Below are 115,343 nucleotides of genomic sequence, written 5' to 3'. Positions count from 1 at the left end.
ATGTATAATCTTATGCAAGAAACGTCACATAGTGAGGAAGTCACTATAGGAAGGCGGGGCGACTTTTTTATTACGATTTATGAAATGTCTTAATATCCAGGCGTTTAGATGTAATAATTACTATGCTTTTGGCGCGTTAATCCCTATTAATCTAGTTGACAATCAATGCTTTCAACCTTAAATTCATCCCATACTTTGAAACAGTATCGCGGGATTTGAGGGCTTGCTTGCAACCGCGTTATCAAGTGCTAAAGCGCTATAGCTGGAGGGATTTTGTGAACCCTCTTATTTGAAAATGCAGTTTGTGAAACGCCTTTTCAAGCTCAGCTGTAGTCCCTCCAAATAACATTCTGGGTTTCATTCGCCCAAAGGGTTTCATTTGCCCATGTTGTTTGTGAGATGTGATGTACAGCATGGGCGTCATCTTTTCCTTTAGATAACCCCACATCCATTTAATGCGCCAAGTTGCGCTGCATGGTGATGTTATGTTTGTGCATCAAACATAATTTTAATTTTTTGTGGAAGCGTTATGAGTGTACTAAACAACTTAAAAAAATCATTCAACCCATCGAACCTACACGGCGTATGGTCGCATGGCGCAGCAAGCTCTGTATTCAAAGAGGCTCCCGGTACTTTGGTGATTGCCAAAGACGGTCATATTCCTTTTATTTTAAGCAAGTTGCTTTCACGCGAAATTCGATTTGAAGGCAATGTTCAAATTGCCGAAGATGTAACAATCCGCCGCAAATCTTTTGTAAGCGGTACCGCGCAACATCCCAGCATTTTGAAAAGCAAATCCATGGTTATGGATTATTGCGAAATTGAAGGTAGCGTTTTGGAAGAAGGCGCAGGCTTTGCACATGGCGGCATTTCCAAATATGCGACATGGGGCGCATGGTCGTTTGCTAATATTGAACCGATTTTAAATGGCACACCCGATGCGCGCATCACTGTTCAACCCGGCGCGTATATCGGCCCTGGCGTAAACGTGCCAAAGGGCGCGGAAATTCATGCCAATAATTATTACATCGGCAATCCGGTAAAGATTTTTCCTACTGTTCTGCTTGACCAAACAACATTAGAACCGCTTCAAGGCTGGGATGCGTATTACGCAGGAACTGCCGGAAAAAATGGCTCGAAAGATATCGTGTTCCGCCCGATTACATTAAGTGATGAACAGCTTGATGTAATTGACGCGCAGACTGCAAAACTTGCAACGCTTGATAAAGGCAGCGAGGAATACGAAGCCATCAAAGATACATTGGTCACAACATTGAAGCGTGTGTGGCGTCTTGGCTCCCGCCCGCGTCATTTACCGCCATTCAGCAATCAAGATGTCACCACCTTAATTGAAATTGGCGCCAAACAGTGGATCAAGGATCAAAACCGCAGCCTGTTCCACAGCCCCACCCTTTCCAACTGGCTATGGTTTTATCACCAGACCCAACACCTCAAACAAGTTTCATATCAGCAGGAAGCTGCAAAACAATTCGGCGATATTGTTTGGCATAATGCGCCGTTGCAGTCCGAAATTCTGCACCTTGACCGCGCACATCGCATTCTGGTTGCAACCGGTAATCACGATACGCAAGATTTACAAAATCTGATTAAAGCAAAGCTGTTTTTGCTTGGCGCCTATGAACCTAAAGCGAATGAAGATGCGGCATTGAATAACGCCTTTTTGAATGCCAACGCCATTATTGCAGATACACAAAGCGCGTTAAACACAATCACCCACGATGTAAATCTCATTGTGCATCGCAACGCCATTATCGATCAGGCATTAAAGCCAGTAAATATTGCTGACTCCGTTTCGTTTGTAGCGACTGCACAAGAACGTGCACTGTTAAGCGAACGCCTTGGTCAATTCGCAGCACTTTATCAGCATGTTCCAGAAGCTGCGAAAGTGATTAAGGTGAAGGAAGATCCAAACCGCATCCTTAGCGAGCGTGAAGTTCCATCATGGATCCAGGTACTTAACCCCAAACGTACAAACTTTGTAACCTTGGCTGATGGCCCGAAAGTACGCAGCTTTGCTGGGCACGTTCCCGTGGTTTATGACGGTGCAACATTGGTTGGCAATGTTGACCTCAGCGGGGCGGTGCATATCGGTTTTGATGTAACCGTTATTAACGGCAGCTTGGCTTCCGAACAATCGGCTGCGCCGTTTACTGCCTATGGTCATGTCATTTTGGATAACGTGATTGGTCATACCGCTACCAAAGAACGTCATCCCGCTTTAATTGATGGCCGCGTTGCGCCAATCATCATTAAAGATAGCCATCTTCACGGCGCAGAAGTTGAAGGATCCACCTTTGCCGAAAAGACATTGCTATCCGATGAAGGCGTTATCCGCGGCGTTGTCGCCAATGGCGCGATGAATATTGGACAAAGCTTTGTACGGGATTCCAATAGCATCGTATTCGAAGGCGGTAGCCCAAGTAATGATGCATTCAGCAAAGGTGATGCCGCAGCTTATAAGGCATGGTGGGATCAAAGCGAATTTAAAGGCCTGCCATTTGAGCAAGACGCAGTGAAGCGTAAAATCGTTGAAATCTATGGCGAACGTCGCGCGGATGCAAAAGCTGCGCTGGCTGAAAAAACGGATAAATACGGCCCATTATATAATGTCTCCGCACAATTACAGGCTGCTGTACTTAATCTGAAGAATGGTGTGCATATCCTTAGAGCATTAGGTGATGTCCGTAATGCCGAAGAGCTGTCTTTATATATGGAAGGCATTCAATATCAAATCGGCGATCGCGATACGCTTTCGGTTGGCGCATCTGAACGCCTTGAAGCGAAAGGTCAGTTGACCCGCGCATCAAATGCGTTATCTGCCATTGCTGAACGCGGCAAAGTATTTGAAGTTCCAAACTGGGAAGAAAGCCAATCACCATACGCCTATTCACATGAAGATGGATTAAAGCTCGCAAAAAGCACTCATCGCCCTGTAACGGCGAATGCGCAGCGCAATTTTGATCTTGCGGACCATCCATTGGTGACCGGTGAACACTATGCCGGCATCAAACATGCGATGACATCGGAAGATGCGCCGCGCCGTGGCCTACGCAAGACTGTTGAATTCCATCCTGAGCACATTAAGTTGATTGTGGAGCAGATCAACCATGTCCAAGGTATTATTTCGGCGTTGCGTGCGGAAGCGCTCAGCAAACCTCAATTAACAGCACAAAATCGCAGCGGTGTTGCAGCGCCGCGTTTAACAGTATAGTTATACCCATATAAGGAGAGCGCATATGAGCACAGTTTATGTTTTACACGAAAACGAACAATGGTTTGCACCCATCCGTAAAGTTCTGGATGAGCGCGGCATAAAGCATGCCAGCATTTTTCTTGATGGCGGCAGCATTGATTTAACGCAGCCCCCAGCGCCCGGTGTGTATTTCAACAAAACCAGCGCATCTTCCTATACCCGCAATCATCCTAATGCTCCGGATTATTCTGCGGCGATTTTAACGTGGCTTGAAGTAAATGGCGCCCGCATTATCAATCCATCCAGCGTATTACGTTTAGAAATCAGCAAGGCCGACCAATATGTACGCCTGCAAAAAGCCGGCATTAATGTGCCACGCGCCGTTGCATGTTTTGGCAAGGCCGATATCCTGGAAAAAGCCAAAACATTCAAAGCGCCATTCATCCTGAAACCAAACCGTGGCGGTAAGGGCATTGGCATCCAGCTCATTCAATCCCTCAAGGTTTTGGAAGATTATTTAAACCATCCTGAATATACCAGCTCCATGGATGACATCATGTTGCTGCAAGAATACATCAAAGCACCGCAGCCATTCATCCACCGCCTTGAATTCATTGGCAGCAAGTTTGTATACGCCGTAAAGGTGGATACCAGCCAAGGCTTTGAATTATGCCCCGCCGAAGCATGCCGCATCGACACCCCTGCCCCCGCTGGCGAAGTCTGCATGACGACATCTGCGGGCAATTTGTTTGAAATCCAGAAGGATTTTAATGACCCGATTGTTGCAAAGCTTGAAACATTCCTTGCTGAAAATTCTATCAGCGTTGCAGGCGTTGAATTCATTCGTGATGCCTCTGGCAAAACCTATGTCTATGATATCAACACTAACACGAACTATAACCCACAAGCTGAAAAAGAAGCGGGCATCTTTGCCATTGAAAAGTTGGCGGATTATCTGGAAGCAGAACTGCGCAAAAGCGCCGAGCAATTAAAAGCTGCTTAGTGCACATACAACGTAATAAAAAGCCGCCTTTATCAGGCGGCTTTTTTTATTGCTGGTTATATCGTCGAGTTATTCACCGTGGCGATCTTGGGGTTGTTCCTGCAAGTCATCGTGCAAAATGCGTGATGCATTACCCTCGGGATCATCGAACTGCCCCGACTTCAACGACCAGTAAAACGCTGCCAACCCGATAAGGCCCAGTAACAGTGCCACTGGGATAAGGTAAAGCAAAATATCCATGGGATTACCTATCAATCTCTTATCTTCAACTGGTGCAAGCGAAGCGCGTTCAATATTACCAAAATCGAGGAGGATGACATCGCCAGTGCAGCAATTAATGGGGTAACATAACCCATAACCGCCAACGGAACAGCAAGAATGTTATATGCTAGCGCAAGGATAAAGTTCTGTTTAACCAACGCATTCGATTTTTTAGCAACGCATAAAGCGGCAAGAACCGGCTGAAGCCTGCTCCCCTGAAATACCATGGATGCAGCGTTTTGGGTGATATCCATCGCGGTAGAGGGCGACATGGATACAGTCGCGGCCGACAAAGCCGCCGCATCATTCAGCCCATCGCCCACATACAGAACCTTGTGACCGGATTTGATTAGTTCCTGGAGTGCATCATGTTTTGCTTTCGGGTTCATGCCGCCGCGAGCATCATCTATGTGTAACACTGAACCAATATGCTTTGCGACGGCCTCGCGGTCACCGGAGAACATGGCAATATGATACCCCTGCTTTTTTAAAGCGGTAATCACGCTAATCGCATCGGGGCGAAGCTCATCTTCGAATACAAAGCGCTGCGGCGGGTTTGTATTTTCCTGAAACCATATCTCCATCGCATCATCGGCTATTTTTGGTGCATGACAGAAAGCGCCCTGCCCCAAGCGCCAAAGATTGCCGTTTAGCGTTGCTTCCAGTCCTTGGCCAACGATTTCCTGCGCATCCAGCTCAAATAATGGCTGCGTATTATATTCAACCAAGGCACGTGCAAGTGGATGCTTACTGTATCGCGCAAGGCTCGCGGCTTTTTGTAGGATGTGCCGGTCAACATAACTGCCATTGGTCAGTGCAGGATGCCCCAGCGTCAAGGTGCCAGTCTTATCAAATAGAATGGTATCCACACTAGCCATGCGTTCCAACGCATCTGCAGATTTTACGAGCACCCCTTTACGGAAAAGAAAATTGCTAGCCAACACCTGCACTACAGGCACAGCCAAACCCAGTGCACATGGACATGTGATGATGAGGACACTAATCGCAATCAGTAATGCATGCGTCCATCCCGCCTGCATGATGAATAGCCATCCCAGAAACGATGCCAACGCCATGAAATGCACAAACGGGGTATAGGCACGGGCAATTTTATCCGCAAGACGGACATATTTGGCCTGCCCTTGTTCGGCCTTCTCCATCAAATGGATAATCTCAGACAATAATGTTTCATTACGCGCACCTGAAACTTTTACCGTAATCGGCGCAGAAAGATTAATCATACCCGCAAAAACAGACGCGCCAGGCTGTAAGGATTGCGGCAAGGTTTCACCAGTCAGCAAGGCTGTGTCGGCTTCGGACACGCCGCTGACGACCGAACCATCCGCCATGATTTTCTCGCCCGCTGCAACGAGCAGCGTCATGCCTTCGCTTATATCCTTCACGGGAATACGTTCTTGCAAACCGTTGCGCAACACGGTCGCTTCCCCTGACATCATAAGCAATAAGTCATGCGCAGCCGATCGGGCTTTGCCACGCGCGCGGATATCGAGATAACGCCCGATAAGCAGGAAGAACAGCAACATAACGCCAGAATCAAAATAGGCATGTTCGGCATGATTTCCGGTTTGCACGATACTCATGGCGCTAGACAGCACAACCGCCAAAGAAATCGGCACGTCCATATTGGTGTGCCCCTTGGACAACACATTCCAAGCCGATTTAAAGAATGGTTGTCCCGCAAACAACACCGCAGGCAATGCAATCATCGCAGAAATCCAGTGCATCACATCGCGGGTGGCAAACCCCATGGTGGTTTCATCGCTGCTCCACAACCCAACGGATAGGAGCATGATGTTACCTGTCGCAAACCCAGCTACTGCAAGGCACAATAACAGAAAGCGTTCTTCCTTCTTTTGCTCGTCGCTGTTTTTGGCTTCATCGCCTACAGCAAGGGTATATCCGTGCTCTAGTACTGGTTTCAGCAATTCCTTGAAACGGCCAGAATTACCCTTCCATGACAGTGCGAGACGTTTTTCTGTCACATTCACCCGCGCTTCCACATTCGGTTCTTTTGCGAGCAGATGTTCAATCATAAAGGCGCATGACGCACAGCGCATTCCGCCTACCAGCAAGCCCAGACGGTGCCCGCCATCAGGCGTATGAGTGATAAAGGACGAAAAATCAGGTACGACAATTACGGTTTCAGCCATGGACTGATTTTAATCCAAAGTGACGCGTTGACCAGCCTGATATGTAAGCTCGCCATATTTCACGGCAATTCGTGCTTCCCACAACCCTTTCAGCGGTACCGGCGTCTCACCAACATAGCTTCCAGGGGCATCTTCCTTCAATGCCAAAGTGATATCGTGACCGGCTTGCGTTGGCCGGATAAGCATGAACTGTACTTGTGCACGGATCAGTGGCTTATTGTTTTTATCCACTAATTTAAAATGGATATGGGCGTTTTGCGCCGGTTGCTTTTCGATCTTAAAATCGCTGGTCCAGCCAAGAGCGTCTTGCGCGCGCTGTTTTTCAATCGTACGGTTGTAAGCAAGACCGTTTTGATAAGCGTGGGTACTGACAACGCCTCTCTCCGTGCTTGTTGCAAGCCATGCAAAACCAGCCATCAACCCCGATAGCACTACAAAAAACGACACAAAAAACCATGGTATATACTTATCGATGGGTTTGCGGACAATGTCGGTCATATTACTGGGCCTTTCCGATAAACATGGTTTTGGTACGTGCTTCGCTACCATCGCTGGTACTGCGGATAACGAATTCGATGTCACGCCGGACTTCTTTTGAAGGCAATTCAGCTGCCACTGTTACCCTGAATTCTCCAACACTATCGGCCAAAACGCCAAGCTTTTCCGGTTCGACCTCTGTGGCCGCAAGGATTTTAATGGATTTGACATCTACGCCGTTCACGGAAAGCGCAAAAGTTTGGTCATGCAGATTCCGGTTCAAAATGTGTATCTTGTAGCTATTGCGCACTGAACCATCCGATAGGGTCACGAATAATGGATTGCGTTCATGAAGTACATTAAGGGTGAACGGCGCACGTCCCAGCAAGCTGTACAACATAATGGCACAGACGAGCGTCATCACACATACATAGTAAATCGTGCGTGGACGAAGAAGATGATTTTTCTCTTTGAATACTTCGCCCTTGCTGTGGCATGCGGCGCGTGCCTCTTGATTATTCGCGGTATCATAGCGGATAAGATTCCCCGGTAATCCAACCTTGTCCATGATATCGTTGCAGGCATCTATGCACAGGCCGCAAGCGATGCATTGGTATTGGAGACCATTGCGGATATCAATACCCACAGGACAAACCTGAACACACGCGTTGCAATCAACGCATGCGCCCCGATTATCCCAGCTATCGCCTTTTTTGTGACTACCGCGCGGCTCTCCGCGTTCCTTATCGTACGAAATGATAAGCGTACCGCGGTCGAACATGCCCGACTGGAAACGGGCATATGGGCACATATATGCGCAGACTTGTTCACGCGCAAAACCGGCCATGATGTATGTGGACGCTGTCAACGCATAAATCCAAATCTGGGTTTGCCATGGCACAGATAAATGGATGATCTGATCAATCAATGTAGGTGCATCGGTAAAATAGAGCGTCCAAGCGCCCCCAGTCGCCGCACCGATAACGATCCACAATATGTGCGTTACGACTTTACGCCAGATCTTGTTGAAGTTCCATTGTCCTTTATCCAGCCGTTGCCGTGCGACATGGTCGCCTTGGATAAAATGCTCAACTTTTACAAAAAGATCCGTCCACACCGTTTGCGGACAAGCATAGCCGCACCATACACGACCAAAAAGCGATGTTGCAAAGAACAAGAACAGTGCCGCTAATATCAGTATACCCGCAAAATAATAGACTTCCTGTGACCATATCTCGAACATAAAGAAATAGGCGCGACGCCCTTCCATATCGATCAGTATAGCCTGACTGGGAACATGTGGCCCGCGATCGAACCGAATAAAGGGCGTGAAGTAGTAAATTGCTAGCAACACTGCCATCACAGCCCATTTCAGGCGACGAAAGGTGCCGGTTATATCCTTTGGATAAATTCGGCGTGCCTTTTCAAAGAATTTAATCTTCGGGGCATCGGCTTCAGAAAGCGACTTATCAGTCATAACCTATCCTAGCTTTACTTCTCTCCACCGCCAAGCGAGTGCACGTAAATCGCAAGTGCCTTGATGGTATCATCGTCAAGTCTGCCTTCCCATGTTGGCATCACGCCGGCATGCGCATTGGTTACACTGGCAATAATCGACTTCTTATCGCCACCATAGAGCCAGATGGCATCATTCAGACGCGGCGCACCCTGGTTGCGATCCCCTCCTCCTGTTGCGCCGTGACATGCCACGCAGTTATCGGCAAATATTTTTGCGCCACGTGCGGTAGCTTCGTTGGTTTCTGCCGCGCTGCCCTTGTGCAATTGCTCCACATAACTGGCTACATCTTTTATCTCATCAGGCTTCAATACACCGTCCTTGCCGAAGGATGGCATCTGCGAGAACCGTGTATCCTTATGCGTGCTACGAATACCAACTTTAATACTGTGATAGATATCGTCCAGCTTGCCGCCCCACAACCAGTCATCATCATTCAAATTGGGATAACCGTTGCCGCCAGCCGCACCCGAACCATGGCATGCCGCGCAATTGGTTTTGAATGATGCCAAACCTGCCTGCCGTGCATATTCGAAAAGCTGAGGGTCGTTAGCAATATCCTGTAACGGCGTGGCAGCTAACTGCTCTGCAAATTTCCCTCGGATTGCCTGTAAATCCCTCTGATTGTCTGACAATTCCTGTTTGGTGCTCCAACCCAGAATACCCTTGGTGTTGGCGGCGATGGTTGGCCATGCAGGAAATAATATCCAGTAACCGATTGACCAAATGATACAGATGATGAATACCAGCAGCCACCAACGCGGCGCTGGGTTATTCAATTCCTTGATTCCATCCCATTCGTGCCCCGTAGTCTCCACACCGGAAAACTTGTCTTTTTCTGGCTTATTCTGTTCCGACATAACTTACTCCTTAAACGGGATCTGGGCACGTTCCTGCAACTTCGACTTGTTAGCGGGCCAATAAGCCCACACTGCAATCACAATGAACGATATAAAAAAGCCAAGCAGCGCAAGATGCGGTGCATTATCCATGAGCCAGGTCATTATGGTTTTGCTCCCTTATCCTTGATTTCCAAATCGGGGTTGTAAGTCTTAAAATCAACCAGCGTGCCAAGCATCTGCATGTAAGCGATCAACGCATCCATTTCGGTAACGCGGTCTTTTTGACCATCGAAATCGCGGTTGATAACCTTATTGCCGTAACGATCTGCCAGCCCTTTGGCATCACCATCGGGGTCGGCTTGAGCCAGTGCATCGTCATAGGCATGCTTGATGTGTTCATCCGTATAAGGGACGCCGGTGATACGCAGCGTTTCCATATTTTCATGAATGAGCTTCAAGCGTTCCTTAATGTCCGTATTGCGTAGGAAGGAATAGCGCGGCATAAGCGATTCCGGCACAACACTGCGTGGATTGATAAAATGCGCGACATGCCACTCATCGGAATATTTTCCGCCCACCCGCGCCAGATCAGGCCCGATGCGACGTGAACCCCATTGGAACGGATGATCGTACATACTTTCCGCAGCAAGGCTGTAATGGCCATAGCGTTCCACTTCGTCACGTAATGGGCGGATTTGCTGGGAATGGCACACATAGCACCCTTCCCGTACATATACATCTTGCCCTGCTAATTCCAGCGGGGTGTATGGGCGCATGCCTTCGACTTTTTCAATCGTCGTTTCAATACGAAACAACGGAATAATTTCAACCAATCCGCCAATTGCTACCATAATCACGATACCGACCAGAAGAACAAAGGAATTTTTTTCGAAGAATTCGTGCTTTTTGAACATAGTCTTATCCTTGCTTCACAGCGATGGGCTGAACGTCTTTAATTGTGCGATAGAGGTTGTAACTCATGATCAGCGCACCAAAGAGGAACATCACCCCGCCAACCAACCGCAGTACATAATATGGGAATAGCGCTCCCACCGTTTCGGAGAACGAGTACCTTAAGAAACCAAGTTCATTATATTCGCGCCACATCAGGCCTTGCATAATGCCCGCAATCCAGAGCGCAACAATGTAAAGCACAATACCTGTTGTTGCGATCCACAAATGGAGACGAACAAGATTCATGGAATACAAGCCAACTTTTTTCCATAATACGGGAACCAAGTGATAGATTGCGCCAAAGCTGATGAATGCAACCCAGCCCAATGCGCCCGAATGCACGTGACCAATCGTCCAATCGGTGTAATGCGAAAGCGCATTCACAGATTTGATCGACATGACGGGACCTTCAAAAGTACTCATGCCATAGAATGAAATGGCGATGACCATGAATTGCAGCACGGGGTCATCACGCAATTTATGCCATGCGCCTGACAGCGTCATGATGCCGTTGATCATACCGCCCCAGCTTGGCATCCACAGCATGATGGAAAAAGTCATGCCCAGTGTTTGCGCCCAATCTGGCAACGCGGTGTAATGCAAATGATGTGGGCCCGCCCAGATATAAATGAAGATGAGCGACCAGAAGTGTAGAATAGACAAACGGTATGAATACACCGGACGGTCCGCACGTTTTGGCACAAAGTAATACATCATGCCCAAGAAGCCCGCGGTCAAAAAGAAACCTACCGCATTATGGCCATACCACCACTGCACCAACGCACCCTGCACGCCAGAAAGCACAGGATAGCTTTTGGTGATTTGCCCCAGCGATACAGGAATGTTAATGTTGTTGAACAGATGTAACACTGCAACCGTTACAATGAATGCAAGATAGAACCAGTTCGCCACATAAATATGCGGCTCCTTGCGGTTCTTTAAAGTCATCATGAAGTTGACAAGATAAGCAACCCATACAACGGTCAGCCATAGATCAACATACCATTCAGGCTCTGCGTATTCTTTGCCTTGGGTAATACCCAGAACATAACCACTGGCAGCAAGTACAATAACCAGTTGATAGCCCCAAAACGTGAAGTCCGATAGCCAATCACTCCATAACCGTGTCCGACAGGTGCGTTGAACCACAAAATAGCTGGTGGCAAACAATATACAGCCGCCAAATGCGAAAATAACAGCCGATGTATGAACTGGACGAAGGCGGCCAAAATTGAGCCATGGCTCGATGTTCATCGTTTCCGGAAAGCATAATTGCGCAGCAATAAGGCAGCCTACCAGAAAGCCAACAATCCCCCAGAACATAGCGGCAATGGCAAATTTCTTTACAATCTCATCATTATACGAAACGGGAACAGTATTCATGATAAGCGTACTCCGGCTAGAATAAAAAGGGCAATGGAATTGGCAAGCGTCAAACCTTTACGGATGCCATTCATCCATTCGGGTTTTTTCGATGTGATATGGTTCTTAAAAATCGCCACTGCATTTAAAGCAGGCATGGTCGCCAGCGCGAAGAGCGCCATCCCTGCGCCGGCCATCCACCAATGCGGGGCAGATGCCGCGATTAAAACTGCCGATAATAATAAGCCGCATGGCAGAAACCCAAGGATGATACCCATCACATAACCCCGCCAGCCTTTTGGGTTCTTGCTTAAATCTGTGATCGTCGCCTGCATGGCACGTGGCAGTGAAGGCAGTTGTACGGTAAGCCCGGAAAACCCAAGGAATTGTAAAAAGAACAACATCCCTCCGATCGCTAACAGTGCGGCAGGCAAAATGTTGCCAAGCAATGGAACCGCATGTGCAGTTCGGTTGGCGAATAATGCAGCGATCACCCCTAAAAAGGCATAGGTTGTCATACGCCCCAAATGGTAAGGCAGTAACAACATACCTTTCAGTCGCTCAAGTTTATTTTCGGAAATGCTTGGCGTGAATGACATGATGAAGGGTCCACACATACCTGTGCAATGCGTGACACTACCCGCCAAGCCCGCCATAAACAGGCTTAACATCAATCCGCCTTGCTGCGTGATTTCATGATGACAAATGGTTGCGTCGGTCACAGGCACTCGTTATGAAGATTCTTCACGCCGAATATGCCCTATCTAGCTATAAAAATTCCTGTGACATAATGTCATCGTCCATAAGGACAGGCTATTGAATAAAGACTGAAATAGTACTGATTGTAGGATTACCTGATCGAACGGCACTTCTTAGGCATTACTACCTGCTTGCATACTAAGCCCTTCATGTCTGCTTTGACATAAGATGGTTCACTTCCATCCGGCACTGCAATACCGTTTAACGACCCACCAACGATCAATGTATTGCGATCTTTATGTCCCGGCCAATCATAGATGGATATATCCATATCGGCTATCGCTGCATTTGTAGAAATGCGCTTTGCGCACTTATCTGCATCATTTTTTGTAATTACATTCATAATGAACACGCCCCCACTGCTTAAAACAGCTTTTGCGGCTGCAAAAAACTTTTTTGCTCTGAACCCGGTAGGAACATTATTCATTGAATCAAAAACATCAACCACCACTGCATCAAATCGTTGGCGGGTTGTGCGAATATATGTCAGGCCATTTTCAGCAACACACATCACTTCTGCGGGCATATAAAAATAATCGCGCGCTATGGTAAAAGCGACCGGGTTGATGTCGACCACCGTAACTTTGCATCCACGGCGCATCAACATCGTGGCCAGTGTGCCTCCGCCGCAACCAATGATCAACACTCGTTTGGGTGCTTTCAACTGAACGCGCGTTTGAAGGATGATTTGTTGCATAACATGCACGTAGGCGCATACGCTGATACCGCGTGGCGTAGATTGGCTGTGAAAACACCCACTCTGATAATAGGACAACGTCCCATCCTTGCTGCGTGAGATGCGGATAATGCCGAACGGGGTCTTGAATTGTTTTAGCAGTGCCATCGTTGTTACCGCTACACCTTATGCCTGTTTATCAGGTGTAGGGGATTTGAATAGTCGTTTGTATATATATCCCAAGCCGATTGCGACACAACACCCCAAGGCAATTTCACCTGCGCGTAACAAAGCAAAATACATCTGCTCGGAATAAGTTACGGCTTGTCGCGCAGCATCCATCAGGATGATAACAGTTACCGGTGCCAACCGCCAATTGGCAGGATAATGCGCATAGGAAGTGACAAGGAAAATGGTCACGCCAACAGTTGCCAACATTGCAAAAAGACTGTACCCAAAAACGAGCAAGCACAGCAGCCCCATAAAGCATCCGACAAGCGTGTTGATAACGCGCGTCTTTACCAGTGTGGTAGCAGCTTGACTATCAGGATCACTGACTAACGCTACGCTAATAATTGCCCATACGGGATTGTCCACGCCAATCCACCGCAAGGTGAACCATGAAATCGTCGCACCGACGATGATGATTGAAAAATAAGCGATGGAAAGAGGTGCGAATCTGAACGGCGAACCAAGCATAGGGCATATATAAATGCCGCCATGCTTCTACTCAAACCCTATTTGCGCGCCGGCTTGCACTTCAGCTCTTTATAGCGTTTTCAGGAAAGCATAATTCATGCCGCGCACGCCATTCGGGTTTGACGTAATTAACAATCAAGCTGCGCCGAATGTCAGGAATCGGGCGTTTTTCGAACCCATGCCATGTATTTTCGCCCGGAATGAATACGACCGCGCTATTAAACGCGCTCGGCGCGCGGCCAACATGGTTCATGCTTTCATCATAAATATCTGTTCCTAAGGTATCAGCCAAATGCCCTTGGGTCAGATAAACCACCATTGTGAATATCTTCACGCCTATATCGGTGTGGGGCTCCAGCCAGAAGCCTTCCTTATCTTGACAATATTCAATACGCAGTGATGAACCTTGCAAATTAACCGCACATGTATTCTCTATTGCATTTACAACGCGCGGTGATTGAAACGCTGTTGCCACGTCACGACAAACCGGAAAGCACAGCTGCGCATCCCGATTAAAAAAATGCCGTGATGCGTTATGGCTATCGCGCTTGCCATATGTATCACTGATATCCGCTACTTCGAACGGCAATTGTGTCAGCTGCTGGGCCGAAAAGCATGGCAGCACATCGTTTAAAAACCAGTGCCGATAGGGTTGCTCATTTGCCTTGGCTGCGATTAATGCATCGGTGAAATGCCGTGCAGTAATATCCTGCTTCCCCTCACCGGGTTGAGCGCAAGAACAGGACTCTTTTTTCAGGGCTACGGTTGCCATACGCCTTCTCCCCTAGTTAAACATGCTGGCAATGCTTTTTACCGTCGCACTTAAATCATGACGACCATAATGCCTGTCCACAAAATCCTCATCGGTCACCCAATTCAACTGGATAGAACGGCGCACGCCTACGAACGGTTTATGGCCATGCCATGATGTATCGCTGCGACGAAACGCCAACAATGTTCCAGCCAGCGGCGCAATCTCGTCCGCATAATTATCTAAATTATGATCATCACGCAGTATGCGCAGCCGCCCTCCTTCGTGATCCCATGTTTCATTCATGTAAATCAGAATGGTGATGATTTTACTTTCCGTATCGGTATGAATGCGGCCATCTTTTTTTTGCATAAACCCGCGCACCGTTGCCACCAAAGGACGCTTTGTAATATCCACACCAAATTTATCTGAAAACATTTCTGCAACAACTGGCTGCTTGAACTCCTTGATTAATTGGTCGAATGATGGTCCATACACTGTTTTTTCGAGCGAAAAGCTTCCAGGTTGCTGTAAATCTGGAAAATCCCGTATGACATTCGCAATCGCTTCTTTGTTTACAAAATTGGGAACCGCTATGTGGTCGTACGGAATATGTTGCAAGGGAGTGCGCGCGAAAGCGTCTAGATTCAGCAATGATGACATGGACGATTTTCTCCAGCTAAAGACAGCAAGGGGAAAACCATGACATTTCTATAAACAGCTAAACCATGCGCAGAATGCCGCTGCGACAATTTGGCAAATTCGATATGAGCCTTATCTTTTCTGTCGCACTATCTCTTGCTAATCGATTAATCGACTGATAAGGGGCACATATCGCGCGGTGTTAGCGATGTGCGGTTATATGTTTGAAAACCTGGCGGAGCACGGAGTCAACCATCGGCTCCGTATCTTTATTGTATACACGAATGAACCTGTCTTCTGTCTCAGAGACATAATCAAGAACGATGTGTATGGCTGTGATTGGGTCGATATCCTTCATGGTCTTAGTATAATATATATTTGTTTTACAGTTATCATTATGATTTTTGCACTACGTGCGCACATTGCCAATTATTATGAATAAAAACTTATTCTGGCTGATTGCCTAGCTGCTGCTGAATTGGAGTGTTTGGCTTTAAAAGCCTTTCATTTTCAAATCTAAGTCCTTGTTCAGCTTGACTGACAAGCTGACCTTTTTTGGATGGATTATTAGCATCTGAGATAAAGTAAATAAGTATTCGCGATGGCTTAACAAAGACATCGCAGATATATATTGGAACGAATGGAAGCCCAAGCAAGTCTCTGAGTTGCTCCGGAGTTTCTTCCTTAAATTGAGCGGTCCCGAATAGCCAGATCCCTTCTTTTTGAAAATAGTATTTATCATAAAGTCTTATAAAGCGAGTTTCATTTTCAATGAATAGCTCTCGGCAATACTCCAGCGGCCTGGTAAATGGAGTTTGTGGCGCTCCACTTGCGCTATAGTCGGGATTGTTCCAGTAAGTCATGTTATGCTCTACTTTGGTTTGAAGTCTGCGCTATCTCTATATACCATATATTGTACTTGGCCAGTTGTACTGCGTCCGACGATAGACCTTGTTACTACGGAAGGATTGTTTATCCAATCTGGCAAAAAGTAAAAAGCTCTTTGGTCTAATAAGAACTCGTAAATCAATATGAGGACTAAAAGCCCCAGATACTCTAAAACTAATTTAATAGAGCCATCACCAAGCAAAGCCCTAAGCATGCTTTCGCTGCAGGGATATTTTAAGCTTCTGAGAGTTTCGTTTTGATTTTGGTGCTGCCTTACTCTCCAGCCCACATGATCTCGCAAGCTTTGCAACATCCCGCCGCCGCGTAAGTGTACTGGATTAGTCATGGAAAAACTTTCACCAAGGAGGTCTTAATACTACTTAAGCGATCTTGCCACACTTTCAAAAATTATTTGATGGGAATTATGATGGGCTAAGTTCAGTGAGAGTCAAAAAACTGAATCAAATCAATGATAACTGGCGGAGGGGATGAGATTCGAACTCACGAAACAGTTTCCCGTTTACACACTTTCCAGGCGTGCGCCTTCAACCACTCGGCCACCCCTCCGTACCAAACATTTGCCGCGCAACCTCGTGCTTGAAGTATTCGTCAGCTTCGCTGACATGTTTTTCATGCCAGCTTCGCTGACGGGGCACTCGGCCACCCATCCAATTTATTCAACTAAAAACAACAAAGCCTATAAATTGTCCTCCCAAGCCTTGGCGAAGGAGGACGGCACCGTTTTCAGAAGGCATCTAGTTAGCAGAGAATATTATAAGAGTGAATATCATTTGGAGGAGAATTTATTAATCCTCCTAAAACGCTGCAAATAAGCATATTTATTCGATATTCGACGTTTGGCCGCACAGTTCAACGCCGCGTGCAAAGTTGTTTTTCTGCCACATCAGCCGCACAAGGCATGAAATGTACATTTTGTCACATCGACCTTTGCATGAGTTTGTACGAATGGTTGGGCATCGATTGCTCCCTAACCACACTCAGGAAAACATCATGTCTCTATTAAAAACCTCTCTCGCTTCAACCGCAGTGCTTGCCATTGCGCTTGCTGCCGCACCTGCATTCGCTGCAACCCACAAAGCCCCTGCAAAGCCGGCTGTTTCCCCTGTTGATGCAGTTGCCACCAACCCTATCATCGAACCAAATGATGGCCTGCCGGCCTTCCGTCCGAAACAAGCGGGTGATTTCGGCATACGCCTTCGCGGTCTAGGCGTATTCACTGATGAAAGTGGTGAAATCACCAGCGCAGCTGGCGCGCCGCTTGGCCTTAACGCCGAAGTGTCTTCAGAGTTCGTTCCTGAAATTGACTTAACCTACTTCTTTACCAAGAACTTTGCTGCGGAACTGGTATTGGCAACAACCCAACACGAAGTGAATGCCGTTGCTGGCGCGACCCATGTTCCCGTTGGAACGGTTTGGTTATTGCCACCGACCCTAACCGTTCAATATCACCCCATGCCGGAAAGCCGCTTCAGCCCATATTTTGGCGCGGGCGTGAACTACACTATTTTCTATGGCGCAGATGCTGCGGGCGGAACCATTACGGAATCCAAGTATGAGAACAGCTTCGGCTACGCATTCCAGGCGGGTATGGACGTTGCGTTGCAAGGCAACTGGTCGCTTAACTTCGACGTTAAGAAAGTGTTCCTTGATACCAATGTTAAAGGAAACGGAACCGTTGGCCCGTGGAAAAGTAATGTTGATTTAAACCCCGTTCTGGTTGGCTTTGGTTTTGGCTACCGGTTCTAACAACATTCCCGTTCTATTATAAAATTAAGGCCGTATTTCTAATAGGAATACGGCCTTTTTTATTGGGAAAAAGGCCGTGCTTGTCAAAGCGGTTTCGCATGCTAAAAAGAATGCATGCAAAACAATACAGCCCCAAAAAATATGTCTCAAAATACCGTGTCATCCCCTTCCCTTCATACACTTGCCAATTCCATTCGTGTTCTTGCGATGGATGCAGTGGAAGCTGCCAAATCGGGGCACCCCGGCATGCCCATGGGCATGGCCGATGTCGCTGCCGTATTGTGGGGCAAGTTTTTAAAGTTTAATCCCAAAGATCCCACTTGGCCTGACCGCGACCGTTTCATTTTATCGGGCGGCCATGGTTCCATGCTTTTGTATGCCGTGAACTATCTCACGGGCTATGAAAAAATGACGCTGGATGAATTGAAAAATTTCCGTCAGCTTCACGCGATTACTGCTGGGCACCCAGAAGTCATGCCAAGCGCAGGCATTGAAATGACCACCGGCCCATTGGGTCAAGGCATTGCGACTTCGGTTGGCTATGCGATTGCAGAGCGATTGATGAATGCCCGTTTTGGCGATGAACTGGTCAACCACACCACCTATGTCATGTGCGGCGATGGCGATTTGATGGAAGGCATCAGCCACGAAGCTGGTTCACTTGCTGGCCACATGAAGCTCGGCAAACTCATTGTATTATATGACGATAACCTCATTTCCATCGATGGCGCGACATCCCTTGCCTTTACCGAAGATACGGCAAAGCGTTTTGAATCCTATGGTTGGCAAACCCTACGCTGCGACGGTCATGATCATGGCGCGATTGAAGCCGCGATTAGCGCTGCGCAGCGCGACCCGCGCCCAAGCATCATTTCATGCCGCACTATCATTGGCTTTGGCGCGCCGAAAAAATCGGGCACACATAGTGTGCATGGCTCCCCCCTTGGCGCGGAAGAAATTGCTGGCACACGGGAAAAACTTGGCTGGTCATCACCCGCATTTGTAGTTCCGGATGACGTATTGGGAGCATGGCGCAATTTTGGCACGCGGTGCCAAGCTGAATACCAAGCCTGGACAAAGCGCCATCAGGCATCCGCAAACCGCGCCGCATTCGATAGCGCGATAAAGGGCGATATTAATCAGGCCGCAAAAGATGCATTAAAGGCATTCAAGACAAAAGCAAAAGAAACCAAACCGACGCTAGCGACCCGCGTATGCTCTGGCAATACGCTGGAAGCATTGTTAGCCCATGTACCAGAACTGGTTGGCGGTTCCGCCGACTTAACGGGTTCGGTGAACACCTTTGTCAAAGGTTTTGGCAATATTTTGCCGGATTTCAAAGGCCGTTATATCCATTACGGCGTACGTGAACACGGCATGGCCGCAGCGATGAATGGTTTGGCGCTGCATGGCGGCATCATTCCTTACAGTGGCACGTTCCTGCAATTTGCGGATTATTCGCGCCCCGCCATTCGCCTTGGCGCGCTGATGAAACAGCAAGTCATTCATATTATGACGCACGACAGTATTGGGTTGGGCGAAGACGGTCCAACGCATCAACCGGTTGAACATCTGTCATCGCTTCGCGCTATTCCAAACCTTCTGACCATGCGTCCATGCGATAGTATTGAAACAGCGGAATGCTGGGAACTAGCCCTTGCGCATAAAACCGGCCCATCATTGCTTGCGCTGTGCCGGCAAAACTTGCCAACACTTCGCAGCGAAGCGGGCGACGAAAATTTGTCGGCCAAGGGAGCTTATATTCTGTGCGGTGATAGCGCAAAACGCCAAATCACGCTTATCTCCACAGGTTCGGAACTTTCAATTGCCGTTGCTGCCTATGATAAACTTAAATCTGCTGGCATTTCTGCGGTTGTTGTTTCGATGCCATGCATGGAAATCTTCAATCAGCAATCGGAAAGCTACCGTAATTCCGTGCTTGGCAGCGTTCCGCGCATTGCCATTGAAGCAGGTATTCGCATGAGTTGGGACAGATTTTTGCGCGCGCAAGATGCCTTTATTGGCATGAACAGCTTCGGGGAGTCAGCGCCAGCACCCCAGTTGTACAAGCATTTCGGCATTACCGATGATGCTATTGTCAGCACAGCCCATACTTTGCTTAAATAGCCGCTCAATTTAAAACTCAAGCTTTAAGGAATAAATGGTATGACCGTTCGCGTAGCTATTAATGGTTTTGGCCGTATCGGCCGTCTGGTGTTTCGTGCGATTTTTGAATCCGGCCGTAAAGATATTGAAGTCGTTGCCATCAACGATTTGGCCGATGCACAAACCAATGCCCATCTTTTGAAATATGATTCTGTGCATGGCCGCTTCCCCGGGGAAGTCACCGTTGCGGGCGATGTGATGACCGTAAACGGCAAGCCCGTGAAGGTTTTGAACGTAAAGGACCCCGCTGCGTTGCCATGGAAAGATCATCAAATTGATATCGCCTTGGAATGCTCGGGCATTTTCACAAAGCGCGCAGATGCAGCTAAACACATTGCAGCAGGCGCAAAAAAGGTGCTGATTTCGGCTCCCGCAGAAGAAGAAGATATTACGGTTGTCTATGGCGTGAACCATCATTTGCTGAAGCCGGAACATACTGTGGTTTCGAATGCTTCATGCACAACGAACTGTCTTGCTCCAGTTGTCCATGTGCTGCATCAAGCCATCGGTATTGAAAAAGGGTTCATGACCACCATCCACTCCTATACGGGCGATCAACGCACGGTCGATACCATGCACAAAGATTATGCACGTGCACGCGCCGCAGCCTTGAACATGATCCCGACATCTACTGGTGCTGCAAAGGCTGTGGGCAAGGTTCTGCCGGAATTGAAAGGCAAGCTGGACGGTACATCCATCCGCGTACCGACCGCCAACGTATCGGTTGTGGATTTCAAGTTCATCACCAAGAAGCCAACCACGGTAGAGGAAGTAAATAATGCTATTTCCAAAGCTGCCGCAGGTAGCTTGAAAGGTATTCTGGGTACCTATGATGTTCCGTTGGTATCAACCGACTTCAACCATGATCCCCACTCTTCCACTTTTGCCTTGCATGAAACCAAGGTGATTGAAGGCAATATGGTACGTATTCTTACATGGTACGATAATGAATGGGGCTTCTCCAACCGCATGGCAGATACCGCTGTTGCGATGCATAAGGTTGGATAGCTCTTGCACCGATCAACAAAAAAAGCCGCCTATCACTAGGCGGCTTTTTTTATATCTTTAGCAGGCTATTTGCAAACCATCTTGGTTCCATCAAACGCATAGGAACGGCCCTGTGCTTCACAATTGGGAACATCAATGCAAACATTTTTGCCATCGATGTAGGCAGCCTGCTGACGCTTTGGATCACACAGCACCAGTTTCCTGCACATGAATTTCTGGGTAGCGGTATCATACGCTATTGCCTCCCCCTTTTCATTGCATGCTGGAACTTTCTTGCATACAGTAGATCCATTTTCTGTTACAGGAGCTTCATCGAGTGCGCATTTGGTTTCCGCTGGAGGAGTTGCCGGAGGAGGAGTTGTTTCTGCCCATGCACTTGCACTACAGGTGATACCAAACACCATGATTGCAGCAATAAAAAAACCCGATAAGCGCACCATGTCCAACACCTGCCAAAAGAGAAAACTTCAATAAAACCAGTATATTTTTAAACGGTTAACAAAGTTCGAATAGCCAATTTTGACACAATTAAAACGGGATAACACACCCTTACTAGCTTTTAACCTTGTTCTTCCAACCCTTTAGCAATTTCGGCCAAATTCGCTGCAGCTTCGGCAAGACGCCGTTGGCGCAAATCTGCGTCCACATTCAGTTTTTTGAGTTTGCGGTTTGCTTCTTCGGCATGCTTTTTCCAATATTGGGTTTCTGCTTGTTGCTCGCGTAAATCGCGTTGCATTTTGGCAATCTGGAACTGCAATTGCACGACCTCTTTTTGCAAGGATGCAACCACACCGCCCCGAACTTGCACAACCTCATGGCGGCGGTCAGCAATAGCCGTTTGCAATACGTTCGAAAGATTCAGACCATCACTGTGCAACATAGTGCGTGCTGCACGTAATGCAGCTAGTGCCTCACCATCATGCCCACTATCAGCCAGTGCCAATACTTTACTTAGTTTGTCTAATGCGTTCGAACTCATACATAGCCCACTTATCAAAAATCCCGCATTTAACCGCGATCATTTCATGGATTGGCATCTACGCCGATGCATGAAACGTGAATCGCTGGTCCTGCTTCTGAATTAAAGCTGGATTTTCAGATTCGTGTCTAGGAAATGAACAAATCAGCCAAAGCAGATTTATTTGCCAAGCGCGAACTTCAATTCGCGCGCCTTTAATACACCCTGTAACTTGCCGATTTTTTCAATCAATTCAGGACCAACAGGCTGATCAACGGCAATCAACGCCAAAGCCTGATCGCCTGTGCGACCAAGGTTGAAGTTTGCGATATTAATCTTGTTATCACCAAGGAATGTACCCAAACGACCGATAAGACCTGGCTTATCTTCGTTACGCACATACAGCATTACGGGCGATGGCTCGACTTCCACGTTGAAATCACCAAGCGCTACAATACGTGGACGCTCCGCACCAATCAATGAACCGGCAATTTTGTATTTGCCTTGCTCGGTGGTCAAGGTGATGCGCAGCAAAGTTGGATAATCGCGATTTACTTCGCGCTTTGTTTCCGAAATCTGGATATTACGTTCACGTGCGACCACCGGCGCATTAATCATGTTCACGCTGTCCAATTGTGGACGAAGGATGGACATGAGAATAAGCGCGGTCATCGGCTTGGTATTCAGGCTTGCTGCATGACCTTCATAGTCAATCGCGATTTCCTTGATGCCAGTATCAATCACTTGACCACAATAGCTGCCAAGGAATTCCGCAAGGCGCATATAAGGGCGCAGCTTAACAGCATCTTCGGCTGACAGCGATGGCATATTCAGCGCGTTTACAACAGCGCCGCTGACCAGATAATCGGACATTTGCTCTGCAATTTGCAGGGCAACATTTTCCTGCGCTTCGGTGGTGGATGCGCCAAGATGCGGGGTACAAATAACCTTTTCATTGCCAAAGAAGATGTTTTCCTTGGCCGGTTCTACCGGAAATACGTCCAAGGCGGCGCCGGCGCAATGCCCGCTATCAATCGCAGCCTTAAGATCGGCCTCGTTCACAAGGCCGCCACGTGCGCAATTGATAATGCGGACACCCTTCTTGCACTTCGCCAAAGATTTTGCATCGATGATGTTTTTGGTGGATTCAGTTAACGGGGTATGCAGCGTGATGAAATCAGCGCGTGCGAACAACGCATCCAGCTCAACCTTTTCAACCCCCAAATCACGTGCGCGTTCTTCTGAGAGATAAGGGTCGAATGCAACCACTTTCATCTTGAGACCAACGCCGCGGTCAGCAACAATTGAACCGATGTTGCCACACCCAATCACGCCAAGGGTCTTGCCGAATAATTCCACACCCATAAAGCGGTTTTTTTCCCACTTTCCCGCATGGGTTGATGCATTCGCTGCTGGCAATTCACGCGCCAATGCAAACATCATCGCAATGGCGTGCTCTGCCGTGGTGATGGAGTTGCCAAATGGCGTATTCATAACAACCACACCGCGACCGGTTGCTTCTGGAATATCCACGTTATCAACGCCGATACCCGCGCGGCCAACCACTTTCAAACGCTTGGCGGTTGTTAAAATCGCCTTCGTCACCTTGGTTGCGGAGCGAATGGCAAGACCATCATAGTCGTTGATGATGGCGTTCAATTCATCAGGCTTCAGGCCTGTCTTTACATCGACATCTACGCCGCGTTCCTTGAAGATTTCAACAGCGCGGGGGGAAAGTTCATCCGAAATCAGTACCTTTGGTTTATTGGCGTTAGCAGTCATGAGAGCACCTGTGGTTTAAGATTGTGATTAATGTAGATTTAGATTTTCAGTTGTTTTGAAAAACAAAGAAAACTGCCGATGATTATCTGGCAGGTTCTTTAAGCAGCAGCGCGAAGTTCGGACTTAGCTGTGGCAAATGCCCAGTCAATCCATGGCAACAACGCCTGAATGTCGGATGTTTCAACAGTGCTGCCAACCCAAATGCGCAAGCCCGGAGGAGCATCACGGTATGAGTTCGCATCCAAAGCTGCTCCTTCTTTTTCAAGGAGGCCGTTGACACGTTTTGCGAAAGCTGCACGGCCTTCATCGTTCAACTTCAGATAATCAGGATCGGTAAATACAAAGCATACCGATGTGGTAGAGCGTGTTGCCGCATCCTGGGCAAGGAAATCAACCCATGGGGTGCGCTCAATCCAGTCGGCAAGAACTTTGTAATTGGCCCGATTGCGTTCAACCATGCCCTTTGCGCCGCCAATTGATTTAACCCAGTTCAGCGCATCCAGAACGTCCTCAACGCACATCATGGACGGGGTGTTAATCACTTCACCAGTAAAGAAGGCTTCGTTGATCTTACCCTTCTTGGTAATGCGGAAGATTTTTGGAATTGGCCAGCTTGGGGTGTATGTTTCAAGGCGCTTGATTGCGCGTGGGCTCATCACAACCATGCCATGCGCAGCTTCACTGCCCAGAACTTTTTGCCATGAATAAGTCACGACATCGAGCTTTTCCCATGGAAGCGGCATGGCATAAACCGCAGACGTCGCATCGCAAATGGTCAGTCCTTCGCGGCTGTCGCTAATCCAGTCAGCATTCGGAACTTTGACGCCAGAAGCAGTACCGTTCCATGTGAACACAATATCATGTGCAGGGTTAGCCTGCTTCATGTCCGGCAATTGGCCATAAGCAGGCACAAATTTGCGGGCATTTGGAATTTTCAATTCATCAATAATATCGACAACCCAGTCTTTGCCGAATGCTTCCCATGCGAATACATCAACTGGGCGCGCACCCAAAAGGTTCCACATGGCAAGTTCAACCGCGCCTGTATCGGAGGCAGCAGTGATAGCGATTTTATAATCTGCCGGTATGCCAAGCGTTTCGCGTGACAGGTCGATGATTTGCTGGAGTTTGACTTTCGCTTCTTTAGCGCGGTGCGAGCGACCTAATAATGCGCCCTTGATTGCATCGAATGTCCAACCTGGGCGCTTGGCGGTAGGCCCACAGGAAAACCCGGGGTTCTTTGGCTTTTGCGTCGGTTTATTAACATTCGTCATAGTAGTTTTATTCGTGTTCGTATTCGCCGTGTCTAACATTGTAGCTATTCCTTCCAGAATAGAAGCATTCCGTTGGGGGAATGTGACCCAATTCCTAGACTAACAAGCATTCGGACTATGAGTCAAACAGGAAACACAAAAAAAATCAAAAAAAAGAGGCCACCCGATTTTGCGCGGGCAGCCCCTTTAAAACTTAAATTATCTGACCGTGCGGCTTAGTCTTTTGGCTCGGCCGGTGGGCGCGCGGTACGTTCCTGCAAGGTTTTAAGGAATGCATCAAAGTCGCCGCCGCTCTTCTGGATAACGGCTGAGAATTCGGAACGCTGGGTAACGGTCATGCTGACGCCTTCAACAATTACGTCAATTACCTGTTGTCTGCCACCTTTATTGCGCACGCGCCAGTCAACCTTTACAGCGGGCGCTGATTGGTTTGGCTTGATAATAAGGCCTGATACATAGGTATCACGGTCATCTTCTGCCTTGGCATCGGTTACTTTCCATGTTTCACCATGATAAAGGCTGAAGCGATCGGAATAGATTTGAACCACCAGCTTTTCGAATAGCTTCAAATATTCCTGACGCTGCGCTGCCGATGCCGATTTCCAGACCGATGGGCCAAGGGCAAATTTGCCAAGCAAATCCAAATCGAAATCATTCACCAGCATGTCGTGGAATGTTTTAGCGGCGGCTTCTGGGGTTATGCTTTTGTCAGCCAAAGTTGATATGGCTTTGTCACCAAGGTTTTGAATGAATTTGCGGGCAGCATCGGCTTGGTCAGCGCGGGCTTCACCGCCAAAACTTAGAATTGCAATCAAGCCTGCAACCAAGGTTAGAAAAAACGCGCGGCGGGAAAATGATTTTAACAGAACCATGATTTCAGAACTCCTCAGGGAGATTTCGTAGTGGGAAAAGAAGTGTGCTTTGAATAGCATGGCAAACTGGCTTTTACTAGAGAGCGCATGGAAATTATAAGAAAAATAATGGTAAAAAATTACGGCCCCGCCATGTCAGGCGTGTGGCAAGTAAAGGCTACCCACATATATATCTATACATTAAAGCGGAAATGGCAGATATCGCCATCATTCATAATGTAATCTTTACCTTCCATACGCAGTTTTCCTGCATCGCGGCATGCGGCTTCCCCGCCCAGCTTTACAAAGCTCTCATAGTCAATCACTTCGGCCTTGATAAAACCTTTTTCGAAATCGGTATGAATCACGCCTGCGGCCTGCGGCGCTTTGGAATTACGCTTCAATGTCCATGCGTGGGTTTCTTTTGGCCCCACCGTAAAGAACGTAATCAGATTAAGCAGCGCATAGCCCGCACGAATAATCCGGTTCAGACCGGGTTCAGTTAACCCCATACTGCCTAGATATTCTTTCTTTTCTTCATCGCTGCCCAATTGTGCAACTTCTGCTTCAATTGCTGCCGAAATAACAACCGCTTGCGTTTTTTCATTTTTTGCGCGTTCAAATACTTTGGCAGAATGCGCATTGCCGTTGGCCGCAGCACTTTCTTCCACATTGCAGACATATAATACGGGCTTTGCGGTAATCAGTTGCAGATTACGGAAATGCGGTTCTTGCGCTGCCGTTAATGTGCCAAGCATTTTACGTGCAGGTTCACCGGCTTGTAACAACTTCAATGCGGCTTCCATCACTTCCTGTGCAGTTTTGGCTTCCATATCGCCGCCTTTGGCTTTCTTGGCGATGGCCGTTAAACGCTTTTCCAGATTATCCATATCGGAAATCATCAATTCGGTATCAACCGTTTCAGCATCGCGGATTGGATCCACCGAACCTTCCACATGGGTGATATCGCCATCTTCAAAACAACGAAGCACATGGATGATCGCATCCACTTCACGGATATTACCAAGAAACTGATTGCCCAGCCCTTCGCCCTTGCTTGCGCCGCGTACTAATCCGGCGATGTCCACAAATTCCAACTGGGTTGGAACAACCTTCACCGAAGCTGCAATTTTTGCCAGCTGCTCCATGCGTTCATCGGGAACGGATACACGGCCCGTATTGGGTTCGATCGTGCAGAAAGGGTAATTCGCTGCTTGAGCTGCTTGCGTACTGGTCAGCGCGTTAAACAAGGTGGACTTTCCGACATTCGGCAATCCAACAATTCCACAATTAAAACCCATAACTACTCCAATACGTTATCGTGGGCGGCAGCATAATTAATCAACAGTTAAAAGCAATCTGCTAAATTGATTTTTTATTAAATAATTAAACATGGCAATAACTCCGCCCTTTAACATCCCAACAGCTGCTAGCGCCCCAACTGGCGTTGTACATCATGTTGCCACCGCTTCCAGAGTTTATGCTCCTACATTCGATTGCTGCGCAACCTGTATGCGGAAATTCGGGGTTGCTGATAATCTTATTAATAACCTGATATCGACCCGAACAAAGGCGACATTCTTTTTAACAGGCGAATGGATGATTGCGCATCCAGATGCGGCGCGGCGTCTTATCGCTGCCAATAATCTTGAAATCGGTTTTCACGGCTTTTCGCATTCAGACTTTCCTCTGCTTTCATCCAATCCACGCGCGATGGCACATGAAATCAACTCAACGCGCGAAGTCTATAAGGCGCTGTTGAGAGATATGAGAGACAAAGGACAATTATCACAGACCGATTTTGACAGACGCATGGGTGCAAACCTTTTCCGCTTTCCATCGGGCCATTTTAATGAAGCATCGCTGGCAGCTGTAAGAAATGCCGGCTTAATCCCTATTCAATGGAATGCCACTGCTGATGGCACTATGCGGCCACAACTGCATCACGGTGAACGAATGGAAGGCAGCATCCATCTTGCCCATGCGAATATGAGCATCAATGCAGTGCAACGAACCAATCAGACATTCCCTGAATTTCACCGATACATGACTAGCCAAGGCTATCAAGCCGTTACGGTCAGCGAACTCATGAAAATGGGCAGAGTTGTGTATAGCACCCAGCCAGAACGATTAACATCGCGTGATCATCAGAATATCGCGCGGAACCAATCAGATAATGAACGGCTTGGGTTTGGCGTAAGTACCTATAACCGCTTTATGGCGGGCATGCCGCGCCCAACACACATAGGACAAACACCTAGCGCAGCGCCACGCGCATCAGCTTAAGAGTTTATTGATGTAATCGCTATGTCTGCCGCCCAACAGCAATTCTACATGTTCAGCACATTTTACCAAAAGTGGTTCTACTAATGCGCAGTCGGCCTTGGAAAAATTCGATAACACGTAATTAGAAACAATTTCCGATTTATCGGGTGCTTGCGGGTCGGGATGGCCAATTCCCAAACGCACACGCCAATAATTCTGGCCCATATGCTCATCAATTGATTTAATGCCGTTATGCCCGCCTGCCCCGCCGCCTTGCTTGATTTTGACTTTTGCAGGCGCGATATCCAATTCGTCATGGAACACAAAAATATTGGATAGCGGAATTTTATAAAACTGCGCAGCCGCCTGAACGCTGCCACCAGACAAGTTCATATAGGTTTGGGGCTTAAGCAGAATAACTTTTTCTTCAACGCCCTTGATGCTGCCTTCCGCAATTTCAGCCTGAAATTTCTTCTTCCAAGGTCCAAAAGCAAAATGGCGGTGGATCTCATCCACCGCCATGAAGCCGATATTGTGACGATTGTGCTGGTATTTTGAACCAGGGTTACCCAGGCCAACCAATAGCCACATGATATGTTACTTCTTCGCCGGAGCTTTCGCAGCCGCAGGAGCCGCAGCAGGAGCTGCACCTGGCTTCGCGCCAGCTGCCGCAGCAGCAGGAGCCGCACCCGCAGCGCCAGCCGCAGGAGCCGCAGCAGCATCGGTTGTCGCCGCAGCAGTTGTTGTTTCTTCTTCCTTAACAACAGTCGGTGCAGCAACCGAAGCAATCGTTGTATCTTTCGCGCCAAGAATTGGGGTTACATCTGCTGGAAGCTTGATGTCTTCCAAGTGGATGGTATCGCCAATATTCTTGCCTTCCAAATCAACGGTGATTTTTTCAGGGATTTTTTCTGGTGAGCAGCTGAGCTGAATTTGATGCTGCACCACGTTCAATGCACCACCGCGCTTCAAACCAGGTGACTTATCCTGATTGATGAATACAACCGGCACGAATACACGCACCAATGTACCTGCGGTAACGCGCAAGAAATCAACGTGCACAACACGGTCTGTCACCGGGTCATACTGCACATCGCGCGGAATAACGCGAATAGCCTTGCCGTTTGCATCGATGTCCATCAGGTGGGTGAAGAAACCCGACTTCTGGCTTAGCTGAACGATAACTTTTTCTTCAAGGGAAATCATCACAGGCGCTTCCTTACCACCGTACACAACGGCTGGAACACGGCCTTCAGCACGCACCGCACGAGCATTCCCCTTACCGGCCCGTTCACGTACTTCTGCTTTTACTTTTTGAACTTGCGTTGACATGTTATTCTCCTATTAAACGCACTTCTTTTGCGACCGTACCTCCAGGGGTGCACGTATCGCACCAACATTGCAAAATTGCTCAGTTGATTTCTTATTCGAACAAGCTGGAAACGGAACGCTCCTCGCTGATGCGCAACACGGCTTCAGCAAGTAATGGAGCAACGCTCAGTTGTTCAATTTTTCCAGAGGCTTTCACCTCGGGAGTGGCGAGGATACTATCAGTAATTACCAGCTTTTCCAGCGGAGATTTATTAACGCGCGATACGGCCTCCCCGGACAGAACCCCATGAGTTATATAGGATTTTACCGATTTTGCCCCGGCATCCATTAGCGCGACGGCAGCGTTGCAAAGGGTTCCGGCGCTATCGGCAATGTCATCCACAAGGATACACGCCTTGCCTTTCACCTCACCGATAATGTTCATGACTTCCGAAACGCCTGCTTGTTCGCGGCGCTTATCAATAATCGCAAGGTCAGCATCAATCCGTTTTGCGAGCGAACGCGCACGAACCACGCCGCCAACATCCGGCGAAACCACAACAATATTCTGGTCTTTCATCGTTTGCTTGATGTGTTTGATGAACACAGGCGCAGCATGAAGATTATCAAGCGGAATATCAAAGAAGCCCTGAATTTGTCCAGCATGCAGATCCATGGTCAGCATGCGGTCAGCGCCGGCAACAGTTAGAAGGTTGGCAACCAGCTTTGCAGAAATGGGTGAACGCGGCCCCGTCTTGCGATCCTGCCGCGCATAACCATAATAAGGGACAACGGCGGTAATGCGGCGGGCAGAGCCACGCTTTAACGCATCCATCGTAATGAGCAATTCCATCAAGTTATCATTCGTTGGAAATGACGTAGGCTGGATAACAAACACATCTTCGCCGCGCACATTTTCAAGAATTTCAACGAATACTTCCATATCCGCAAAGCGGCGGACAACGGCCTTGGTCAGCGCCATACCCAGATGGCTGGCAATCGCTTCAGCTAGAACACGGTTACTATTACCTGCAATCAGCTTCATGGGCACTCATATATATAGGTGGGATAACTGCACATCTTGTAGCATTACAGCCAGCAATCGCCAAGCCCAACTTCATATTAATAGTTGCGCTAAGCCAAGGCGCATATAGCTGTTGACGACGGTGGCCACCCCCTTTATACAAAACGGTCTTGACCAGTTAAACTGAAAGAAAGACACCAATGGCTACCCATAAATCCGCAGAGAAACGCGCACGTCAATCCATCGTTCGCACTGCTCGCAACAAAGCGCGCAAATCCCGCGTACACACTGCAACGCGCAAAATCGACGAAGCAGTTGCAAAAAAAGATTACAAAGCAGCACAAGAAGCGCTTCGTTTAGCACAACCAGAACTCGCGCGCGCAGCAAGCAAAGGCATGATCCCGAAAAAACGTGCTGCACGCAAAATGTCACGCCTATCCGCCCGCGTAAAGAAATTGAAGCAAGCATAAGCTTGCACGTCCAAGTAGAATTCAATACGTTTAAAAACACCGCTGCTTCACAGCGGTGTTTTTTTATGCATAGATAAAAAAATATTTTGCTCCTGCAAAAAAGATTTGCAGAAAAACTGATCAAAAAGTCCAACAGAAATTTTTTCAACGTCACGGCTGTGCATTTCTCAGGCCGATGAAGATTTTTGGTTTTCTGTCAATCTGAAATTTTTCTAAAAATGCTGTTTTGAATAAAAATTTTTGTTCTCGTTTTTCTCCCCTTGCGGTTTGGCTTTCGAGTGGTCTAAGGTGTTTTTGTTAAGACGGTTTGTCAGAAAAAATAATACGCATTTTTGATGCTGATTATTTTTTCAAAAGGCAAAAAGACTGGAATGATTTCTGAAAATCACTTCCCTTTTTGTTCGAGCACATTCCCTCCTTCGACACCGCTTCGCTACCATTTGAAACCAACATTTAAAACGTATTACAATTTGTGCTTTTGGACCTTCACTTGAAGTGTTCCCCCTTGCCGGAAACTAAGGACAACGTTGGAAGCTCGCGTTTTAATTTTATGATGAGGTCACTATGATGCAACGTGTTCAGCATATTCTTTTGCCGCTCTCTTTAATCAAGACGGGGCATGCTGGACATAAAGATGCATCACCGTTTTCATCCTTTGTATCGTCGCGCGCTCCCTGCCATTAAATAAGACGTTAATATAATAACGCTCGCTTGCACCCAGTGTTGGGTCTAGTCTTTATGTTTGCTTTTGGTTGAAAGAAATAAAATATGTCGTCATCGTTTAAATCACCAAGCTCCGTTTCCGCTTCACCATCATGGGAGATGGTAAAGGGTAAAATCCGCGAGCAATTTGGTGAGACCATTTTCAAACGCTGGCTGGAACCCTTGTCCTGCAAGCATTGGGGCGCTGAAACCCATCTTACGCTGCCAACCCGCTTCATGAAGGATTGGGTCGATACCCATTATCTGGATAAGCTTAAGACCCTGTTTCAGGAAGTCGATGCTACGGTCAAAGAAATTCAAGTCACTGTAGAAAGCGCCCTCACCAATAACAGCACAACCTCCGCTGAAACTTCTCGCCCTGCCGCCAATGTCCTACCCCTGCGCAGCGAAGATAAAAATTCCCGCCCATCTTCTATTCAATCCTCAGGTCTTTCAAACACCGCTGGTGGATTTACTGGTGACCGCGACGATATTTCTTCCCCGCTTGACCCGCGCTTCACCTTCGAAAGCTTCGTTGTTGGCAAACCGAACGAACTCGCTTACGCCGCTGCGCGCCGCGTTGCTGAAGCCAATCAAGTCAGCTTCAACCCGCTTTTCCTGTATGGCGGCGTTGGTCTTGGTAAAACCCATTTGATGCACGCCATCGCTTGGCATATCCGCAAAAGCAATCCTGCCCGCCGCGTGATGTATTTATCGGCTGAAAAGTTCATGTATCAGTTCGTGCGCGCCCTGCGTTTCAAAGATACGATGGCGTTTAAAGAACAATTCCGCTCCATCGACGTGCTAATGATTGATGATATTCAATTCATCAGCGGCAAGGATTCAACACAGGAAGAATTCTTCCATACCTTTAATACATTGGTTGACCAAAACCGTCAGGTGATTGTGTCTGCCGATAAATCCCCGCATGATCTGGAAAAGATCGAAGAACGTCTTCGCTCACGCTTGGGTTGGGGTCTATGCGCTGATCTTCACCCCACCAGCTACGAATTGCGTTTGGGCATTTTGCATACCAAGGCCGAAGCCATGAAATGCCAGGTTCCAGAAAAAGTTCTGGAATTCTTGGGCCACCGCATCACCTCCAACGTCCGTGAACTCGAAGGTGCGCTTAACCGTATCATCGCCCATTCACAACTGATTGGCCGCCCTATCACCTTGGAAACCACCCAAGAACTGCTTCAGGATTTACTGCGTGCAACATCACGCCGCGTAACGATCGAAGAAATTCAAAAGAAGGTCGCAGAACACTACAATGTGAAGCTGGCAGATATGCACTCCCCCCGCCGTGCACGTGCTGTTGCCCGCCCACGCCAGGTTGCAATGTATTTGGCAAAGCAGCTGACTACCCGTTCATTGCCGGAAATTGGCCGTAAATTCGGCGGCCGTGACCACACAACGGTTATTCACGCAGTTCGCAAAATCGAAGAATTGCGCGGCGGCGATGCGACCTTGTCGGAAGACGTCGAATTGTTGAAACGCCTATTGCAACAATAAGCTGCAACAGCAAGCATTATCAGGGGCTTTAAATGGTCCAAATCAATATCGTCTATAAAAACCAGCTTCGCTGCGAAGCAACGCATGAACCATCGGGCACAACGCTCATCACCGATGCGCCTAAAGACAATCAGGGCATGGCGGCCAGCTTTTCGCCAACTGATTTGGTGGCAACTGCGCTCGGCACCTGCATCCTTACCACCATGGAAATTGTGGCACGGCGAATGGACATTGCGCTGGATGGTTCTACCGCCACGGTTGAAAAAGAAATGGCAACCCTGCCTTCCCGCAAAATCGGCAAGCTGACCGTGCACATCACCATTCCCGTCAAAGTCAGCGATGAGGCACGGCAGAAACTGGAGCATGCAGCCCATGCCTGCCCTGTGCATAAAAGCCTGCACCCTGATGTCCAAATGCCCATCACCTTTAACTGGGCATAAGCTCTTGCCAATCGGCTAAACTCTTGTTACGAAAGAGAAGTAATTCTCGCCTCTCCTCTTCTATTGGATCCCTCATGAAGGTTGTTCTGGAACGTAATGTTCTCCTTAAAACACTTGGTCACGTACAAAGTGTGGTAGAGCGGCGCAATACTATCCCCATTCTTGCCAATGTCCTTATCCGAGCAGACAAAGACGGTGTGTCGTTTGTTGCCACTGATATGGATTTGGAAATGACCGAAAAGGTCGCGGCGCAAGTTTCAAAACCCGGCTCCAAAACCGCACCCGCACACACCCTTTACGACATTGTGCGCAAACTTCCTGAAGGCGCGCAGGTGGAATTATCTGCAACCGATAGCGGCAATCAAATGTCGCTGTCATCGGGTCGCTCCAACTTCAAACTAGGCTGCTTGCCGGTTGATGATTTCCCGACCATGTCGGAAGGCGATTTACAACATCGCTTCACCCTATCATCTGCCGATTTCAAAACATTGATTGACCGTACACGCTTTGCGATGTCGGTCGAAGAAACGCGTTATTATTTAAACGGTATATACATCCATACCACCAAGACCAAAGGTGATTTGGCGGTGCTGCGCGCTGTTGCAACCGATGGTCATCGCTTGGCACGTCTGGAAATGCCTGCTCCGCGTGAAGCGGGCGCTATGTCTGGCGTTATTCTGCCGCGTAAAGCTGTTGCTGAAATCCGCAAACTACTGGATGAAACGACAGCGGACATTACCATCGCCCTTTCCGCCAGCAAGGCACGTGTCAGCTTTGATAATGTGGTGATGACCTCCAAGCTGATTGACGGAACCTTCCCTGATTACGAGCGCGTTATTCCAACAGGTAATGACAAGGTTCTGGAAGTTCCTGCCAAAGTATTAGCCAATGCGGTTGACCGCGTTGCGACCATTTCATCTGAAAAATCCCGCGCGATCAAAATCGCCCTCTCGAAAAACCTTCTCACCCTTTCTGCAAGCAGTCCCGAAGCTGGCAGCGCGGTTGAAGAACTGGAAGTTTCCTATAAGGGTGAAGCAATTGAAATCGGGTTCAATGCCCGCTATCTGCTCGACATCCTTTCACAAATTGAAGGCGAAGGGGCGCGGTTCAGCATGGCCGATGCAGCATCTCCTACCATCGTTCAAGATGTGTCGGATGCCAGCGCACTTTATGTGCTGATGCCGATGCGTGTTTAAGGCGAATGACGGCGCAGGCAATCCACCGCCTCCATCTCGAAGCTTTTCGTAATTACGATACTCTCAATCTTGAATTGAACGTGGCGCCCGTCATTCTGGTTGGCGAAAATGGCGCGGGCAAAACAAATATTCTGGAAGCAATTAGTTTATTAAGCCCAGGCCGGGGCCTGCGCCGTGCGGCCATTGCCGAACTTCACAACACCCATATGCCGGATGGCAAACCATGGTCCGCTTTTTTTGAACTAAACGGCAAACAAGGCAACGTAAATATCGGCATGGGGCGCGATCCGGAAAGCACCCCTGAAAAAGAACGAAGACTCTTACGGATTGATGGCAAAACAGCAAAAAGTCAGACCGCGCTTGCCGACCACGCGAATGTTGTTTGGCTGACACCGGAAATGGACAGACTACTCGCCGAAAGCGCGGGTGAACGTCGCCGTTTTGCCGACCGTCTTGTTTTTGCGTTAGACCCCGCACACTCGACACGTATCAATAAATACGAGGAAGCGATGCGTTCACGCGCAAGGCTGCTGCGCGATAACGTGACGGAGGATGCATGGCTAAATGCATTGGAAACCAGCATGGCACAAGATGGCATTGCAATTGCCGCCGCGCGAAATGATTGGGTACAACATATTTGTCATCATTTGAATGATGACCCCCATCCCTTCCCGCGCGTTTCTGTTACTGTTAACGGTTTTCTTGAAAAATATCTGGAAAGCCATGATGCTTTGGACGCCGAAGCACTTTTCAAAACCATGTTGAAGCAAAACCGTGAAATGGATGCTGCAAGCGGTATCACCACGACCGGAACGCACCGTTCCGACTTGGAAGTGCATCATGTGACCAAAAACATGCCCGCGCATTTGTGTTCAACGGGTGAACAAAAAGCATTATTGATTAGTCTGGTGCTAGCTCAGGCACGTTTACTTTCAGCTATTCATCAATCCATACCGCTAATCTTGCTTGATGATATTACCGCGCATCTTGATGAAATGCGCAGGGATGCCTTGGCCCGGCAGCTTCTCTCTCTTGGCAGTCAGGCATGGCTTACCGGCACGGATGATAGTTTTTTCAGTGCTTTCAAGCAAAACGCACAGTTTTTTAGTATTGAGTGCGGTCACATAAAGAATAAGTAAAAAGCCCATCAAAGCCGCTTGACGCCTGATGCAGTTAGCACCACTTTACTGGCAGAGTTCATCGATGGAGAAACCATGTTCATTCAAACCGAACAAACACCTAACCCCGCAACTTTGAAATTTTTGCCTAGCCAAACTGTACTGGCATCCGGCGTTGCTGACTTCACCAGCGCGGATAAAGCGGCAGCATCCCCGCTAGCCAAGGGATTATTTGCAGTAGAAGGTGTTGCAGGCGTTTTTTTAGGTTCCGACTTCATTACCATCACTAAAAAGGCGGATAAAGACTGGTCCATCATGAAACCCCATGTGCTTGCCGCCATTATGGATTTCTTTTTATCCGGCCTTCCTACGATGAACAGTGATGCGCCTCCGGCTGCCGTAACACCCACTGAAAATGACAGCGACGTTATCAAGCAGATCCGCGAATTAATCGAAACACGCGTGCGCCCTGCGGTCGCCCAAGATGGCGGCGATATTACCTTCAATCGCTTTGAAGAAGGTATTGTGTATCTGAATTTGCAGGGCTCCTGCGCAGGCTGCCCTTCATCTACCGCCACGCTGAAGTCAGGTATTGAGAATATGCTTAAACACTATATCCCTGAAGTAAAGGAAGTGAGACAAGTCGCATGAGCCATATTCTTATCGTCTGCGGATCACACCGCCCAAAATCCCAATCCCGTAAAGTTTCCGATTACATTGCTGGAGCAATTGCAAAATTGGATGCATCCGTTACCACCGATGTTCTAGACCTTTTTGAAAACCCTTTGCCCATGTGGGATGGCGATGGTGGATATGTGCCAGGTAAAGCCGCAGCATGGCAACCCTTCTCACCGCGCGTACAAAAAGCAGATGGTTTTGTGATCGTATCGCCTGAATGGGCTGGCATGGTGCCCCCCGGTTTAAAGAACTTCATGCTGCATGGTAGTCCCAAGGATATGGGCCACAAACCTGCAATGATTGTTGCTGTCTCGGCTGGGCGTGGCGGTTCGTATCCCAATAATGAACTCCGCACCAGCGGGTATAAGAATACGCGAATTGTGTACACACCCGATCATGTTCTGGTGCAAACAGTGAATGATGTACTAAATGGCCCAACAGAAGCTGATAAAAACGATGGCTATATTCGCCGCCGCATTGATTTCAGCCTAAAAACATTGCTGACTTATACCGACGCGTTTAAAACCATCCGCGCTGCGGGTCTTGATAATCCGGAATTTCCGAATGGCCAATAATTTCTCAAAACGCAATGAACATTCTGGCCATTGATACAGGCGGCGATTGCTGCGCAGTCACCTTGCGAATTGATGGCAAGCTTGCATCTGAAAACATAATTCAAACGCAACGTGACCAAGCCAAAATTCTTGCTCCGCTCACTCAAGAACTACTGAAAGAAAACAATCTTAACGTAAATGATATTGACCGGTTTGGCATCGCAATTGGCCCCGGCAGCTTTACGGGCCTACGCGTTGGGCTTGCCTTTATTCGCGGGCTTGCGCTGGGGAGTGGAAAACAGGCTTATGGCTTTGATCATTTCAAGGTTATTGCACGTGCCTTAAACCAACAACCAGCGCCCGTTCTGATTATCCGCGAGTCCAAGCGTGAAGATTTGTTCTGCGCATGGTTGAAAAACGGAAAGCTAAGCGATTATTTTTTAAGCACCGCGCAAAATTTGGTAAACAGCCTTCCGAGCGATGTATCATATGCGATAACTGGAAATGGCGCGGCGGCGCTTGTGCAATTAAAAGCCGAATTAAAAGCCAATATGGTTGATTTGTCGGATAGCGATTTCATGAAAAACCTTTGCGAGCTTGTTGAACAAGAGACTGGCAATGCTGATATGCCGCCGCAACCTCTTTATCTGCGTGATGCTGATGTCAACATCCCCAAGCATATCGTTTGAAGTTAGCGAACTCAGTGCAGCTGACAGCGCATGGATGGCACACGTCCATGCCCAAAGCTTTGATGCACCACAACGCTGGAGCGCCAGCGCCATTAAAGGGCTGCTGGATCAGCCGCTTACCAAAGCCTTTGGCATAAGTATTAATCAGGCGCCCGTTGGCTTTATCATCGCACGAAATGTAGCCGGCGAAGGCGAAATCCTAACCCTTGCCGTACTGCCTGATGCGCGCCGCAACGGCGTTGCATCACAGCTATTGAACACATTCATCACACAGCAAATGCCGCAGAATATTTTTTTGGAAGTGATGGTGACCAACCAAGCCGCAATTGATTTTTATCTATCGCATGGGTTTGAAATTGTTTCAAAACGAATTGGCTATTATCAGATGCCAATAGGCCATGCGCAAAAAGCAATTGATGGTTTTGTGATGAACAAAAAGTTGCCCACATCTCAACACATTCATAAATCACCTTAATTTTTTTGTGATTGCTTTTGAAAAAAATTGCGCTATTAATCTGCGCCTCACTTTTTTCAAATAGTCTCATGATTAATCAAAAGCCCGATTTAGCACGCCTTGTTGCCGATGTTGTTGCATCCTATGTTTCCAACAACAAAGTTGAGATGAGCGAATTGCCAAATTTGGTGCAGCAGGTTTATCACAGCTTCTTGCGGCTTGATGGCGTGACCAGCAGCACACTCAGTTCGGTTGACAGACCAGAACCGGCTGTTGCGATTAAGAAGTCGGTCACGCCTGAATACATTATTTGTCTGGAAGATGGCAAAAAGCTAAAGATGCTGAAACGGCATTTGCAAACATCCTATAACATGACACCGGAACAGTACCGTGAACGCTGGAACCTGCCTTCCGATTATCCCATGACCGCGCCTAGCTACGCCAAAGAACGCAGCAAACTTGCCAAAGATATTGGCCTTGGCACGAAAAGCAAAGGCACATCCTGACCCTATGCCCGAATAAAGCCGTGATTTGCTTCTAAAACGCATTTCACTTATGATGTGCGGCTGAAATAGGATTAAGCAATGAACTCTGATGAACAATCTGTACTTGGCCCGCATGGGCTTCGCCTTGGAAGGCTCGAGGTGCGCATCGCCCAAGACAGCAAGGAAGTACTAGCTGCGCAGCAACTGCGCTATAAGGTATTCTACGAGGAAATGGGCGCTAAAGCGACGCCAGAAATGGCAGCAGGCAAAGTGGATTTCGACAGCCTTGATAAATTCTGTGACCATTTGATCGTGATTGATCACGGCACGGGCGATTTGCCTCCTAACGTCATTGGAACCTACCGTTTGGTGCGCCGGGGCGCAGCGCAGCGCCATGGTGGTTTTTACTCCAGCAGCGAATATGATATCTCCCGTCTCATCGCCTATCCCGGTGAAATTCTGGAAGTCGGTCGCTCCTGCGTTGCCTTTGAGTTCCGTAACCGCCCCACCATGCAATTGCTGTGGCGTGGTATTGCCGATTACATCGCATCCTACGGCATTGATATTTTGTTTGGCTGTGCAAGCTTGCCAGGCACAGACCCGAAAGCACTCGCAGTTCCCCTCACCTATCTTTATTACTACCATCTTGCTGCGCCATATTTGCGCACCACCGCATTGCCACACCGTTATGTGGATATGCGCTTGATGGACCCCAGCGACGTTGATCCTGAAAAAGGTCTCGCGCAAATGGCGCCATTAAACCTGCTACCACCGCTGTTAAAGGGTTATCTGCGCCTTGGTGGCTTTGTTGGCGATGGCGCCGTGGTTGACGAACAATTTAATACGACCGATGTGTGCGTGATTGTGAAAACTGATTTGATTGCACAAAAATATTCACGCCATTACGAACTTAAAAACCGCGATCCTATTATTTAATGCAAGAAGTATTGCTCTCTTTTCTTGGTGTATTTCGCATCGTGGCCTTTTTAACGTGGGTTGCGATATGTGTGCCTATTCAGGTTACAGTGAAGTTTTTTAAACTACGCATTCAAAATATTTTACCTACCTATTTCCATAAAGTACTCACGAAATATATTTTGGGCATGAGGATTGAAACCCAAGGTACCATGTCAACAACAGTACCGACATTATTTTTGTGCAATCACATGTCGTACCTAGACACCATCAGCATCGCCAGCGTGATACCAACCTATTTTGTGGCAAAGGCCGAAGTGGCCGATTGGCCTTTATTTGGCTATCTAACACGGCTACAAGGCACTCTATTTATTGATCGCCGCAATAAAAAAGGCACGGCCGAGCAAGGCGCTGCGATGATTGATGTCATGCGCCAGCAACGCAATATTGTGTTATTCCCTGAAGGTACATCCACCAATGGCAGTGAAGTAAAATTTTTCAAAAGCGGTCTGATGCAATCTGTCCTCGATATGAATGATGTTGATGTGATGATCCAACCTGTATCGATTGCATGTTATGGCAAGAATGGAATTCAAAACCGTTATGCATGGTATGGTGATATGACGTTGATGCCGCATTTATGGACCGTGTTCAAAACCAGCGGACTACGCGTAGGCATTACTTTCCATGAACCATTCCTTGCCAGCCGTTTTAAGGACCGCAAGGAACTGGGCGAATATGCCCGCAAACAGGTTGAAAATGGGCCATACGGCATTTTTAACGATGAAGGCGTAAAAACCACCCTTCCGCTGTCAAAAGCAGTCGGCTAAACCATTGTCCATGACAGAAGCCGCTTTAACATCAATCAAAAAAGACAAGAAACTCCATATCATGACATGGGGCTGTCAAATGAATGTCTATGACAGTACCAAAATGGCTGACCTCCTCAGCCCGCTTGGATTTAGCCTAAGCGATGATGCGCAAGGCGCTGATTTAGTCATTCTAAATACCTGCCATATCCGTGAAAAAGCATCGGAAAAAATATTCTCCGAACTTGGGCGCTTACACAAACAGCAAAAAGAAGCGGCTGATACCAGCCCGAAGATGATTGCCGTGGCAGGATGCGTTGCGCAAGCTGAAGGCGAGCAAATTCTGGCGCGCGCACCTTATGTCGATATGGTGTTTGGACCGCAAACCTATCACCGTTTGCCGGAAATGGTGGCCAAAGCCATACGCGGTAAAGGGGGGCAAATCGGCGGCGGCGTGATTGATACCGATTTTCCGGCTGAATCAAAATTTGACCACCTTCCTATGGAAACAACCGGGCAAGGCCCATCGGCATTTTTATCGGTGCAGGAAGGCTGCGATAAATTCTGCACCTTCTGTGTTGTGCCCTACACCCGCGGCGCGGAATATTCACGTCCTGTATCCGCTATCCTTGCCGAAGCACAACGCCTGATTGACAGCGGCGCAAAAGAAATTTCGCTGCTTGGCCAAAATGTAAATGCATATCACGGCGCAGCAGAAAACGGTGACACTTGGGGCTTGGGGCGATTGATTGAAGCCGTTGCAAAGTTAAATATTCAGCGTATCCGTTATACGACATCCCATCCCAAGGATATGGATGAAGCCCTCATCGCGGCGCACCGTGACATTCCGCAATTGATGCCATTCATGCACCTGCCAGTGCAAAGCGGTAGCAATATCATGCTGGAAGCGATGAACCGCAAGCATACCCGCGACGATTACATGCGTATTATTGAAAAAACGCGCGCAGCAAATCCCGATATCGCTTTCTCATCCGATTTTATTGTGGGCTTCCCCAACGAAAGCGATAAAGATTTTGAAGCAACACTGCAACTCATCCGCGATGTAAATTTCGCGCAGGCTTATTCATTCAAGTATAGCGAGCGGCCCGGCACACCCGCCGCAAAGATGGCTGGCCAAATTCCGGAAGATATAAAAACTGCGCGATTGGCCGTATTACAGGAATTGCTGTTCGCACAGCAACGCAGCTTTAATGAACGATTTATCGGCAAAACCGTTCCCGTCCTGTTTGACCGGCATGGCAAGCTGGATGGGCAATTATTGGGCCGCACCCCGCACATGCAATCACTCTATGTGCAGAATGGAAAAGGCATGTTTGGTCAAACCGTGAATGTAAAGGTTGAAAAAGTGACTACCAATAGCCTTGAAAGGGTTATCGTTTAATGCTTGTGCTTACGTTGAATGCAAAGGCCGCCGACCAAAGATTATTGCCTCCTGCCCAGCTCAAAAAAATTACTGCGCAATTATCTAAACACCTGGGATTCGATAAAAAATCCTTCGAAGCGGCATTGGCGTTTGTGCCTGCGAAAACCATTCAATCTTTGAACCATGATTTCAGAGGCAAGAAAAAGCCAACCAATGTGCTTTCCTTCCCGCAATTCACACCCGCAGAGTTAAAAAAATTAAAACCATCTGCAAAACAAACGATTTATTTGGGCGATATCATTTTATGCAAAACAGTTATCGTTAGCGAAGCGTTAAAGCTAAAAAAGCCACTAAATCATCATCTTATTCATCTAGTTGTGCATGGCGTCCTGCATCTGTTAGGATATGACCACATGAACAATACCGAAAGCCTTCGCATGGAAACACTTGAAAAAGTTATTCTGGCTGGCCTTGGTATTGACGACCCTTACGTGATTGATGAGCCAAAAAGAGAGCGCAAGAAGAAATAAATATGATTGATGGTAATTCGCCTAATTCTTCCCCTTCTCCAACCCCTCAAACACCGCCCGACGCCGACGAAACACAGCCGTCTTGGCTAGGCAACGCATTTGAGAGCATTCGCTCCTTCATTTCCAAAAAGCGTGAAGAAGTAGCGATTATTGAAGCCGTCGAAGAAATTATGGAGGAACCGGAAGGCGCTCCGGGTTCCAATACCGGCGAAAAAGAACTGCTTACCAATTTGCTGAATGCACGCGATCGCCGGGTTTCTGATATTATGATACCGCGCGCCGATATTTTCGCGGCTGACGAAACAACCCCGCTAAAAAAACTGGCGGCGGTCATGGCCAAAAGCGGGCATAGCCGCGTGCCTGTTTTTCGTAAAACGCTGGATGATGTCATCGGATTTGTACACATCAAGGATGTAACTGCAGGTCTTGTTGATGAAAAACCGGTTTTGATTCCTGATATTTTGCGCAAACTGCTATTCGTTCCGCCTTCCATGCCGGTAACGCGCCTTTTGTTGCAAATGCGACAAAAACGCCAGCATATGGCATTAGTTGTTGATGAATTCGGCGGAATTGATGGCCTTGTCACGATTGAAGATGTGGTTGAAGAAATTGTTGGCGATATTGACGATGAACATGATGATCCCGCCAACGTCATTCAATTGCAACGCAGGGCAGATGGCAGCATCGTGGTTGATGCACGCATGCCCGTTGATGCATTTGAAGAACAAATTGGTAATATATTGAAAGAAGATGAACGTCAGGCGATTGATACGCTAGGCGGTCTGGTCTTCACGCTTGCTGGCCGCGTGCCATTGAAAGGTGAAACCCTTCGCCATGCATCAGGTATTTCGTTTGAAGTGCTCGATGCAGATACGCGGCGCATCAAACGTCTTCGTGTGCACAATCTGCCCAAAAACGAAAACGTGTTAGATAACGCTACTGCACCACTAAAGGCAAGCGTGTAGCGTGCCAACTTTTTTTAATATCGATACGTTCTATCAGTTTGTAACTAAGCTCACGCAGCTTCGCCCTCTTCATAAAAATAGTTTATGCGTTGCGCTTGGCACCCTAAGCGCCTTCGCGCTGCCGCCCCTTTCATGGCCGATCCTGTTTTTTGTTGGATTTGGCGGCTTTGTAACGCTGCTTATTTCTACCACTAGCCTGAAACAATGTTTTATCGCTGCCTGGTGCTGGGCGGTCGGATTTCATCTTGCGGGGCTTTACTGGATTTCAGCATCACTCTTCATCGACATTACACGCTATCTATGGGTTCTGCCATTTTCTCTGCTGGCGCTTCCCGCCTATCTTGGCTTGATTTTTGGTGCCGCATGTTGCGCGGTTTATCGGCTGCGCACCAAACCGGTTATTCACCTCATCGCACTGTGCGTTGTCCTCGCGCTATGCGAACATAATCGCGGCTGGCTTTGGGGCGGTTTTCCATGGAATTTATTCGGCTATATCTGGGCAGATACATTGCCGATTATTCAAAGCGCAAGTCTGTTTGGAATTAAAGGTCTTACCTTGCTCACGCTTTTGGCGGCGGCGTCATTCAGTTTCGTTTTCAAGCCACTTGATAAACCGGCCATCATCACGCTAACCGCTATCGGCATGGTATTTTCAGGCCTAGCTCTATGGGGCGTGCAACGTCTTGAAACCAACCAAACCATCTATCATGACAAGGTCATGTTGCGGCTTGTTCAGCCTGCGATTGAACAAAGCGAACGCAAAACCCATGATCAGCGCGTTGCTGCGCTTGCTAAAATCATCCGCATGTCGGCGCAGCCTGCCGAGAAGCCTATTACTCATATTATATGGCCAGAAACTGCATCGCCGTTTTTCTTGAATGAAGATGCAGCAGCGCGGCTTGAGCTTAAACCCGTGGTACCAAAGGGCGGTGCGATTTTAACAGGCAGCGCGTCACGTGTGATTGAAAACGGGCAGCGCAAATATTTCAATTCACTGGTTGTCATGAATGATAAAGGAAGCATTATCGGCAGCTATGATAAATCACACCTTGTTCCCTTCGGGGAGTTCGTTCCTTTACGCAACATTCTGCAAACCGTTCCAGTAGCTGTCGATGTAATTGGCAGCGGGGATTTCACGCCGGGTACAGGCGCCAAAACATTACGCGCGCCAGGTCTGCCACCCTTTAGTACAATGATTTGTTATGAAGCGATTTTCAGCGGACAATTGGTTGATGAGAATGACAGGCCTCAACTATTGCTACAAGTAACCAACGACGCATGGTTTGGCAATACTTCTGGCCCATACCAGCATCTTGCCATGGCACGGGTGCGTGCAATTGAAGAAGGCATTCCGCTTATCCGTGTTGCCAATTCCGGCGTTAGCGCCGTGGTTGACCCGCTGGGGCGCATCATCACATCACTCGATTTGAATAAAAGTGGTATTATCGATAGCGCATTACCCAAAGCTTTGGAAACCGCACCATATTTCACAAAACTTCAGCACTTCTTTTAAACATCTTTCGCGAAAATAATTTAAACCTTGCTAATTCGTTGCAATTACGGTTGCATACGAATATATGTTTTGTGTATCTCACAATTGCATACAATCGTAACCAAGTTTTTTTAAAACAGGTTTTAGTTTTATGGCTTCGCCGCTGCGCCAAGATCAGCATAATGATATTCACCCAACCGATTTGCATGTAGGCAATCGGTTGCGTATGCGCCGTCTAAGCCTGAATTTGACACAGGAAAAATTGGCCAGCCTTGTCGGCCTTACCTTCCAGCAGGTACAAAAATATGAACATGGCGCTAACCGTATCAGCGCGAGCCGGTTACATGAAATCGCGCAGGCACTAAAAGTTCCTGTGAATTATTTTTTTGAACAATTAGACATCGAACAGCCATCCGTTCCCGGCATGGGAGAATCTGGTCAAGATGCGATTGATGGGTTGGATGACGCCGCAAAAATCGACATGGCAAGCCGTGAAACGGCCGATTTGGTGCGCTCTTATTACCGTATCGAGGACCCCAAGAAACGCAAAAAAATCCTCGATTTGATCCGCGCCATGTCGGATGAAGCATAAGCTCCGCGCCATTACATTCTTTCCCTTGCGCTTTTAGCTGGGTTTTCTAATATCAGCGCCCTGCTACCTTTTTTCTACCTTCCCTTCCTTTTGAGCATTCAACGCAAATGAAAAACTATCTCTTTACCAGTGAATCTGTTTCCGAAGGCCACCCCGATAAGGTGTGCGACCGCATTTCCGATACCATCGTTGATTTGCTACTTAAGGCAGACCCTTATTCACGCATCGCCGTTGAAACATTGGCGACCACCAACCATGTAACCTTGGCGGGCGAAGTTCGCGGGCCAGAAAGTGTTACGCCACTTGATATGCAAACCGTCGCACGCGAAGCCATCCGCGACATTGGTTACGCACAACGTGGCTTCCACTGGCAATGGGTGAATATCGATGTGCTGGTTCATGCCCAATCCGAAGACATCGCCGTAGGCGTTGACGCAAAAGACAATAAAGATGAAGGCGCAGGCGACCAAGGCATCATGTTCGGTTATGCGTGCAATGAAACACCGGAGCTCATGCCTGCGCCGATTATGTATGCACATAATATTCTGCGCGGCCTTTCCGATGCCCGTCATTCCGGTAAATTACCGCAGCTTGGTCCTGATGCAAAAAGCCAAGTAACATTGGAATATGTTGATGGTAAACCGGTGCGTGCACACTCCATCGTGGTATCCCACCAGCACAGTGAAAAGGTAGATACCGATACGGTTCGCCAGCTCGTCCGCCCTTATGTTGAAAAAGTGCTGCCCGAAGGCTGGATGTGTGATGACAAGAATTTCTACGTCAATCCAACTGGTCGCTTCGTGATTGGCGGCCCGGATGGTGATACAGGTTTAACAGGCCGTAAAATTATCGTTGATACCTATGGCGGCGCAGCGCCCCATGGCGGCGGTGCATTCTCCGGTAAGGATCCCACCAAGGTGGATCGTTCCGCTGCTTATGTTGCACGTTATCTGGCAAAGAATGTGGTTGCTGCGGGATTAGCTGATAAATGCACCATTCAAATTGCTTACGCGATTGGCGTATCCCACCCGATTGCGGTTTACATCAATACGCATGGCACAGGTAAGGCGGATGAAGCACAAATTTCCAAAGTATTACAGGAAATCGTACCGCTCACCCCGCGCCGTATCCGCGAATACTTAAACCTCAACCGTCCGATTTATGCAAAGACTGCTGCCTATGGCCACTTTGGCCGCACCCCAGGCGAAGATGGTTCATTCAGCTGGGAAAAGACCGACATCGCAGCAGATTTGAAGCGTGCCTTCAAACTTTAAGAATGCCGCCCTTCTTCGAAAAGGCTAGTTATATATTACACGGGCGGCGCAAAGGCCGCCCGCTTCGCACGGGCAAGACAGCATTGATGCAAACGCTGTTGCCACGGATCGAGATTAATCTGGAACAACAACCAAATCCTGCTGACTATTTTGCTGGCAAAGACATCTGGCTCGAAGTTGGCTTTGGCGGCGGTGAACATCTGGCATGGCAAGCAAAAGAGAACCCGCATATCGGTATGATCGGCTGCGAACCTTATGTGAATGCGGTCGCCAGTCTTTTAAAACACATCGATGAAGGCAAAATTGAAAACATTCGTGTCTGGGATGATGACGCGCGCATCATCATCGACGCACTACCTGAACATTCCATTTCACGCGTTTTTGTTTTATTCCCTGATCCTTGGCCAAAAAACCGTCATGCCAATCGCCGTTTCATCGGCCCGGAAAACCTTCCCAAGCTTGCGCGCATCATGAAATCCGGCGCGCAATTGCGCGTGGCAAGTGATGATCCAACGCTGCAGGAATATATGCTGGAACATATGCGCGCTACGGCTGATTTTATGCCTGCACCTGATACCGAAAACGGCATGCGCAAAACACGGCTGAATGACTGGCCCGCCACGCGCTATGAAATTAAGGAACTCGCCAAAAAACGCCCCAACTGGAAGGGCCCGGAATACTACGTTTTTATTCGCAAATAGGCTGAAACTAAAAACCTGAATCCGCTCCTCAAAAAAACCTGATACGGTTTTGGCATGAGTGAACAAGCCATAAAAAGCAGTGATTATAACGACGGTCTTGCGGTGCATATCGCGGCGCTGAATTTATGCGAACGCAAAGACCAGATTATCATTGATGTGCCTGGCGGCGATTATTCAAAAGCAACAGGCCGTAATGAAGCATCCCAAAAATTTCTGGCATTTTTTGATAACCCCGCAACGCGCGGCCTTCTTATCCAGGCAACACTGGCCAATGCCACGAATGAACATGGCGCAAAGGGCATCAACCTGACCACCGATCCTGAAACGGGTGATTTAACGTGGACTGTCTATTCGAAATATAATACCAACCGCACGCCCTATTATCCGCTGCGCATGGCTGCCCGTACACAGCCAGAGGTTCCGCAGGTTGCATAAGAAAAATAAAAAATATTTCTGGTGATGGCCGCATTTTGCGGAATCAGCAAAAAAACAGCCAAAAATGATGAAATACCCAGTAGTTCAAGGGGTTAAACTGCACATCCCCTCTTGCAAATGGCATAAGTGCCTGATATTGTCGCTTCAACATATAAATACCCGTCATAGAAATGATGAGGTGGGCTTCAAAAGAGCCCGCCTTTTTTATTGCCTAAACGGTTTTTGAGAAACGACATGGCTGTAACGGATAAAATTGCAGAGCTTATTACACCCACCCTAGAATCCATGGGGTATGAGTTGGTGCGCGTGCATATCTCCGGCGGCAAGGCTAATCAAACGCTGCAAATCATGGCCGAACGTCAAGATGGCGCGACCATAACCGTGGATGATTGCGAAACCATCAGCCACACTGTTTCTGCGCAATTGGATGTGGCAGATCCTATTTCATCGGCTTACAGCCTTGAAGTTAGCTCCCCCGGGATTGACCGCCCATTAACCCGCCTCAAGGATTTCCAGCGTTTTGCTGGATTTGAAGCAAAGGTTCAGCTGGCCGCACCACGCGATGGCCGCCGTAATTTCCGTGGGATTGTACTTGGCGTTGAAGGCAAAGATGTCGCCATCGAAATCATGCCTGAGAAAAAAGGCGAAGCGCCAGCTAAGGTAACCCTGCCTTTTGATACCATCGATCAAGCCAAACTGGTGATGAATGATGCGTTGATGAAAGCAGCACTAAAGAACAGCGAACAACGAGAAACCGTTTAGAAACAAAATTTTAGATTAGTTAGTTGAAGTAACGAAAGAGGATAACGATGACCGAGATTTTGCAAGTAGCCGATGCCGTAGCACGTGAAAAAAGCATCGACCGCGATGAAGTATTGGCAGCAATGGAACAGGCCATTCAAAAGGCTGGCCGCTCCAAATACGGCGCCGAACATGATATCCGCGCCAGCATCGACCGCAAAACAGGTGAAATCCAGCTGATGCGCTATTTGCAGGTTGCCGAAGCGATCGAGAACGAATTTACCCAGATTTTGGTCGATGCAGCCCGCAAGATTAAGCAAGACGTCAAGGTTGGCGATTACCTCGTTGATACCCTTCCCCCGATTGATTTTGGACGTATCGCCGCGCAGACCGCAAAGCAGGTTATCGTGCAAAAGGTTCGTGACGCAGAACGCGCACGTCAATTCCGCGAATACCGTGACCGTATCGGTGAAGTGGTAAACGGTATCGTGAAGCGTGTTGAATTCGGCAATGTGACCGTTGACCTTGGCCGCGCGGAAGCGGTTGTTCGCCGCGATGAATTACTGCCACGCGAACATCTCAAGAATGGTGACCGTGTACGCGCATACATCTACGACGTGCGCGAAGAAACACGCGGCCCGCAAATTTTCTTGTCACGTACGCATCCATTGTTCATGGCAAAACTATTTACTGCTGAAGTTCCAGAAATCTATGACGGCGTGATTGAAATTAAGTCTGTAGCCCGTGACCCCGGCAGCCGTGCAAAGATTGCCGTGATTTCAAACGATAATTCCATTGACCCTGTGGGTGCATGCGTTGGTATGCGCGGCAGCCGTGTTCAAGCCGTTGTTGCTGAACTGGGCGGCGAAAAGATCGACATCATCCCCTGGTCACCTGAACCCGCTACCTTTGTGGTGAACTCATTGGCACCTGCCGAAGTTTCCAAAGTTGTGCTCGATGAAGAAAACCAACGCATCGAAGTTGTGGTACCCGATGAACAATTGTCACAAGCCATTGGCCGCCGTGGTCAAAACGTGCGTTTGGCATCCATGCTCACCGGTTGGGCAATTGATATCCTGACCGAAAAAGAAGAATCCGAACGCCGTCAGGAAGAATTGCGTGTTCGCTCCACCCTCTTCATCGAAGCACTCGATGTGGATGATGTGATTGCGCATTTGCTGGTTGCCGAAGGCTACACGAAAGTGGAACACATCGCCGAAGCACCCGATGGCGAACTCGCCAGCATCGAAGGCTTTGATGCCGATGTTGCCGCTGAATTGCAAAGCCGCGCCAAGAACTGGCTAACCGAAAAGGCGGAACAAATGAATGCACGCATCAAAGAACTGGGTATTGATGAAAGCCTGCTGTCTTTAAACGGCCTGACCCTTGAAATGAAGGTCAAGCTGGGCGAAGGCGGCGTTAAAACCCGCGATGACTTGGCAGATTTGGCTAGCGATGAACTTCGTGAACTGGTTGGCGAAACCAACCTGAACGAACGTCAAGCGAATGACATCATTATGGCTGCGCGCGCACACTGGTTTGATGAAAACGGTGAAGTGAAGAAGTAATCGCACAGCACAACCCGCAAACGATGTTTAACGCCATGTAACCTAACCGAAAGCAAAAAACAGAAAATGAGCAACGAAGCCAAAGACGAAAAACCTAAAGAAGGAAAGAAGCTCAGCCTTGGCGGCAAGCTTCAACTCAAGGGTACCGCTGCTCCTGTTGAACCGGCTGCGGTTGTAGGTACTGTTAAACAGAGTTTCACGCATGGTCGCAGCAAAACCGTTGCTGTAGAAATCAAGCGCAAGCGTGACCCGGCTCCTGGCGAAACGAAGCCAGCGCAAACATCTACTGCGCCAACCACCACATCCACCACGTCAAATGGCCAGACACTGGTGGGGCTAAGCGAACAAGGGCGTTCACGCAGCGCGGTTATCCGTACCCTCACCAATGAAGAACGCGCGGCCCGCGTTCAAGCCCTTCGCGGCGCAATTGATGATGAGAAACAGCGCGAAGAAGAAATGCGCAATGCGCCGCCAACTGCCCAAACCGGCCCGCGCCCAGGCGATATTGTTACCCGCGAAAAATCATCCGGTATGTCGGCTGATACGCTTCGTGCCCGCGAACTGGAAGAACTGCGTCAAATTCAGGAATTTGAAAAGCAGCAGGCCAAAGATATTGAAGCCAAGCGCATCGAAGAAGAAAGCAAGCGCAAGAAAGAAGAACCTCAACGCGCTCAAATCCTGCCAAAAGGCATGAAACGCACATCGGATGATGATGAAGATGATGCGCCACGCGCCAATAAACGCCGCACAGCTGGCAAGGTAGCTGCGCCCGCTGCCGCACCAACCAAACGTGACACGAATACAGGTAAAGGCCGCAACAGCGGTAAAGTTATGCTTTCGCAAATCCAGCTTTCGGGGGCAGATGGCGAAGTTGAAGTGATGCAGCGTACGCGCTCACTCGCATCCGCACGCCGTGCACGCGAAAAGCAAATGCGTCAGATGATGAGCAAGGAACAAGTCAAAATTGTTCGCGACATTGTTATCCCTGAATTTATCACCGTTCAGGAACTTGCCAACCGCATGGCCGAACGCGCGGGCGATGTAATCAAATCATTGATGAAGCTTGGGGTGATGGCAACCATTACCCAGACGATTGATGCTGATACCGCGGAACTCGTGGCATCGGAATTCGGTCACCGCTACACCCGTGTTGCCGAAGCTGACGTTGAAATCGGCCTTGATCAGCAAACAGCAGAAAAAGCTGAAGATTTGCTGCCGCGCGCCCCTGTCGTGACCATTATGGGCCACGTTGACCACGGTAAAACCTCGTTGCTCGATGCAATCCGTAAAACCAATGTGGTTGCACGTGAAAGCGGCGGTATTACCCAGCACATTGGTGCGTATCAGGTCGAAATTCCAAAGGGTAAAATCACCTTCATCGATACACCGGGCCACGCCGCCTTTACCGAAATGCGTGCACGCGGTGCAAACGTAACTGACATCGTTATTCTGGTTGTTGCTGCCAATGACGGCGTAATGCCGCAAACCGTGGAAGCGATTACGCATGCCAAGGCTGCGAATGTTCCTATCATCGTTGCCATCAACAAGGCAGATTTGCCAACCGCAGATGCCAACCGCGTTCGCCAGGGCCTTTTGCAATATGACGTACAGGTTGAAGAAATGGGCGGCGAAACGCTGTCTGTGGAAGTATCCGCTAAGACGGGCAAAAACCTTGATAAGCTTCTTGAAACCGTTCTCCTCCAAGCTGAAGTATTGGATTTGAAGGCAAACCCCAACCGCACCTGCAAAGGCGTGGTGATTGAAGCGCAGATGGATAAGGGCCGCGGCGCGGTTGCAACCATTCTTGTGCAACAGGGCACTTTGCGCACCGGTGATATTGTTGTATCAGGCATTGAACAAGGCCGCGTTCGCGCAATTGTGAATGACCATGGCAAGAACCTTGATGAAGCGATGCCAGCGCAGCCGGTTGAAGTATTGGGTCTTGGCGGTGTGCCATTAGCCGGCGATGACTTTGTGGTAGTTGCAAGCGAAGCGCGCGCACGTGAAATCACCGATTTCCGTAAACGCCGCAAACTGGCTTCCAAACAAGTGGCCAGCGCGACCAAGTCTTCCTTGGAAGAAATGTTCACCAACATCCGTGAAGGTGTGGCAAAGGAAGTTCCAGTGCTTATCAAAGGTGACGTGCAGGGCTCGGTTGAAGCTATTCGCGGCGCGCTGGATAAACTTGCCGGCGACAGCACCGAAGTGAAGGTGAAGGTTCTTGATGCGACAGTAGGTGCAATCTCAGAATCCGATGTGATTTTGGCGAAAGCATCTAATGCGCTTATCATTGGCTTTAACGTGCGCGCAAACCCGCAAGCCCGTGATTTGGCCAAACGTGATGCGGTTGATATCCGTTACTATTCCATCATCTATAACATCTTGGATGACGTGAAGGGCATGCTCTCCGGCCTCCTCGCCCCTGATCTGCGCGAGAAGTTCCTTGGCTATGCTTCCATCCTTCAAGTCTTCAACATCACCAAAGCCGGTAAGGTTGCAGGCTGTAAGGTTACCGAAGGTATCGTTAAGCGCGGCGCGAAGGTTCGCTTGCTGCGTGACAGCGTGGTTATCCATGAAGGTATGCTCAAGACCCTTAAGCGCATGAAGGACGAAGTCAAGGAAGTGCGCGAAGGCTATGAATGCGGTATGGCCTTTGAAAACTACGATAACATTCAAGAAGGTGATCAGATTGAATGCTTCGAAGTTGAAGAAGTGGCACGCCAACTCTAGTTCATACATATCATGTCAAAATTCAAAACCCCAACAGGGTCTTCAGGCCGTTCCCCCCGCCAGCTTCGCGTTGGTGAAGAATTGCGCCATGCGCTTGCCGCATCGTTTCAAGATGGTGACTACCCTTGGCCAGCCGATTTGCCGCGCAGCATTATCACAGTAACCGAAGTGCGGATTAGTCCTGATTTACGCAATGCCACGGCTTATATCGTGACCATGGGCGGGCAACACGCCAATGAAACGGTTAAAGCGCTGAACGCTCACAAATATTACTTTAAAAATGTGATTGCCCAGAATGTGGAATTGCGTTTTGTACCACAACTCCATTTCCAATTGGACACATCGTTTGAATATGCCGAAAAAATCGAGCGCATTCTGCACGACCCCAATGTGGCGCGCGATCTAGCCAAACACGACGATTAATGATCGCTGGATTTATGATGGCTTTTGCATGCCTGCCATGGATGGCAGCAGAAAAACCAGATATGCGCAAATTTGTGACGTTTGTTCCATAAGCTTGATAGCAACATCGCAAGTCTCCAAGTTATAGCTTTTTGTTATAACCCCAGATCTTTTGGGGTCCACTCTTCGCCGCAATGTCGGCCTTCTCTTTTTATCCATGACGACGGTATATCGAACGTCTTGGGCTTTGATGCACAGCGAAGCTTTAAATTATCTTTTGTACCTGATGTATAGAAATCGCCATTCAGGGTTGTGCCCGGCTTGTATTCGCCTTTGGTGCGCTGATACAGATTGCGCTGAACTTCATCGACATATTTGTCGGCTAATTTCCGTACCTGGGGGTCGCTGGGGTCGTGTTTGGCATATTCGCCATGAACTTTACGATTGGCCGCTACTTCGGCATGCTGACGGATCTGGGTAATTGCTCGCTTTTCATCAGCACTCAGCTTGTAATCTATGGCCATAAAAGACTCCATTACCGCTTGAATATTCACCCACTCTATGCTCTGTCACTTAAAATACATTTAAAATATAATTCAAATACCTGTTAACCATGATGTTGCCATTTCACATTTATGAACAACAAGAAACCGCGCAATAAAATAAACGGCTGGCTCACGCTGGATAAGCCCGCGGGGCTTTCCTCCACGCAGGCGCTTGGCCGCGTGAAGTGGCTTCTAAACGCAGATAAAGCAGGGCATGGCGGTACACTTGACCCTTTTGCAACTGGGGTTTTGCCGATTGCACTTGGCGAAGCGACTAAACTTATCTCATATGTATTGGACGGAAAAAAATCCTATGCCTTCACCGCCATCTGGGGCGAAAGCCGCAACACGGATGATTACACAGGGCAAATTACAGCAACATCTGTAAACCGTCCAACACCAGATATGATAGCAAAAGCACTGGAGCAATTCCGAGGCACGTTTCAACAAATGCCGCCGCAATTTTCTGCATTGCACGTGAATGGCGAACGCGCCTATGACCTTGCACGTGCTGGCGAGACCGTGGAATTACAAACCCGTGAAGTAACCATTACACGGTTTGACTATATGGGAAGCCCCGACGAGCATTCGGCCAACTTTATCGTAGATTGCTCCAAAGGCACGTATATACGCTCGCTGGCACGTGATTTAGGCCGCACAATGGGATGTTTGGGGTATGTTAAGACATTGAAACGGCTAGCCTGCGGCCCATTCACGTTAACGAACGCGATTTCGCTGGAAACCCTTGAAGAAATCGGGCAAAAAGAGGGCGGTCTGGAAAGGTTCCAGACCGTATTATCGCCTCTTGCAACCGTGCTGGACGACATCCCGGCTTTGGCTGTCAATGAGGTAGAGACGCGCCGCTTGCGGCAAGGCCAACATGTGATCGTGCACCCGTTGCGTATCACATCTTTGCAAAGCACCGAAATCATCATGGTCAAACATAATGATGAATGTGTGGCTCTGGCAAAGATTGATGGCCATGCCATTCATCCGGTGCGTGTCTTTCACCTTTCATAAAAAGGAGTACCCGATGTCGAAGCACCAAGAACAAAAGCAAGAAATTGTTTCAAAATACGCACGTTCAGCAAATGATACCGGTTCACCAGAAGTACAAATTGCTTTGATTACCGATCAAATGAACTGCTTGAGCGAACATTTGAAAAACCATCCAAAAGACAACCATTCGCGCCGCGGCCTCCTGAAAATGGTTGGCAATCGTCGCAGCCTTCTGGATTATTTAAAGTCCGTAAACCAGGAAAGCTACCAGAACATCATCGAAAAGCTTGGCATTCGTAAGTAAGCTCAAGCAATTCGTGACGAATAACCCGTCCTTGGTTCATCCAAGGACGGCTCTTCTAAAAGAAAAGAAACCCAACATGGAAGCAAAAGAAACAGGTGTCTTGAGTGGATCATTCCAAGCGATTGGAATCATGTACTCAGGTCACTTTTCTTTTGCGTCCAAAAACACGTAAACAGAAAAGGAAAAGACTATGTTTAATATACAACGTAAAGAAATCATGTGGGGTGGCCGCAAGCTGTCCCTTGAAACCGGCAAAATTGCACGCCAAGCCGATGCAGCCGTTATCGCAACCTACGGCGAAACCACCGTGCTCTGCACCGTTGTGGGCGCAAAGAAAGCAAAAGAAGGTCAGGACTTCTTCCCGCTCACCGTGAACTATCAGGAAAAAGCATATGCTGCCGGTAAAATTCCTGGTGGTTATCTGAAACGCGAAGGCCGTCCATCCGATTATGAAACACTCACCAGCCGTCTGATTGACCGTCCAATCCGTCCATTATTCCCGGAAGGCTTCTTGAACGAAGTACAGGTTGTGGCAACGGTTCTCTCGCACGATATGGTCAACGATGCGGATATCATTTCGCTGATTGGTTGCTCTGCCGCCCTCACCCTTTCAGGTATTCCATTCATGGGCCCTGTTGGCGGCGCAAAGGTTGGCTACAAAGATGGCGAATTCATCTTGAATCCAACAATTGAACAACAAGCAACCAGCGACTTGGATTTGGTGGTGGCCGGAACTACCGAAGGCGTTTTGATGGTTGAATCCGAAGCCAAGGAACTGCCAGAAGACGTGATGCTGAAAGGCGTGATGTTCGGTCACAAATCCTTCCAGCCTGTTATAGAGATGATCATCCAACTTGCCGAAGTTGCGGCAAAACCAGCTTGGGAATTGCCAAAACCAGCATTCGACAAAGCAGCATGTGAAAAGAGACTCGAAGCCCTTATCGGCGCAGATCTTAAAGCTGCCTATGCTGAAACCATTAAGCAAAATCGTCAGAACAAACTATCTGCTCTGCGCGATAAAGCTGCGGCAGGCATTCCAGAAACTGAATTCAGCCCTGAAGCTGTTGCCCAAACAGTCGAACTCATGGAATACAACCATGTTCGCAACATGATTTTGGACACCAAGAAACGCATTGATGGCCGCGATACCAAGACCGTTCGTAATATCGTGAGTGAAGCAGGCGTTCTGCCACGCACCCATGGTTCGGCATTGTTCACACGCGGCGAAACTCAGGCCTTGGTTGTGGCAACCCTTGGCACAGCACAAGACGAACAACGCATTGACGAACTGACCGGTGATCGCACCGAAGGTTTCATGTTGCATTACAACTTCCCGCCATACTCGGTCGGTGAATGTGGCCGCATGGGTACACCGGGCCGCCGCGAAATCGGCCATGGTAAGCTTGCATGGCGCGCACTGCACCCATGCTTGCCAGCCAAGGAAAGCTTTCCCTACACCATCCGCCTTGTTTCAGAAATTACTGAATCAAACGGTTCATCATCCATGGCAACCGTGTGCGGTTCGTCTCTTGCGTTGATGGATGCAGGCGTTCCACTTGCCCGCCCTGTTGCAGGCATTGCAATGGGCTTGATTAAAGAAGCAAAGGGTTATGCCGTTCTGTCCGATATTCTGGGTGATGAAGATCACCTCGGCGATATGGATTTCAAGGTAGCCGGTACCGATAAAGGTATCACTGCCCTGCAAATGGACATCAAAATCACATCCATTACCGAAGAAATCATGCAAGTTGCACTGGCGCAAGCCCAGCAAGGCCGTATGCACATTCTGGGTGAAATGGCCAAGGCCCTTACCGGCGCACGCGCGGAATTGAATGCAACCGCGCCGCGTATCACCACCATCCAAATCCCCGTGGACAAAATCCGCGAAGTGATTGGATCAGGCGGGAAGGTTATTCGTGAAATCACCGAAAAGACCGGCGTTAAGATCGACATCGAAGATGATGGCCGCGTAATGATTGCCTCCAACGATGAAGCAAAGGCCAAGGCCGCGCTGAACTGGATTAAGGGAATTGTTGCCGAACCTGAAGCTGGCGTCATCTATGAAGGTAAGGTTGTAAAAATCATGGATTTCGGCGCATTCGTAAACTTTCTTGGCAGCAAGGATGGTTTGGTGCACATCTCCGAACTTGCCAACCAGCGCGTTGCAAAGGTCAGCGATGTGGTAAAGGAAGGCGATATGGTCAAGGTTAAGTGCCTCGGCACCGATGACCGTGGCAAGGTTCGCCTTTCCATGAAAGCTGTTAATCAGCAAACCGGTGAAGATTTAACCAAGCAGCAAGCTGCGGGTTAATCTAACCCTCATATCCTAATAAAACGCCCGGATGTGAATCCGGGCGTTTTTATTTGTGCACCTATTTCCTATCTGTTACTCCAAACTATGACCGCGCTCCTTGTTGCCATCATTGTCGGGCTTTCCTATGCCGTACAATCCACCTTCGGATTTGGCGCTGGGTTGATTTCCCTTCCCTTCCTCACCTTGCTGATTGGCGCAAAAGCCAGCATCAGCATGAATTTGATTTTCCAGACCATGACTGGGTTCTTGCTATTCAGCGTTTGGAAGGATATTTCGTTTAAAAAATTACCCCTATTCTTATTCACCGTATTCATTGGGATTGTTTGTGGTGTTTTATTCCTGAACCATGTCAGCGATAGCACACTGGAAGTATTACTAGGATGCTACCTTGTGTTCTATGCAGGCAAGCAAATGGTGGGGCACCGTTTTCCCAAACATGAAATGTACACCAAACTCAAAGCCAGCCCGCTTTATGCGATTGCTTGCGGGTTTCCGGGCGGGCTCATTAGCGGTGCATTCGGTACAGGCGGCCCCATGCTGGTATCGTTTGTAAAAAGCATGAACCTCCCCAAAATCAACATGCGCGCCACTATTTTGCTGGTGATGTTTTATTGCAATGTGTTCCGCGTATGGATGGCATGGAAAACAGGCCAGTTTGATAAAACCGCCATTACCTATGCGCTTTATGCGCTGCCGCTATTTATAGGAGGTATTTTCTGCGGCAGCATCATCTCACGCATTTTGACGGAAAGTCAGTTCAAGAACTCGATCAACATGATCATTCTGTTGGCCGGCGGCTCGCTATTGATTAAGCACTTTATATTCTGATTATTGGAACGCGCTTTCGCAGAAACTACGCAGTTTACGGCTGTGCAGATTTTCAAGACCCTGCTCGCGCAGTAATTCCATCGCCAGCAAACCAATCTTTAAATGCTGGTCCACCTGATCTTTATAGAATTTATTGGCCATGCCGGGCAGCTTAATCTCGCCATGTAATGGTTTATCCGAAACGCATAGCAGTGTCCCATAGGGCACGCGGAAGCGGAACCCGTTGGCAGCAATCGTCGCGCTTTCCATATCCAGTGCAATGGCTCGGGATTTGCTGAAGCGTTCCATTAATTTGGAATAACCGGTGATTTCCCAATTGCGGTTATCAACAGTTACTACCGTGCCCGTACGCATCACCGACTTCACATCATACCCGCCTTCTTTGCCCGTGACCTTGGCGACGGCTTGCTCTAACGCTTTTTGCATTTCAGCCAGCGCAGGCACAGGCACCCATTGCGGCAAATCGCGGTTTAATACGTTGTCATCCCGCACATAAGCATGCGCCAGCACATAATCACCCAAACGCTGCGTTTCATGAAGCCCGGCACAATGCCCCAACATCATCCAAGCATGGGGGCGCAGCACCGCAATATGATCGCTGATATTCTTCGCATTGCTTGGGCCGATACCGATATTCACCACCGTGATGCCATTATGATCCTCACGCATCAAATGGTAGGCAGGCATTTGCGGCATACGGGTTAACCGCTCGATCGCTGCTTCCTTGTTTTCAATATTTGCATTAACGGTAATGCGGCCGCCGGGTTCCACAAGACCGATATATTGCTTACGATATTTGGCAACTTCGGAATCGGCAGTTTTAGTGAGGATATCCTGCGCAAGACGCATGAATTCATCGACATAGAATTGGTAATTGGTAAAAATTACAAAATTCTGGAAATGCGCAGGGTTGGTCGCCGTGTAATGGCGCAACCGGTGAAGCGAATAATCCACGCGCGGCGCGGTAAATAATGCCAAAGGTCTTGAACCATCGCTGAATGCCCCAAAGGTGCCATTCACAATCGTATCATCCATATCCGCAAGGTTTGGCATATCAAAATGGTTGCGGATTTGCGTTACACTATCGGGCGTCAAGCCTTCTTCCAGATGCATGCCTTCGGCAAAAGCAAAATGCACGGGGATACGCTCCTGCGCAACGCCCACTTCCAAAGGAACCTTGTGGTTATCAAGAAGCAACTGGAACTGTTTTTTATAATATTGCTCGAAAATATCAGGGCGAGTCAGCGAAATGCGGAACGTACCAGCGCCTTGCACAAATCCAAAAGACAAACGGCTATCCACCTTTTCTGCTTTGGCCGTAGTAATCGAGATATAAGGGTAATTGGCGGTCACACGGCCATCAGGCATTTTACCTTTGGTGAATGCATTGAATGTTTCACGTAGGAAACCCGTATTTGTGTCATAAATTTCTTTGACGTAGTGAAATGCCTTTTCCGCATTATCAAACAAGCGGCGGTTTTCAGGCGTAGGACGAAAAGGTTTGATAACAGTCATATATTCACTCAACTCCGCATAAGGCTTTGGCAAAGGCATCTGCCGCGAAAGGTCTTAAATCATCAATCCCTTCCCCGACGCCAATAGCATAGACAGGAAGCTTAAACACATCGGCGAGCGCAACCAATACCCCCCCTCTGGCAGAACCATCCAGCTTTGTTAGAACAAGGCCGGAAACTGCCGTCAAACTCTTGAAAACATCAACCTGCGTATGCGCATTTTGCCCTGTGGTGGCATCCAGAACCAACAGCGTTGCATGGGGAGCTGATTCGTCCATTTTCTGAATCACGCGGATGATTTTTTGCAATTCCGCCATCAGCCCAGCCTTGTTCTGCAAACGCCCTGCGGTATCAATCATCACCACATCCGTGCCATTCACTTTGGCTTGTTCCAATGCCTTGTAGGCAAGACTTGCGGGATCTGCATTTTCTGAACCCGTCAGTAATTCGCAATTTGCGCGCTGCGCCCACACTTCCAATTGCGAGACAGCAGCAGCGCGAAAAGTATCACCCGCAACCATCAAAACTTTTTTCCCGTTTTGTGTCAGCTGTTTTGCTAGCTTGCCCATCGTCGTGGTTTTACCAACACCATTCACACCAACCATTACCAACACAAAGGGTTTATGCGTAGAAAAATCCAGCGTCGCTGCAACAGGGTTTAATACCGCAGTGATTTCATCTGCCAATGCTTCACGGATTTCGCGGTCAGATATATCCTTGCCAAAGCGTGTCTTACGTAATTGCGCGGTCAGCTTTTGCGCAGTGGCAACGCCAATATCCGCTTTAATCAGTAATTCTTCCAGAGCGTCCAGCGTTTCATCATCCAGCTTTTTTTTAGTAAAAATGCCGGTAATTCCATCGCTAAGCTGCGTTGTGGATTTGGAAAGGCCGCTTTTGAGCTTTTCCCATAAGCTTCGCTTCACCTCATCGTGTTCAGTCTTTTCAGAAGATGGCGCTTCGGGCTTATCCGTTTCCTTTTTTTTGAAAAATCCAAACATCTTATTTGCCGTTCAATAACGCCTCGGACAATTCACCGGTAAAGCTGGTTGCAACCGGGCCTGTCATGAGCACATGACCATTTTCCAGCCATTCCATGCTAAGCACGCCGCCATCCAATTCGATATCGGCCTTACGTTCGGTTAACCCGCGGCGTACTGCCGCAACAATCACCGCGCAGGCACCCGACCCGCAGGCAAGCGTAATGCCCGCACCGCGTTCCCACACACGCATGCGCATATGCGTTCTGTCTTTTACTTCTACAAATTCTACATTAGTCCGTGCAGGAAATAGGGAATGGGTTTCAACCTGCCTGCCCCATGTTGTGATATCGGTTTTTGCAACATCTTTTACAAAGAATACCGCGTGAGGATTGCCCATATTCACGCCAACCGCTGGCGGCAGGCCCGCAATCCCCGTATCGATATTTAGGGTATCAAGCGGTTTGGATAAGGGAATGGCGTTCCATTCCATCAAGGCAGCACCCATGTCAACGGTAATCAGGTTACCGCTACGTGTTGTCTTCAATATATCATAGGGGCTTTCGATCGTTACCACGCTTACACCCTTGGCATTCATTTCCAGTTCGGCAACACAGCGCGTAGCGTTGCCACATGCAGATGCTTGTGACCCATCGGCATTATGAATACCCATATAAAGGTCAGCGCCTTTGGTTGAATTTCTAACGACAATTACTTGGTCACACCCAACTCCGCGATTGCGGTCGGCGATGCGTTTTATTTGGTCAGGCGTTGGTTGAAAGCCGCTTTCGCGCGCGTCCAGAATGACAAAGTCATTCCCCAACCCGTGCATTTTGATAAAGGTGATAGGCATTGCATTAATATAGTGGCTTTTAAATCAAAAAGCCAACGCTGCAATAGCGCTTATCTACGGCCACCCACGGCTGCTTGCGTATCGGGGCTGTCCACATCTTCGTCAACACCGTCATACAATGGGTCTGGCGCTTGGCCGCCTTGTTGCTGCTGGTTGTGTGGCTGATAATCAGTCTGACTCATCGACTGACCTTGTGGCTGGCCTTGGTCATATTGATTGCCACGATTATCGGGATTCCCATAACGCTGTTGGTTACGGTTGTTGAAGTTGTTATCGCGGTTACGGTCACGGCGGAAATTCTGCTGACCATTTCCATCTGGGTTGCCTGCAAAATTACCGTTTTGCTCTTGCGGTTGACCTTCTGGGTTTTGACCCTGCTCGGAACCTTGGGATTGGCCTTCCGCATATTGTTGCGGCTGTGGCTGGCTTTCCCATGAAGCCTGACGCGCACGTTGTTCAGCTGCAGTGGCTTCGTTAATTGCTTCGATAATGCGGTAATAATGTTCAGCATGCTGCAAATAGTTTTCAGCTAATACACGGTCGCCGGATGATAACGCATCCTTGGCAAGAGCCTGATACTTTTCATGCACCTGAAACGCGTTACCACGTACGCGCATATCCGGGCCATTGCTGTCAAAAATCTGGTTACGAAGGGATTGGGCAGAACGGTTTTGACCTTGCCCGCCTTGACCATTGTGACGTCCGCCGCCATTTCCACCACCATGACCGTGACGGTTCTCATTACGACGTCCACCGCGGCGTTGGTTTTGACCTGGTCTCATGCTTTCAATTCCTTAGTTAAAGTTAGCGTAAAAGTTTAACACCGTTATCAATGTTTTCTGACATTAAGTTTTTTGACATTCATTGGGAAAAACGCTTTTCGCAGTTTTTATCCCCGGTTTTTAAAACCAATGCTTGAAGAATATCAAGCACACCCCGCGCGCTTCATTTTGTTTTTAAAAGCCGCGTTTATTACCTGCCGCTAATCTGGCAGAATGATAAGGATGCGACAAGTGATTTTTATTTGCTCTAATAGCGCCGAAAAATAAGCGATTTTCTATGGTTTTAACCAAATGGGCGCGTAAAAATTAATTGCCATCCAGGCATTGATTTCAAAACAAACAGCATGACCACATATAAAACTGCGACCAAAACGCCGGCAATGATTCCTACACCGCCCGCGCTTTGCGATATGATTTTTTCGGAAGCGCCTAATTTTTGCTGCAACCGCTTGGCAGCGGCAAAACGCAGTAGCATGTGTTGCAGGAAATAACCACCTGTGCAAATTGCAACATCGAATAAAAATGCAGAAATCGGTTTAGCCAAGGTTGCGATGGTTGCGCGAATACCTGACGTGATGATGAAATAGTCTGCTGCAACGAACATCACGACTGAAATAACCGCTACAATTATCCGCGCCAGAATAGTTTGGCTGTGCACCAATTTACGCATCACATTCAGTACGCGCCCAGCCATTTCAAGTGATAAACCAGCCGGATAAAGCTGACGCAGCATTTTGGCTTCCACGTGCTTGAGTTGCAGCAACCCGAAGGCTTCGCGGCATACGCGGATTTCCAATGCCTTGGCAAGCGTATCGGGCTGTTTGGCAGCCTGTTCAAACTGGGCAATCTTGGGTTCAATCGCGGTATCAATAAATGCTGGCAGATCGAGAATGACGCATTTATGGCCAAGCAATGCGCATTTCATGGGCTTTCCGTTGATACGCAGCCGCGTTTCAGCATAGGGCATAACAGCGGTATAAGGAATAAATGGCGCAGCTGCGTTGGATGTATCCAGCTCTTTTGCTGAAATTGTTGCATGACCCTTTGCAAGCGTTTTGGTGCCAGCGCGTGCAATGGCTTTACGAAAACCGCCCGGTAAATTTGCACTATCGGTTATTAAAAATTCTGCTTTTGCAGTTGGAAGAATATTTATTTCCGTTGTGAATGAACCGTTACCGTTGCACATATTGCATTTTACGCGGCCTTGTCCACGGCATTGCACACACTGAACCTGACGTTGCCCGCGGCAGTCGCGGCAATACACTTGGCGCGAGCCGTTGCAATAACTGCAATACTGCTCTGGATCTGCGTTGTTAAGCCCCGTACCGTTACACGATGTGCAGTTTTCCAGTCCGGTTTCGTGGCAACGAAAGCATGACACAAGCCCTGTTTGGTGACATGTGCTGCACCCAATCAATGACGCACCGTTGCATGCAGTGCAAGGTGTATCGCAATAAAAAGCTTTCGCCATGCTATCAATAATCACATCGGCTTTTTCAAGGCCCCATGCTTGCCCCGGCTCTGCCAATAATTGGCGCGCTGCGTCCCTGCTCCACAACCCACCGGTTTCAACGGATGTTTTTAATTCCGTGATTTTTTGTTCAACATCTTTTTCCCCAGCGATTTTTTCAGCGCGGTCTTTGGGCAGACTTTTGGTATTTTTAAATCCACCCGGATAGGTTGCGTTTTCCCGAACCATTTCCAGCTTTAAATTCATCTGTGCATGAACGGTAAGTGTAACCTCTTCACTGCCCAGCAATTCAACCTTGGATGGGTCAATACCGTTTCCATCGGCAGCGCTTTTTATTTTTGCAATTCCTTCAAGGGTAAGTTTGTTATCTGTCATGCCCGCCCTCGGTAACAATGCGGGTCGGGTTTGGCTCGCCAAGCCCTGGAATAGGTATCAGATCCGCTTTTTTGAAGCGCGGCTTCTTTATAATCTGCTCGCGGTTCACTTGCTTCATGGCTGGGCGCGCATAAACCTGCTTACTCACCTCAATCAATAATACGCCCGCAAGCCCCGGTAAAATTACGTCGCAATTCTTTTCAATCCAACTTACATAGGGCGCGAGAAAGCGTGTGCCAAAAGGCGGCACATACAATGCACGCGCATGGCGTTCTACCTGAAATCCATGATGCGTTAAAATCCGGCGGATATGCGGCAATGAAAACGAGAAACCAAAGCCAAACGGCGTGCGTTGTTCCCGCGCCCACCACCCACTGCGATTGGGAACCATGATAATCATGCGCCCGTTGCTGGAAAGCACGCGCCCCATCTCCTGTAACACATCACCGATATGTTCCGTATTCTCTGCCATGTGCATCATCAAAATCCGGTCAACCGAATTATCTGCAAGCGGCAGCGCGGCTTCTTCCGTCAGACTGCTAAGGTTTGCAGCGCCACGCGGCCACCATGTAATACCTTGTTGCGCTGGCATGAAGGCAAGAACACGTGCGGCTTCATTTAAAAACGGGCGAAGATATGGCGTGGCATACCCAATTCCCAACACTGTTTCGTTAGCAATATTGGGCCATAATTTACGAACACCCTCGCGCACCAACTTCTGCGCCAACTGGCCCAGATCGCTTTCATAAAATTCACGAAGATCAACTACATCAGGATACATGCGGCTTCATTAAAGTGATTTCTTAGGTGCCGGAAATTCTAAAACAGATAAGTTAATGAGTAATGAGAAAAATAGAGTATATAAAACAGCGTTTTATTGACCTTTTTGCACAGCAGCCAACTCAACCACCCGCAACATCTCGCTCCACACATTCAAACTGCGGAGTTCGTCCAATGTGACCCAGCGTGTTTCGGTAATATCACTCGCGGGCTTTGCATCCCCACTCACCCACCGTGCATTCACTTCCACAATTGAATAATGGTATTGAACCCGCTCATCACTATCCCTTGTGATGCCATCAATCGCCGTGATGATGTTAAATGGCTGGATGATAATTCCCGCTTCTTCGCGTGCTTCGCGCACCGCACATTCAAAATGCGTTTCGCCTACTTCCAGTGCACCGCCAATAATTCCCCATTGGTCTTTGCCAGGCGGCTTCCCACGGCGGATAATCAGTGTCTTATCACCTTGCCACACAACAACGCCAATCGCAGGCCAAGGATGTGCTGGATAGCTGCGCTGCTCCATCATTACGCCATATACTGGCCGCCATTGATGGTCAGGGTTGAGCCGGTAATAAATGCGGCATCATCGCTCACCAAAAAACGCACTGCGCGAGCAATTTCCTGTGTATGGCCCAAACGGCCAACCGGAATGCGTGCGATGATTTTCGATAAAATGGACTGCTCAACCGACTGCACCATTTCCGTATCAATATAACCCGGCGCAATGGCATTGACAGTAATGCCTTTGCTTGCTGTTTCCAGCGCCAATGATTTAGTGAACCCCACCATGCCGGCCTTTGCCGCTGCGTAATTCACTTGGCCAAATTGTCCTGCTTGACCGTTGATAGACCCGATATTCACCATGCGACCAAAACCACGTTCACGCATAGAATTGATAACCGCGCGCGACATATTGAAAACGGAGGATAGATTCACGCGGATAACATCATCCCACGCATCATAGGTCATTTTATGCAACGCCGCATCACGCGTGATGCCAGCGTTATTGACCAGAATATCAATCGGGCCATGTTCCTTGGAAAGCGTAGCAACTTTTTCTTGGCATGCAGCAAAATCACCCACATCCCATTTGGAAACGGTGATGCCTGTTTTCGCGCTGAACGCTTTTGCACGTTCATCATGCGATGCGTAATTCGCAATAACCTTGTATCCCGCTTCATGGAGGCTTACTGAAATCGCTTCACCAATCCCGCGGATACCACCCGTCACAATCGCAACTCTAGCCATCTTGCCTTTTCCGTTCTGATTTGATTTGCCAAATTTTATTTACACGTGTTGTTGCTTGAAATTTTGACTTTTTAATAGCTTACTTTTCAATCGTAAGCGCAATGCCCATACCGCCGCCAATACATAAGGTCGCAAGACCTTTTTTGGAATTACGGCGTTCCATTTCATGAAGCAATGTGACAAGAACGCGCGCCCCGGATGCGCCAATCGGGTGGCCAAGGGCAATCGCACCGCCATTCACATTCACGCGCGCGTGATCCCAGCCCATTTCCTTATTCACCGCTGCGGCTTGCGCAGCAAAAGCTTCATTGGCTTCGATTAAATCCAGATCCTGTACATTCCATCCGGCTTTTTTCAAAGCCGCACGGCTCGCAGGAATGGGGCCCGTCCCCATCAATGCCGGGTCAACGCCAGCGGTTGCCCATGAAGCAATACGGCCCATGATTTTTAATTTGCGCTTATTGGCTTCTTCTTCACTCATCAACACCAGCGCGGCAGCGCCATCGTTTATGCTCGAGGCGTTACCTGCGGTTACGCTGCCGCCTTCCTTTACAAATGCTGGCTTGAGTTTTGCAAGTGCTTCCATCGTTGTGCCCGCGCGCGGGTTTTCATCCGTATCAACAACGCGGTCACCTTTCTTTTCTTTAATTGTAACAGGAACGATTTCTTGCTTGAACTTTCCTTCCTTCATCGCGGCTTCGGCTTTGTTTTGCGATGCCAGCGCAAACGCATCCTGCATTTCACGGGTAATCTGGTGATGCTGGGCGACGTTTTCAGCTGTTTGGCCCATATGGTAATTGTTATAAACATCCCACAACCCATCGCGTATCATCGTATCAATCAATTCGCCATTCCCCATGCGCACACCGCTGCGCAATTGCATGGCGTGGGGTGAAAGGCTCATGCTTTCCTGACCGCCTGCAACCACAATCTCTGAATCACCGGCAAGAATGCTTTGCATCCCCATCGCCACTGCGCGAAGGCCCGAACCACAAACCTGATTGATGGTCAGCGCTGTTTTTTCGTATGGGATGCCAGCGGCAACGGCCGCTTGACGCGCTGTGTTTTGTCCCTGCGCTGCGGTCAAAATTTGCCCCATCACTACATCGCTGACTTCTTCGGCTTTGACATTGGCACGGCTCAGCGCTTCTTTGATTACTGTACCACCCAGTGTCACTGCCGGAACGGAGGACAGCGACCCCGCAAATGTGCCAATCGCAGTACGAACGCCAGAAACAATAACAACAGATTTTGACATACAATATCCTTAGGTAATGGGGAGGCTTTGAATGGCACTAAAGTAGTGTCTGATTCAATGAGAAGCAAGCCAGCTAAAAAGCGCAGGCCAGACCTTATCGCGCGCTGCACCATTCACCATCATACTGATATGCCCGAATTCGGGTTGAATAACCGTGGCTTGGCGCATACCCCCTGCCAATCGTTTTGCGCTGGCGGGCGGAACGATTTTATCGTTTTGCGGAATAACATGCAGGCTGGGCAGGTTGATGTCCTGCGGGCGTATGGTTTTGCCTAATACTTTCCATCTGCCATTTGCTGGCGTGTTTTGAATATACCATCCTTGCAAACAGGTTTCGGCCACCTTTCCCACCAAGGGAACGCCTTCATTGACCCAATCTTCAATAAGCACAAAGGCACGTTCTTCTGCGCTGCGCGGCTTCATGCCTGCAAAGCGCAAGAATTTATCGAGTATGGCAAAGGGTTGCAGGCTGATGAAAAAGCATTGCAATACATCCACGGGCAATTCGTTTTGCGTTTTTAAAATCGGTTCAATATGCGGCAGCATTTTTTCAACGCGGGCAGATTGTTCACCGCCATCTGCGTGAAAATCCCATGGCGTTGCTAAAAACATCAGACTGCGAATGGCATCTTGCGCATGGGTTGCAAGCGCAGCCGCAAGCAATCCGCCCATGCAATAGCCAATTACATGCACAGGGCCTCCCTGAAGCTTGTTGGCAATATTGAGGGCAGGAAATAGTCGCTTGGATAAATAATCATCTAATGAAAAACCGGATTCTTCTTTTCCCGGCATATCCCAATCAAGAAGCAACGGACGAAACCCTTTTTCGGCCAAATCCCTGACAAAACTTTGCCGCACATCGATATCAAGCACATGATAACGGTTGATCAGCGATGGGATGACCAGCACGACAGGTTTAGCACTGTTTTTATTTGAAAAATCCAGCAGCCGGGTTGTGCCCGCGCGCCATATAGCGTTTGGCTCGTCATCACGCCGCGCAATATCAGAACTGCGATAGCGCGTTAGCGCATCAAGAAAAGTTTGGTATTGGGTGGTTGCCAGCTTATGCAGCGCGTCGTTGAACCTGTGTTCAGCGTTTTCGCTTTGGGATTTTTGTTGTGGCGTTTTTTGGTATTGCGCTTTTAATGTTTTCCAGCGTTGCCGCAGCAGTTTTCTTTTTTGCTGAAGGTTTTTTGGCAGTACGCTTTCCGTCACTTTCGAATTCGGCAAATCGCTTTTCAAGATCTGCGATGCGGCTGGCAAGCTGAGCCACAGCATATGTGCTAGCGCCAGATAAAGCGGAAGCGGCCGCGGACCTATTCTCGGACCGATACGCCGCGCCGCTTTGGATTGTTTGCGCAGTTCTGGTTTTGGATTGGTCATTGCCGCCTGCACTTCCTGCCCCGGTATTTCCTATAGGTGAGTTCATATTGGCTGCCTTGCCCAGCTGTTCCAGCATCATCAGCCATAAATCCATCCCTCCCGAAAAAAGCGGAGAAAACATTTGGGAAATCTGCGGAGATAGCAAGCTTGCGGTCGGCTCCACGCCTTTCTTGGCATCCTTCATGGTATCAGGATTATTCAGAAAATGGGCCAATTGCTCACGCCATAAATCAAGGGTCTGCATGGCAAGGCTATCATAGCTAAATGCACCACTTGCGCTTTTCGAACTAGGCTTCTTTTCGGAATCGTTTTTTTTGAAACTGGATGGTGGATTTTCCTGCTGGGCTTTTTGTTCAGGAGAAGATTTCCTTTTTGATGCCGTTCGTGCGCGTGACATTTGGCCTCCTTCTTGCTTCTCAGCGTTGGCGGCGTTCGCATCTGCTGTCATCTCTATGATAGACCTAGAGAATTTCTGGTGTTGCGAAAGCACAGCTAAAGGATTAAACTGTCTTACAGGTTTGTTCAATACCCATTCGTTCTGATGGAAGGCCTTTCTTATGATGGTGCAGCCAACAATGACAAATACTCCCCCGAATTCTACAAACTCGAATGCTCCGAAAGTTAACCCGATTGTTATAAAGAAGTACGCAAACCGTCGCCTTTATAATACGGATACCAGTTCATATGTAACACTGGATGATTTATGCAAAATGATTAAAGACGGTGAAGAAATCATCGTCTTTGACGCCAAAAACGGCGACGACATTACGCGTAGCGTTTTAACCCAAATTATCGTTGAACAGGAAGCCAAGGGTGGACAAAGCCTTCTTCCAACTGGATTCCTTCGCCAGATTATAAGCTATTATGGCGGTAATATGCAGGGTCTAGTTCCCGGCTATCTCGATTTCGCCATGCAGGCGCTGACAAAAAACCAAGGCCAGATGCAGGAAGTGTTCCGCAACAGCTTTGGCAGCCTGTTTCCATTTAACACTATGCAACAAATGACCAAGCAGAACGTCGCCTTGTTCGAACAGACCATGCGCATGTTCTCGCCCTTTGCTCAAGGCAACCAATCGCAACACCCGGTTGGAAGCGCTGAAGCGCAGGCAGAACAAACCGCGCAAGCCGCGCAAACTACGCAACCAGCATCGCCAAACGCAGCGCCACATTTGCGCAGTGTACAAACAGCTGTTCAAACCGGTGTGCAAAACACTCCTGCGCAAGAAAACGAAGAAGATGAAGCGTCTATTCGTTTGATGCAGCAACGCCTCGATGATTTGCAAAAGCAAATCGGCGCGCTTGCTAAAAAGGATGACGAGTAATACTCAACCTAATTGTAATCTGCTGTAGCTAAGGATTTACGGTGATTTCGAGAACCGGAGCGCAGCATGCATTCGTACGTGAGCACCGGAAGCACAGAAAGCGCCGTAAACCCAACGCACAGTTAGAGATTATCGTTTATGCAGAGCACATGCTGGATGCGATCTGGCTGCTTTGCAGGCTGAAGAATGCCGCCAGCGAACCTTGGGTGCGCCCACTGATAATCACTTCGCCGCGACGGTCAACTTGTAGTGCTGAACGTGCAAGCTGCATGGGCGCATCATTCCCCTTGGGTGTCGTCAATTCTTCAATGGCAATGGAAAAGCCGTTTTGATCACCGCTTACTTCGGAAACAACGGTGTTGTTATCTGCAACTTTTAATTTCTGCACGATGACAAATCCTGAATCGGTAATTTTCACGCTGGTGGAGATAGCTTCGCCTGACAATTTATCTTTCAAAACGAATAAGGCGTGTTGCGCTTTTTCAGCTGCCGCCTTTAATGAACGCGATTTACTGGCCATGCCCATCCCCGTAATCAGAGTAAAAAAATCTAAACCAATATCGCTTTAGAGTACGACCTCGGTTTTAACAAAATCTTAGAAATGTCTAAAATTTGAGGGACTTAATTTGATTGAGCCAGCGGGCGCATTAATTACCAATAAAATCGGGCATTACGCCGATACAGCCTTCTTGGGAAGACCGTGCTTTTCATTGTAGCGTTTGCGGATATTGGCCGGTAAATCCACTTCAGGTTTACCGAAGTAATACCCCTGCATATGGTCCACATTGGCTTTACGCAGCCATGCTGCCACTTCTTCGGTTTCAACGCCTTCCGCCACGGTTTCAAGGCCAAGGCCCTTTGCCAACGCAACCAGCGTATTGACCATCACCTGCTGGTCGGCATCATTCACAACATTGCTAAGCAACTCACGGTCAATCTTCAAGGTATTTACCGCTAGCGTGCGTAGATAGCGAATGGATGTAAATCCTGAACCAAAGTCATCAAGCGCAACTTCTCCGCCCAATGAATGCACCGTATCCACAAAGCGTTTGGTTTCTTCAATATCCAGAATCGCGGCTGTTTCAGTAATTTCGATAATCAGGCGTTTTGCCAGATGTTCCTTACCAGCAAATTTTTCGCGCAAGGTATCGGGCCAGCCTTTTTGCGAAGCCGTAAGTCCAGATACGTTCACTGCCAACACCAGTTCCGGGTCAGCAGCCAGCGCGTCAATCGCCATATCCAAAACTTTTTTATCAACCATATTGGCAAGGCCAAGCTGTTCAATTACGGGAATGAACAAACCGGCAGGGATGAAATCCCCCTTTTCATTGATCATGCGAATAAGCGCTTCGAACGATAAAATTCTACCTGACTTCGCGCAGATGATGGGTTGAAATGCCAAGCGCACACCATCGCCTTTTAATGCAGCCAGGGTCTGCTGGCCGATTTCCAACGAACGACGATGGGATTTCGTGCGTTCTTCCGATGGTTGGTATTCAACGAATGCGTTGCGGCCTTGGCGCTGCGCATCACGTAATGCCTGTTCCGCACGTATCATCGCTTCCCACGCAGTGGTCACTGATGTGGGCACGGTCACGCCGCCCATGGACACGGAGACCTGCACAGGACACACAGGACTATCCACCGGCTGTTCGCGGAATGAAGTCAAAAGCTTTTCGCACAGTTGAGATAGTCGATTGCTATCATAATCACGAAGGATGATACCAAATTGGTCACCCCCAACGCGGCCAATCTCAATGACATCTGGTATAAGATCTTGCACACGCTTTAAGGAGCCGAGAATAACGCGGTCTGCCGCATCCGGCCCAATCGCTTCATTCACGTAAGTCATGTTATCAATCGCCATCACCACATAGCCCAGCGATTTACCACTGCCCTTCATCGCGGCGATCATGCTTTCCAGCATTTCAAGCAAATGGGTGCGGTTTGGAAGACCCGTTAAATGGTCGCGGCGGATACGGGTTGTTAAATCCATTTCCAGCATCTTGCGCGCGGTAATTACGCGTAATGCACCACGCACGCGTTGCGGTGTGCCATCTTCAGCAAAAATGACCTGACCACGTTCATGTACCCATGCGGTTGTACCATCATGCAATTTGATACGATAATCGCGGTCAAGGCGCTGCGCTTGGGATTGCAGCATGAACGCATTGAAAACCTGAACATCGGATTCGTGAACACGGCGGCGGAAATCCGCCCCTTTGATATGGACAGCGTTATCTGTTGTACCAAAAAGTGATAAAAGCGATCCGGTCCAGCGCATCTGGTCATCGGCGATGTCCCAGACATATCCAGCATCCCCGGCGGCGAGCAATATACTTAAGGAATTATTCTGTTCAGCCATGCTAAGTTCTAACTAGATGCGCCATATTCAGGCCGTTAATTGAGTATTGCATCATCTTAGATAACTGGACTTAACAAAAGTTAAATGTTGCCAGAATCCGTCCGGAAGGCGAACAAACCCCAATATCTAACGGTATTAAAAATTTCCGATTAAATTGTGGCGCGTAGGTTTTACGGCTTCGTTGCAGGCGCTGCGGGTGTAGCTGGCGCGGGGGCCGGAGCCGATGCAGCAGGCGCGGTTGATTTCGCCGATGACGGCGGCGGTTCTTTTGCAATCTGACGCAGCAGATTTGCAACCTGATCACGCGCCTTGTTCGCCGCGTCCTTGTTTGTGCCATCTCCTTCGTGCATGAACATTGTGAAGAGATGATTATCGGTCAGATAGATAAACAGCGCGACATATGCGTTGTGCTCCTTCATCTCACAGCCCACATTCATGGTACGCATTTGAATACCGGAATAGTTTTCGATTTCACCCTTGGTCACATTAAATGTGCCACTACACTGCTTTTTATATCCGCCTTCCATCAACTCGGTCATCTTCTCCATCGTTGCTTCAGCTGGCACGGGGCGTTCGCGCATACCACCGAACAGACCTTGGGTTTTCCATCCAAAGTCAACAGGCGCTCTGCTGGGGTCTTTGATGGTCAGGATTTCCAAATCTTTTAATCCTGCTTTATCCAGCAACGCTTTTAGGCTAGGCGGGAATTTAATTTCTTTTGCTGCTGCCTTCTTTCCATCTTTTCCAGCTGGCGCTTCGGCTGGTTGCTGTGGCATTGGCTTTTTGCCTGTCCCCACATCAACGCAGGTTTTCAATCCATCCAGTGCTTGCGGCATATTTTTCAATGCAAACTTGGTGGAATCTTCCTTACCTGTCAGCGCAATCATTTTACCGCCACGCAGCGCATCCATCAATTTACTATCTTCATGCATCGGGATAAGTAGCAATTCGGGATTTGCCGCAACCGCCACGGCATCCTTGTTATACACACTACCGATGGATACATTCATCTGGTGCTTTTCGTCTTTGGTAAAACCGGCTTTTGGAACGCCGATACCCAGATTGATTTCCTGTTTTGGTGACAACGCGATTGCAAAAGACAAATCATTGTTAAATTCGGCGCGCATCAGACAGTAATTGAATTCACCTTTCTCGCCTTTTATCATGCCGACTTGCCATTTTTCTTTGGGCTGCGCGACATCGCTCTTGGCTTCAGATTTGCTTTCAGCTTTTTTGGAAGCTGCCTTGGCAGACTCCTTCGTTTTGGCGTGCACATCGCCAGCGCTTGTGCCAAGCATCAGCACGGCAATCAAAAAACATTTCAAAAAAGAAGATGCTGAAAAAGAAAAGGGCATGCGCATAAGAAACCTTGATTAAAATCGCTGAAAATGAAGGCAACAACACCTGATATTGCCAACTATTGATAGCCTTGCCTATTGGGAAAAGCCAGACTAATGTCTCCCATCGTTTGTGACAAGAGCTACCTAAAAACCCTTAAGGAAACGCCTTTCGTGTCAACGCCAAAATCCATAACCCTGCAATCGATTGCGCAAAGCCTTGGCGGAAGCGTGATTGGCAACGACGCATTGGCTGTTCATCGCCTGGTCCATCCAAAAGATGCGAAAAGTGATCAAGATTTATTGCTGGCCTTTGATAAAACGCTGCACTCGTTTTTGGAAACAACACCTGCCCGCGCCGTTGTATTGGCAAAAGAACAAGAAGAACTTGCCCGCACATTTATCGAAAAATATGGGCAGAAAAGTGGCGTTGTGTTAGTTGACCGCCCGCGTTTTGCCATGTCTAAACTCACGGAACTATTTGCCCGTCCTGATTTTACTACCCGCGGCATCCACAAAACTGCCAGCGTGGATGAAACCGCAAAAATCGGAAAAAATGTTGCGATTGGTCCGTTATGTTTTGTTGGCCCGCATGCCGAAATTGGCGACAACAGCACGCTTGTTTCCCAAGTAACACTTGGCGCCTATGCAAAAATTGGCAAAAATAGCCTTGTTCATGCAGGTGCGCGCATTGCGGACTATGTCGAAATTGGTGAGCGCGCTGTTTTACACTATAATGCGGTCATCGGTTCGGATGGTTTTAGTTTTGTCACGCCAGAACGCGGCAGCGTTGAAACAGCCAAAGCAGGTCATGCAAGCACCGTTGAAGCATTTAATCATACCATTCACCGCATTCATTCGCTTGGATCGGTTATCATTGGCAATGACGTTGAAATAGGCGCCTGCACGACCATTGACCGCGGCACAGTGACCCATACGCGCATCGGCAATGGCACCAAGATTGATAATCAGGTGCAAATTGGGCATAACGTGGAAATCGGCGAAAACTGCCTGATTTGCGGCACGGCTGGCATTGCGGGTTCTACCGTAATCGGCAACCGTGTGGTGCTGGCGGCACGCACTGGCATTGCTGATCATCTTAAAGTGGGCGATGATGCTGTGCTTATGGCGGCTTCGCAACTGGGTACTAATTTGCCAGAAAAAGCCATTTATATGGGATTTCCTGCCATGCCACGGGAACGCTTCATGGACCAAATCATGCACTTGGCACGCCTTAAATTTATGAGTAAACGTATCGGCGGTCTGGAGGAAAAGGTTAACAACCTTGAAACCTCAAAAAAGACTGGCTAATACTTCCCTTTCGTTTTTTCACACCCGAGGCACCATTATTATGAGCCAACTTACTGATGAAGTTCTGGATATCGTAGCCCAAAAGGCGATGATTGACCGTGCAAAGCTTTCTGCGGATGCCAAGCTGTCCGACCTGCAAATTGGCTCACTTGATGTGGTGGAAATCGTATTCGCTTTGGAAGACAAGTTTGAAATTCAAATCCCGTTCAACGCCAATTCCACCAATATGGAATTCGAAACCGTTGGCGAAGTAGTCACGATTGTTGAAAAACTCATCGTTGCAAAGAAGGAAGGCCGCATCATCACTGAAGCCGAGCTATTTCCTAAAAAAGACAAACCTGCCGCTTAAGCAAACCTCTTAAAACAAAAAGCATTTCATGAAACGCGTTGCTATTACTGGTCTCGGCGTCGTATCTGCAATTGGTGCATCCGTGCCCGATTTCTGGAACTCGCTTAAAAACGGCGAAACAGGTATCAAGGTTATTACCAATATCCTGACCGAAGGCCTCGTCAATAAAATGGGCGCAGAAGTCAAAGGCTTCGACCCGGCCGTCCATTTTGATCCCAAGAAACTACCGATGTATGACCGCTTTTCGCAATTGGCAATGGTGGCTGGCCGGCAGGCGATTGCTGACAGTGGCTTGAAATTCGAAGGTGAACTGGCTGAAGCCACCGCATGTATTATGGGCACAGGCGTTGGTGGTCAAAACACGCTCGAAGAATCCTATACCAAACTTATCAATTTAGGCGGCGCACTGGGTGCGCAATCAGGTGCAAATGTTCGCGTACATCCGTTCACCGTGCCACGCCTCATGGCAAATGCTGCGGGCTGCCAGATTAGCATGGAAAACAATATTCTTGGCCCCGGCTATACCATCGCCAGCGCATGCGCATCTGCAACACATGCAATTGGTACAGCCTTTCATATGATACGAAGCGGCATGATGACCGCTGTTGTCACCGGTGGTTCCGAAGCATGCTTGACATTCGGTACACTTAAAGGTTGGGAAGCATTGCGCGTTGTTGCACCAGATACCTGCCGTCCCTTCTCTTTGGGTCGTCAGGGTATGGTGCTGGGTGAAGGCGCGGGGTGCCTGGTTCTGGAAGAATGGGAACACGCAACCAAGCGCGGCGCGACCATTTACGGTGAACTAGCTGGCTTTGGCATGAGCAGCGATGCAAAAGACATCACAACACCAGATGCAGGCGGTATGGCACGCGCCATGAAATCAGCCCTGCGCGATGCATCACTGAATACTGGCGATGTACATTATATTAACGCGCATGGCACTGGTACACGCAGCAATGATGCAACCGAAACCAAAGCCATCAAAATGGCCTTTGGCGATACAGTTCCACCCCTATCATCCAGCAAATCGATGTTTGGTCATGCGCTGGGCGCAGCTGGCGCCCTTGAAATGGTTGCAACTATTCTGGCGATTAAAAACCAGATTGCGCCGCCGACCATCAGTTTTGTTGAAAAAGACCCCGAATGTGATTTGGATGTTATTCCAAACACCGCTCGTGAAATGAAGATCAATGCCGCTATCAGCAATTCCTTTGCTTTTGGTGGCTTAAACGCAGTGCTGGCAGTTAAACGCGCCTAACCTATTTTTTATGGCCGATAATGATTTACAAAAATGTACAAGCACTGCGCGCACTAGCAGCAAACGGCGTTCTGCTTTCCCACATATTGTCGGTTGAACAAAAATATGGGGCCGGTTTTACCGTACTAAGTGGCAACGTACATTTTGGCGCTATTGGCGTTGATTTATTCTTTGTTATCTCCGGATTTATCATGGCAGCGCTCGCCAATAATGCGACCTGGGATAAGTTTTTAATCAACCGCGCAACGCGTATCTACCCGCCCTATTGGTTTTATACCACTATTGTACTTATCGTTTCACTGATTGCGCCAAGCATGGTGAATAGCAGCTATGACCACGCGCCATCGCTGTGGAAATCATACTTATTGATACCGGATACTGTAATGCCACTGCTTGCGGTTGGCTGGACACTAATTCATGAAATGTATTTCTATCTCGTCTTTGCATTTATCTTGTTTGCATCACGAGCAGTCAAGCTTCCACTTATTGCTTGGATTGGTGTATGGGCTATTGAAATTATTACGTTCAATTTAAGTAGCACAGTTACATTCACGCAACCTATTCTATTGCTTATCACCCATCCATTCACGTTAGAGTTTATTCTGGGCGTTTGTGTTGGAATGATAATTAGGGAACGTGCATTTGTACAAATCTCATTTATTATTGGCTGCATTATTCTTTTCATTTCTGCGCTTTACATACCACCCGCTTTTACGTTTGACATTGATGTAAAAGATCTGAGGCATGTTTGTCTATTTGGTATTCCCTGTGCATTACTTGTACTCATGGCACTTAAGCTGGAAATGAAAACAATCTTTATTTCACCAAATTGGTTAGTGGAACTGGGCAATGCCTCCTACTCCACTTATCTCGCGCATGTATTGGTGATATCCGCCATAGGCCGGGTTTTCCTTGCGCTGCCATATCACAGCACTTTCTATGAAATCTTATTTGTCTTGGTATGCATGGTTGCGCCAAACATGGTTGGCCTATTTAGCTACCGCTTCATCGAACTTCCGATGCAAAGCAGATTACGCACAGCAATCACAAAATTGCGTCAATAAAATCTTTGCTAAACCAGACTCTTCAACTTATTCGTGTGTTTCACGTGAAACATTATTGATAAGTCTTTGTTTCAACATCACTTTTGAAAAATCAGCTTTGCGCAGCATCGCGTTGCTGTTTCACAATCAGGAAAACATTGGCGATAATCACAATCGCGCCGCCAACATAAATCCACATGCTTGGCACATCGCCAAACACCAGATAGCCTGCAATCGCGCCATAAATAAGTTGCAGGAATTGCGGCGGGCTGGAATACGCTGTTGGTGCAAGCCGATATGCAATCGTCAGGAATGTTTGCGCGAAGGAAAAAAAGATGCCGCCCAGCCCCATCAGCAACAAATCATGGGTTGTCATTTCCTGATAAACAAATAGCGCAGGGATAACCGAACCAATCATCAATGCGCCCGATGTAGTAATGGCAGCAATCTCCGAGCTTTCCGTTTGCATCATCTTGCGCAAAATCACTAACGAGCATGACAGCATAAACGTGCCCATGAACAGCGCCAGCGTCCACCAGTTCATGCTTTCATCAGGACGAACCGCAACCAGAACACCTATGAAATTCACTACCAGAACTAACCATACATATTTGGCAATCTTTTCCTTCAACGTCATTGCTGATACCAGCACGACAATAATGGGCGATGTAAAGATCATCACATAGAATTCCGCCAATGATACATGCGGCAATGCAAGATATGCCAAGGTCTGTCCTGCAATTTGCGTGACCCCGCGCGCAAGATGCAAACCGGGTTTATGAATGTGCAAAACGGTTTTCGTATTTGCCCGATGCTTTACGTAGGCATAGGCTGTCATGAGCAGTGTTGATGTTACAAACATCACCGCCATGACCTGAAACATGGAATAATTCTGTGATACGTATTTTGCTGTCGTGTCAAACGCCGTAAAAAATACAAAGGCGATAGCCGATACGATCATGCCAAGCAAAACGGGTGGGCATTTTATCATACAAGGGTTTCTTTCTTTTGCTGGCGATATTGCAAATAGATAATCATCGCATTGCTTAGGATAATGCATATCGCGCCCAGCACCACTTCGCGTTCCGGTAATTTATTGTTTATTACGGCGTGGGCAATTGTTCCCCAAAAAAACTGCAAAAACTGGCATGGGGCAATAAGATAAATCGGTGCCATTTTATACCCATGCGCATTACAGAAAAACGCCAGCGTTGTGAATACGCCCGTCAATAAAACTTGAAAAATATGTTCTGACGCAATCGGCTTGAATTCAATGGCAACCGGAATTGAAAAGAATACAACCAGCATGGTAATCGGATAAAAGATAAGACATAACGCTGTATCTTTGCGGCCCAAAAACCGTCCTAATAATGCGGTTGCACCAAACAGGCATGCCGCAATCAGCACATAAATGCTGTGGGTGTTAAACCCTTCCGTTCCCGGGCGCAGCGCAATGATGAGGCCAGTAAAGCCCGTAAGCAGCGCAGCCATTTTGGCAAAACCAATCGGTTCTTTTAAAAACAGCCCAGACAAACTTACTGCCAATAGTGGGCCAATAAAAATGATGGTATAAAAATTTGGCAGCGGCACATCGCGGATAGCGATAAACACCAGCACCGTTCCAACCGCCAGAAATCCGCCGCGAATGACATGAATTTTTAAATGATCAGTGTGCAGCACAACTTTTAATCCGCGCCAGCCTTTGCGGACTAATAATATCGTCACCAATGTGGCAAGCACCATGACACAGTTCAGCCACGTTAGTTGCAGCGACGGATACAGATGGGTATCTATCGACATCAATACGTCCTGACAGCTAAAAAAGAAGAAGCCAAAAAACGCAAAAACCATACCCTTAAAGGCGGCCGCATGATGGTTTGGTGGAGAGTTATGCTGTTCTGGCGGCGTAGACATGAGGGCTAAATCAGGGTTTTCTTTTATCATTTTCTTTTTATTGGGAGTTTGGCTAGTATCTGGGCAGAACCTGAACCTCACAACACAATTTTACTGAACATCCATTTTAGAATCATGAATCGGCGCGCGGCACTCTTACTTGGCATTCTGGTTGCCCTTCTTATTGCCTATATTTTTTACTGGTTCGATGTGAAAGCTAACGTCGTTGCACAGTACAACACATGGCAAAAAGAACAGACCGCTGCGGGCGCAACCATCTCTCCGGATATTTCAGTTGGCGGTTTTCCATTTGCGGTCACCCTGCGCAGCGACAATTTCAAATATGAACGCGCAGATGCCTTTCGTATTAATATCCCTGATTTAAAATTATCGGTTAACCCGCTTACTCCATTCCGCATAACGGCAACTTCAGAAAGCCCGGCAAAATTTTATTTCTTTAAAGCCAATTATACCTTCACCACCAAAAGCCTGATGGTAAGTGTCGCGCGCCCATTATTCAAAGCGCGCGGTAAAAATGATAATGGGTTATTTGTTCAAGTGCGCCTTACATCACTCGGGCTTGATGAAAGCCACAAGGTTGCGCTGGGCAATCTTGTGCAAGAACTAAGCTTTAAAGCCAAAGTCAAAGGCGTGTCGCCGATGTGGGATGACAAAAAATCTGTAGAAGCCTGGCGCGACAGTGAAGGTAGCATTGATTTAGACCGCGTATTTTTAAACTGGGGTTCATTGTTGGTAAACGCCAAAGGCAATCTGGTGCTTGATAAAGATAACCAGCCCAATGCAACCCTAAGCAGCACCATTAGCGGATATGAACAGGCGATTGATGTACTACGTGACCAAAACCAGGTACAACCGATTGTGGCGAGCGTGATCAAGGCTGCGCTGAAATTGCTGGAAGATCCAAAAACCCCGCCGGGCGAAGTAAAAACCATCCGCGTACCTGTGACAATTAAAGACAGCAAGCTGTCGATTGCAGGCGTAGATATTACAAGCTGGGATCCGTATCCTGTTCCTTAAGCTGCTGTCAACTTTTTCAAGCCATCTTCGATAGCCGAAATCGCTTCTGACATTTTATTTGGATCAGAACCTCCGCCTTGTGCCATATCAGGACGCCCACCGCCGCCTGTACCACCTAAAATCTGCACGGCTTGCTTCACAACATTTACTGCGTTTACTTGGCCTGTCATGTCTTCAGTAACGCCAACAACGACATTCACTTTGCCTTCAAATGAAGACAGCAGAACAATCACGGATTTTTCTTTCCGCTGCTGCTTTAGCGCATCAACGAGTGATTTAAGATCTTTAGGCGCAACATCATTCATAATTCTTGGCACATACGTGATATCACCAATTTTTTTATTGGCTTTTTCTCCAGCAGTCTCACCACCAATGAGTGCCTGACGCTTCACATTCGATAATTCTTTCTCAATCTTCTTATAATCTTCAACCAGTGATGCGATGCGCGTTGCAACATCGCCCGCATTGACGCGCAAGGCTTCCGCAGCTTGCTGCACCACGCGTTCCTGCTCATTGAAATATGCAAGCGCACCGATGCCTGTTACCGCTTCCACACGGCGGATACCGGCAGCTACGGCACTTTCGCTGATGATTTTAAAGAGGCCAATATCACCTGTACGTTTTACGTGCGTACCGCCACATAGCTCCATCGAGAATTGTTTTGTTTTTCCTTCTTCAAAGCCGCCCATGCTAAGCACACGCACTTCGTCATCATACTTTTCGCCAAACAAGGCCATCGCGCCTTCTTTCATCGCTTCATCGGGCGTGAGGATACGGGTTATCACTTCCTCATTTGCGCGGATGCGGTCATTGACCATATCTTCAACGGCTTTGCGCTGCTCCGCAGTCATGCTCACCGAATGGCTGAAGTCAAAGCGAAGTCTGTCAGGTGTAACTTGTGAACCTTTTTGGCTCACATGTTCACCCAGTACACGGCGCAAAGCTTCATGCATCAAATGGGTCGCGGAGTGGTTAGCGCGAATAGCGGAACGGCGTTCATGATTAACCAGCAGGTTTAAACCATCGCCAATTTTCACGTTACCTTTTTCAACAACACCGTGATGTACAAGCACATCGCCCGCTTCTTTTTTGGTGTCATCGACACGGATAACAGTATCACCAAGCGTCATAACGCCGGTATCACCCACCTGCCCGCCAGATTCGCCGTAGAACGGTGTTTGATTGATAACAATTGAAACTTTTTGGCCGGCATTTGCACTTTGTGCTTTTTTGCCATCAATAACAATCGCTTTGACCTGACCTTCCGCCTTTTCTGTTGAATAACCAAGGAACTCCGTTGCACCGATTTCTTCGCGCAATTCAAACCAGATACGCGATGTGGCCGCATCACCCGAACCCGCCCAGCTTTTACGTGCTTCGGCTTTTTGGCGTTCCATTGCTGCATTAAAGCCTTCAGTATCTACCGTAAGGTTTTTGCCGCGCAAAACATCCTGCGTTAGATCGAGCGGGAAGCCATAGGTATCATAAAGCTTGAATGCAACATCACCGGCCAACGGCTTGCCAGAAAGCTTCATCGCCTCTTCTTCAAGAAGCTTCAGGCCCCTATCCAATGTCTGTTTGAAGCGCGTTTCCTCAAGTTTCAATGTTTCGGAAATAAGTGGCTGCGCGCGGATGAGTTCAGGATATGCCGCGCCCATCAACTTCACCAATTCCGGCAGCAAGCGATACATGAGGGGTTCTTTTGCGCCAAGAATATGCGCATGACGCATGGCACGGCGCATGATACGGCGGAGCACATAGCCGCGGCCTTCATTGCCCGGCATAACACCATCCGCAATCAAGAAAGATGATGCGCGTAAATGGTCGGCAATCACGCGGTGCGATGCGAGTGATGCGCCTTCAGGTTTTACCTTGGTTAAGTCGGCAGAGAGATTAATTAGCGCCATAAACAAATCGGTTTCATAATTTGAATGAACGCCTTGCAATACGGCAGCCAAACGCTCCAACCCCATGCCGGTATCGATGGAAGGTTTAGGAAGCGGAATACGTTTACCCGGTTCCAATTGTTCATATTGCATGAACACCAAATTCCAGATTTCGATGAAACGATCGCCGTCTTGGTCTGCGCTTCCTGGCGGGCCGCCAGCAACCTTTGGCCCGTGATCATAAAAAATTTCAGAGCAAGGACCACATGGGCCAGTATCACCCATTTGCCAGAAGTTATCGGATGTAGGAATGCGAATGATTTTATCATCCGATAAGCCCGCAATTTTTTTCCAATAGCCCGCTGCCTGATCATCATCGGCAAACACCGTTACCAATAGTTTTTCTTTTGGCAGGCCGTATTCTTTGGTGATGAGATTCCACGCAAGTTCGATTGCAACATCTTTAAAATAATCGCCGAATGAAAAATTACCGAGCATTTCAAAGAAGGTATGATGGCGCGCTGTGTAACCGACATTCTCTAAGTCATTGTGTTTTCCACCTGCTCTCACACATTTTTGTGCGGTGGTTGCGCGGGTATAGGGCCGCGTTTCCGCGCCAGTAAAAATATTTTTGAATTGCACCATGCCCGAATTGGTGAACATCAAGGTCGGGTCGTTACGCGGCACAAGCGGGCTTGATTCCACCACGCTGTGGTTAGCGCTTTTGAACGTATCTAAAAAAGTGGTGCGGATATCCGTTAAGGTTTTCATGTAATAAAACGCCTGAGAGTTTGCGGTACTTAAAAGGTGGAGCGCTTATCTTATTGTCTAATTTCCATTGCGCTATAGGTATTTAGAGAGATTATGGCAACGACAGCCCCTTTTATGGGAGGGCTTGTTATCAACAACTACTTTGGTTTTTAGGTTACCTTTCGTTAACCATACCATTAATAATTAACCTTATAATGCAAGTATACAAGAATACTTTCAAAACTTGCGTGATACACTAAGTACATGAAAAGCTTCTTTAAGATTTTCTCGCTCAAACACCGCGCTGCTTCGCTCGCATTAGCTCGCGGGTCGGCTCACGGATTATCGGGCGCCTCCCTTAAACTGCTTCCGTTCTTCTTTTTGGCGATGCTCAGTTTCGCCCCTTTAAATGCGCAAGCGGCACCCCCTTATACGGGCACAGGACCAGGAACAGGCATGTTCGATTGCCTTGGCGAGCTTGATTGGGGCTGCCGCGTTATCGGCTTTTTATTTCAAGTCAATGACAACACCGTAACGTATTATAAAAATGGGGCACCCACTGCGCCAGAAGCACAGACGCCTGCGCTTAAAGCGCTGCGTGCAATGATGGAATTTTTCAGCAATGCGTTGCTGATCATCGCATCCATCAAACTGCTTTTTGAACTTGTACAGATGACAGCAGAAAGCGCGCAGACAGGACAGGTCGGCGGCAAGGATACGAATAAATTGTGGGCACCTATACGATTGGTATTTGCAATCGGCCTCCTTGTTCCAATTCCGAATGAAGGCGGATTAAATTCAGGACAGCTTATTGTTTTGCAAGTTGCAAAATGGGGCTCGGGCATGGCAAGCCAAGGCTGGAAAGTGTTTACCGCCAAGCTAGCAGAAAACGATACACTTACTGTTCCGCCACCGCCACGCGTCAAAGATCTTGCATATACCACATTCAAAATTTATGCGTGCAAAGGCTTTATCAATTTCTATGCCGCAAAACTGGGGATGCCGGATGATATTGTCAGGGGCGATTATGTTCCTGATGAAACTTCAGCGCGATATATCTTCAGAAATAAAATCAACAAAGATATCTGCGGCGTAATTCGATACAACGTGCCCCTGCAACAAGTAGGATTTAACGATGAGATCGATCGGATTTACATACAGTATGCTAACAGTAACCGGGATGATTTTATAAGCACCGAGGGTCAAATTGCAACCGAGGTAAGCAATATTATTCAGCCTTTCTTGCCAAGCGGCCGCACATTACCACGACCACGCAGCGAATATTTGGATAGCATCATCAACAGCTTTCAGCAGCAAGTCACCGACCGCGTAAATAATTCAAACACGCAAGTCAAACAGGCCATGACTGCCATTACCAACAAGATCCAAGAAGCCGCAGGAAAGCAGGGCTGGACATCTGCTGGAACATACTTTCTGGATATTACAAGAGCAGAAGGCCAACTCATCAACGGTGCATTAAGCATCCCAACAGCCATCGGGCCAAATCTGGATGTGTTTAAAAATTATCCTTCAGCCTTTGCAGGTTACCAGGAACTGATGACTTATCTTGATACAGCTGCGCGCCCGCAAGATGGCGGCGCAACACCAACCAGAGCGTCGATGACCGCCACCAGCGAAAACCAAAGCTTTTTAGATTTCTTGAAAACCTTTGTTCAGAACATCGTAACAGATCCTGCTGAAGAAATTTTCAAGTTCCTGGACAAGGCTGCGGTTTATGTTGGATTGTGGGACAAAGATAAGCTTAAAGCGTTTGGTGATTTGGGCGCAAGTACAAACCCGTTTGGTGAAATCGCAGCATTGGGCCACAAAAAAATCAAGCTGGCACTTAACTACGTAAGTTATGCCATTCTGGCATCCGGCGGCGGTGCGTTATTAGGGGGATTTGGCGGCGTAGGAAAAGTGCTTGGCGCAGGTATTGCGGCCCTGTCGGCACTGCTGATGATGATTGCAACCTTATTCTTTCTGGCAGGCGTATTGCTTGCCTACATTGTGCCGATGTTCCCATTTACGCGGTTCTTCTTCTCTATCCTGACATGGCTTGGCAGTTTGATCGAAGCGATGATTTTGGTTCCATTTATGGCGCTTGCGTTCTTAACACCAAAGGGTGAAGGGTTTACAGGGCCTAATACGCGCAATGCGATCTTTCTTATTTTCCAGCTATTCCTGCGCCCTATTCTTTGCCTGTTTGGTTTGATGTGCGCGATGGTATTGTTTTATGTCACCGCAAAGTTCCTCAACGCTGCCTTTTATGATGCCGCAGGTTCGGTTTATAAAAATGAAGTCGGTAGCGCGATGCAGTTCATGCAAAAACTTGTTTATAGTGTAATGTATGTTGGATTGATTTATTCGGCCGCGAATATTTCATTCAAGATGATCGAGCATATTCCAAAACATGCACTGAGATGGATGGGCGGCAGCGCAAGCGAAGAAAGCTATGATGATCATCAAGGATTTATGGGCATTGCAACCGCAGTGGGTGGTGGCCAATTGTTGAACAATTTGCAAAACCTGCCGCAAAACTTCTTGGCACCGATACAGAAATCTCTTGAAGCAAATGCTTCGCGTAAAGCAAGCAACAAAGCTAACACTCAGCACAACAATATGTTAGCTGCATTAAACGGCAACAGAGGTTCAAACGGCACCGGTAGCACCAGCGATAACATGCCACGAGGCCCCGGCCCAAGATCACCTCGGGGCGGCGCGGAGAACCAGTTGGTTAGCCATACCGACGATGCAGCTGCACCACATGGCGCAGCGCTAGATGGCGACAACACTCCAACAGCTCATACCCAGGTAGCGGGTGGCACAGGCCAGCAAGATGCTACAGCGGGAGCGGTAGCAGGTGATGGCAGCAGTGCAACACGGCCAGTTGTTGCGGCGCAGACATTTAACCAGCCAATAGCACCAGATGCAGGAAGAACAACGGCAACCATTGCAGCGCCTGCCTCAACAACGCAGCAAACCGTCGCATCATCAGGCGTAACGCAAGCACGAATTGCCACTGTACTTGCAAGCGTTAGAGCGATGGGTGACTTTGCAAGTTCTGCGCATGAATCAGCAGCGCGTAACGCCATAGAGGCACACTTGCGCAGCAATCCAAATGATGAAGACGGTGCAATTGTTGCTGGTCATCAGGCACGAAACAGCATTACATCAGCATAACGCATCACAATAAACTTGCTTATCTAAAATTATACCACAGCAGATACAGCAGCAGGTGCTTTGCTTGGCATTGCGTGAGCAACTACTTCCTGATTACGAGGCGCAGATGTTGGCGCTGAGGATGGCGTGGAAGACGGTGTCTGATCTGCTGGTTGTTCAATACTTGCCAAGCGGGTTGTATCCACGGCAACGTATGACGGAGCAGACGATGGGGCTGCTGCCAAACTAGCAGATGGACTAGCGGTAGCAGATACAGCAACGGACGTAGGGGCAGACGATGGCGTGAGCTCGCTGGTTCTATCATTTTTGCGCTGCGAACCATTTGGGTTCGCCTGATCGTTAAAAACCTCATTAAACCCATCTCTAACATTTTGAATGAATTCAGGTAAGTCTTCTCGGATCGCCACACCAACACCAATTGCCGTAGAGGCGGCCAGCACCATCTTTCCGGTAATAGCAACTCCAGCTATCACAGGCGCTGCACCTGTAGCTAGCATAACAGTACCCGCGACCAACAATATAGCGGACGCGCCTTTAGCAATGGCAAGCAGCCTATTGCCCTTTTGCCAATCACTAACCGCGCCAAAGCTTACGACATCTAATGCGTCAGTCCAAAATCCCATGCTGAGATTATGCTAATAAATGGCTTAAAATTATTATAATTAACTTTTTTTAAACGCGATAATACGACATAGTTCACGATATTTTATGATTTAGCGCCTATATTGATTAAGCATATTTAATGAAATTTTGGGAAAACCCATGGGCGTAGAAAAAGCTAAAGATCTTCCAGTTGTAAGGACTTGGTATCACCGCTTACTGATAGGAACCGGCAAGGTCATCGGTAAGACACTGGGTTACGGTGCTTTAGCCGTTTCGGCAATCTATGGCGCATGGCGTTATGGCGGTACATCACCTGAAGACAGGAAGCGCCAAACAGAAATTGACCAGGTAAATCAAAAAAAGGAACAAGATGACCTGATCCGGACTGATGAAGGTGTCAACACGCTGCGAGAGCAAGAAGCGAGACGTCTTCAAGCTATTACCCGATCAAGAGAAATTGAAAGAGAAATTCGCGATGCAAATCCAACTTTGAGTGATGATGACATTAAAAGAATGGTTCGCGAGCGCATTGCTGCGGAACAATCAACCCCCACTGGAACGCTTGGTACGCCATCATCTACGCCTTCCAGTACAGCAACACTCAGCAGAACGCAAATTTGGCCAAACGATGTGTGCGAAGCAAACGGACTTGCGCCCCTTAGCGCGCCAAGCGGTGCCCCGTTTAGCGGATTAGAAGTGAAGTGCGAAGGGGCAACTATTGCACCAAACGGAACAGCCACCGATCAGGCTACGGTTATCGTGAATACCTATCGTCGGCAAGGCGGCGTAATTGTAACCGCAAGCGGCAGACCTGTTATTGAGTCAAGCTTCCCTTTGACGGCACAAATCACAGCCAATGGTCAGGCAGTTACCCTGCCAAGCACCGCTTCCCTTGCCGCTGCGGATACGTTGATTGTTCAAATCAAGGATCCGGCAGATCCGAGCAAAACCGTTCCATCTGAAATACGTGTTGGTCAAAATAGAGACCAAATGCAGCGGTTCCGCACCCCTTAAACCGAACGCAATTGATTTAAAGACATAAACGGCTGCAAAAGGCTGTTTTTCTTTACACTTCGTTAACCTTGCCATTCAGAATTAAACCCTCATCAACTATTGTCCTTTAATCTTTTGGGATAAGGAACCCTTTGCCGACTTTTGCATGAGTCTGACCATGCCTAATGCGCTGAAGTTGTTCTGTAATATTAGAAAAAAAGATGATGCAACTGAGCAGTGGTTTTGAAACATCCGGACTTGCTGGTGAAAGCAAGATGTTAGGCGCGTTAAATGCGCACGGTGTTGCACGCTCTAAAATTTCATTCTCCAAATTTATCACCGCGATTGTTTTCTTACTCGCAGTTTTCTGTATCACCCCATCACCTGCTGAAGCGCAGATTTTTGACGCGGATAACGGTTCGGGTAGCGGCTGGGTACAAATGTTCCGCGGCAATGGCGCCGGCCCGATTGCTGACCCTGGTTCATCAATGCAATACGCAGCAGCGCTTCGTAACGCGCTGGGCATTTACAGCAACGCATTGCTGATTGTTGCAAGTGTTATTCTTTTATATCACCTGTTGGTGATGACCGGTGAAACGGCACACCAAGGCGTGATTGGTGGTAAGCGTACCAATCAGGTATGGGCACCCATTCGTTTAGTGATTGCGATTGGCTTGCTAGTTCCCCTCGCCTCCGGCTTGAATTCCGCGCAATACATAACGCTGCAAGTTATTGAATGGGGCTCGAATATGGCGAGCCGCGTGTGGTGGGCATTCCTTGATCAAGCTGGTTCTGGTGCAGGCACAAGCCCAACACCGCATATGCCCGATGTGGGCGCAATTGCGCGTGAAGCTGCAAAAATCGGCGCATGCATGCACCTTATCAATTTGAATGCGTCAAAGACCAGCGGCGGCGCAAAGAATATGATTACACGCCGTGGATACGGCCCTGCGATTTTATATGGAACGGAAAAATACGAAGCCTTATGCGGAAGCGTGATTATCTTTGCGATGGGCCCTGGTGCAGCGGCGGGTGTTGCCGGTATCGAACAAATTATTCAACAGATGCAATCCTATGCACCAAAATTCTTGCAAGGAACATCGGAATATAATCAAGACCCCGGCCCTGCGCCTGCAATGGGATTGGCGCTTGCGCTTGGAACCCTGGAATCGGTGAGTGGCGGTTGGAATTCCGGTGCAGGTTCTGCGGGTGCTGGCTGGGTTGAAGCTGGATCATACTTCCTTGAATTGGCAGCAGGCGGTAGTAACCGCGTTTCAGGCACAGACACATTGCCAATTATTACTGGCCCTAAATCCGAACTTATCCGTCCTGAACCTGTGCAACAGGCATTCTTTAAGATGGCGGAATGGATTGTCGGTAAATACACCTCGCACATTTCAGGTGGCGGCGCTGTTTCCAACATGATCGGTAACACAGTTGCCGGCCGTAAATTTGTGGACTTACTTTTATTATTCATGGATCAGCTGGGTGTTGTATCGGGCCTTTGGTCCCCTGGCAGCGTTGCGTTCTATATTGATTTAGGAAACAGCCCGCTTGCGGAGTTGGTAGATTTAGGCCACCGGATGATCCGAACGGCGCTGGACTGCGTGGGCGCCGCCGTGGATTTGGGCGTCAATGAACCGCAACACGCCATGTATTCATCGCAAGTCGCGAGCAAGGAAAGTAAGGCGTTTGGTCCAAAAGCCGGATTGTTCTGGGCGCAGATGGCTATTCCTGTACTATCGGCATTTGCCAGCGCGTTGATGAGCATGGGTATCTTAATCGGTATCTTCACACCAATGTTGCCATTTATGAAATTCGTTTTATCGGTCATGACATGGTTGGCGCTTGTTGTTGAATCGCTGGTTTGCGCACCGCTGATCGCACTTGCTTACCTGACGCCGTACGGTGAAGGGTTTGGCGGACAAAAAGTGGAGCCGAGCTACCATATTATTATTCATACCTTCTTAAGGCCGGTGATGACCATCTTCGGCCTCATCGCATCCATTCTGCTGTTCAATATCGCGGCACATTTGGTCACAACATTCTATCAGGCCATTACATCCAGCGCAGGCGCGTTCAAGGGCGGCATGTATGTGGTTGCGAAGGTTGCATTCGGCAATATGTATGTGTCGATGCTTTATACCTGCCTGAATATGTCACTTAAAGTGATGGACACGTTTGCTAAACACGCCACGCGCTGGATCGGCGGTAACACCCATGAAGAAAATATGGGCGATGCAGCACAAACCATTACTGTTGCTGAAAAGGGTTCCGCCATGATGTCGAGCTTTGCTGGGTCACTTGGCGGCGCGGCACTGAGCGCAGGTATGCAAATGTCAGGACACACACCTAGTGGCGGAGGTGGCGGACGAAGCGGGCAAGCAGGGAATAATGCCCGATCTATGACGGCCCCCCGAGGGCCGACCCCAAGCTCAACTGTAACGCCTACCTCAGCCACTCCTTCAGTGGCTCCCCCCCCCTCGGCGCCTACGATAGCGCCTACTCCACCTTCACTTACACGGCCAGCGCCAACTTCGGCTGACCATGATGCCGTTGTAAAAGGTGCACCGCGCAATCACAGTCCTGATATTATCGACCTTGCGACCAAGGCGAGAGCTGCATCACCCGACAAAGTGAAGTTTGATGAAGCATGGGCTTCTTTAGGAAACCAAATCACAAGTCCCGCTATGGCAGCCCACGTGACCAACGCAATCAACACCGCCATTTCAGCCAATGGCGATCATATGAATGCCGCACTCGCTGCCTTAAATGGCTACAGGCCACCATAACGCCTATGCAGGGTTATGAATTGCAAACGTCTTTGCTGTTGTATGTTTGATAAAAAAAGATTACCTTTAGAGCACTCATTCAATTGGATATGGCTATGTTCGGAACAAACTTTGATCCCTTCAACCAGCAGGGCCCATTTAAGGGACAGCGTCCGATTGCCGGTACACCCACCGAGCAACAAGGCAAGCAAAAATCGCAAACTGGCAAAATTCTTCGCTATATGTTCAATCCTGAATTTGGCGAAGACCTCAAAAATATGCGTGGCCAGCATGGCCACTTTTTAAAACTGATTTCCAATATTTTTCTGCAAACCGGTTTAATTGATGCGGCCTATCCCGGCCTTGCTGATCCAGATCAGATGGATTTAAAATCGTTGATGGAATATGCCTATCGCAATTTACGGTTTACAAGAGAAGGATTGCCGCAGGTTTTATTATTCTTTGCTTTTGCAGGCAGTTTGGTGGTGGTTGCCTTATCTGTACTGTTTTTCATCATCTCCATCGGGTCCAATCCGGGCCGCCCACCGCGCTAAAATCCCTATTAATATCTAAACGCAAACTCGGGCGACTCATGCCCGTATATGCTGCGCTAGTTGATGTTTGGCTATTCTTACAAGCCTATGCGGGAAGCCCCTTGCATGAGGGCTAAAATCACGCTATTTCAAGGCCTTCTTTTGCAGTGCAATAACCTTGCGCATGCCCCTTATATTTATAGGCCAGACCAATGAACATTCATGAATACCAAGCCAAAGAACTTCTTCGTCGTTACGGCGTCAACGTGCCACGTGGCGGCGCTGCGTTCACTGTTGAAGAAGCTGAAAAAGTTGCCAAGGATTTAGGTGGATCGTTATGGGTTGTTAAATCACAAATTCACGCTGGCGGCCGCGGTAAAGCAGGCGGCGTGAAAGTTGTAAAAAGCATCGACGCAGTAAAGCTGGAAGCGCAGCGCATGCTGGGCATGACCTTGGTCACCCACCAGACTGGACCATCAGGTCAAAAAGTTGGTCGTATTTATATTGAAGAAGGCTGCGACATCAAACGCGAGCTGTATTTAGGTCTTCTGGTTGACCGTGCAACAAGCCGCGTGACCGTGATGGCATCGACCGAAGGAGGTATGGACATCGAAGAAGTTGCCGCAAAGCATCCTGAAAAAATCCAGAAATTCTCGGTTGACCCTGCAACGGGCATGCAGCCTTATCATGCACGCAAAGTTGCATTTGGGTTGGGTTTGGAAGGCGCGCAAGTCAATAACTGCGTGAAATTCCTGCTAGGCATGTGGAAAGCATTCAATGAACTGGATTGCGCGATTGTTGAAATCAACCCGCTGGTGGTGACCGGTTCAGGCGATGTTATCGCTTTGGACGCCAAGGTGAACTTCGATGACAACTCGCTGTTCCGCCAAAAAGAAGTTTCTGGCATGCGCGATGAAACCGAAGAAGATCCGGCCGAAGTGGAAGCCACCAAGAATGATCTGAACTACGTTAAACTGGATGGCAATATCGGCTGCATGGTGAATGGCGCAGGTCTTGCGATGGCTACCATGGATATCGTCAAGTTGTATGGCGGTGAACCCGCCAACTTCCTTGACGTTGGTGGCGGCGCGACCAAAGAACGCGTGACTAAAGCATTCAAAATTATTCTCTCTGATAAAAACGTGAAGGGAATTTTTGTGAACATCTTTGGTGGCATTATGCGCTGCGACATCATCGCTGACGGCATTATCGAAGCGTCCAAGGAAGTTAAGCTAAGCGTACCGTTAGTTGTACGCCTTGAAGGCACCAATGTTGACCTTGGCAAGAAGATGCTGGCAGAAAGCGGGTTGCCAATTGTTTCCGGTGATAACCTTTCGGATGGCGCGCAGAAAATCGTCGCCGCTGTCACTAAAAAAGCTGCCTAGTTAAACAACACGTCGAAATCACACTTAAGGAATACTGAAATGGCTGTTCTCGTAAATAAAGATACCAAGGTTATCTGTCAGGGTTTTACCGGTTCGCAAGGCACCTTCCACTCCCAGCAAGCGGCGGCATACGGCACCAAGATGGTTGGCGGCGTGACGCCAGGCAAAGGCGGCGGCGTTCACCTTGATCTTCCCATTTTTGATACCGTGCACGAAGCCGTTGCAAAGACCGGCGCAAACGCATCGGTGATTTATGTTCCACCCCCATTTGCTGCGGATGCGATTTTGGAAGCAGTGGATGCAGAAATTCCACTCGTCGTGTGCATCACCGAAGGTATCCCTGTGCTGGATATGGTGCGTGTGAAACGCGGATTATCTGGCACCAAGACACGTTTGATCGGACCAAACTGCCCAGGCATTATTACACCTGGCGAATGCAAAATCGGCATTATGCCAGGTCATATTCACAAGCGCGGTAAAATTGGCATCGTGTCACGTTCCGGCACATTGACCTACGAAGCGGTTGCACAAACCACCGCTGCGGGCCTTGGCCAAACCACCTGCATCGGTATTGGCGGCGACCCAGTGAATGGCACCAACTTTGTTGATGCGTTGGAATTGTTCCTCAATGATCCTGAAACGCAAGGCATCATCATGATTGGTGAAATTGGCGGCAGCGCAGAAGAAGATGGTGCAGAATTCTATAAGCGCGCAAAGAATAAGAAGCCTATCGCTGGCTTCATTGCTGGCGTAACGGCACCTCCGGGCCGCCGAATGGGCCATGCTGGTGCTATTATCTCCGGCGGCAAGGGTTCGGCGCAGGATAAAATGGAAGCCATGCGCAGCGCGGGATTTGTTGTGACGGATAATCCAGCCAAGCTTGGCGAAACCATGCTGGCTGCGATCCAAGGAAAAAAGGCTGCTTAAAACAGAAAATTGAGAAAACAAAGAAGGCAGCTTTTGTGTCGCCTAGAGCGAGCTGCCTTCCTAATTTTCTCAATTACGCAAGCTTATGTCTTGTTAGCGTTCCCACCGGCACTGATTAGTGCAGAATGAAATAACCAATTACGCCTACAACAAGAACAACGATGAAAAGTACTTCCTTTTTCATAACGCTCTCCATTTGTGTGCCCAAATAAGCCTAATGGCCTATCTTGTAATAATTATCCCACAACACACTTAAACCGCTGTTAAGCAGGCGCTTCCTGCATCGTTTTGCTGCGATGCATGAAGTGCAATGCAGTATTTTCAGGCCAAAACACACTCAAAACATTCAATGGGTTATAAGCTGACAATTTTCAAAGTTGTTCATTTTGGCTTGTAATTGCAAAGGCGCCCGAGTTCTTGCTATGCTCCGCCCTTATTTATCAACACCCTTTAATATGGTCAGGCACACATCCCATGTCCCAATCCAATTTCTCGTTTCTTTTCGGTACAAATGCTGATTTCATCGGCGAACTTTATGAGCGCTTTCTAACCGACCCGAGCAGCGTTGATCCAAGCTGGCAGGGATTTTTTGATGGCATCAAAGATGATGCGCCGAATATCGCAAAGGAATTGCGCGGCGCAAGCTGGGATAAGCAAGCCAATAATAAAAAGGTAATCGGCGTAAAAGGCGATTTTACGACACCCGTAAAAGGTGGACAGGGTAAGGACGTAAAACCGGCAGCGCTTAGCGCTGCGAATACAAGCGAAGATGCGCAAACCATGGCGCGTCAATCCGTTCGTGCATTGATGATGATCCGCGCTTATCGCGCGGTGGGACATTTGATGGCTAATCTTGATCCGTTGGGCATCAAGGTTCCTTCAACCATCGCTGAACTCGATCCAGGGTTTTGGGGCTTTACTGCCGATGACATGAACAAGCCTATCTTCATAGATGGGGTGCTTGGTTTGCAATCGGCCACCTTGCAACAGATTATCGATGTATGCCGCAAAACGTATTGTCAGACGATTGGGTTCGAGTTTTTGCACGTGCAAAATCACGATAAGAAGTCCTGGCTGCAAGCGCGTATCGAAAACACGCATACCGCACTGGAGTGTGATGCAAAGCGCCATGTGCTGGAAGGGCTTATCATTGCCGAAGGATTTGAAAAATTCTGCGCAACCAAATTCCCAGGTACCAAGCGTTTTGGACTGGAAGGCGGCGAAGCCTTGATCCCGTCCATTCTTACCATGTTGAACCGTGGCGCAGAGATGGGCGTTGAAGAAGCCGTATTCGGTATGGCGCATCGCGGCCGTTTGAACGTGCTGTGCAATATCATGGGTAAATCATACACGGCGGTATTTTCGGAATTTCATGGTCAACCGGCCTACCCTGAATCGGTACAAGGATCGGGCGATGTGAAATACCATATGGGCATCAGCAACGACCGTGAATTCGGTGGCAAATCGATGCACGTCACGCTGTCGCCCAACCCGTCCCATCTGGAATTCGTCAACCCTGTCGTTGAAGGCCGCGCACGCGCCAAAGCCCAACAACGTGCAAAAAAATGTGGCGCAGCATTGACTGACGCAGATTACGCGCGCGTGGTGCCAATTTTAATTCATGGTGATGCTGCATTCGCAGGACAAGGCATTATCGCTGAAACCATGCAATTGGAAGAGCTGACCGGTTATCGCACTGGCGGCACCGTGCATATTGTTATCAATAACCAGATCGGTTTCACCACAAACCCCGAATTCTCGAAATCGGCGCATTACTGCTCGGACGTGGCGAAGATGATTCAAGCACCAATCTTCCACGTGAATGGCGATGACCCCGAAGCAGTTGCGCATGTTTCGCGTATTGCGATGGAATACCGTCAGGAGTTCAGCTGCGATGTTGTGATTGATATGGTGTGCTACCGCCGCCAAGGTCACAATGAAGGTGATGAACCCGCATTCACCCAGCCGCAAATGTATAAAAACATTCGCGCACGGCCCACCACATTGGAGCTATATATCCAACGTCTGGTAGCCGAGAAAAGTTTTGAACAAAGCGAAATTGACAAGCTGCGCGCTGATTTCGTTGCCAAACTTGAAGCCGATTTCGTGACCGCCACCAGCTATAAGCCCAACAAAGCAGATTGGTTGGAAGGCCAATGGTCAGGCCTTGAAGTCGCATCGGGCGAAGACCGCAGCGGTAACACTGCTGTTGATACCAATATCTTGAAAGAAATTGGCAACGTGCTGGGCAAAGCTCCGCAGGGTTTTGACGTAAATCCGAAAATTGTCAAACAGATGGAAGCCAAACTGGACATGGTGAAAACCGGACAAGGGTTTGACTGGGCCACCGCAGAAGCTTTGGCATTTGGTTCGCTTTTGCTGGAAGGCCATGACGTTCGTTTATCAGGGCAAGATGTAGCACGCGGCACCTTCTCGCAGCGCCATTCGGTGCTAACCGACCAAACGAATGAAAAGCGTTACGCACCACTGAATAACATTCGCCCTGGCAAGCAAGGTGTATATGAGGCATATGAAAGCCCGCTTTCCGAAGCAGCAGTATTAGGTTTTGAATATGGATATGCATTGACCGAACCCAGTGCATTGGTAATGTGGGAAGGCCAGTTTGGCGATTTTGCCAATGGCGCACAGGTCATCATTGACCAGTTCATTTCATCATCTGAAACGAAGTGGCTGCGTATGTCGGGGCTCACGCTGTTGCTGCCCCATGGATATGAAGGACAGGGCCCCGAGCATTCATCCGCTCGTCTTGAACGCTTCCTGCAATTATCGGCAGAAGATAACTGGCAGGTTGCAAATTGCACCACACCCGCAAACTACTTCCATATCCTGCGGCGTCAGGTTCGCCGTCCATTCCGCAAACCACTAATTTTGATGACACCAAAATCTTTGCTGCGTCATAAACTGTGCGTATCCCCATTGGCAGATATGGGCCCTGGCACGAAATTCCAGCGCATCATTCCTGAAACCAATACAGCGATTGATGAGAAGAAAGTACGTCGCGTTATCTTGTGCACCGGTAAAGTCTATTATGACTTGATTGCGGAACGTGAAACCCGCGGCATCAAGGATGTGGCGATTATTCGTGTGGAAGAATTATACCCCTTCCCCACCAAGCCACTAGCTGAACAATTCAAGCGTTATCCCAAAGCCGATGTTGTATGGTGTCAGGAAGAACCCGCCAATATGGGTGCTTGGCTGTACGCCGATCGCCGCATTGAGGCAGCGTTGAATGAGGCGGGCCGCAAAGACCGCCCAAGCTATGCGGGCCGCCCCGACGCCGCATCGCCTGCTACGGGCTATCTGAAACGCCATAACAAGGAACAAGCAGAACTGATCGACAAGGCGCTTGGCAAGTAAGCCCTTTAGCATAAGGGGTTAGTCAAATAAGCTTGCGAAAAGGCTCGTTTTTTAGGAATATGCGTCACTTGTTCATATCCCTTTAAGGTGAGTTTTTTCCTATGCCCGTCGAAATTCGTGTACCTGCTCTTGGTGAATCCGTTTCCGAAGCCACTGTTGCCAAATGGCTCAAAAAAGTTGGCGATGTTGTTAAGGTGGATGAACCCCTCGTCGAACTGGAAACCGACAAAGTTACGCTGGAAGTCAACGCATCGACCGCTGGCGTGATCACCGAAATCAATGTGCAACAAGGAGGCAATGTCGCCGTTGGCGCATTGCTTGGCACCATTGGTGAAGCTGATGCGGCTGCCTTGAAAGCTTCTGCTGCCAATGCAAATAAAACCGCAGCACCTGCTGCCGCACCAGTAGCAGCACCAGCGCCGCAAGCAGCGTCACAAAGTGCAAATCAGGCACTTTCACCATCCGTGCGCAAAATGACCGATGATAACAACATCAACCCCGCATCAATTGGTGCAGGCAGCGGCAAAGATGGCCGTTTGACCAAGGAAGATGTACAGAATTACATGGCGCAACCGAACAAGGCTGCGCCTGCTGCTGCAAAAGCACCATCAGGCCCACGCAGCCGTGCAGACCAAGAAGAACGCGTAAAGATGACACGCCTTCGTCAACGCATCGCGCAGCGTTTGAAGGAAGCACAGAATACTGCCGCAATGCTTACCACCTTTAATGAAGTGGATATGGGCAACCTGATGGCGCTGCGTAAGCAATACAACGAAAACTTCGAAAAGAAGCACGGCGTAAAGCTGGGCTTCATGTCGCTGTTTGTGAAGGCGTGCATTCAGGCATTAAAAGCTTTGCCAGCAGTAAACGCTGAAATCGATGGCGATGATCTGGTTTACAAGAATTATTACGATATCGGTGTTGCCGTTGGCACCGAACAGGGCCTTGTCGTTCCTGTTGTGCGCGATGCCGACCAATTGAGCTTTGCCGATATTGAAAAGACCATCAGCAAGCTGGCAGTGAAAGCCCGCGATGGCAAACTTTCGATGGATGAACTGACCGGCGGTACCTTTACCATCACCAATGGCGGTATCTATGGTTCATTGATGAGCACACCGATTTTGAACCCGCCCCAATCAGGTATTTTGGGCATGCATAAAATTCAGGAACGCCCGATGGTCGTAAATGGCCAGGTCGTAGTACGCCCGATGATGTATCTTGCACTTTCCTATGACCACCGGATTATCGATGGTCGTGAAGCAGTAACCTTCCTCGTGAAGGTGAAGGAATGCCTGGAAGATCCGGCACGTATGTTGCTCGACCTTTAATACTTAGAAACAATCCAAGGAAACAAAATGTCTGAACAATCGTTTGACCTCGTCGTTATTGGCGGCGGCCCTGGTGGTTATGTCGCTGCCATCCGTGCAGCGCAACTGGGAATGAAAACCGCATGCGTTGAAATGCGTGATACTTTGGGCGGCACTTGCCTGAATGTTGGGTGTATTCCATCCAAGGCACTACTCACCTCCTCTGAGAAATACCACGAAGCACAACACAGCCTTGCGACGCATGGCGTAAAGCTAGGCTCCGTTACACTCGATTTAAATGCGATGATGGCGCATAAGAACAAAGTTGTGAAAGATAACACTGCCGGCATCGACTTCCTGTTCAAGAAAAACAAAGTTACACGCCTTAAAGGCAAAGGTAGCATTCCGGCGGCTGGCAAAGTTTTAGTAACTGGCGCAGATGGTAAGCAGGAAACCGTCAGTGCAAAGAAAATTCTTATCGCAACGGGCTCCGATGTTATGCCGCTTCCCGGCGTAACAGTAGACGAAAAGCAAATCGTATCATCGACCGGCGCATTATCCCTTTCATCCGTTCCAAAGAAGCTGATCGTCATTGGTGGCGGCGTGATTGGTTTGGAACTCGGTTCTGTATGGCAGCGTCTTGGTTCGGAAGTGACCGTCGTTGAGTTCCTTGACCGCCTGATGCCCGGCATGGATGCCGATTTGGCAACGAATGCGAAGAAAATTCTGGAAAAGCAGGGCATGAAGTTCCGCCTGTCATCCAAGGTAACTGGCGCAAAGCAAGATGGCGGCAAAGTAACACTGACCGTTGAACCCGCTGCCGGCGGTAATGCTGAAAAGCTGGATGCCGATATTGTATTGGTATGCATTGGTCGCCGACCCTACACCGAAGGGCTGGGCCTTGAAGCGGTTGGCGTACAAATGGATGAGCGCAAGCGCATCAAGGTTGGACATAATTTTGAAACCAATGTTGCAGGTATTTATGCGATTGGCGACGTGATTGCAGGCCCGATGTTGGCCCACAAGGCCGAAGACGAAGGCGTTGTATGCGCGGAAATGATGGCGGGTCAATCCGGCCATATCAATTATGATGCTATTCCAAGTGTTGTGTACACCTGGCCCGAAATTGCCAGCGTTGGCAAAACCGAGGATGAGCTTAAAAAAGCAGGCATCAATTTCAAGGTTGGCAAATTCCCGTTCTCCGCCAATGGCCGTGCGCGTGCGATGAACGATATTGACGGTTTCGTGAAAATTCTGGCAGATGCAAAAACCGACAAGGTCTTGGGCTGTCATATTCTTGGCCCCGATGCTGGAACCATGATTGCCGAAGTTGCATTGGCAATGGAATTCAGCGCATCAAGCGAAGATATTGCGCGCACATGCCATGCGCACCCCACGCTGAATGAAGCTGTGAAGGAAGCTGCGCTTGCAGTGGAAGGCCGCCCCATTCATATTTAATAACCACATTTAAGGCCAATTATGATTATCGATATCGGTAGCGGCCCGAACCCACGCGTCTTTGCAGATATCCGTATGGATCTGCACAAATGGCCACATGTGAATTTGCAGCATGATTTGCTGAATGTGCCCTATCCCATCGAAAGCAATGTGGCAGACAAAATTTTCCTTGGCGATGTGATTGAACACATCAATAAATTCAAAATGCCGGAAGTGTTGAAAGAAATTTACCGCATCACCAAACCCGGCGGCGTGCTGGACGTCACCTGCCCTGATATCCGCTGGCTGGCGGAGCGCATTGTGAATGATGACTGGAATGAAAAAGCCAATGTGCCATGGTTGCATTTCTTTTCCGATGATCCGTTTGAAAACGCGATGCTGTGCATCTTTGGCGGCTGGGTTAACCCCAAAGAACATCATATTCCCGGCATGGGCCATGTGAACGGGTTTGATGAAAAAAAGCTGGGCCGCGTATTACGCGAAGCCGGTTTTAGCAAAGTAGAACGCGTGCCCGATGAACGAAACCCCGAACCGGCGCGCGGTGTTGTGCTGCGCATGCTGGCGGTTAAATAACGCTCACTTATTTTTTGGCCAGCTTCTTTTCCAGCTTTTTTACCGCATCAAAAAACGCGCGTTTAGCGTGTGCAGTATATAAATTGTCGCGTTCAATGGTGCGGAACAGCTCATCGCTATCATAGCGCACCATTTCCACCATTTGCTTGAGCAGTTCATAGGTTTTGGTGGTTTGCTTGAACGGCGCAAGATTCAGGCTGACAAAGACCTTACCAATAAGATGTGTAAGGCCCTGAACGTATGCCAGTTCCTTATCATGCTCCGTTGGCGTGGTTTCAATGACATTCAAGCCAAGTTTTTTCTTAAAGAAATTGATCAGCTTCGCATTACGTTTGCCACGCACATTACATACGGTGATATTGAGACCTTTAATTCCATTCTTGCCAGATTGCGGACCGAATAGCGGGTGAAGGCCAATAATATCAACACCTGCTGGCAGGTTTTTCTTGAGGATTTTAGCTGGAAGTTCCTTTACCGAGCCAACATCGACCACCAATTGGCCTTTGCGCAGATGCGGTTTAATTTCCTTGATAATCGGTTCGAAAGTGCTCACGGGCGTCGCGATTAAAATCACATCGCTGTCGCATAAATCCTTCAGTCTGGTTACGGATTTAGCATTATGCTTCTTGGCAATCTTTTCCAAATCCGTGGGCTTGCGCAACTTATCGTAAATTTTGGTTTTAAAATGCGCAGAAAGATGCGGCAAAATAAATTCGCCGAATGCGCCAATCCCGATGATGCCAAGCGTGTCAGTCCCCATACTTACTTCCAATACATCAGTTCCAGTTAAAGTTTTTGAATGCCGCGAACAACGCAAGCATTTCGTGTTCTTGGCCAACTGTAAAGCGTAAACAATCCGGAAGGCCATAACCCGCCATTGGCCGCACCAAAATACTATTGGTTTTTAGATGGTTGAACATCGCGGCCGCCTGTTCAGCAGATTTAAAGCGGTTCAAAACGAAATTACCCTTGCTGTCATAAGGCTTTGTTCCAAACTCTACCAATGCATTCAAGAGGTTTTCACGCCAGATTACATTATGCGTGCGGCTTTTTTTAACAAACTCATCATCACCAAGCGCGGCAATCGCCGCCGCTTCACCCACACGCGATACATTGAAAGGCTTGCGTACGATATTCATGCATTCGGCAATCGCGCGCGGAGCGTAGGAGTAACCAACGCGTAACCCGCCAAGCCCATAAATTTTTGAAAAGGTACGTAAAGTGACCACGCGGCCTTCTTCGCCCACGAATTCAAAGCCGTCGGAATAATCTTCATCATCGATATATTCAGCATAAGCTGCATCATACACAAATATAATATCATCCGGTAGTTCGCATAAAAACGCATGGATGTCGCTGCGCGAGATGCAATCACCGGTCGGGTTATTGGGATTAGCAATAAATACCATGCGCGTTTTTTTCGTAACGGCTTTCAACATCGCGCTTAAATCCATACGCAAATCGTTTTCATTTACGAATACGGGTTTGCCGCCTACTAATTTGGTTGCAACTTCATAAAGCGAAAAGCCGTATTTGCTGATGATAACTTCATCCCCTTCTTTGACGTAGCCATTTACCAATACGCTGATGAGTTCATCCGAACCCACACCGCACACGATGCGGCTGGCATCAAGGGTGTATTTATTGGCAATCGCCTTGCGCAAATCTGTATAGTTTATATCGGGATAGCGGTGGCTTTGGGCAAGCGCGGCTTTGGCGGCTTCCAGCGCTTTAGGGCTGGGACCATAAGCACCTTCGTTATAGCACAGGCGATATTTAAAGCCGTTATCATCCACTTTGTTTTGTGGAGTGATATAGCCTTCCATGCCTTGCAAGAATGAAAGCGGTTTTGGGGGCATAAAGCGCTCGTTACTTTAAGGGGACAGGATATGCGCCAATAATTTTATGACGCAATAAATGTCGTTTATGTTCCTGAACCCATGCCGCCACTTGCGCATCCGCGCGTTCAACAAACCCGTCCAGCTCCATCCAGCTACAAGCCGGATCTTTGCCAGCAGGCACGAATACATGGGTTACCTTAGTGAATGGTAAATTATCGCATATCGCATCCGCTGCTTTTTTATCGGCCATGTCTTGCCATTCCAAAACCAATACGCTGCGGTCTTGGCCGGTGCTTTCAGGGGGAATAGCGCCTATCACTACGCCATGATGATCGGTTTTTCGCGCATTGCCGCGTATGCCATCGAACGGGAACGCATAAAAGAGATTGGGAATGGTTTCTTGCTCAGCCAGCAACAAACGCCACCAAATATCATGATCGCCTTCACGCGGAAACGGAAGCGCCGCGAGCTGATGTGTGTTATTGATAACGGCACGCAGCGCGGAAGTGGGATTTGAAAAGGATTGCATCGGCGTAAAACTGCCGAAATGGTCGCGGGCGATATCCCAAAATCCTTGCTCGCCATCAATATCAGGCAAAGCAACCTTCATCATGCCTTCTTGCAATGTGAATGCCCCAATCATCTCGCGCCACAGGCGGTGGACTAGCCCGGGTGGTAAATGGCCCATCGGTTGTTTGACCAACACGCGCAGCATCGATGCTTCGCGGCCGGGACGAATATAAACCGCCTGTTTACCCTTCACAGCCCGCACTTCTTCAATCACGTTGGCACGTGCACGCAGCAAGTCGAGGAGCTGGTTATCAATCGCATCGATTTGGCTACGCAGATTGGCAAGCTTTCCGTTATCAGCCATGCGGCACCGCCAGCATGCGTTCGACTGCCAGCTTTGCACGGGTTGCAAGCTGCGGTTCAATTGTTACTTCCTTACCACCGCCCTGCAAGCATTCCAGTATTTTGGCGAGCGTAATGCGCTTCATATGCGGGCAGAGATTACATGGGCGAACAAATTCAACATCCGGATTTTCGATGGCGACATTATCGCTCATGGAGCATTCAGTAATCATAATAACCTTGGCGGGTTTATTATCACTGACATACTTGCTCATGCGGTAGGTAGAACCGACAAAATCCGCTTCATTCAATACATCAGGCGGGCATTCGGGATGCGCAAGAATAATTGCGCCCGGATAGCTTTTGCGGTAATCGCGCAATTCTTGGGCGGTAAAGCGTTCATGGACTTCGCAGTGCCCCTTCCAGCTGATGATTTCAACCTTAGTATTCTTTGCGATGTAGTTGGAGAGATATTCATCCGGCAAACAGATGACCTTGTTAACGCCGCGTTCCTTTGCAATCGCTTCAACAACGCGCACAGCATTACCCGACGTAATGCAGATATCGGATTCAGCTTTTACATCCACCGACGAATTGACATATGTAACCACCGGAATACCCGGGTATTTTTCGCGCAGTAAACGCACATCCGCGCCAGTAATGGATTCAGCAAGCGAGCAGCCTGCACGTTCATCAGGGATTAGAACTTTCTTTTCCGGGTTTAGCAGCTTTGCGGTTTCAGCCATGAAGTACACCCCCGCCATGATGATGGTGGATGCCTTCGTTTCGGCGGCTTCGCGCGCCAGCTGCAAACTGTCGCCTACAAAATCGGCCACACAGTGATAGATTTCCGGTGTCTGGTAATTATGCGCAAGAATCACTGCGCCCTGCTCACGTTTGAGGCGGTTGATTTCGGCGATATAAGGGGCGTGAAATGGCCATTCAATCTCTGGAATAACCTTTGCAACTTTCTTGTAAAGTGCTGCTGTGTTTGTTGCGATTTCAGGCGTATAAGCCAACATACAAATGTCCTATCAACTATTTATCATTTTGCTGCAATGCACTAGAAAACCAGCATGAATTACCGCAAAAATCACTGGATTTCGTCTTTAAGAAACGCTAAACGAATACCCTCTTTCTTATAATCTCAAACATTACCGCTCTCGTCTAGCTTAAAGGATGTTTTCCGTATGCCTTATGTTGTTACTGAACTCTGCATTCGCTGCAAGTACATGGATTGCATTGAAGTTTGCCCTGTGGATTGCTTCTATGAAGGGGAAAACATGCTGGTCATCAACCCGGATGAGTGCATCGATTGCGGCGTATGCGAGCCAGAATGCCCCGCAGAAGCCATTGTATCAGACACCAATTCGGTTGCTGAAAAATGGCTGGAGATGAACCGCGAATACGCAAACCAATGGCCAAACATCACCCGCAAGAAGCCAGCACCAGCTGATGCTGACGCATTCAAGGGTGTGAAGAACAAGTTCGAAACGCATTTCAGCAAGAACCCTGGTAAGTAAAGTAGTTCACAACATTCAAAGAAAAAGGGGCAGAAAAATCTGCCCCTTTTTTTTGTGATGCCTCTGCGGTTCCTGCAACCGGCCCTGCTAAGGCCTGCGACCGCTGGCCCGTCCGCTTATGCGGACGAAGCCCTACGGCGTCTGAGTAATTAAGCAGCCTTCTTCTGACCCTTTGAGATCGAGGACGCCCAGTCTGCAAGACGCTGCGCGCCTTCCATGGCGTGCTTAGCGTATTTTTCAACAACTGCATCAGCCGACGCACCGTTGCGCATATCAGCAAGCATCGCTTCAGCGTTTTCTTCGGTCTTGGTACCACCAAAGTCAACATAAGCAAGACGTGCTGAGTAATGATCAGCCGGCAAACCGAAGCCAGCGGAATGCAACAATGCAACGCCAGTATCTTGGATGAGCTTGGCGCACATTTGTTCGGATGTTTGGAGCCCTTGTGCGCGGATTTGTTCCTGCATCGGGGAGAAATCTACATATAAGTAGAAACCACCTTCGGGTGCATGAACCTGAATGCCGGCAGATGACAATGTTTGCTGGAAGCTGTTGCCAATCTTGGAAAGGATTTGGCGTTGCTGCTGCAAATACTGTGCGGTTTGCGCATCATTCTGGTAAGCCACAACTGCTGCGCGCTGAATTGGATCTGGCGCACACGAATAGGTTTCAGATGCGATACCTGCATAGGATTTCTTGAATTCAGGATCGATATCGGATGGCAGAATAGCAAGACCCAAACGCCAGCCACCTGCACCTGCCCATTTGGAAAGACCCGTCGTAATAATCGTGCCTTCCGGATAATAGTGAGCAAGCGAATTGTATTCCGCCTTGTGGTTAAGCAGTGCGTAGATTTCATCGGCAATAACCAGCACTTGATACTTGCGGCAAACTTCGGCAAGCGCTTTGAGTTCATTCGCGGTGTAGGTCAGGCCTTCCGGATTACCGGGATAGTTGATTACCAGAATAGCTGGAGCAGATGGTGTTGGACGTGTCTTGAGGCATTGTTCCAATGCGTCAGGCGTTACGCGCCAGCGGCCAGCAAATGTAGTTGGTACGCGCACAACCGGATGCTTCAATAAATGCGCTTGTGGTTCATAGGAAACCCACGCTGGCGCTGGAATAAGCACATCTGCCTTATCAAAGGATGCCATGATGGTGAACAGAATTGATTTGGAACCTGATGCAACGAGGATATCGTTTGCGGTAGATTTCAAACCGCAAAGTTCATTGTGGAACTTTGATGCCTGTTCGCGAAGCGCTTGCAGACCCACAACAGGGGTATAATCGGTAGCAGCTGCACTGCGTGCCAGTTCATCGCGCGCACGTTGCAATGGCAAGAATGGTGATTGGCCAAAGCCGAATTTGTAAACATTTTTACCTTCTGCTTCGCGGCGCTTGGATTGTTCATTGGTAAGCAATGTAGAAGAAGGCGCGACAGCACGGATGTTAGTGAATTTCATGGAAGCATGATCCTTTCAGGGTTTTTCCAAATACACTTCTATATTTCGGGCATGCGTTTATCAAGTTTTGCAAATCAGAACTCGTTCCGCTTACAAAGGCATCTGATGGCGCATAGCGCGGTATGTTATGGCACTGATTTTTATTTTCGCGAAAGTAATTTTATTCTGCGTTGCGTCTAAAACAGGTCTGCAACAGTTTCGTTTAGCTATTGAAAAACAATGATTATTCGCGCTTTTTCTAACAAAATCGTGCTCTTCGCAGTTGCGAACCTAAAAAGTGACAAATCATACCCAAATCAGTTAACAATTGCGCACTTTTTGGACAGGGCTTGTTTCTACCTGACTGAATTGCAACCAACTTATGAGGATTTGTATAAATGGCCACCGCACCGAAAATGAAGGTCGATGTCACCGTTCCAAAATCTAGCTTGAAGCATGTTGCTCCCCTTCGCGGCCGTTTCGAACATGCACGCGTCTCTAAATTGATGCTGGCGATCTATGGCGAAGAAAAGTTCCAGAAGATGAAAGATGCCGGCGTTGATAAACGCATGATGTTCGGGATTAACCCGCATTACCAAGCGCTTGCAATGGGCGAAGAATTAAAGACCACAGAAGGTGAAATTCTGGTTCCAGAAATGCCACCTTCCAAAGCGATTGGCGCATTGATTTTGCCTCGTCTTGAAGAAACCGCCGATATTGCCGGCGCAAAAGACCCATCGAACCAGATGCGTTATACGCCTGGCGACAACAGCGGGTACCATGGCAAGCTATTGCATAAATACGATGAAATTGTGCTTGGTTATGCTTCGCCAACCTGCTCCGCGCATTGCCGTTATTGCTACCGTTTAGATTTGTTCAACAAGGACACCGGCAAGACCAGCATCCGCCCAGAAGAGCTTCGTGACTACATCGTTCAGTACAACGACAATCTGGAAGAAAATGGCGGCGTTGATCCTGAAACCGGTGCCAAGCGTTACCCGATCCGCGAAGTATTGCTGTCTGGCGGCGACCCGCTCGTACTTCCTAACTTCTCCTTATATCGCTTCATGGAAGCAGCAGGCCAAGCAAAAGTATGGCTCATGCGTATGGGTTCGAAAGAATTGGCGTTCCGCCCGGAACGTGCTGATCAGGCATTTGTTGATACCTTCAAGATCATCAATCAGCGTTACCCGGACATGCATATCAATCTGGTTGCGCATTTTACGCACCCCGATGAATTCCTAGAGCGCGATGCAAATGGCGATTACATCCCGAATGAGAGCGGTATTGGCTACAAATGGATGAAGACCAGCTATGACGCGATCAAGCGTTTAACATCGCTGAACTTCCTGACAATCGAAAACCAAACTCCAATCATCAGCCATGTAAACGATAACGCCGAAGCCTTGCACCTTCTCCACGAAGAATTGCGTCGCATGGGTATCAAGTTCAAATATGTGTTCCAAGGCCGCGATATTGAAGGCCATAAGGCGTTCTCGCTTCCGGTTGAACAAGCATGGCGCATTCACAGTGACGCAATGCGCGGTTTATCCGACACATCGAAATCACGTTTCTCCATGTCCACCGAATGGGGCAAGATGGAAGTCGTAAGCGTGATTGATGGATTAAAGCTGCCCGATGCAGTAGCCGAAATGTTCACGCCTGATGTGCGCGCTACATTGGAAGGCATTTTGGGTGATGGCCTCGTTATCATGAAATCGCACCGCTCTCCATACGAAGCAGAAACCATTGCTGATTTGGTGATTGCCCGCAGAAATCCAGAAGCGCTTTGGATCTCAGGCTATGAAGACCGCATCCTTTATGATTTCCGCCGCCCTGCTGACCAAAAATATGCCGGTCTTATCCGCATGGTTGCTGGAATTATGGCTGCTGAAAGCAAGGATGATAACGTCGTGCGTCTTGCAAAGGCTGTGGCGTAAAACCAAGCTTTAGACGGTTTGAGACTCTCCGCCGTGCCCCCGCTGCCACTGAGCGGGTAAAAAAAGTACTAACGAAACTAAAAACCTGCATGAAAGGTTTTGAAATCAATACTTTCGCTGTTATATTGCGTTGGTGATTGAGGTTTGGCGCGTTTCTGGGTTAAGGGGCTTGTTAAGGTTTGGGATAAAAGTTTGGGGTTCAAGCAGCCTCAACGTCTTTTCCGAAAAATAAAAGCGTTTGATAACAGATAGATAGAAATCTGTACCGCTTGTTTTTACCTTTGCCGTAAGACGCACAAAATTTAAGCACAATGTTGGTGTTAATTCCGCTGGTGATATTTTTCACGAAATTAACTCAGGTAATTAATTGTGTCTGTTTCTTAAAGGGAGTCCACATGGCTACGAAGGCAACAGTTAAGACGGCGACAAAGACCGTTTCTAAATCAGTACAATCTAAATCAAAGTCCGCTATCGGCGCTAAGATTGGCGCGAAGATCCAGGCAAAGGCACCTGCTGCTAAGGCCCCTGTTAAAGCAGTTGAAGCCAAGGTCGTTCCAATGAAGGCCGCCCCTGCTACCAAGCTCTCTGAATTCAAAAAGGGCGATTTTGTTGTGTACCCTGTTCACGGCGTTGGCCTCGTTGTTGGCGTTGAAGAAGCAACCGTTCCTGCGCTGAACAAAACCATGAAGCCAGAAAGCGTGAAGCTTTACAAAATTTCATTCGAAAATGACCGTATGATTTTAAAGGTCCCCGTGATTAAGGCAGAAGTTTCTGGTCTGCGTCGTCTTTCATCAAAGGATCGTATGAAGGATGCGATGGCAACCTTGCAAGGCCGCGTGCGAATTCGCCGTGTCATGTGGAGCCGCCGCGCCCAGGAATACGAAACGAAAATCAATTCTGGTGACCCTGTTGCGATTGCAGAAGTTCTTCGTGATTTGCACCGTGGTAACGAACAGCCAGAACAATCCTACAGCGAACGCCAGATTTACCAATCGGCATTAGACCGTTTGGCTCGCGAACTCGCTGCGATTGAAAAGATTGACCAAGGCAAGGCCGCTGAAAAGCTGGAAACTGTTCTGGGTAAAGATAAGCCTTCCAAGGCAGATAAAGCTTCTGAAAAAGCCGCTGCTTAGCGTCTCAAACCGTTTAAGGTGGTAAAACTTCGGGCGTATCCCACAAGGATACGCCCTTATTTTATGTAAATAGCATTTTCTGCACTCAACCGGTTTCCACTTACGTGGAAAATGCTATGGGACCGGTCCCGAAGGGGGTCGGTTTTTTTTATTTGCCGCGCTTGTTTTTTGATTTACGGATATTTTATACCAACAAGCTGTGTGTAATTGGGCAGCCTGCGTTGGCCTGAGTTGATTCGCACATTAGTCTAAACGGCAAACGAATCAACTTTAGCTCACGTGATTGGCTCATGCCTCTCGATACCGGAATTCATGCAATCCCCCGCTTGAAGGGTGATGAACGACTTGCCCCACTGGGCAAACCACATCGCATGTGGGTGGTCGGCAGTATATTTGGCAAGTATGGCGCATTGTGCCAATTGCATGATGCGCTGGTTCATAAAATTCGTGCGCGCGACCGTATTGTGTATCTTGGTAATTATCTTGGCGAACATTCGAACTGGACAGGCGAAGCCACCGCCGTGATTGACGAGCTGATCACATTTCGCAATGGCGTGATCGCTATTCCCGGTTTTTTTGCTGATGATGTGACGTTCCTTCATGGACGTGGCGAAGACCTGCTGCATGAGGCACTGCGCCTGCCCTTCCAGAAAAACCCCGGCATTTGGCTGATGGAGGCAAAACGCTTTGGCCTTGAATGCTATACTAATGCATATGGTGCTATCGATATTGATACCATCGCGCAAGCAGGCCTGATTAATATGAATAAGTGGACGCATCATATTAAACATATGATTAGCTCCCATAAGGGCCATGAACAGTTTTTTGCCAATTTGAAGACAGCCGCCTATACCCAGTACAAGCCCCGACAAAATAATTTAAAGCAAAGGGATATTGCGTTTGTGCCTACAGGCCTTCATCCCGCCTATTCGCTTAATGTTCAACACGAATTACTGTGCTGGCCCGAAGAAGATATTCATGCGTTAACAGCTTACCAACCATTTGCCCGCATTGTGCGTGGCCAAGCATTAACTTGCACCCTGCCGGAAAAGAACCGTTATGTACTGACGCTGGATGATGGCAAGGGTGCCAGCGGGGATATGGGCGGCACGCTTTACGCAGCATGCCTTGATGCCCATGGCAATATCTTAGAGTGGTTAGAATTTTAATGAGCAGCAGACTTTTATCCCACCGCGTGATTCACGAACGCAGTAAATCAAACCGTCAATTGTTGCCGGATTCGTTACGCGAATTTCTGATACGTCGTATTTGCGAAATTGGCGGCGTACTGTTGTTTGCTGTAGCTGCAGCGCTTTGGATTAGTCTATTGACCTATAACAGCAATGACCCATCCCTAAATACCGCTGCAAATACCGGGGTTGAAAACATTCATAACTGGCTGGGACGGCCGGGTAGCTTTATTGGCGATTTACTGCAACAAAGCTTCGGGCTTGGCTCTTATCTACTCGTCATAATTATGGTGGCTTGGGCTTGGCGCGTTGCAACACTTCGGGGGCTAAGCCCGTTTTTGCTGCGCCTTGCAGCAGCAATTTTAACACTTAGTTTTTCTGCCGTTGCGTTGCAATCGCTGGTCATCGGGCTTGGCAGCAATTTCTCCCCGCTTAGCATTCCAATTGGCGGCTTTATTGGTCAGTTCACGCTAGCCATATCGCAGCATTATATGCTGCCAAAATTTATTATGCTGACGATTGCGGTTTTACAAATCGTCATGATGCTGGCGACACTTTATCTGTGCTGCGGTTTGTCGCTAGATGAATGGCATATAGTGCTGCGGTTTATTCAGCGCGTTGTCGTGCATATTGGCGCATTCATGTGGTGGGCCGTGGAAACTGCCTATGCCCGTATTGCGCATCAGGATGTCAGCGAAGCACCCAAGCTTGATTTACAAGCCGACGATGATGACGAGGATGAAAGCCTGTTGGATGTTGTTGAAGAAAAGCCCAGCAAGGCCAAAACCAAGATTAAAGCAGCGCCCAAAAAAGCCAAGAAGCCCATTCAGACCCGCATGGATTTCAGCCGCGATCGTGGAAGCGAAACCTTACCACCCCTGCAACTCCTGCAAATGCCGGACACAGATCGTAATGTGACTGAAGAACTAAGCGAAGCGGATTTGCAGAAAAACGCACGCATGCTGGAAGGCGTATTGGGCGATTTCGGAGTACAAGGCAAGATTTCTGAGGTTAGCCCTGGCCCCGTTGTCACGCTCTATGAATTGGAACCAGCGCCCGGTATTAAATCATCCCGGGTGATTGGCCTTGCCGATGACATCGCACGTTCCATGAGCGCATTGTCAGTGCGCGTCGCAGTTGTGCCTGGACGAAACGTGATTGGTATCGAACTCCCCAACCGCACACGTGAAACGGTTTACCTTCGTGAACTGCTGATGTCGCAGGCCTATTCCGAAAGTTCCTGTAAATTGCCGCTAGCAATGGGCAAGGATATCGGCGGCAGCCCCGTGGTTGCCGACCTTGCGCGCATGCCGCATTTGCTGGTTGCCGGTACAACAGGTTCGGGTAAATCGGTTGCGATCAACACCATGATCTTATCGCTGCTGTATCGGTACAGCCCGCGCGAATGCCGCTTCATTATGGTCGATCCCAAGATGCTCGAATTATCTGTCTATGAAGGTATTCCACATTTGCTGGCGCCGGTTGTAACCGAGCCCAAAAAGGCGGTCGTTGCGTTAAAATGGACTGTCCGCGAAATGGAAGAGCGTTATCGCGCCATGTCTAAACTGGGCGTACGCAACATTGACGGCTATAATATGCGTGTGAAGGAAGCGCGTGATCGCGGTGAAACTTTGATGCGCAAGGTGCAAACCGGGTTCGACCCCGATACAGGCAAGCCTATTTTCGAAGATCAACCACTTGATTTGAAAGATTTGCCGTTCATTGTGGTTATTGTGGATGAAATGGCCGATTTAATGATTGTTGCTGGTAAGGATATTGAAGCCACCATTCAGCGTCTTGCGCAAATGGCGCGTGCTGCGGGCATCCATATTATCATGGCAACCCAGCGTCCATCGGTTGACGTCATTACCGGTACGATTAAAGCGAACTTCCCATCACGCGTGAGCTTCCAAGTCACCAGCAAAATCGATAGCCGCACCATTTTAGGCGAGCAAGGTGCAGAGCAATTGCTGGGGCAAGGTGACATGTTATACATGGCTGGTGGTGGACGTATTACGCGCGTGCACGGCCCATTTGTAAGCGATAAGGAAGTCGAGGAAGTTGTTAACTTCCTGAAAGAGCAAGGCGGCGAACCTGAATATCTTGAAGAAATTACCCAGGAGACCGAAGGCGGCGATGGTGAAAGCACCATGATTGGCAGCAACACGTCATCCGGGGATGAGCTATATGACAAGGCTGTGGATATTGTATTGCGTGAACGCAAAGCAAGCACCAGCTTTATCCAGCGCCATTTGCAAATCGGGTATAACCGCGCGGCGCGATTGATGGAACAAATGGAAAAGGAAGGTGTTGTGGGCGCACCCAACCATGTGGGCAAGCGCGAGATACTTGGGCGCAGTATCAGCGATGATTAGCAATACCCCATTCATGCCGCGAACATGTTTCTATTCAACAATAATGCTTCAGCTATAAATCACTTGATTACGCAAGCTTCCATTCAATTCCAGAATGGCAAGCTTGACGAAGCCCAAAATACCTATGACCTGGTACTAAAACGCGATCCAGGCAATGTAATTGCATTGAACGAGCTGGGTCGCATTTTTCTAGTTCATAGAAAACTTGAAGATGCTGCAAGCCTTTTTCGCAAGGCGATAGGCGTTAATCCTGAGACTGCTATTCCGTATAAAAACCTTGGCACCACATTATGTGAAATGGGTTTTTGTGATGAAGGTTTTGCAGCGTTGCGCGAATATGCAAAACGTACATACCAACGCAGTGATGATGCGGCGCCGCACAAAATCCGGCATGATCAAGAGCAGATGGCCTATCTTCATGATAGCCTAAATAATTATACAATTACGGAAGCCCAGCGGACAGAGAGCCATGCACTGAACCCCAATCTTAAATGGCAATCTATCATGCAGCAGTGGATTGAAAACTCGCCGCGTATCGTGGTGATTGATAATTTTTTAACGCGTGATGCCCTGCACAGCTTACAAAAATTTGCGTGGGGCTCTACCATCTGGCAACGAGTCTATAAAAACGGCTACCTTGGTGCACTTCCCGAGCATGGGATAGGATCGCCCTTGTTGGCACAAATTATTGATGAATTGAAAACGTCACTGTCATTATTGCTAGGCGATATGTCGCTGCTTCAATTCTGGGCGTTTAAGTATGATAGCACAATGAAAGGCATTGGCTTACACGCGGATTTTGCAACCATCAACATCAATTTTTGGGTTACACCCGATGAAGCAAATAAGGACCCGCAACGCGGCGGTATGATCATTTGGGATAAACCAACACCAGCCGATTGGGATTTCAAGACCTATAACCAGAACGAAGATGCAGCGCGTGAATTCTTAACAAGAAATAATGCCACCCCCACTATCATTCCGTATCAGGCTAATCGCGCGGTATTATTTGACTCAAGACTTTTTCATGAAACAGACATAATCTTGTTCCAAGAAGGTTATATCAATCGTAGAATAGGTTTTACGTTACTTTTCGGTAAAAAAATTCTGTTATAATGGCTCCATGAAACACATCCTCCTCATTATCCTGTTTTGCGTCGCCCCGACTTTTGGTTTCGCTGAAATCGAAAAAGACGGTACGTATTCGCCTGGCAATTCGCTGATGCAGAAGCTGTCAAAAGCCGGTAACGTAAATAAGCCTGCTAAACCCACTGATGATGAAGTTGCGGAAATCAAGACCGGCGATAAGGATGAAATTGAACGCATTCAGACCTACCTGAATAGCATCAAGACCATGCGTGCAGATTTCACGCAAACGATGGCGGATGGTTCGGCTGCCAATGGCAAGGTTGCGATTTCGCGTCCCGGCAAAATGCGGCTTGAATATACGCCGCCGAATGAAAACCTGTTGGTTGCAGATGGTGCATTTGTGCATGTATGGGATGGCCAAGCCAAAACAGGATCGAGCATTCCACTTGGCTCATCGCTTGCCGATATCATCTTACGCGATGATTTAAAACTGAATAGCGGTGATGTGACCGTTACTGAACTTAAGAAATACCCTGCGGCTATTCAAATGACTCTTGCGCAAAAAGACAACCCTGCGGCAGGTTCAATCACACTGGAATTCGAGGACAGGCCGTTAAAACTCAAGAACTGGCGGGTTGTGGATGCACAAGGCATTGAAACCCGTGTAGCCATTTATAATCAGGTCATGGATGTATCCATTCCATCCTCCACCTTTTTCTACCGTGACCCGAACATGCACGGCGGACGCATCAATTAATGCGAATAGCAACGTGGAACATCAATTCTGTACGTCTTCGCCAGGATATGGTGAAGCGGTTTATGAGCGAACACCAGCCAGACGTTTTGTGTTTACAAGAAACCAAAACACCTGATGAACTATTCCCGCGCGATGCGTTTACAGGGCTTGGCTATAAGCACCAGCATATTCACGGCATGAAGGGGTATAATGGCGTTGCCATTTTATCGCGTGTGCCACTTGCCAATCTTTCTATTGAGCGTTGGGCGGGCAAGGATGATTGCCGGCATATTCACGCAACCCTTCCCGATAAAACGGAGCTTCATTGCCTTTATGTTCCTGCTGGCGGTGACATTCCAGATGTCACACTCAATGAAAAGTTTGCGCACAAACTAACCTTGCTTGATGAATTAAGTGGGTGGTGGAAGAAAAAATCGGCCCATGAGACACGCAAGATATTAG

At 48.4% G+C, this 115,343-nt stretch carries 106 protein-coding genes and 1 tRNA gene; 58 read left to right on the top strand and 49 right to left on the bottom strand.

Annotation, left to right across the window (positions count from 1 at the left end):
• Positions 1 to 529 precede the first annotated feature (529 nt).
• Positions 530 to 3,232 carry a hypothetical protein gene (locus SFW65_01335; GenBank protein MDX1921759.1) on the top strand — a complete coding sequence of 901 codons (2,703 nt, stop codon included), beginning with the start codon at positions 530 to 532 and terminating at the stop codon, positions 3,230 to 3,232.
• A 25-nt stretch (positions 3,233 to 3,257) separates the two neighbouring features.
• Positions 3,258 to 4,217: an alpha-L-glutamate ligase gene (locus SFW65_01330; protein ID MDX1921758.1), complete on the top strand. Its 960-nt coding sequence runs from the start codon at positions 3,258 to 3,260 to the stop codon at positions 4,215 to 4,217.
• 69 nt (positions 4,218 to 4,286) lie between these two features.
• Here the strand turns inward: SFW65_01330 and ccoS are convergent, their stop codons facing one another.
• The 16 genes from ccoS to SFW65_01250 all read right to left on the bottom strand — a co-directional run bounded on the left by ccoS (position 4,287) and on the right by SFW65_01250 (position 16,782).
• Complete coding sequence (gene ccoS / locus SFW65_01325) at positions 4,287 to 4,457, bottom strand: cbb3-type cytochrome oxidase assembly protein CcoS (protein MDX1921757.1); 171 nt, start codon at positions 4,455 to 4,457, stop codon at positions 4,287 to 4,289.
• Positions 4,458 to 4,468: 11 nt separating this feature from the next.
• Positions 4,469 to 6,649, bottom strand: coding sequence for a heavy metal translocating P-type ATPase (locus SFW65_01320; GenBank protein MDX1921756.1), 2,181 nt, complete (start codon positions 6,647 to 6,649; stop codon positions 4,469 to 4,471).
• A 9-nt stretch (positions 6,650 to 6,658) separates the two neighbouring features.
• The gene (locus SFW65_01315; GenBank protein MDX1921755.1) at positions 6,659 to 7,147 is read right to left on the bottom strand and encodes a FixH family protein; all 489 of its coding nucleotides are present in this window, start codon (positions 7,145 to 7,147) and stop codon (positions 6,659 to 6,661) included.
• Position 7,148: 1 nt separating this feature from the next.
• Positions 7,149 to 8,603 carry a cytochrome c oxidase accessory protein CcoG gene (ccoG, locus tag SFW65_01310; protein MDX1921754.1) on the bottom strand — a complete coding sequence of 485 codons (1,455 nt, stop codon included), beginning with the start codon at positions 8,601 to 8,603 and terminating at the stop codon, positions 7,149 to 7,151.
• Between the two features lie 14 nt (positions 8,604 to 8,617).
• Entirely contained in the window at positions 8,618 to 9,502 is an 885-nt protein-coding gene (ccoP, locus tag SFW65_01305) for a cytochrome-c oxidase, cbb3-type subunit III (protein MDX1921753.1), read from the bottom strand.
• A gap of 3 nt (positions 9,503 to 9,505) precedes the next feature.
• The gene (locus SFW65_01300; GenBank protein MDX1921752.1) at positions 9,506 to 9,646 is read right to left on the bottom strand and encodes a CcoQ/FixQ family Cbb3-type cytochrome c oxidase assembly chaperone; all 141 of its coding nucleotides are present in this window, start codon (positions 9,644 to 9,646) and stop codon (positions 9,506 to 9,508) included.
• The gene (ccoO, locus tag SFW65_01295) at positions 9,646 to 10,398 is read right to left on the bottom strand and encodes a cytochrome-c oxidase, cbb3-type subunit II (protein ID MDX1921751.1); all 753 of its coding nucleotides are present in this window, start codon (positions 10,396 to 10,398) and stop codon (positions 9,646 to 9,648) included. The genes SFW65_01300 and ccoO overlap by 1 nt, the downstream gene beginning before the upstream one ends.
• A 4-nt stretch (positions 10,399 to 10,402) precedes the next feature.
• Positions 10,403 to 11,821 carry a cytochrome-c oxidase, cbb3-type subunit I gene (ccoN, locus tag SFW65_01290; GenBank protein ID MDX1921750.1) on the bottom strand — a complete coding sequence of 473 codons (1,419 nt, stop codon included), beginning with the start codon at positions 11,819 to 11,821 and terminating at the stop codon, positions 10,403 to 10,405.
• Entirely contained in the window at positions 11,818 to 12,522 is a 705-nt protein-coding gene (locus SFW65_01285) for a sulfite exporter TauE/SafE family protein (GenBank protein MDX1921749.1), read from the bottom strand. The genes ccoN and SFW65_01285 overlap by 4 nt, the downstream gene beginning before the upstream one ends.
• Before the next feature lie 128 nt (positions 12,523 to 12,650).
• Positions 12,651 to 13,403 carry a fused MFS/spermidine synthase gene (locus SFW65_01280; protein ID MDX1921748.1) on the bottom strand — a complete coding sequence of 251 codons (753 nt, stop codon included), beginning with the start codon at positions 13,401 to 13,403 and terminating at the stop codon, positions 12,651 to 12,653.
• Positions 13,404 to 13,421: 18 nt separating this feature from the next.
• Entirely contained in the window at positions 13,422 to 13,934 is a 513-nt protein-coding gene (locus SFW65_01275; GenBank protein MDX1921747.1) for an FUSC family protein, read from the bottom strand.
• Between the two features lie 61 nt (positions 13,935 to 13,995).
• Positions 13,996 to 14,706: a 2OG-Fe(II) oxygenase gene (locus SFW65_01270; GenBank protein ID MDX1921746.1), complete on the bottom strand. Its 711-nt coding sequence runs from the start codon at positions 14,704 to 14,706 to the stop codon at positions 13,996 to 13,998.
• Positions 14,707 to 14,718: 12 nt separating this feature from the next.
• Positions 14,719 to 15,348, bottom strand: a complete 630-nt coding sequence (locus tag SFW65_01265; protein ID MDX1921745.1) for a 2OG-Fe(II) oxygenase — start codon at positions 15,346 to 15,348, stop codon at positions 14,719 to 14,721.
• 425 nt (positions 15,349 to 15,773) lie between these two features.
• Entirely contained in the window at positions 15,774 to 16,190 is a 417-nt protein-coding gene (locus SFW65_01260) for a hypothetical protein (GenBank protein ID MDX1921744.1), read from the bottom strand.
• An 8-nt stretch (positions 16,191 to 16,198) separates the two neighbouring features.
• Positions 16,199 to 16,561, bottom strand: a complete 363-nt coding sequence (locus SFW65_01255; GenBank protein ID MDX1921743.1) for a hypothetical protein — start codon at positions 16,559 to 16,561, stop codon at positions 16,199 to 16,201.
• 131 nt (positions 16,562 to 16,692) lie between these two features.
• Positions 16,693 to 16,782 (bottom strand) — tRNA-Ser (locus SFW65_01250).
• 444 nt (positions 16,783 to 17,226) lie between these two features.
• On the opposite strand from SFW65_01250, the gene SFW65_01245 reads away from it, so the two are divergent.
• From SFW65_01245 to gap, 3 genes are all read left to right on the top strand, one after another.
• Positions 17,227 to 17,982, top strand: a complete 756-nt coding sequence (locus SFW65_01245; GenBank protein ID MDX1921742.1) for an OmpW family outer membrane protein — start codon at positions 17,227 to 17,229, stop codon at positions 17,980 to 17,982.
• A 141-nt stretch (positions 17,983 to 18,123) separates the two neighbouring features.
• Positions 18,124 to 20,109: a transketolase gene (gene tkt, locus SFW65_01240; GenBank protein ID MDX1921741.1), complete on the top strand. Its 1,986-nt coding sequence runs from the start codon at positions 18,124 to 18,126 to the stop codon at positions 20,107 to 20,109.
• A gap of 39 nt (positions 20,110 to 20,148) precedes the next feature.
• A complete protein-coding gene (gap, locus tag SFW65_01235) occupies positions 20,149 to 21,156 on the top strand; it encodes a type I glyceraldehyde-3-phosphate dehydrogenase (protein ID MDX1921740.1) in 1,008 nt (335 codons plus the stop codon).
• A 65-nt stretch (positions 21,157 to 21,221) separates the two neighbouring features.
• Here the strand turns inward: gap and SFW65_01230 are convergent, their stop codons facing one another.
• The 6 genes from SFW65_01230 to ychF form a co-directional block, all read right to left on the bottom strand.
• Complete coding sequence (locus SFW65_01230; GenBank protein MDX1921739.1) at positions 21,222 to 21,596, bottom strand: hypothetical protein; 375 nt, start codon at positions 21,594 to 21,596, stop codon at positions 21,222 to 21,224.
• A 119-nt stretch (positions 21,597 to 21,715) separates the two neighbouring features.
• Positions 21,716 to 22,135 carry a hypothetical protein gene (locus SFW65_01225; protein ID MDX1921738.1) on the bottom strand — a complete coding sequence of 140 codons (420 nt, stop codon included), beginning with the start codon at positions 22,133 to 22,135 and terminating at the stop codon, positions 21,716 to 21,718.
• Positions 22,136 to 22,294: 159 nt separating this feature from the next.
• A complete protein-coding gene (serA, locus tag SFW65_01220) occupies positions 22,295 to 23,896 on the bottom strand; it encodes a phosphoglycerate dehydrogenase (protein MDX1921737.1) in 1,602 nt (533 codons plus the stop codon).
• Between the two features lie 98 nt (positions 23,897 to 23,994).
• Positions 23,995 to 25,170, bottom strand: coding sequence for a phosphoserine transaminase (locus SFW65_01215; GenBank protein ID MDX1921736.1), 1,176 nt, complete (start codon positions 25,168 to 25,170; stop codon positions 23,995 to 23,997).
• 215 nt (positions 25,171 to 25,385) lie between these two features.
• Positions 25,386 to 26,042, bottom strand: coding sequence for an ABC transporter substrate-binding protein (locus SFW65_01210; GenBank protein ID MDX1921735.1), 657 nt, complete (start codon positions 26,040 to 26,042; stop codon positions 25,386 to 25,388).
• Positions 26,043 to 26,215: 173 nt separating this feature from the next.
• The gene (gene ychF, locus SFW65_01205; GenBank protein ID MDX1921734.1) at positions 26,216 to 27,322 is read right to left on the bottom strand and encodes a redox-regulated ATPase YchF; all 1,107 of its coding nucleotides are present in this window, start codon (positions 27,320 to 27,322) and stop codon (positions 26,216 to 26,218) included.
• A gap of 91 nt (positions 27,323 to 27,413) precedes the next feature.
• On the opposite strand from ychF, the gene SFW65_01200 reads away from it, so the two are divergent.
• Positions 27,414 to 28,307, top strand: coding sequence for a polysaccharide deacetylase family protein (locus tag SFW65_01200; protein ID MDX1921733.1), 894 nt, complete (start codon positions 27,414 to 27,416; stop codon positions 28,305 to 28,307).
• Here the strand turns inward: SFW65_01200 and pth are convergent.
• The 3 genes from pth to SFW65_01185 form a co-directional block, all read right to left on the bottom strand.
• On the bottom strand, positions 28,299 to 28,877 hold the full coding sequence (gene pth / locus SFW65_01195; GenBank protein MDX1921732.1) for an aminoacyl-tRNA hydrolase: 579 nt from the start codon (positions 28,875 to 28,877) through the stop codon (positions 28,299 to 28,301). The two genes, SFW65_01200 and pth, sit on opposite strands and share 9 nt — an antisense overlap.
• A gap of 6 nt (positions 28,878 to 28,883) precedes the next feature.
• Positions 28,884 to 29,618, bottom strand: a complete 735-nt coding sequence (locus SFW65_01190; protein ID MDX1921731.1) for a 50S ribosomal protein L25/general stress protein Ctc — start codon at positions 29,616 to 29,618, stop codon at positions 28,884 to 28,886.
• Positions 29,619 to 29,709: 91 nt separating this feature from the next.
• Positions 29,710 to 30,642 carry a ribose-phosphate pyrophosphokinase gene (locus tag SFW65_01185; protein MDX1921730.1) on the bottom strand — a complete coding sequence of 311 codons (933 nt, stop codon included), beginning with the start codon at positions 30,640 to 30,642 and terminating at the stop codon, positions 29,710 to 29,712.
• A 179-nt stretch (positions 30,643 to 30,821) separates the two neighbouring features.
• Between SFW65_01185 and rpsT the strand changes: the two genes are divergently transcribed.
• The 24 genes from rpsT to rbfA all read left to right on the top strand — a co-directional run bounded on the left by rpsT (position 30,822) and on the right by rbfA (position 53,481).
• A complete protein-coding gene (gene rpsT, locus SFW65_01180; GenBank protein ID MDX1921729.1) occupies positions 30,822 to 31,091 on the top strand; it encodes a 30S ribosomal protein S20 in 270 nt (89 codons plus the stop codon).
• A gap of 768 nt (positions 31,092 to 31,859) precedes the next feature.
• Entirely contained in the window at positions 31,860 to 33,308 is a 1,449-nt protein-coding gene (gene dnaA / locus SFW65_01175; protein ID MDX1921728.1) for a chromosomal replication initiator protein DnaA, read from the top strand.
• Positions 33,309 to 33,340: 32 nt separating this feature from the next.
• Positions 33,341 to 33,748 (top strand): OsmC family protein, encoded by a 408-nt coding sequence (locus tag SFW65_01170; GenBank protein MDX1921727.1) that lies wholly within the window; start codon positions 33,341 to 33,343, stop codon positions 33,746 to 33,748.
• A 74-nt stretch (positions 33,749 to 33,822) separates the two neighbouring features.
• Positions 33,823 to 34,944, top strand: a complete 1,122-nt coding sequence (gene dnaN / locus SFW65_01165; protein MDX1921726.1) for a DNA polymerase III subunit beta — start codon at positions 33,823 to 33,825, stop codon at positions 34,942 to 34,944.
• A gap of 5 nt (positions 34,945 to 34,949) precedes the next feature.
• Positions 34,950 to 36,083 (top strand): DNA replication/repair protein RecF, encoded by a 1,134-nt coding sequence (gene recF / locus SFW65_01160; GenBank protein MDX1921725.1) that lies wholly within the window; start codon positions 34,950 to 34,952, stop codon positions 36,081 to 36,083.
• A 75-nt stretch (positions 36,084 to 36,158) separates the two neighbouring features.
• On the top strand, positions 36,159 to 36,713 hold the full coding sequence (locus tag SFW65_01155; protein MDX1921724.1) for a NifU family protein: 555 nt from the start codon (positions 36,159 to 36,161) through the stop codon (positions 36,711 to 36,713).
• Positions 36,710 to 37,315: an NAD(P)H-dependent oxidoreductase gene (locus SFW65_01150; GenBank protein MDX1921723.1), complete on the top strand. Its 606-nt coding sequence runs from the start codon at positions 36,710 to 36,712 to the stop codon at positions 37,313 to 37,315. The genes SFW65_01155 and SFW65_01150 overlap by 4 nt, the downstream gene beginning before the upstream one ends.
• Before the next feature lie 14 nt (positions 37,316 to 37,329).
• Positions 37,330 to 37,983, top strand: a complete 654-nt coding sequence (gene tsaB, locus SFW65_01145) for a tRNA (adenosine(37)-N6)-threonylcarbamoyltransferase complex dimerization subunit type 1 TsaB (GenBank protein MDX1921722.1) — start codon at positions 37,330 to 37,332, stop codon at positions 37,981 to 37,983.
• On the top strand, positions 37,955 to 38,458 hold the full coding sequence (locus SFW65_01140; protein MDX1921721.1) for an N-acetyltransferase: 504 nt from the start codon (positions 37,955 to 37,957) through the stop codon (positions 38,456 to 38,458). The genes tsaB and SFW65_01140 overlap by 29 nt, the downstream gene beginning before the upstream one ends.
• A gap of 68 nt (positions 38,459 to 38,526) precedes the next feature.
• On the top strand, positions 38,527 to 38,943 hold the full coding sequence (locus SFW65_01135) for a MucR family transcriptional regulator (GenBank protein ID MDX1921720.1): 417 nt from the start codon (positions 38,527 to 38,529) through the stop codon (positions 38,941 to 38,943).
• Between the two features lie 78 nt (positions 38,944 to 39,021).
• Positions 39,022 to 39,858 (top strand): GNAT family N-acyltransferase, encoded by an 837-nt coding sequence (locus SFW65_01130; GenBank protein MDX1921719.1) that lies wholly within the window; start codon positions 39,022 to 39,024, stop codon positions 39,856 to 39,858.
• Positions 39,858 to 40,667 (top strand): lysophospholipid acyltransferase family protein, encoded by an 810-nt coding sequence (locus SFW65_01125; GenBank protein MDX1921718.1) that lies wholly within the window; start codon positions 39,858 to 39,860, stop codon positions 40,665 to 40,667. Before SFW65_01130 ends, SFW65_01125 begins: the two co-directional genes overlap by 1 nt.
• Positions 40,668 to 40,677: 10 nt before the next feature.
• The gene (gene miaB / locus SFW65_01120) at positions 40,678 to 42,048 is read left to right on the top strand and encodes a tRNA (N6-isopentenyl adenosine(37)-C2)-methylthiotransferase MiaB (protein ID MDX1921717.1); all 1,371 of its coding nucleotides are present in this window, start codon (positions 40,678 to 40,680) and stop codon (positions 42,046 to 42,048) included.
• Positions 42,048 to 42,560: an rRNA maturation RNase YbeY gene (gene ybeY / locus SFW65_01115; protein MDX1921716.1), complete on the top strand. Its 513-nt coding sequence runs from the start codon at positions 42,048 to 42,050 to the stop codon at positions 42,558 to 42,560. Before miaB ends, ybeY begins: the two co-directional genes overlap by 1 nt.
• 2 nt (positions 42,561 to 42,562) lie before the next feature.
• Positions 42,563 to 43,525 (top strand): hemolysin family protein, encoded by a 963-nt coding sequence (locus tag SFW65_01110; protein ID MDX1921715.1) that lies wholly within the window; start codon positions 42,563 to 42,565, stop codon positions 43,523 to 43,525.
• 1 nt (position 43,526) lies between these two features.
• A complete protein-coding gene (gene lnt / locus SFW65_01105; protein ID MDX1921714.1) occupies positions 43,527 to 45,038 on the top strand; it encodes an apolipoprotein N-acyltransferase in 1,512 nt (503 codons plus the stop codon).
• Between the two features lie 130 nt (positions 45,039 to 45,168).
• Positions 45,169 to 45,609, top strand: coding sequence for a helix-turn-helix transcriptional regulator (locus tag SFW65_01100; protein MDX1921713.1), 441 nt, complete (start codon positions 45,169 to 45,171; stop codon positions 45,607 to 45,609).
• A gap of 107 nt (positions 45,610 to 45,716) precedes the next feature.
• Positions 45,717 to 46,883 (top strand): methionine adenosyltransferase, encoded by a 1,167-nt coding sequence (gene metK, locus SFW65_01095; GenBank protein ID MDX1921712.1) that lies wholly within the window; start codon positions 45,717 to 45,719, stop codon positions 46,881 to 46,883.
• Between the two features lie 2 nt (positions 46,884 to 46,885).
• The gene (trmB, locus tag SFW65_01090) at positions 46,886 to 47,584 is read left to right on the top strand and encodes a tRNA (guanosine(46)-N7)-methyltransferase TrmB (protein MDX1921711.1); all 699 of its coding nucleotides are present in this window, start codon (positions 46,886 to 46,888) and stop codon (positions 47,582 to 47,584) included.
• Between the two features lie 54 nt (positions 47,585 to 47,638).
• Positions 47,639 to 48,019, top strand: a complete 381-nt coding sequence (locus tag SFW65_01085) for a hypothetical protein (GenBank protein ID MDX1921710.1) — start codon at positions 47,639 to 47,641, stop codon at positions 48,017 to 48,019.
• A 234-nt stretch (positions 48,020 to 48,253) separates the two neighbouring features.
• Entirely contained in the window at positions 48,254 to 48,781 is a 528-nt protein-coding gene (gene rimP, locus SFW65_01080) for a ribosome maturation factor RimP (protein MDX1921709.1), read from the top strand.
• A 47-nt stretch (positions 48,782 to 48,828) separates the two neighbouring features.
• Entirely contained in the window at positions 48,829 to 50,328 is a 1,500-nt protein-coding gene (gene nusA, locus SFW65_01075) for a transcription termination factor NusA (GenBank protein ID MDX1921708.1), read from the top strand.
• A gap of 66 nt (positions 50,329 to 50,394) precedes the next feature.
• A complete protein-coding gene (gene infB / locus SFW65_01070; GenBank protein ID MDX1921707.1) occupies positions 50,395 to 53,058 on the top strand; it encodes a translation initiation factor IF-2 in 2,664 nt (887 codons plus the stop codon).
• A 12-nt stretch (positions 53,059 to 53,070) separates the two neighbouring features.
• A complete protein-coding gene (rbfA, locus tag SFW65_01065; GenBank protein MDX1921706.1) occupies positions 53,071 to 53,481 on the top strand; it encodes a 30S ribosome-binding factor RbfA in 411 nt (136 codons plus the stop codon).
• A gap of 134 nt (positions 53,482 to 53,615) precedes the next feature.
• Here the strand turns inward: rbfA and SFW65_01060 are convergent, their stop codons facing one another.
• Positions 53,616 to 53,984, bottom strand: coding sequence for a hypothetical protein (locus SFW65_01060; protein ID MDX1921705.1), 369 nt, complete (start codon positions 53,982 to 53,984; stop codon positions 53,616 to 53,618).
• Positions 53,985 to 54,095: 111 nt separating this feature from the next.
• Between SFW65_01060 and truB the strand changes: the two genes are divergently transcribed.
• From truB to SFW65_01040, 4 genes are all read left to right on the top strand, one after another.
• On the top strand, positions 54,096 to 55,025 hold the full coding sequence (gene truB, locus SFW65_01055; GenBank protein MDX1921704.1) for a tRNA pseudouridine(55) synthase TruB: 930 nt from the start codon (positions 54,096 to 54,098) through the stop codon (positions 55,023 to 55,025).
• 13 nt (positions 55,026 to 55,038) lie between these two features.
• Entirely contained in the window at positions 55,039 to 55,308 is a 270-nt protein-coding gene (rpsO, locus tag SFW65_01050; protein ID MDX1921703.1) for a 30S ribosomal protein S15, read from the top strand.
• Positions 55,309 to 55,498: 190 nt separating this feature from the next.
• On the top strand, positions 55,499 to 57,619 hold the full coding sequence (gene pnp, locus SFW65_01045; GenBank protein MDX1921702.1) for a polyribonucleotide nucleotidyltransferase: 2,121 nt from the start codon (positions 55,499 to 55,501) through the stop codon (positions 57,617 to 57,619).
• An 87-nt stretch (positions 57,620 to 57,706) separates the two neighbouring features.
• The gene (locus tag SFW65_01040) at positions 57,707 to 58,450 is read left to right on the top strand and encodes a sulfite exporter TauE/SafE family protein (GenBank protein MDX1921701.1); all 744 of its coding nucleotides are present in this window, start codon (positions 57,707 to 57,709) and stop codon (positions 58,448 to 58,450) included.
• Here the strand turns inward: SFW65_01040 and SFW65_01035 are convergent, their stop codons facing one another.
• From SFW65_01035 to SFW65_00985, 11 genes are all read right to left on the bottom strand, one after another.
• Complete coding sequence (locus SFW65_01035; GenBank protein ID MDX1921700.1) at positions 58,451 to 59,965, bottom strand: AMP nucleosidase; 1,515 nt, start codon at positions 59,963 to 59,965, stop codon at positions 58,451 to 58,453.
• A gap of 4 nt (positions 59,966 to 59,969) precedes the next feature.
• Complete coding sequence (gene ftsY, locus SFW65_01030; GenBank protein ID MDX1921699.1) at positions 59,970 to 60,962, bottom strand: signal recognition particle-docking protein FtsY; 993 nt, start codon at positions 60,960 to 60,962, stop codon at positions 59,970 to 59,972.
• A gap of 1 nt (position 60,963) precedes the next feature.
• Positions 60,964 to 61,794, bottom strand: coding sequence for a diaminopimelate epimerase (dapF, locus tag SFW65_01025; GenBank protein ID MDX1921698.1), 831 nt, complete (start codon positions 61,792 to 61,794; stop codon positions 60,964 to 60,966).
• 50 nt (positions 61,795 to 61,844) lie between these two features.
• The gene (locus SFW65_01020; GenBank protein ID MDX1921697.1) at positions 61,845 to 62,576 is read right to left on the bottom strand and encodes a DUF4167 domain-containing protein; all 732 of its coding nucleotides are present in this window, start codon (positions 62,574 to 62,576) and stop codon (positions 61,845 to 61,847) included.
• Positions 62,577 to 62,859: 283 nt separating this feature from the next.
• The gene (locus tag SFW65_01015) at positions 62,860 to 64,422 is read right to left on the bottom strand and encodes a hypothetical protein (protein MDX1921696.1); all 1,563 of its coding nucleotides are present in this window, start codon (positions 64,420 to 64,422) and stop codon (positions 62,860 to 62,862) included.
• Positions 64,412 to 65,203: a methyltransferase domain-containing protein gene (locus tag SFW65_01010; GenBank protein ID MDX1921695.1), complete on the bottom strand. Its 792-nt coding sequence runs from the start codon at positions 65,201 to 65,203 to the stop codon at positions 64,412 to 64,414. The genes SFW65_01015 and SFW65_01010 overlap by 11 nt, the downstream gene beginning before the upstream one ends.
• Positions 65,204 to 65,296: 93 nt before the next feature.
• Entirely contained in the window at positions 65,297 to 65,734 is a 438-nt protein-coding gene (locus SFW65_01005) for an NUDIX hydrolase (protein MDX1921694.1), read from the bottom strand.
• Positions 65,734 to 66,456, bottom strand: a complete 723-nt coding sequence (gene phbB / locus SFW65_01000; GenBank protein ID MDX1921693.1) for an acetoacetyl-CoA reductase — start codon at positions 66,454 to 66,456, stop codon at positions 65,734 to 65,736. The genes SFW65_01005 and phbB overlap by 1 nt, the downstream gene beginning before the upstream one ends.
• 79 nt (positions 66,457 to 66,535) lie before the next feature.
• Positions 66,536 to 67,714, bottom strand: a complete 1,179-nt coding sequence (locus SFW65_00995) for an acetyl-CoA C-acetyltransferase (GenBank protein MDX1921692.1) — start codon at positions 67,712 to 67,714, stop codon at positions 66,536 to 66,538.
• A gap of 54 nt (positions 67,715 to 67,768) precedes the next feature.
• Positions 67,769 to 68,623: an alpha/beta fold hydrolase gene (locus SFW65_00990; GenBank protein ID MDX1921691.1), complete on the bottom strand. Its 855-nt coding sequence runs from the start codon at positions 68,621 to 68,623 to the stop codon at positions 67,769 to 67,771.
• 181 nt (positions 68,624 to 68,804) lie between these two features.
• Positions 68,805 to 69,494 carry a hypothetical protein gene (locus SFW65_00985; GenBank protein MDX1921690.1) on the bottom strand — a complete coding sequence of 230 codons (690 nt, stop codon included), beginning with the start codon at positions 69,492 to 69,494 and terminating at the stop codon, positions 68,805 to 68,807.
• A 178-nt stretch (positions 69,495 to 69,672) separates the two neighbouring features.
• Between SFW65_00985 and phaR the strand changes: the two genes are divergently transcribed.
• A complete protein-coding gene (gene phaR, locus SFW65_00980; GenBank protein MDX1921689.1) occupies positions 69,673 to 70,419 on the top strand; it encodes a polyhydroxyalkanoate synthesis repressor PhaR in 747 nt (248 codons plus the stop codon).
• A gap of 136 nt (positions 70,420 to 70,555) precedes the next feature.
• Here the strand turns inward: phaR and SFW65_00975 are convergent, their stop codons facing one another.
• The 3 genes from SFW65_00975 to SFW65_00965 all read right to left on the bottom strand — a co-directional run bounded on the left by SFW65_00975 (position 70,556) and on the right by SFW65_00965 (position 74,139).
• Positions 70,556 to 70,939 carry a hypothetical protein gene (locus SFW65_00975; GenBank protein ID MDX1921688.1) on the bottom strand — a complete coding sequence of 128 codons (384 nt, stop codon included), beginning with the start codon at positions 70,937 to 70,939 and terminating at the stop codon, positions 70,556 to 70,558.
• A 150-nt stretch (positions 70,940 to 71,089) separates the two neighbouring features.
• Complete coding sequence (locus SFW65_00970; protein ID MDX1921687.1) at positions 71,090 to 72,784, bottom strand: GGDEF and EAL domain-containing protein; 1,695 nt, start codon at positions 72,782 to 72,784, stop codon at positions 71,090 to 71,092.
• Between the two features lie 170 nt (positions 72,785 to 72,954).
• Positions 72,955 to 74,139 (bottom strand): hypothetical protein, encoded by a 1,185-nt coding sequence (locus tag SFW65_00965; protein MDX1921686.1) that lies wholly within the window; start codon positions 74,137 to 74,139, stop codon positions 72,955 to 72,957.
• Between the two features lie 156 nt (positions 74,140 to 74,295).
• Between SFW65_00965 and lpxD the strand changes: the two genes are divergently transcribed.
• Genes lpxD through SFW65_00945 form a run of 4 tightly spaced genes read left to right on the top strand, consistent with a single transcriptional unit; the run spans position 74,296 to position 78,103 of the window.
• Positions 74,296 to 75,432 (top strand): UDP-3-O-(3-hydroxymyristoyl)glucosamine N-acyltransferase, encoded by a 1,137-nt coding sequence (gene lpxD, locus SFW65_00960; GenBank protein ID MDX1921685.1) that lies wholly within the window; start codon positions 74,296 to 74,298, stop codon positions 75,430 to 75,432.
• 40 nt (positions 75,433 to 75,472) lie between these two features.
• Complete coding sequence (locus SFW65_00955) at positions 75,473 to 75,781, top strand: phosphopantetheine-binding protein (protein MDX1921684.1); 309 nt, start codon at positions 75,473 to 75,475, stop codon at positions 75,779 to 75,781.
• A gap of 28 nt (positions 75,782 to 75,809) precedes the next feature.
• The gene (locus SFW65_00950) at positions 75,810 to 77,039 is read left to right on the top strand and encodes a beta-ketoacyl-[acyl-carrier-protein] synthase family protein (GenBank protein ID MDX1921683.1); all 1,230 of its coding nucleotides are present in this window, start codon (positions 75,810 to 75,812) and stop codon (positions 77,037 to 77,039) included.
• Positions 77,040 to 77,059: 20 nt separating this feature from the next.
• A complete protein-coding gene (locus tag SFW65_00945; protein MDX1921682.1) occupies positions 77,060 to 78,103 on the top strand; it encodes an acyltransferase in 1,044 nt (347 codons plus the stop codon).
• Between the two features lie 91 nt (positions 78,104 to 78,194).
• Here the strand turns inward: SFW65_00945 and SFW65_00940 are convergent, their stop codons facing one another.
• Positions 78,195 to 79,073, bottom strand: a complete 879-nt coding sequence (locus tag SFW65_00940; GenBank protein MDX1921681.1) for a DMT family transporter — start codon at positions 79,071 to 79,073, stop codon at positions 78,195 to 78,197.
• Positions 79,070 to 79,996 (bottom strand): DMT family transporter, encoded by a 927-nt coding sequence (locus SFW65_00935; protein MDX1921680.1) that lies wholly within the window; start codon positions 79,994 to 79,996, stop codon positions 79,070 to 79,072. Before SFW65_00935 ends, SFW65_00940 begins: the two co-directional genes overlap by 4 nt.
• Positions 79,997 to 80,110: 114 nt before the next feature.
• On the opposite strand from SFW65_00935, the gene SFW65_00930 reads away from it, so the two are divergent.
• Complete coding sequence (locus tag SFW65_00930; GenBank protein MDX1921679.1) at positions 80,111 to 81,013, top strand: DUF2125 domain-containing protein; 903 nt, start codon at positions 80,111 to 80,113, stop codon at positions 81,011 to 81,013.
• On the opposite strand, the gene alaS is transcribed toward SFW65_00930, so the two are convergent.
• On the bottom strand, positions 81,010 to 83,670 hold the full coding sequence (alaS, locus tag SFW65_00925) for an alanine--tRNA ligase (GenBank protein MDX1921678.1): 2,661 nt from the start codon (positions 83,668 to 83,670) through the stop codon (positions 81,010 to 81,012). The two genes, SFW65_00930 and alaS, sit on opposite strands and share 4 nt — an antisense overlap.
• Before the next feature lie 243 nt (positions 83,671 to 83,913).
• On the opposite strand from alaS, the gene SFW65_00920 reads away from it, so the two are divergent.
• The gene (locus SFW65_00920) at positions 83,914 to 86,832 is read left to right on the top strand and encodes a DotA/TraY family protein (protein ID MDX1921677.1); all 2,919 of its coding nucleotides are present in this window, start codon (positions 83,914 to 83,916) and stop codon (positions 86,830 to 86,832) included.
• A 29-nt stretch (positions 86,833 to 86,861) separates the two neighbouring features.
• On the opposite strand, the gene SFW65_00915 is transcribed toward SFW65_00920, so the two are convergent.
• Positions 86,862 to 87,455, bottom strand: a complete 594-nt coding sequence (locus SFW65_00915) for a hypothetical protein (GenBank protein ID MDX1921676.1) — start codon at positions 87,453 to 87,455, stop codon at positions 86,862 to 86,864.
• A gap of 139 nt (positions 87,456 to 87,594) precedes the next feature.
• Here SFW65_00915 and SFW65_00910 point away from each other — a divergent pair, with 139 nt between their 5' ends.
• The 9 genes from SFW65_00910 to SFW65_00870 all read left to right on the top strand — a co-directional run bounded on the left by SFW65_00910 (position 87,595) and on the right by SFW65_00870 (position 100,760).
• Positions 87,595 to 88,449, top strand: coding sequence for a hypothetical protein (locus tag SFW65_00910; protein MDX1921675.1), 855 nt, complete (start codon positions 87,595 to 87,597; stop codon positions 88,447 to 88,449).
• Positions 88,450 to 88,649: 200 nt separating this feature from the next.
• Complete coding sequence (locus SFW65_00905) at positions 88,650 to 91,220, top strand: DotA/TraY family protein (protein ID MDX1921674.1); 2,571 nt, start codon at positions 88,650 to 88,652, stop codon at positions 91,218 to 91,220.
• A gap of 95 nt (positions 91,221 to 91,315) precedes the next feature.
• Positions 91,316 to 91,753 (top strand): hypothetical protein, encoded by a 438-nt coding sequence (locus tag SFW65_00900; GenBank protein ID MDX1921673.1) that lies wholly within the window; start codon positions 91,316 to 91,318, stop codon positions 91,751 to 91,753.
• Positions 91,754 to 91,944: 191 nt separating this feature from the next.
• Entirely contained in the window at positions 91,945 to 93,117 is a 1,173-nt protein-coding gene (gene sucC / locus SFW65_00895) for an ADP-forming succinate--CoA ligase subunit beta (GenBank protein MDX1921672.1), read from the top strand.
• A gap of 39 nt (positions 93,118 to 93,156) precedes the next feature.
• A complete protein-coding gene (gene sucD, locus SFW65_00890; protein ID MDX1921671.1) occupies positions 93,157 to 94,044 on the top strand; it encodes a succinate--CoA ligase subunit alpha in 888 nt (295 codons plus the stop codon).
• A gap of 474 nt (positions 94,045 to 94,518) precedes the next feature.
• Positions 94,519 to 97,422, top strand: coding sequence for a 2-oxoglutarate dehydrogenase E1 component (locus tag SFW65_00885; GenBank protein MDX1921670.1), 2,904 nt, complete (start codon positions 94,519 to 94,521; stop codon positions 97,420 to 97,422).
• 101 nt (positions 97,423 to 97,523) lie between these two features.
• Positions 97,524 to 98,750, top strand: coding sequence for a 2-oxoglutarate dehydrogenase complex dihydrolipoyllysine-residue succinyltransferase (gene odhB / locus SFW65_00880; GenBank protein MDX1921669.1), 1,227 nt, complete (start codon positions 97,524 to 97,526; stop codon positions 98,748 to 98,750).
• A 27-nt stretch (positions 98,751 to 98,777) separates the two neighbouring features.
• Positions 98,778 to 100,187 (top strand): dihydrolipoyl dehydrogenase, encoded by a 1,410-nt coding sequence (gene lpdA / locus SFW65_00875; GenBank protein ID MDX1921668.1) that lies wholly within the window; start codon positions 98,778 to 98,780, stop codon positions 100,185 to 100,187.
• A 21-nt stretch (positions 100,188 to 100,208) separates the two neighbouring features.
• On the top strand, positions 100,209 to 100,760 hold the full coding sequence (locus SFW65_00870) for a methyltransferase domain-containing protein (GenBank protein ID MDX1921667.1): 552 nt from the start codon (positions 100,209 to 100,211) through the stop codon (positions 100,758 to 100,760).
• Positions 100,761 to 100,767: 7 nt separating this feature from the next.
• Here SFW65_00870 and SFW65_00865 read toward each other — a convergent pair whose 3' ends face one another.
• From SFW65_00865 to nadA, 4 genes are read right to left on the bottom strand one after another with little or no spacing between them, the layout of a single operon-like run.
• Positions 100,768 to 101,520, bottom strand: coding sequence for a prephenate dehydrogenase/arogenate dehydrogenase family protein (locus SFW65_00865; protein ID MDX1921666.1), 753 nt, complete (start codon positions 101,518 to 101,520; stop codon positions 100,768 to 100,770).
• 16 nt (positions 101,521 to 101,536) lie between these two features.
• Positions 101,537 to 102,619, bottom strand: a complete 1,083-nt coding sequence (gene hisC, locus SFW65_00860) for a histidinol-phosphate transaminase (GenBank protein MDX1921665.1) — start codon at positions 102,617 to 102,619, stop codon at positions 101,537 to 101,539.
• Positions 102,620 to 102,629: 10 nt separating this feature from the next.
• Positions 102,630 to 103,475 carry a chorismate mutase gene (locus SFW65_00855; GenBank protein MDX1921664.1) on the bottom strand — a complete coding sequence of 282 codons (846 nt, stop codon included), beginning with the start codon at positions 103,473 to 103,475 and terminating at the stop codon, positions 102,630 to 102,632.
• Positions 103,468 to 104,475: a quinolinate synthase NadA gene (nadA, locus tag SFW65_00850; protein MDX1921663.1), complete on the bottom strand. Its 1,008-nt coding sequence runs from the start codon at positions 104,473 to 104,475 to the stop codon at positions 103,468 to 103,470. Before nadA ends, SFW65_00855 begins: the two co-directional genes overlap by 8 nt.
• A gap of 168 nt (positions 104,476 to 104,643) precedes the next feature.
• Here nadA and SFW65_00845 point away from each other — a divergent pair, with 168 nt between their 5' ends.
• Positions 104,644 to 104,976, top strand: a complete 333-nt coding sequence (locus SFW65_00845; protein MDX1921662.1) for a ferredoxin family protein — start codon at positions 104,644 to 104,646, stop codon at positions 104,974 to 104,976.
• Positions 104,977 to 105,125: 149 nt separating this feature from the next.
• On the opposite strand, the gene SFW65_00840 is transcribed toward SFW65_00845, so the two are convergent.
• Positions 105,126 to 106,439: a pyridoxal phosphate-dependent aminotransferase gene (locus SFW65_00840; GenBank protein ID MDX1921661.1), complete on the bottom strand. Its 1,314-nt coding sequence runs from the start codon at positions 106,437 to 106,439 to the stop codon at positions 105,126 to 105,128.
• Positions 106,440 to 106,816: 377 nt separating this feature from the next.
• On the opposite strand from SFW65_00840, the gene SFW65_00835 reads away from it, so the two are divergent.
• The 7 genes from SFW65_00835 to SFW65_00805 form a co-directional block, all read left to right on the top strand.
• Entirely contained in the window at positions 106,817 to 108,358 is a 1,542-nt protein-coding gene (locus SFW65_00835; protein ID MDX1921660.1) for a hypothetical protein, read from the top strand.
• Positions 108,359 to 108,753: 395 nt separating this feature from the next.
• A complete protein-coding gene (locus tag SFW65_00830; GenBank protein ID MDX1921659.1) occupies positions 108,754 to 109,491 on the top strand; it encodes a CarD family transcriptional regulator in 738 nt (245 codons plus the stop codon).
• Between the two features lie 290 nt (positions 109,492 to 109,781).
• The gene (locus tag SFW65_00825) at positions 109,782 to 110,660 is read left to right on the top strand and encodes a hypothetical protein (protein MDX1921658.1); all 879 of its coding nucleotides are present in this window, start codon (positions 109,782 to 109,784) and stop codon (positions 110,658 to 110,660) included.
• Positions 110,660 to 113,056, top strand: a complete 2,397-nt coding sequence (locus SFW65_00820; protein ID MDX1921657.1) for a DNA translocase FtsK 4TM domain-containing protein — start codon at positions 110,660 to 110,662, stop codon at positions 113,054 to 113,056. Before SFW65_00825 ends, SFW65_00820 begins: the two co-directional genes overlap by 1 nt.
• A 24-nt stretch (positions 113,057 to 113,080) precedes the next feature.
• Positions 113,081 to 114,172 carry a tetratricopeptide repeat protein gene (locus SFW65_00815; GenBank protein MDX1921656.1) on the top strand — a complete coding sequence of 364 codons (1,092 nt, stop codon included), beginning with the start codon at positions 113,081 to 113,083 and terminating at the stop codon, positions 114,170 to 114,172.
• 7 nt (positions 114,173 to 114,179) lie between these two features.
• On the top strand, positions 114,180 to 114,902 hold the full coding sequence (locus tag SFW65_00810) for an outer membrane lipoprotein carrier protein LolA (GenBank protein ID MDX1921655.1): 723 nt from the start codon (positions 114,180 to 114,182) through the stop codon (positions 114,900 to 114,902).
• Positions 114,902 to 115,343 (top strand): endonuclease/exonuclease/phosphatase family protein (locus tag SFW65_00805; protein ID MDX1921654.1); only part of this gene is annotated, 442 nt, incomplete at its 3' end. The genes SFW65_00810 and SFW65_00805, both read left to right, overlap by 1 nt.

The organism is Alphaproteobacteria bacterium, from assembly GCA_033762625.1.
Taxonomy (GTDB): Bacteria; Pseudomonadota; Alphaproteobacteria; order UBA9219; family RGZA01; genus RGZA01.
This window is presented reverse-complemented; position numbering and strand designations above follow the sequence as displayed.

Bases quoted from the DNA above. Each gene is read 5' to 3' on its own strand.
- serA (MDX1921737.1), bottom strand. From the start codon at position 23,896: ATGACTGCTAACGCCAATAAACCAAAGGTACTGATTTCGGATGAACTT.
- SFW65_01100 (MDX1921713.1), top strand. From the start codon at position 45,169: ATGGCTTCGCCGCTGCGCCAAGATCAGCATAATGATATTCACCCAACC.
- SFW65_00855 (MDX1921664.1), bottom strand. From the start codon at position 103,475: ATGGCTGATAACGGAAAGCTTGCCAATCTGCGTAGCCAAATCGATGCG.
- SFW65_00940 (MDX1921681.1), bottom strand. From the start codon at position 79,073: ATGATAAAATGCCCACCCGTTTTGCTTGGCATGATCGTATCGGCTATC.
- SFW65_01130 (MDX1921719.1), top strand. From the start codon at position 39,022: ATGAACTCTGATGAACAATCTGTACTTGGCCCGCATGGGCTTCGCCTT.
- dapF (MDX1921698.1), bottom strand. From the start codon at position 61,794: ATGCCTATCACCTTTATCAAAATGCACGGGTTGGGGAATGACTTTGTC.
- SFW65_00955 (MDX1921684.1), top strand. From the start codon at position 75,473: ATGAGCCAACTTACTGATGAAGTTCTGGATATCGTAGCCCAAAAGGCG.
- miaB (MDX1921717.1), top strand. From the start codon at position 40,678: ATGACAGAAGCCGCTTTAACATCAATCAAAAAAGACAAGAAACTCCAT.
- SFW65_01010 (MDX1921695.1), bottom strand. From the start codon at position 65,203: ATGTATCCTGATGTAGTTGATCTTCGTGAATTTTATGAAAGCGATCTG.
- metK (MDX1921712.1), top strand. From the start codon at position 45,717: ATGAAAAACTATCTCTTTACCAGTGAATCTGTTTCCGAAGGCCACCCC.
- SFW65_01320 (MDX1921756.1), bottom strand. From the start codon at position 6,649: ATGGCTGAAACCGTAATTGTCGTACCTGATTTTTCGTCCTTTATCACT.
- ccoG (MDX1921754.1), bottom strand. From the start codon at position 8,603: ATGACTGATAAGTCGCTTTCTGAAGCCGATGCCCCGAAGATTAAATTC.
- ybeY (MDX1921716.1), top strand. From the start codon at position 42,048: ATGCTTGTGCTTACGTTGAATGCAAAGGCCGCCGACCAAAGATTATTG.
- sucD (MDX1921671.1), top strand. From the start codon at position 93,157: ATGGCTGTTCTCGTAAATAAAGATACCAAGGTTATCTGTCAGGGTTTT.
- truB (MDX1921704.1), top strand. From the start codon at position 54,096: ATGAACAACAAGAAACCGCGCAATAAAATAAACGGCTGGCTCACGCTG.
- SFW65_00830 (MDX1921659.1), top strand. From the start codon at position 108,754: ATGGCTACGAAGGCAACAGTTAAGACGGCGACAAAGACCGTTTCTAAA.
- SFW65_00985 (MDX1921690.1), bottom strand. From the start codon at position 69,494: ATGTCACGCGCACGAACGGCATCAAAAAGGAAATCTTCTCCTGAACAA.
- SFW65_01225 (MDX1921738.1), bottom strand. From the start codon at position 22,135: ATGAGTTCGAACGCATTAGACAAACTAAGTAAAGTATTGGCACTGGCT.
- SFW65_00945 (MDX1921682.1), top strand. From the start codon at position 77,060: ATGATTTACAAAAATGTACAAGCACTGCGCGCACTAGCAGCAAACGGC.
- SFW65_00950 (MDX1921683.1), top strand. From the start codon at position 75,810: ATGAAACGCGTTGCTATTACTGGTCTCGGCGTCGTATCTGCAATTGGT.
- SFW65_01200 (MDX1921733.1), top strand. From the start codon at position 27,414: ATGGCAATAACTCCGCCCTTTAACATCCCAACAGCTGCTAGCGCCCCA.
- SFW65_01020 (MDX1921697.1), bottom strand. From the start codon at position 62,576: ATGAGACCAGGTCAAAACCAACGCCGCGGTGGACGTCGTAATGAGAAC.
- SFW65_00845 (MDX1921662.1), top strand. From the start codon at position 104,644: ATGCCTTATGTTGTTACTGAACTCTGCATTCGCTGCAAGTACATGGAT.
- pth (MDX1921732.1), bottom strand. From the start codon at position 28,877: ATGTGGCTATTGGTTGGCCTGGGTAACCCTGGTTCAAAATACCAGCAC.
- SFW65_01300 (MDX1921752.1), bottom strand. From the start codon at position 9,646: ATGACCTGGCTCATGGATAATGCACCGCATCTTGCGCTGCTTGGCTTT.
- phbB (MDX1921693.1), bottom strand. From the start codon at position 66,456: ATGGCTAGAGTTGCGATTGTGACGGGTGGTATCCGCGGGATTGGTGAA.
- SFW65_00815 (MDX1921656.1), top strand. From the start codon at position 113,081: ATGTTTCTATTCAACAATAATGCTTCAGCTATAAATCACTTGATTACG.
- SFW65_01185 (MDX1921730.1), bottom strand. From the start codon at position 30,642: ATGAAGCTGATTGCAGGTAATAGTAACCGTGTTCTAGCTGAAGCGATT.
- SFW65_00905 (MDX1921674.1), top strand. From the start codon at position 88,650: ATGATGCAACTGAGCAGTGGTTTTGAAACATCCGGACTTGCTGGTGAA.
- ftsY (MDX1921699.1), bottom strand. From the start codon at position 60,962: ATGTTTGGATTTTTCAAAAAAAAGGAAACGGATAAGCCCGAAGCGCCA.
- infB (MDX1921707.1), top strand. From the start codon at position 50,395: ATGAGCAACGAAGCCAAAGACGAAAAACCTAAAGAAGGAAAGAAGCTC.
- SFW65_01140 (MDX1921721.1), top strand. From the start codon at position 37,955: ATGTCAACATCCCCAAGCATATCGTTTGAAGTTAGCGAACTCAGTGCA.
- SFW65_01040 (MDX1921701.1), top strand. From the start codon at position 57,707: ATGACCGCGCTCCTTGTTGCCATCATTGTCGGGCTTTCCTATGCCGTA.
- SFW65_01265 (MDX1921745.1), bottom strand. From the start codon at position 15,348: ATGTCATCATTGCTGAATCTAGACGCTTTCGCGCGCACTCCCTTGCAA.
- SFW65_01135 (MDX1921720.1), top strand. From the start codon at position 38,527: ATGATTAATCAAAAGCCCGATTTAGCACGCCTTGTTGCCGATGTTGTT.
- SFW65_00930 (MDX1921679.1), top strand. From the start codon at position 80,111: ATGAATCGGCGCGCGGCACTCTTACTTGGCATTCTGGTTGCCCTTCTT.
- SFW65_01215 (MDX1921736.1), bottom strand. From the start codon at position 25,170: ATGACGAATGTTAATAAACCGACGCAAAAGCCAAAGAACCCCGGGTTT.
- SFW65_00810 (MDX1921655.1), top strand. From the start codon at position 114,180: ATGAAACACATCCTCCTCATTATCCTGTTTTGCGTCGCCCCGACTTTT.
- alaS (MDX1921678.1), bottom strand. From the start codon at position 83,670: ATGAAAACCTTAACGGATATCCGCACCACTTTTTTAGATACGTTCAAA.
- SFW65_01155 (MDX1921724.1), top strand. From the start codon at position 36,159: ATGTTCATTCAAACCGAACAAACACCTAACCCCGCAACTTTGAAATTT.
- rpsO (MDX1921703.1), top strand. From the start codon at position 55,039: ATGTCGAAGCACCAAGAACAAAAGCAAGAAATTGTTTCAAAATACGCA.
- dnaA (MDX1921728.1), top strand. From the start codon at position 31,860: ATGTCGTCATCGTTTAAATCACCAAGCTCCGTTTCCGCTTCACCATCA.
- SFW65_00910 (MDX1921675.1), top strand. From the start codon at position 87,595: ATGGGCGTAGAAAAAGCTAAAGATCTTCCAGTTGTAAGGACTTGGTAT.
- SFW65_00935 (MDX1921680.1), bottom strand. From the start codon at position 79,996: ATGTCTACGCCGCCAGAACAGCATAACTCTCCACCAAACCATCATGCG.
- nadA (MDX1921663.1), bottom strand. From the start codon at position 104,475: ATGTTGGCTTATACGCCTGAAATCGCAACAAACACAGCAGCACTTTAC.
- recF (MDX1921725.1), top strand. From the start codon at position 34,950: ATGACGGCGCAGGCAATCCACCGCCTCCATCTCGAAGCTTTTCGTAAT.
- SFW65_00915 (MDX1921676.1), bottom strand. From the start codon at position 87,455: ATGGGATTTTGGACTGACGCATTAGATGTCGTAAGCTTTGGCGCGGTT.
- lpdA (MDX1921668.1), top strand. From the start codon at position 98,778: ATGTCTGAACAATCGTTTGACCTCGTCGTTATTGGCGGCGGCCCTGGT.
- SFW65_01035 (MDX1921700.1), bottom strand. From the start codon at position 59,965: ATGACTGTTATCAAACCTTTTCGTCCTACGCCTGAAAACCGCCGCTTG.
- rpsT (MDX1921729.1), top strand. From the start codon at position 30,822: ATGGCTACCCATAAATCCGCAGAGAAACGCGCACGTCAATCCATCGTT.
- ccoP (MDX1921753.1), bottom strand. From the start codon at position 9,502: ATGTCGGAACAGAATAAGCCAGAAAAAGACAAGTTTTCCGGTGTGGAG.
- SFW65_00885 (MDX1921670.1), top strand. From the start codon at position 94,519: ATGTCCCAATCCAATTTCTCGTTTCTTTTCGGTACAAATGCTGATTTC.
- ccoS (MDX1921757.1), bottom strand. From the start codon at position 4,457: ATGGATATTTTGCTTTACCTTATCCCAGTGGCACTGTTACTGGGCCTT.
- SFW65_01085 (MDX1921710.1), top strand. From the start codon at position 47,639: ATGAGTGAACAAGCCATAAAAAGCAGTGATTATAACGACGGTCTTGCG.
- SFW65_01230 (MDX1921739.1), bottom strand. From the start codon at position 21,596: ATGGTGCGCTTATCGGGTTTTTTTATTGCTGCAATCATGGTGTTTGGT.
- gap (MDX1921740.1), top strand. From the start codon at position 20,149: ATGACCGTTCGCGTAGCTATTAATGGTTTTGGCCGTATCGGCCGTCTG.
- SFW65_00900 (MDX1921673.1), top strand. From the start codon at position 91,316: ATGTTCGGAACAAACTTTGATCCCTTCAACCAGCAGGGCCCATTTAAG.
- SFW65_01270 (MDX1921746.1), bottom strand. From the start codon at position 14,706: ATGGCAACCGTAGCCCTGAAAAAAGAGTCCTGTTCTTGCGCTCAACCC.
- SFW65_01275 (MDX1921747.1), bottom strand. From the start codon at position 13,934: ATGCTTGGTTCGCCGTTCAGATTCGCACCTCTTTCCATCGCTTATTTT.
- trmB (MDX1921711.1), top strand. From the start codon at position 46,886: ATGCCGCCCTTCTTCGAAAAGGCTAGTTATATATTACACGGGCGGCGC.
- tsaB (MDX1921722.1), top strand. From the start codon at position 37,330: ATGAACATTCTGGCCATTGATACAGGCGGCGATTGCTGCGCAGTCACC.
- SFW65_00835 (MDX1921660.1), top strand. From the start codon at position 106,817: ATGGCCACCGCACCGAAAATGAAGGTCGATGTCACCGTTCCAAAATCT.
- SFW65_01330 (MDX1921758.1), top strand. From the start codon at position 3,258: ATGAGCACAGTTTATGTTTTACACGAAAACGAACAATGGTTTGCACCC.
- SFW65_00825 (MDX1921658.1), top strand. From the start codon at position 109,782: ATGCCTCTCGATACCGGAATTCATGCAATCCCCCGCTTGAAGGGTGAT.
- ccoO (MDX1921751.1), bottom strand. From the start codon at position 10,398: ATGTTCAAAAAGCACGAATTCTTCGAAAAAAATTCCTTTGTTCTTCTG.
- SFW65_01190 (MDX1921731.1), bottom strand. From the start codon at position 29,618: ATGTCAACGCAAGTTCAAAAAGTAAAAGCAGAAGTACGTGAACGGGCC.
- SFW65_01060 (MDX1921705.1), bottom strand. From the start codon at position 53,984: ATGGCCATAGATTACAAGCTGAGTGCTGATGAAAAGCGAGCAATTACC.
- SFW65_01255 (MDX1921743.1), bottom strand. From the start codon at position 16,561: ATGACTAATCCAGTACACTTACGCGGCGGCGGGATGTTGCAAAGCTTG.
- SFW65_00870 (MDX1921667.1), top strand. From the start codon at position 100,209: ATGATTATCGATATCGGTAGCGGCCCGAACCCACGCGTCTTTGCAGAT.
- tkt (MDX1921741.1), top strand. From the start codon at position 18,124: ATGTCTCAAAATACCGTGTCATCCCCTTCCCTTCATACACTTGCCAAT.
- SFW65_00975 (MDX1921688.1), bottom strand. From the start codon at position 70,939: ATGGCCAGTAAATCGCGTTCATTAAAGGCGGCAGCTGAAAAAGCGCAA.
- SFW65_01260 (MDX1921744.1), bottom strand. From the start codon at position 16,190: ATGACTTACTGGAACAATCCCGACTATAGCGCAAGTGGAGCGCCACAA.
- SFW65_01245 (MDX1921742.1), top strand. From the start codon at position 17,227: ATGTCTCTATTAAAAACCTCTCTCGCTTCAACCGCAGTGCTTGCCATT.
- phaR (MDX1921689.1), top strand. From the start codon at position 69,673: ATGACAAATACTCCCCCGAATTCTACAAACTCGAATGCTCCGAAAGTT.
- SFW65_01315 (MDX1921755.1), bottom strand. From the start codon at position 7,147: ATGACCGACATTGTCCGCAAACCCATCGATAAGTATATACCATGGTTT.
- SFW65_00965 (MDX1921686.1), bottom strand. From the start codon at position 74,139: ATGCCCTTTTCTTTTTCAGCATCTTCTTTTTTGAAATGTTTTTTGATT.
- SFW65_01005 (MDX1921694.1), bottom strand. From the start codon at position 65,734: ATGATGGAGCAGCGCAGCTATCCAGCACATCCTTGGCCTGCGATTGGC.
- pnp (MDX1921702.1), top strand. From the start codon at position 55,499: ATGTTTAATATACAACGTAAAGAAATCATGTGGGGTGGCCGCAAGCTG.
- SFW65_00840 (MDX1921661.1), bottom strand. From the start codon at position 106,439: ATGAAATTCACTAACATCCGTGCTGTCGCGCCTTCTTCTACATTGCTT.
- hisC (MDX1921665.1), bottom strand. From the start codon at position 102,619: ATGCCCCCAAAACCGCTTTCATTCTTGCAAGGCATGGAAGGCTATATC.
- SFW65_01280 (MDX1921748.1), bottom strand. From the start codon at position 13,403: ATGGCACTGCTAAAACAATTCAAGACCCCGTTCGGCATTATCCGCATC.
- SFW65_01150 (MDX1921723.1), top strand. From the start codon at position 36,710: ATGAGCCATATTCTTATCGTCTGCGGATCACACCGCCCAAAATCCCAA.
- SFW65_01015 (MDX1921696.1), bottom strand. From the start codon at position 64,422: ATGACAGATAACAAACTTACCCTTGAAGGAATTGCAAAAATAAAAAGC.
- SFW65_00995 (MDX1921692.1), bottom strand. From the start codon at position 67,714: ATGTCAAAATCTGTTGTTATTGTTTCTGGCGTTCGTACTGCGATTGGC.
- SFW65_01335 (MDX1921759.1), top strand. From the start codon at position 530: ATGAGTGTACTAAACAACTTAAAAAAATCATTCAACCCATCGAACCTA.
- SFW65_01110 (MDX1921715.1), top strand. From the start codon at position 42,563: ATGATTGATGGTAATTCGCCTAATTCTTCCCCTTCTCCAACCCCTCAA.
- ychF (MDX1921734.1), bottom strand. From the start codon at position 27,322: ATGGGTTTTAATTGTGGAATTGTTGGATTGCCGAATGTCGGAAAGTCC.
- rimP (MDX1921709.1), top strand. From the start codon at position 48,254: ATGGCTGTAACGGATAAAATTGCAGAGCTTATTACACCCACCCTAGAA.
- SFW65_01210 (MDX1921735.1), bottom strand. From the start codon at position 26,042: ATGGTTCTGTTAAAATCATTTTCCCGCCGCGCGTTTTTTCTAACCTTG.
- SFW65_00920 (MDX1921677.1), top strand. From the start codon at position 83,914: ATGAAAAGCTTCTTTAAGATTTTCTCGCTCAAACACCGCGCTGCTTCG.
- ccoN (MDX1921750.1), bottom strand. From the start codon at position 11,821: ATGAATACTGTTCCCGTTTCGTATAATGATGAGATTGTAAAGAAATTT.
- rbfA (MDX1921706.1), top strand. From the start codon at position 53,071: ATGTCAAAATTCAAAACCCCAACAGGGTCTTCAGGCCGTTCCCCCCGC.
- sucC (MDX1921672.1), top strand. From the start codon at position 91,945: ATGAACATTCATGAATACCAAGCCAAAGAACTTCTTCGTCGTTACGGC.
- dnaN (MDX1921726.1), top strand. From the start codon at position 33,823: ATGAAGGTTGTTCTGGAACGTAATGTTCTCCTTAAAACACTTGGTCAC.
- SFW65_00970 (MDX1921687.1), bottom strand. From the start codon at position 72,784: ATGGCTGAACAGAATAATTCCTTAAGTATATTGCTCGCCGCCGGGGAT.
- SFW65_00820 (MDX1921657.1), top strand. From the start codon at position 110,660: ATGAGCAGCAGACTTTTATCCCACCGCGTGATTCACGAACGCAGTAAA.
- nusA (MDX1921708.1), top strand. From the start codon at position 48,829: ATGACCGAGATTTTGCAAGTAGCCGATGCCGTAGCACGTGAAAAAAGC.
- SFW65_01170 (MDX1921727.1), top strand. From the start codon at position 33,341: ATGGTCCAAATCAATATCGTCTATAAAAACCAGCTTCGCTGCGAAGCA.
- SFW65_01125 (MDX1921718.1), top strand. From the start codon at position 39,858: ATGCAAGAAGTATTGCTCTCTTTTCTTGGTGTATTTCGCATCGTGGCC.
- SFW65_00865 (MDX1921666.1), bottom strand. From the start codon at position 101,520: ATGGGGACTGACACGCTTGGCATCATCGGGATTGGCGCATTCGGCGAA.
- odhB (MDX1921669.1), top strand. From the start codon at position 97,524: ATGCCCGTCGAAATTCGTGTACCTGCTCTTGGTGAATCCGTTTCCGAA.